Source organism: Pseudomonas sp. G5001 (genome assembly GCF_013385475.1).
GTDB lineage: Bacteria > Pseudomonadota > Gammaproteobacteria > Pseudomonadales > Pseudomonadaceae > Aquipseudomonas.
Map to the genome: position 1 here is coordinate 1 of NZ_JACAPZ010000029.1, position 113,516 is coordinate 113,516.

The window sequence follows — 113,516 nt, forward strand, 5'->3', positions numbered from 1 at the left end:
GCGAGGCACCGAGTGGTGGGGCAAAGACCTTTTGGTTACTTTTGGGGCGTTTGCCAAAAGTGACCCGCTGTAAGAGCGGAACCATAAGCGGCCGTTACCGCAGCAACGGATATGTACACGGTCCATTACAACCAACTCAAACCCCACACAACGAACGCAGCAACCCGGTATCCAGGTGCCGCTCTACCAAGTCCGCCAACCGCTCAATATCCCGCTCCCGCAACCCGTGATAATCCACCTCCTGCACATCCTCCAACCCCGCCCACCGCAACAACGCACTACACGCAGCCGGCGTTTCAAACACCCCATGCAGATAGGTCCCGAGAACCTGCCCATCCTCACTCTGAGCCCCATCCAGGCGCCCATCGTCCAACTGCACCGCAGCCCGCACCAAGCCAGCGCCACTGGTTACACCCGCGTGGATCTCATACCCACTCACCTCGGCCTCCTCCAGCAACAACCGCCCCCGCACGTTACGCAGCTGCTTCTCCTCCTCCAGGGTCGTACTGAACGCCAACAACCCCAGCCCAGCGCTAGAACCACAAGGCCCTTCCAACCCCAGCGGGTCGTGCACCTGCTCGCCGAGCATCTGCAACCCACCACAAATCCCCAGCACCTTCCCGCCATAACGCAGATGCCGAGCCACCGCCGTGTCCCACCCGTTGGCCCGCAAATACGCCAAATCACTGCGCACACTCTTCGAGCCCGGCAAAATAATCAGGTCCGCCGCAGGAATCGCCTGCCCCGGCCCCACAAACTGCAAATCCACCTGCGGGTGCAACCGCAACGGATCAAAATCCGTGTGATTACTGATCCGCGGCAATACCGGCACCACCACCTTGAGCACTTGCGCCGCCTTGTCGATCTGGCGCTGGTCGATGCCGTCCTCGGCCTCCAGGTGCAAATCCATCACATACGGCAACACCCCCACCACCGGCTTGCCCGTGCGCGCTTCCAGCCAATCCAGCCCCGGCTGCAACAACGCAATATCCCCGCGAAACCGGTTGATGATGAAGCCTTTGACCCGCGCCTGTTCGGTCGGCGACAACAATTCCAGCGTACCCACCAGGTGCGCAAACACCCCGCCACGATTGATGTCGGCAATCAGCAGCACCGGGCAGTCCACCGCTTCGGCAAAGCCCATGTTGGCAATGTCGTTCGCCCGCAGATTGATCTCGGCCGGCGAACCCGCACCCTCGACCATCACCACCGGGTAAGCCGCACTCAACCGCGCATGAGAGGCCAGCACCGCTTGCATCGCGATGGCTTTGTAATCGTGATAAGCCACGGCATTCATGGTGGTCACGGCGCGCCCGTGGATGATCACTTGGGAGCCCGTGTCGCTGTTGGGTTTGAGCAGCACCGGGTTCATGTCGGTATGGGGCGCCAGGTTCGCGGCCTGGGCCTGCACCGCCTGGGCCCGGCCGATCTCGCCACCTTCGGCGGTCACGGCGCTGTTGAGCGCCATGTTCTGCGGCTTGAAGGGCACCACCGGGATGCCCTGGCGCACCAGCCAGCGGCAGAGTGCGGTCACCAGCGTGCTTTTGCCGGCGTCAGAGGTGGTGCCCTGCACCATCAAGGTACTCATGAGGCTTCCTTGTAGGCCTTCAGTGCCTGTTCCAGCCGCAACCAGTCGGCCTCGGTATCCGGCAGGCCGAAACGCAGGCTGCTGTTGTCGACAAACAAACGCAGCAGAATGCCACGCTGGGCCATGAATTCATGCAACTGCTCAGCCCGGTCCGTGATCATCCACTGGAACAACGCGCAGCCGCCCTGGGGCCGCAAGTCGTGGCGTTCAAGCACATCAAACAGGCGCTGGCTGGCCGATTCGCAACGCAGCCGCTGTTGCGCATGGCCGGCCGTATCGCGCAGGCATACTTGCCCAAGCACCCGCGTCGGCCCGCTGACGGCCCACGGCCCCACCTGTTCGGCGAGCAGCTTGAGCAGCTTGCGCTCGGCCAGCACGAACCCCAGCCGCACTCCGGCCAGGCCGAAGAATTTGCCGAACGAGCGCAGCACGATCAGGCCGACTTGATGGGCCTGGCCCGCCAGGCTCAGTTGCGGGGTGATGTCCATAAAGGCTTCATCCACCACCAGCCAGCCGCCGCGTTGGGCCAGGCGAGCATGCCAGTCCAGCAGGCGTTGCGGCGTCAGGCTCAGGCCGGTGGGGTTGTTGGGGTTGACCACCACCAGCACGTCGAGGCTGTCGAGGAAGAAGTCGACTTCCTGCTCCAGCACTTCGCGCACGATGTAGCCGGCGCGACGCCAGGCTTCAGCGTGTTCGGCGTAACACGGCGACAGCACACCGACCTTGCCGGCCCGGCGCAGGCGCGGCAATAACTGGATCGCGGCCTGGGAGCCGGCCACCGGCAATACATGGGGCGTGCCGTAATATTCACAGGCAGCCTGCTCCAGGCCGTCGTCGTTTTCAGGCAGGCGCGCCCAGGCCCGCAGCGGGATTTCCGGAATCGGAAACGGCCATGGCGCCAGGCCGCTGGACAGGTCCAGCCAGTCTGCTTCTGGAATGCCGTACTGCATCGCCGCCTTGCGCAAGCGGCCACCGTGCTCAAGCATAAAACTCAGCCCCCACACACAGGATCAGCAACCACAGCCACACGCCGCGTTGCACCAGTTGCCAGCCACGCTCGATGGAATCCGCATCCGCCGGCGGGCCTTCGCCCAGTGGCGGGCGCTGGTGCAGCTCACCGTGATAAATCGCTGCACCGCCCAACTCCACGCCAAGGGCACCGGCACCCGCAGCCATCACCGGGCCGGCGTTGGGGCTGTCCCAGGTCGGGCCCTGGGTGCGCCAGCATTTGAGAGCCAGGCGGGTTTTGCCCAGCAGCGCGTAGGTCAACGCCACCAGGCGCGCCGGAATGTAGTTGAGCACGTCATCGATCTTTGCTGCGGCCCAGCCGAAACGCTCAAAGCGTTCATTGCGATAGCCCCACATGGCATCCAGGGTGTTGCTCAGGCGATAGAGCACCACGCCGGGCACGCCAGCGACCACAAACCAGAACAAGGCGGCAAATACCGCGTCGCTGCCGTTTTCCAGCACCGATTCGGTGGCTGCACGGGCGACTTCGGTGCGATCCAGCTCGCTGGTCTGGCGGCTCACCAGATAGCTGACACGCTTGCGGGCCTCGTCCAGATCATCACTGCGTAACGCTTGCGCCACCGGCAGCACGTGTTCGCCGAGGCTGCGCATGCCGAGGGCGCAATACAGCGCGAGGATTTCCAGGACCCAACCGATGTAAGGCGCCCACGAGAGGGCCGTGGCCAGCAGGGTCAGCGGCACCACCGCAATCACCCAGGCGGTAACGCCATGGCTGCGCCAGCCACGGCCGCCGGAGTTGAAACGCTGCTCGATACGCCCGGCAAAATTACCGAACGCCACCAGCGGATGCCAGCGCCTGGGCTCGCCCAGCAGCGCATCCAGCGCCACGGCAGCGACACTCAGCAAGGCCACACTCATTGACTCACTCCCCAAACATTCTCGTACAACATGTCACTCAGCGGCCGTGGTTCGGTCCAGCCTTCGAGCTGCAACATCGGTGCCGGGTAGAACTCGGCCACCGGGCCCAGGCACAACACGGCCAACGGCTTGGCACCGGGCGGCAGGCCCAGCAGATCGGCCAGGGCCTGGGGCTCGAACAGCGAGACCCAGCCCATGCCCAGCCCTTCGACACGAGCCGCCAGCCATAGATTCTGAATCGCACAGGACAACGATGCCATGTCCATTTCCGGCAAGGTGCGGCGCCCGAAGATATGCCGCTCGCGGTCGTCCATCAAGGCAGCCACCAGCACTTCGGCGCAGTCGTTGATGCCTTCGACCTTGAGCTTCATGAACTGGTCGGAGCGCTCGCCGAGAGCCTCGGCGGTGCGTACGCGTTCTTCTTCCACTAGCTGCTGGATCTGGCCGCGCAGGTTGCGGTCGCTGATGCGGATAAAACGCCAGGGCTGCATCAAGCCGACGCTCGGCGCCTGGTGCGCGGCTTGCAGCAGGCGATGGAGCAATTGCGGCGCCACGCTGCCACCGCTGAAGTGCCGCATGTCGCGGCGTTCGGCGATAGCGCGGTAGACGGCTTCGCGGTCGGCTTCCGGAAAGGCGTTGTCAGTCATGGCCTCATCGCGGGCAAGCCCGCTCCCACAGTAGATTGCGTTTCAACTCGGTCAACTGTGGGAGCGGGCTTGCCTGCGATGGCGGTCTCAAGGCTTGGCGCAAACAAGGCAGCCACCGCCATCGGGTTGGACGGGAAATAAAAGTGCACGTAGGAAGCCGTCATCCGGCCCTGACGATAAACCGCCTCGGCACCGCGCCCGCCATTCGGGCTCAGGCCCCGGGCAATCGGCTGCCACTCGGTGCTGGTCAGCGAGTGATGGTAGGTGTGACCGCGCAAGAGGCCTTCGGGCAGTTCGACGTTTTGCAGGGCCAGTGCCGCCAGACGCTTTTGCATCACGGCGTCGCCCTGGAGCAGGCCGACCAGTTCGGCACGGGTGCCGTCGACATCGGTGAGCGAGTCCAGCAGATAGAGCATGCCGCCGCATTCGGCCAGCAGTGGCTTGCCAGCAGCGTGGTGGGCGCGGATGGCGTCGAGCATCGCGGTATTTTCCGACAGCGCCTGGTGATGCAATTCCGGATAACCGCCGGGCAGGTAGAGGCTGTCAGCTTCGGGCAATGCGCGGTCACGAATCGGCGAGAAGAAGCGCAGCTCGGCGCCCATCGCTCGCAACAGGTCGAGGCTGGCGCCGTAGGTAAACGCGAAGGCTTCGTCGCGGGCCACGGCGATGCGCACGCCGGCCAGCAACGGTTGGGCCTCGATCACCTCGGGCGCAGCGAATTCCACCGGCGGTGGCAGCGCTACCTCACAGCTGCTGCCCAGGGCCTGGGCGGCGGCGTCGAGGCGCAGGTCGAGGTCGTTCAATTCGCTGGCCTGCACCAGGCCAAGGTGGCGGCTGGGCAATTCGATCCCGGTTTCCCGGGACAGTGCGCCGTACCAGCGCAGGCCTTCGGTCAGGCTGCCTTCAAGCAGTTGCGCATGGCGCAGCGTGCCGACGCGGTTGGCCAGCACGCCGGCAAACGGCAGGTCCGGCTGGTAACGCGCCAGGCCCAATGCCAGGGCACCGAAGGTCTGGGCCATGGCCGTGCCATCGATGACCGCCAGTACCGGCACGCCAAAATGCCGCGCCAGGTCGGCGCTGGACGGCGTGCCGTCGAACAGGCCCATTACGCCTTCGATCAGGATCAGGTCGGCTTCCCCCGCCGCTTCCCACAGCAATCGGCGACTTTCCTGCTCGCCGACCATCCACATGTCCAATTGATAGACCGGCGCACCACTGGCGCGCTCGTGGATCATCGGGTCGAGAAAGTCCGGGCCGCATTTGAACACTCGCACCTTGCGCCCCAGGTTGCGGTGCAAACGGGCGAGCGCGGCGGTGACGGTGGTTTTGCCCTGGCCGGACGCCGGTGCGGCGATCAGCACAGCAGGACAGTGACGGGGCTGATTCAAAGTTCGATGCCTTTCTGCGCCTTGATACCCGCCTGGAATGCATGCTTGAGCATGCCCATTTCAGTTACGGTGTCGGCCATTTCGATCAATTCGGGTTTCGCGCCACGGCCGGTGACCAGCACGTGTTGCATCGGCGGGCGGGCCTGCAGGTCGCTGAGTACCTGGTCCAGGTCGAGGTAGCCGTGCTTGAGGGCGATGTTCAGTTCATCCAGCACCACCAGGCCGATGGCCGGGTTCTGCAGCATTTCCCGGGAGACCGCCCAGGCGGCTTCGGCGGCCACGATGTCGCGAGCACGGTCCTGGGTTTCCCAGGTAAAACCTTCGCCCATCACGTGGAAGCGCACCTGCTCGGGGAAACGGCGGAAGAACAGTTCTTCGCCAGTGCTGTTGCGGCCCTTGATGAACTGCACCACGCCACACTGCATGCCGTGGCCCATGGCCCGGGCGAGCATGCCAAAGGCCGAGCTGCTCTTGCCTTTGCCATTGCCGGTAAGCACCAGCAGCAACCCGCACTCGTTCGGTGAATTGGCAATGCGCTCGTCAATCACGGCTTTTTTGCGCAGCATGCGCGCCAGGTGGCGTTCGTCACGATCGGGGGATTCAGTCATGGCAGCTCTCCGTTGGGGCTGGACAAAAACGGCGGGCAGGAAAAAGACACATACAGACAGCCAAGCATCGCCCACCGTGATGCTGTTGGATGGATCAGGCCGGTCTCCGGGCTCATGAGTGGCATTGGATGCCGAAGGTGCGCCTTCCCATATCGCGGGCGATACAGTGGCTTAAGGCACCGTCTTGACTCATTTACCGTTGCGGGGGCAGCGCCGGGATCGTGGCAGCACTGTAGAAAAATGCGCTCACTCACCGGCTTCCCTGTTTCACTCAGTCGGCGCGTACGCCACAGAGCACCTGAAACAAGCCGCGAAGGTTAGTGGGTTGGGGGTGGAGCGTCAATTAAAGCCGGACATGCGCGTGAACCATCGGGCCGCTGCGTGCCTCTACCGCTACAGGTATTAAGGAGAAAACCATGCACAAGACCCGACTTGCCCTACTGATCATGCTCGCCGGCACCCTCGCCGCCTGCGGCGAAAGCTCTACCCTGCAAGTGTCCGACGGCACCGGGCCCTCGCCCAAACTGCCGGAACCGAATAAAACCCTGATCCCCACGGTGAATATCGCCCCGGCCATCGGCTGGCCCGAAGGCACCAAGCCAACGGCGGCGGCAGGCACTCAAGTAGCGGCGTTTGCCGAAGGCCTGGACCATCCGCGCTGGCTGTATGTGCTGCCCAATGGCGATGTGCTGGTGGCAGAAACCAATGCGCCACCCAAGCCGGACGATTCCAAGGGTATTCGTGGCTGGGTGATGGAGAAAGTCATGGGCCGCGCCGGGGCCGCCGTGCCGAGCCCCAACCGCATCACCCTGCTGCGGGACGCCGACCACGACGGCATAGCCGAAACCCGCACGGTGTTCCTGGAGAACCTGAACTCGCCGTTCGGCATGACACTGGTGGGCAGCGACCTGTATGTGGCCGATTCGGACAAGCTGCTGCGCTTCCCCTATCAGCCAGGCCAAACCTCGATCAAGGAAGCCGGAACCACGGTGACCGACTTGCCGGGCGGCAGCATCAACCATCACTGGACCAAGAACGTGGTCGCGAGCCAGGACGGCAGCAAGTTGTACGTCAGCGTGGGCTCCAACAGCAACGTCGCGGAAAACGGCCTGGAAGCCGAACAAGGCCGCGCCGCGATCTGGGAAGTGGACCGCGCCACCGGCCAGCACCGCATCTTCGCCTCCGGCCTGCGCAACCCCAACGGCATGGCCTGGGAACCGCAAAGCGGCAAGCTGTGGACGGCGGTGAATGAGCGCGATGAAATCGGCAGCGACCTGGTGCCGGACTACATCACCTCGGTCAAGGATGGCGCGTTCTATGGCTGGCCCTTCAGTTACTACGGGCAGCACGTGGATGTGCGGGTGAGTCCGCAGAACCCGGAACTGGTAGCCAAGGCGATTGCCCCGGACTACGCGGTAGGCCCGCACACAGCCTCCTTGGGACTGACCTTTGCCGAGGGCAGCAAGCTACCGGCGCAATTCAGCAATGGCGCGTTTATCGGCCAGCATGGTTCGTGGAACCGCAAGCCACACAGTGGCTACAAGGTGATCTTCGTGCCGTTTGAAGGCGGCAAACCCAAAGGCCAGCCGGTGGATGTGCTGACCGGGTTCCTCGACAGCGACGAGAAAGCCATGGGCCGCCCGGTCGGCGTGGTGATCGACAAGCAGGGGGATTTGCTGGTGGCGGATGACGTGGGGAACAAGGTGTGGCGAGTGTCGGCGGCTAAATAGCCAGCTTCGCAAACACCGCAAAACAAATGTGGGAGCGGGCTTGCTCGCGAATGCAGTGTGTCAGTCAGCTTGTTGTCGACTGATCCACCGCATTCGCGAGCAAGCCCGCTCCCACATTTGGTTTCGTGTTTTCCTAGGGGTTTCGTGCCAGGTGCTCGGCTGGCAACACACGCTTGGCGCTCAGGTAGGCGTTTTGCCAATAGGCTTTGGACAGCGTGTCCAGCTTCACCGTACCGCCGGTTTGCGGCGCATGCACAAAGCGCCCTTCTCCCACGTAGATCCCGGCGTGGCTGACCTGCGAGCCGCCACCCGTGGCGAAGAAGATCAGGTCACCGGTCTGCAGGTTGTTTTCGCTCACGTCCTGGGCGCGCATCACGATCAGCTCGCGAGTGGTACGTGGCAAGGAGATGCCCGCCGCGTCACGGTAGACGAAACCGATCAAGCCACTGCAATCAAACCCCGAGTCCGGCGTATTGCCGCCCCAGCGATAAGGCGTGCCGACCAGGCCCAGCGCACGAAAAAGCACGTCTTCGGCCGCAGGCGAGAAACTTTGGGTGGCATAGGTGTTGAACACCGGCTTGGGCTTGACGGCCACGGGAGCAGGCGGAGGACGACTTGCGCAGGCGCTGAGCAGCGCGGCGCAAACGAGAAGAATTAGGCGGGCCGAGGTCGACATGGGCAGAACAATCCTGATCTGGATGCGGCTTTCGCTGCCGAACGTTGAAAAACAGAACGCGCAAGCAAAGCTCGCGCGATCAATTTACAACAATGTCCAGGGATTCTAGCGCTTACACGTCAAACTTCAAGTATCACTTTAACTTTACTTGCTAGCGGTAACGGTAGTCGGGGCCATCGCCAAGGCGCGCTTGGCTTCGATGAAGGTTTTGCTCCAGTAGCTGTCACCCAGGTTGTCGACTCGCACACCACCGCTGCGGCGGCTGCTGGAGTGGATAAACTGGTTGTCGCCCAGGTAGATACCGGCGTGGCTGACACGACCACGGCCAGCCGTACTAAAGAAAAGCAGATCACCGGGCTTGAGGTTGTTCCGCGCGACCAACGGTGCATCCACGTTGATCATTTCGCGGGTGGAACGCGGCAGGTTCATGCCGGCTTCTTCGCGGAACAGGTAGCCGATGAAACCGCTGCAGTCGAAACCGGCTTCAGAGGTACCGCCGAAACGGTAACGGGTACCGATCAGGGACATGCCGCGTTCGAGAATGCTGTCGGCCAGAACGGGAAGCTGGTAAGGCTTGGCGCCGGCGAAGTCGGCGAGTTCTTTTTCAGTTGCGATCTCTTCCTGATAAACAGTGGAAGACTGCGACGCAACGAATTTTGCCTGGGACTGCTGTACTGGTTTTTGCTGCTCAGCCACGTTTTGAGTGTGGGTGGCGCAACCAAACAACAGGGTAACGAGTGCGAGAGGCACGAGGGGTGCGAAGCGATTTAGCATGGGCACGACCGTGGCTGATGTGTAAAGAAGCCGAGACTATGCCTTCTATCACATCGATTTGCAAATTCAATCGTGATCTATGTGACTTCTTGTTTGGACTATGACATCTAAGCCCTTAACACCCTATGCCAGCCATTTGCGTGGCCAAAACGGCCCAAACGCAGGTTTTCTGGCGCCTGTAATTTGCCGAAAGCCCCGGTTTTAAAGGGCTGGCTACCAGCCCAGGGTTTCTTTGAGGAAGGGAATAGTCAGCTTGCGCTGGGCTTGCAAGGAAGCCTGGTCGAGCTGTTCGAGCAAGTCGAACAGTGCGCTCATGCTGCGTGTACCGCGAGTGAGAATAAAATGCCCGACTTCATCGGTCAGGTGCAACCCGCGGCGCGAAGCACGCAGTTGCAGGGCCCGCAGTTTGTCTTCGTCGGACAACGGGCGCATCTGGAAAATCAGCGCCAGGGTCAGCCGCGACTTCAAGTCCGCCAGCTTCACCGGCAGCTCACGTGGCGAGGTGGAGGCGGCAATCAACAAGCGCCGGCCGCTGTCACGCAAGCGGTTGAACAGATGGAACAATGCCTCTTCCCAATCTGCCCGCCCCGCCACTGCCTGCAAATCGTCCAGGCAGACCAGTTCGTATTGTTCAAGGTTGTCGAGGATCTCGATACCGCGGTCCAGCAGCTCCGCCAGCGGCAGGTACACCGCCGGTTCACCCATCTGTTCGAAGCGCAGGCAAGCGGCCTGTAACAAGTGGGTACGCCCCACGCCGTGCTTGCCCCAGAGGTAGATCAAGCTTTCGGTCCACCCGGCGTCGGCTTCGCAGAGCCGCTCGACATAGCCGAGTGCAGCGGCATTGGCGCCTGGGTAGTAATTGATAAAGGTGGCGTCGTCACGCAGACGCACACCTAGGGGCAGCTGAATCGGTTTCATGCTGACTGAACGGTTCCAATCGAACCGTTAGTGACCTCTGTGTAAAGTTTGCAAAGTTTATACCCGTGACGCCGGGCGCACAATGCAGCAGACCACAAGCAAAATCAAAGGTTTGCGTTAACTTGTTGGATTTGGTGAGGAATGTTTGACGCAATGGCGAAACGCCAGAGCCGATAAATGACAAACCCGGCCTTGAGCCGGGTTTGTGATGCTGCGGTTATAACTCCGGTTCGTCGGTTCCGGCGTACATGTCCGAGTCCTTGTACAAGTCGTGCACATGGCGCACCAGCACCATGATCACCGCCGCCACCGGCAGTGCCAGCAGAATGCCGGTAAAGCCGAACAGCTCGCCGCCCGCCAGGATCGCAAAGATCACCGCCACCGGGTGCAGGCCGATCCGGTCGCCCACCAGCAACGGCGTCAGCACCATGCCTTCCAGGGCCTGGCCGACCATGAACACCGCGACAATCCCGAGCATCGGGTACAGGTCGCCGTGGAACTGGAACAACCCGGCCACCAGCGCCGCACCGATACCAATCACGAAGCCCATATAAGGCACGATGGCTGCCAGGCCGGCGATCAGGCCGATCAACAGCCCCAGTTCCAGGCCGATCGCCATCAACCCCGCCGCGTAGATGATCCCCAGCGCCAGCATCACCAGCAACTGGCCACGGACGAAGGCGCCGAGCACCTCATGACACTCCTCGGCCAGGGAGACAATGCGCTCCTCACGGTCGCGCGGCAGCAGGCCGCGGATCTTGGCCATCATGATGTCCCAGTCCCGCAGCAGGTAGAACGCCACGACCGGGATCAGCACCAGGTTGGTCAGCCAGCCAATCAGCGCCAGGCTCGACGCCGTCGCCTGGCTCAGCACCACGCCGACAATGTCGGTGGTCTGGCCCATGTGCTCGCTGATGGCCGCCTTGACCTTGTCGAACTTCCAGAAGCCGTCTGCCAGCCCCAGCTTGGCCTGCGCCCACGGCATGGCCGTGTGTTGCAGCCAGTCGAGCATCTGCGGCGCCAGCTCATAGAGCTTGAACAGCTGCTTGGCCAACATCGGCACCAGCACCAGGACCAGCGCCGTGATGATCAAGGTGAACAACGCAAACACCGCCACCACGCCCCAGGTACGTGACAGGCCGATCTTTTCCAGGCGATCCACCACCGGATCGAACAGGTAGGCCAGCAGTAACGCGACCAGGAACGGCGTCAGGATCGAATGCAGCAGGAACACAAAAACGCACAGCAGGACAATCCCGCCAAGCCACACCCAACGACGCGTATCCGCCATAAACCACTCCCTCTGTTATTTGCTTCCTGCTTCTATATAAGAAGGAAGAACACTTACCAATGAAAACGTAGCTGCGGCGTCGGCTCGACCGGTGCCGGTTGCGCGCCTTCTACCACCGGCTGTGGAGCCGGAGCTTCACCTGCCGGGATTTCCTGCAACTTGGCCAGGCTCAACTGGGTGCGCAGCTGCTCGGCGCTGCCATTCACCCGATAAACGATGCGAGTGCCGTCCACGCGCACTGGCTGGGCACCGAACGGTTCCAGCAGATGGCCGAGGGCGGCGTAATGCTCGAGATTCATGCCCTGCACTTCCAGCAACTGATCACTGGTGGCAGCGCCGGCCTTGACCGCAAAGCGTGGTGCCAGGCGTTCGCTGACGGCCAGCAGCACGGCGTCAGCCAATGCGGCAGTATCAGTGCCGGTGGCGGTGCCCTGCTCGCTTTTATCCCCCAGCCACAGGCGCCATTTGGCCGACCATTGGCCGCCGTCTTCGCGAGCATGCACCGCCAGCAAGGCATCGGCACCATAACGCTCGGACGCGGCGCGCAGCGGTGTGGCGTCAGGGCTTTCAAGATTCGGGGCGGTGGCGACGATCTGTTCGTCCAGGTCACCCAATGGCAGACGCAGCGGCAAACCACGGTGCTGGGCCGCGCGGCGCAGCGGCTGGGCGACGGCCTGGCCATCACCGACCAGGCTGCTGCCTTCCACGGAGTCGTTCAGCCACCAACCGAGGATCGATGGCCGATTGCTGCCCCACAGCGCCAGGCCCGCGCCACGCAACGCGCGGTCGGTGCTGACCGGGTCGAAATCCACCTGCAGGCTTTCCGGCGGGCCGGCGTCGTAGCCATACTGACTGATGATTTGTTGCGGGTCTTTGCGGATCGCCGCCAGGCCCGGGCCATCGGCGGCCTTGGCGTCGCCGGTCAGGCGGATCACCAGGGTTTGCAGGGCACGCTGGGTCGCCTGGTCGCGCTCCTGGGGAGACTGACTGCTGACCGGCTCCAGCACTTGATAGAGACCATTGAGGGTTTCGGCATGACTCGCCAGGCTGACCAACGACAAGCAGCCCACAAAAAAATATTTACTCAGACCCATGAAAGAAGATTCCCGAACGGCAAATAAGCGGTTGGAACAGACCGCGTGAACACTGTTGAGCAAGGCTGTGACCACAGCGACCGGCAAAACATTCACAGGGTCTCGGCAAGTTTTTGTACTGTCATAACGATAGCGAGTTAAAGGCTATACCTTAATAGGGCCTGTGACCGACTCGATTAGCGATTTTTTTAACAGCTATTGCCCCTGCCCGTCGGCCCGAGGATGGCCGCTGCCCCTCAAGCCTGATAAAATCGCGCGCCTTCGCAGACCGTCAATGGCAGGCCGTGCTGAAACTGCAGGTTTCGGTACACCCGCCGCATTCGGTCGTTACCCCTGAATCCCCCCTAAAGGCCTGGATCATGAGCAAGCAACCCTCCCTGAGCTACAAGGACGCCGGTGTAGACATCGACGCCGGTGAAGCATTGGTCGAACGCATCAAGAGCGTCGCCAAGCGCACTGCGCGCCCCGAAGTCATGGGCGGCCTGGGCGGTTTTGGCGCCCTCTGCGAGATCCCGGCCGGCTACAAGCAGCCTGTATTGGTCTCCGGCACCGACGGTGTAGGCACCAAGCTGCGCCTGGCACTGAACCTGAACAAGCACGACAGCATCGGCATCGACCTGGTTGCCATGTGCGTGAACGACCTGGTGGTGTGCGGCGCCGAACCGCTGTTCTTCCTTGACTACTATGCCACCGGCAAGCTCAACGTCGAGACCGCTACCCAGGTGGTCACCGGCATTGGCGCTGGCTGCGAACTGTCCGGCTGCTCCCTGGTCGGCGGCGAAACCGCTGAAATGCCAGGCATGTACGAAGGCGAAGACTACGACCTGGCCGGTTTCTGCGTCGGTGTTGTCGAAAAATCCGAAATCATCGACGGTTCCAAGGTGGCTGCCGGTGACGCCCTGCTGGCCCTGCCATCGTCCGGCCCGCACTCCAACGGCTACTCGCTGATCCGCAAGATCATCGAAGTGTCCGGCGCCGACATCGAAACCATCCAGCTCGACGGCAAGCCCTTGACCGACCTGCTGATGGCCCCGACCCGCATCTACGTGAAGCCGTTGCTCAAGCTGATCAAGGACACCGGCGCGGTCAAGGCCATGGCCCACATCACCGGTGGCGGCCTGCTGGACAACATCCCGCGCGTACTGCCTAAAGGCGCCCAGGCGATTGTCGACGTGGCCAGCTGGCAGCGCCCGGCAGTCTTCGACTGGCTGCAAGAGAAAGGCAACGTCAACGAAACCGAGATGCACCGCGTGCTGAACTGCGGCGTGGGCATGGTCATCTGCGTGGCTCAAGAGCACGTTGAAAGCGCGCTGAACGTATTGCGTGAAGCCGGCGAACAGCCTTGGGTCATCGGCCAGATCGCTACCGCCCCTGAAGGCGCGGCTCAGGTTGAACTGAAGAACCTTAAGGCGCACTGATGCCTGCAACCTGTGATGTCGTGGTGCTGCTCTCCGGCACCGGCAGTAACTTGCAGGCCCTGATCGACAGCACGCGCGCCGGCGACAGCCCGGTGCGCATCGCTGCGGTGATTTCCAACCGCAGCGACGCCTACGGCCTGCAACGCGCCAGGGACGCAGGTATCGACACCCGCTCCCTGGATCACAAGGCTTTTGAAGGCCGCGAGGCCTTCGACAGCGCCTTGATCGAACTGATCGACGCCTTCAACCCCAAACTCGTGGTACTGGCCGGCTTCATGCGCATTCTCAGCGCTGACTTCGTGCGTCACTACAACGGGCGTCTGCTGAATATCCACCCGTCCCTGCTGCCAAAATACAAAGGGTTACACACCCACCAGCGTGCCCTGGAGGCCGGCGACACCGAGCACGGCTGCAGCGTGCACTTTGTCACCGAGGAACTCGATGGCGGGCCTCTGGTCGTACAGGCAGTAGTTCCGGTAGAGTCTGCGGACTCTGCGCAGACGCTTGCGCAACGGGTTCACGCCCAGGAACACAGGATTTACCCGCTGGCTGTTCGCTGGTTCGCTGAGGGACGGTTGATTCTTGGCGACCACGGTGCATTATTGGACGGTCAGTTACTTGCGGCCAGCGGCCACTTGATTCGAACCTAGGAGACTTTATGCGTCGCGCCCTGCTCTTCGCTTTTGCGCTGTTCGCCTTGCCTGCCGTGCAAGCGGCAGACCTTCACCCTTTCTCCGCCAGCTACACCGCCGACTGGAAACAGTTGCCCATGAGTGGTTCGGCAGAACGCAGCCTGACCAAGAATGACAACGGCAGCTGGACCTTGAATTTCAAGGCTTCCATGATGATCGCCAGCCTGACTGAAACCAGCGTGATCCGCTTCGACAAAGACGCCCTGCAACCGGTGAGCTACACCTTCGAACGCGGTGGCCTGGGCAAGACGAAGAAGATCAACCTCGACTTCGATCAGACGGCCAAGAAAGTCACCGGCTTTGAAAACAAGGACCCGGTCAACGTGGCCCTTCAAAGCGGCATGCTCGACAAGTCGACCTACCAGTTGGCATTGCAGCGCGATGTGGCAGCCGGCAAGAAAAGCATGAGCTACAACGTCGTCGAAGGCACTGATGTCGATACCTACGACTTCCGCGTGATCGGCCCGGAAAAGGTCCAGACCAAAGCCGGCTCCATCGATGCGATCAAGGTCGAGCGCGTGCGTGACCCGACTCAAAGCAAGCGCATTACCCAAATGTGGTTTGCCAAGGACTGGGGCGGCATCCTGGTTGCCCTGCGCCAGGTCGAGACTGACGGCAAGGAATACAACATCATGCTGCAAGACGGTACCGTTGACGGCAAGGCTGTCAAAGGCAGCTGATCCTCTGCGCAATGAAAGAGCCTCGCGTACGCGGGGCTTTTTTTCGCCTGCCGCCTGACGCCAACATGAAACTTTTGTCATAAAACTCAGCGCCCTGCGACGCAATGTCGCGGTTTCCGTGGGCTCGCGGGATTACTCCAGTTTCTGTAAAGGTGTGTTGCAATTCCTGGTTATTTACTTAGCAAGCTAACAAATCATATAACAAAGGCCTGCGACGCCTTGCCGCAGATCAACCAGAGATTGGAGCAAGCAGATGACTGTAAAAGTAACTGAACGCGACGATGAACATATGTCCCACGAAGCAGTAGCCCACGGGATTCACATCTGGGATGTACACCAGCAAGACCTGCTGGTCGGCATGTTTCACGACGAGGCCGAAGCTCATAATTATAAAAACGAGCTCGAGACCCTTGAGATGAAACGCCAGGCGCAAAGCTCCTGAAACTCTGAAATCCTGTAGATAACCAGCCCCACGCAGCTGGAGTGTCTATAAACACAAACCCCGCCTTTTGAGCGGGGTTTGTGTTTTTGGGGTTGGGATTGGGATTTTGGGGGCGCTTCGCGCCCCAGCGGGAGCAAGCTCCCTCGCCACAGCAAGCTGCCTCGCCACAACAAGCTCACTCACCACAATAAGCTCCCTTGCCACAATGGAGTTTCTAACGCATTACCACATCAGGTCATCAGGGATCTGGTAGGCGGCGTACGGATCGTCCTCATCCGGCACCTGGCTTTCGGTCAGCACGTTCATCTGGACGATGCGCTCCGGCGCCCGCTCCTGGATCTTCAGCGCGGCTTCGCGCGGGATCACCTCGTAACCGCCACCGTGGTGCACGATCGCCAGGGAGCCGTTGCTCAGCTTGTTACGCATCAGCGTGTTGACCGACAGGCGCTTGACCTTCTTGTCGTCCACGAAGTTGTAGTAGTCCTCGGTGGTCAGCTTGGGCAGGCGCGAGGTTTCGATCAATTGCTTGACCTGCGCAACGCGGGCCTTGGCCTCGGCTTTTTCCTGCTGCTGACGGTTCAGCTCCTGGTCGCGCTTGACCTTTTCGGCATGCGCCTGGATGGCCAGGCGCGCCTGGCTATCGTCCGCTTCGGCCTGGCCTTTATGCACCAGGCGCTGCTGTTTCTGTTTCTCTTTGCCGACCTGCTTGGCCTGCTTTTGGTTGACCAGGCCTGCTTTGAGCAACTGGTCGCGAAGGGAAATGCTCATGGTGCTTACTCACTTGGGCAACGGCTCAGCCGCAGCTGGACAGATTCTTTTCCTGGCGTTTGGCTTCGCCCCACAGGGCGTCCAACTCTTCGAGGGTGCAATCTTCTATGGGACGGTGGGTCTCGCGCAATGCCTGTTCGATAAATCGGAAACGTCGTTCGAATTTAGCGTTGGCTAAACGCAAGGCTGCTTCCGGGTCGACCTGGAGGTGACGGGCCAGGTTGACCGCCGCAAACAGCAGGTCACCTACTTCATCGGCGATGGCGGCCGGGTCGTTATCGGCCATGGCTTCGAGCACTTCATCCAGCTCTTCGCGCACGTTATCCACCACGGGCAACGCGGCCGGCCAGTCGAAACCCACCTGCCCGGCACGCTTTTGCAATTTGGCGGCGCGGGAAAGCGCCGGCAAGGCCGTGGGCACATCATCCAGCAGGGATAACTGCTGTGGGACGTCGGACTTTTCCGCACGCTCCTCGGCCTTTATTTCTTCCCAACGCTGCTTGACCTGCTCTTCGCTCAGCTGCGGAATATCCAGCGGCGCGTACAAGTCTCCCGTGGGAAACACATGCGGGTGACGGCGAATCAACTTGCGGGTAATGCTGTCGATCACCCCGGCGAATTCGAAGCGCCCTTCTTCCCGCGCCAGCTGGCTGTAATACACCACCTGGAACAACAGGTCGCCCAGCTCACCTTGCAGGTGATCAAAATCCCCGCGCTCGATCGCATCGGCGACTTCGTAGGCTTCTTCCAGGGTGTGGGGGACGATGGTGGCGTAGGTTTGCTTGATGTCCCACGGGCAACCGTATTGCGGGTCGCGCAGGCGGTTCATCAGGTGCAGCAGGTCTTCAAGTGAATACATCAGTCTCTTTCCGCAGAAGTGGGAACGCTGAGGATCAAATGTGGGAGCGGGCTTGCTCGCGAAGGCGTCGTGTCAGTTGCCTGATATTTGACAGACACATCGCCTTCGCGAGCAAGCCCGCTCCCACATTTCAGTCCGCGCTCATCCAGCTACTCATGGCGTGCGATTACGCCGGGTCTCAATAATGTTCGGCAACTGGGAAATACGCCCCAGCAACCGACCCAACGCGTCCAGCCCCGGAATCTCGATGGTCAGGGACATCAGCGCCGTGTTGTCCTCTTTGTTCGAGCGGGTGTTGACCGCCAGCACGTTGATCCGCTCATTGAGCAGCACCTGCGACACATCACGCAGCAGCCCGGAACGGTCGTAGGCACGAATGATGATGTCCACCGGATAGGTCAACACCGGCACCGGGCCCCAACTGACCTGGATGATCCGCTCCGGCTCGCGCCCGCCCAGTTGCAACACCGAGGCACAGTCCTGGCGGTGAATGCTCACCCCGCGGCCCTGAGTGATGTAACCGACGATGGCGTCGCCCGGCAATGGCTGGCAGCAGCCGGCCATTTGCGTCATCAGGTTGCCGACGCCCTGGATCTGGATATCGCCCCGCTTGCCCGGCTTGTAGCCGGTGGCCTTGCGTGGAATCAGTTCCAGCTGCTCGCTGCCACGCTCCGGCTCAACCAGTTGCTGGGCCAGGTTGACCAACTGCGCCAGGCGCAGATCGCCGGCACCGAGGGCGGCGAACATGTCTTCGGCGATCTTCATGTTGGCCTTTTCGGCCAGCTTGTCGAAGTCCACCTGCGGCAGGCCCAGGCGTGCCAATTCGCGCTCGAGCAAGGTCTTGCCGGCGGCGACGTTCTGGTCGCGCGCCTGCAATTTGAACCAGTGGACGATCTTCGCCCGCGCCCTGGACGTGGTGATGTAGCCCAGGTTCGGGTTTAGCCAGTCGCGGCTCGGCGTACCGTGCTTGCTGGTAATGATCTCGACCTGTTCACCGGTCTGCAGGCTGTAGTTGAGCGGCACGATGCGCCCGTTGATCTTGGCGCCACGGCAGTTGTGGCCGATCTCGGTGTGCACCCGGTACGCAAAATCCAGCGGTGTGGCGCCCTTGGGCAGGTCGATCGCGTGGCCGTCGGGGGTGAAGATGTAGACCCGGTCAGGTTCGATATCCACCCGCAGCTGGTCGGCCAAACCGCCGATGTCGCCCAGCTCTTCGTGCCACTCCAGCACCTGGCGCAACCAGGAGATTTTCTCTTCGTACTGGTTCGACCCGGCCTTGACGTCGGTGCCCTTGTAGCGCCAGTGAGCGCATACGCCCAGCTCCGCCTCTTCGTGCATCGCGTGGGTGCGGATCTGTACTTCCAGCACCTTGCCCTCGGGGCCGATCACTGCCGTGTGCAATGAGCGGTAACCGTTTTCCTTGGGGTTGGCGATGTAGTCGTCGAATTCCTTGGGGATGTGCCGCCACAGCGTGTGCACGATACCCAGCGCGGTGTAGCAGTCGCGCATTTCCGGCACCAGCACACGCACGGCGCGCACGTCGTAGATCTGGCTGAAGGCCAGGCCCTTGCGCTGCATTTTGCGCCAGATGGAATAGATGTGTTTGGCCCGGCCGCTGATGTCGGCTTCAACCCCGGTGGCCTGCAATTCCGTGCGTAACTGGCTCATCACGTCGGCGATAAAGCGCTCACGGTCCAGCCGCCGCTCATGGAGCAGCGTGGCAATCTGTTTGTATTGATCGGGTTCGAGGTAACGGAAGGACAAGTCCTCCAGTTCCCACTTGATATGGCCGATGCCCAGGCGGTGGGCCAGCGGCGCGTAGATGTCGAACACCTCGCGGGCGACGCGGTTGCGCTTTTCGTCGTCGGCGGTTTTCACCGCCCGAATCGCGCAGGTACGCTCGGCCAGCTTGATCAAGGCGACGCGCACGTCGTCGACCATCGCCACCAGCATCTTGCGCAGGTTTTCCACCTGGCCCTGGGTGCCCAGCACCATCGACTGGCGCGGGCTGAGGCTGGCACTGATCGCCGCCATGCGCAGCACGCCGTCGATCAGCTTGGCCACCACGGTGCCGAAACGCTGGCTGACGGTGGGCAGTTGAATATGCCCCTCACGCACGCCGCGATACAGCACCGCCGCGATCAGCGAATCCTGATCGAGCTTGAGATCGGCGAGGATCTCGGCGATTTCCAACCCGGTGCGAAAGCTTGAAGTGCCTTCGGCCCACAGGTTCTTCGCCGCATTGTCTTGCTGCTCAGACTCACGAGCGAACTCGCAGGCTGCTTTCAAGGCTTCACGGTCCAGTGCCGGGTCGACACTGATGGCATGATCCAGCCATGCCTCGAGATTGATACTGCCGTCGGTGTTGATCGGCTGGTGTGCTCTCACCTGTACCATCTTGCTTACCTTCCCTACGACGCACCTTTTAGTGCGTCAAAATCATCGCTGACCTGCTTTACAAAAAAAGCTTGTGCACGCTCCCTGGCAGGTCACAGGCCCAGGAGATGCAGGCCAGTCGGATTAAACGGGCATCCTAGCCCGCTTCAAATAACGCCATGGCCTCGACATGGGCCGTCTGGGGAAACATGTCGAGGATCCCGGCACGTTTTAGCCGGTAGCCTTGCTTGACCAACTCGACCGTGTCCCGCGCCAGCGTTGCCGGATTGCAGGACACATACACCAGGCGATCAGCCCCCAGGGTAGCGAGCTTGCGCACAACCTCCAGGGCACCATCGCGGGGTGGGTCCAAGAGTACCGCAGAAAAGCCCTGTTTGGCCCATTCCGCGTCGGTCAAAGGCTGGGACAAATCGGCCTGAAAAAACTGAACATTATGCAAATTATTGCTGACGGCATTCTGTGCCGCCCGGTCCACCATGGCCTGCACGCCTTCCACCGCCACCACTTCCCGCACTTGGCGGGCCAGCGGCAAGGCGAAGTTGCCCAAGCCACAAAACAAATCCAGCACCCGCTCGTCGGGCTTTGGCGCCAGCCAATCCAGCGCCTGGGCGACCATCGCCTGGTTGACCCCGGCGTTGACCTGCACAAAGTCTCCCGGGCGGTACGCCAACTGCAAATCCCACGGTTCCAGACGATAGCCCAAGGCCTGGTCTGGTTCGACCGGTTGCGGCTGGCCCTCGCCATGCAGCCACAGTTGGGCTTCATGGAACGTGCAAAATTCCTGCAGGATCGTCAGGTCCGCTTCGGACAAGGGCGCCATGTGTCGCAACAACACGGCAATCGACGAACCACTGAATAATTCCACATGCCCCAACGCCTGAGGCTTGCTCAAGCGCCGCAGCATGTTGGGCAAACGCTGCATGATCGGTTGCAAGGCCTGTACCAGCACCGGGCAATCGTCGATGGCGACGATGTCCTGGCTGGCCACGGCACGAAAGCCGACTTCAAGTTTCTTCGCCTTGGCATCCCAGCGCACGGCCACGCGGGCGCGGCGGCGATAACCGAATTCCGGCCCACTCAAAGGCGCGGCCCACTCCTGGGGTTCGACACCTGCCACACGGGATAATTGCTCGGCGAGCATGCGCTGTTTCAGGGCGAGTTGTTCGTCATGGGGCAAGTGTTGCAGGCTGCAACCGCCGCAACGGCCGGCGTGCACACAGGGTGCCGGACGGCGCAGTTCGCTGGCGGTAAATACGCGCTCGGTGCGCGCCTCGACCACTTTGCCGTGGGCGCCCAACACCCGCGCTTCCACCTCTTCGCCGGCCAGCGCACCCACGACAAACCAGGTGCGGCCTTCAAAGAACACAATGCCGCGGCCGTCGTTGGCCAGGCGCTCGATGGTCAGGCGCTGCTTCTTGCCTACGGGAATCTGTGGGGCCCGGCTGCCGCCCGTCGGTTGGAAGCGCAGGCCTCTCTCGTGCTTGGCCATCAGTTGGGCGCGTCGAAAATGCCGGTCGACAGGTAACGGTCGCCACGGTCACAGATGATCGCGACGATCACCGCGTTTTCCAACTCCTGGGACAAGCGCAACATCCCGGCCACCGCGCCACCGGACGACACGCCGCAGAAGATGCCTTCTTCACGGGCCAGGCGGCGGGTGGTGTCTTCGGCTTCACGCTGGGCCATGTCGATGATGCGATCGACGCGAGCCGCGTTGTAGATCTTCGGCAAGTACTCCTCGGGCCAACGACGGATCCCCGGGATCGCTGCGCCTTCCATCGGTTGCAGGCCGACGATCTGGATCTCGGGATTCTGCTCCTTGAGGTAGCGCGAATTGCCCATGATGGTGCCGGTGGTGCCCATCGAACTCACGAAGTGAGTGATGGTGCCCTGGGTCTGGCGCCAGATTTCCGGGCCAGTGGTGGTGTAGTGCGCCTCGGGGTTGTCGCCGTTGGCGAACTGGTCCAGCACCAGGCCACGGCCTTCGGCAGCCATACGCTCGGCGAGGTCGCGGGCGCCTTCCATGCCTTCTTCCTGGGTGACCAGGATCAACTCGGCGCCGTAGGCGGTCATCGCCGCCTTGCGCTCGGCGCTGCCGTTGTCGGGCATGATCAGGACCATCTTGTAGCCCTTGATCGCCGCGGCCATGGCCAGGGCAATCCCGGTGTTACCGGAGGTGGCTTCGATCAGGGTGTCGCCGGGCTTGATCTGCCCACGCAACTCGGCGCGGGTGATCATCGACAACGCCGGGCGGTCCTTGACCGAGCCGGCCGGGTTGTTCCCTTCGAGCTTGAGCAACAAGGTATTGCTGGTGTTGCCCGGCAGGCGCTGCAAGCGGACCAGCGGGGTGTTGCCGACGCAATCGGCGATGGTGGGGTACTGCAAGGTCATGGCGTATTCGCAATCCAGACTGCGGGGGCGACTATCATACCGGGAAAGGCTGGCGGGCCATATCACGCAAAGTGTGGTGCTTATCGCTTAATGGAATAAGTCAGGCGGGGCCGTGGTTTCTCTGGAACACTTCATCGCCCATCGCGGCAATCTGTCCTTCGATCAATGCCTCGAACGGTTTCAGCAGCGGCTCAAATGAGGTGGGCGCTTCAAGCACCTGCAACGCCTGCACGATGGCCTCCACCGTCGACAACGCTCCGGGCCCCGGTGCCTTGCGCAGCCGATAACGGGACACGGCGCCTTCCGCCAGCGTCACCCGAGGCAGCGCCGCCAATAAAGGATTGAGGTGCAGCAACTTGCGCGCCTTGCGCCAGGTACCGTCCGGCACCACCAACAGCAACGGTTCGTCGGATGGCGTATAGGCCTGCAAGGGTTGGGCATTTTCATCCGGAAACAACAGACGCGCCTGATAACCCGGCGGATTCAACAACGCCTGCAAATCCTCAAACACCTCCCCCACCACCAACTGCGCATTCACCAAGCCCAGCGCCGCCAACCGCGCGGTATTCAAGGCGTGATTGACCTCACTCGGATGCTGCAACAGCAACACCCGGGTTCGGCTATCCAGCCGGGGAATCAGCGCGCACAGGCAGTGAGTGGTGGGCCGCAGGCAGCGGGAGCATTGGGGTCTGGACATGGGTTTTCAGGCCTGGTTGAGCTGGGCTTTGAGTAAATCGCGGAAGGTCTGGATCAGGGGTTCGCGGCTGCGGCCCCGGCGCATGATCATCGAGAACGGCGCCTGGTAACCAAAGGTTGCCGGCAGCAGTACCCGCAAATCCCCTTTGTCGGCCCAGGCCTGGGCGTAGTGCTCCGGGAGGTAGCCGATGTAGGCGCCGGACAGCACCAGGATCAATTGCGCCTCCATACTTTCCACCGTGGCGGCGCTGTGCTTGAAGCCGTGACGCGCCAGTTCGGCCTGGCTCCAGTAACCACGACCGACCATGCGTTGCTGGGTGATGACTTGTTCGGGAATGCGCCGCTCGTTGAACAATGGGTGACGGGTGCTGCAATACAGCCAGTGCTGTTCGCGGTACAGCGGCATATAGATCAGCCCGCTCATCCGGTTGGAAAACGCACCGATGGCCAGGTCCAGGCGATTATCCTGGACGCCGAGTTGCAACTCGTAAGGACTCATCACCGACAGGTGCAAATGCACCGCCGGGTGTTCCTGACTGTAGGCGCCGATCACTTCGGCAAACGGCAAGGCCTTGTCGCTGACGGTGGAGTCGAGTACGCCGAGTTTCAGGGTGCCGCGCAGTTCGCCTTTGAGCGCGGCGGCGTATTGCTCGAAGCCTTCCAGCTCGCCCAGCAGGCGCAGGGTTTCCTGATGGAACAACTCGCCCTTGCTGGTGAGGCTGAACCCGCCCCGCCCGCGATGGCACAGCACCAGGCCCAACGCGGCTTCCAGCTGGCTCATGTAAGTGCTGATGGCCGAGGTCGACAGGTTGAGTTCGTGCTGGGCATTGGCGAAACCCTGGTGCCGCACGACGCTGACGAAGATGCGCAGGAGTTTCAGGTCGGGCAAGGCGTTGGCCATGGGCTCTCCAGAGGCAAACATAAAACCTGTGGGAGCGGGCTTGCTCGCGAATGCGGTGGATCAATCGAACCCTCCGTGACTGACACACCGTATTCGCGAGCAAGCCCGCTCCCACATTTGAACCGAGTTTACCTCAGGCATTAGTTTAGAAAAATCTGAACTAAGTATTTGCCCCTGCCGATTCTTCCCTTCCCATGCATTTCGCAGAATCGGCTTCTAATAAACAAAACGATGAGGCAATCCCGTGGACAAGATTTTCCACCAACCACTGGGCGGCAACGAAATGCCGCGCTTCGCCGGCATCGCCACCATGATGCGTCTTCCCCATCTGCAATCGGCCAAGGGCCTGGATGCCGCCTTCGTCGGCGTGCCCCTGGACATCGGCACCTCCCTGCGTGCCGGCACCCGTTTCGGGCCGCGGGAAATTCGCGCCGAATCGGTGATGATCCGCCCTTACAACATGGCCACCGGAGCCGCGCCGTTTGACTCGCTGTCGGTTGCCGACATCGGCGACGTGGCGATCAACACCTTCAACCTGCTGGACGCCGTACGCATCATCGAAGAAGCCTACGACGAGATCCTCGAACACAATGTGATCCCGATGACCCTGGGTGGCGACCACACCATCACCCTGCCGATCCTGCGGGCGATCCACAAGAAACACGGCAAGGTCGGGCTGGTGCACATCGATGCCCACGCTGACGTCAACGACCACATGTTCGGCGAGAAAATCGCCCACGGCACCACCTTCCGCCGCGCGGTGGAAGAAGGCTTGCTGGATTGCGACCGCGTGGTGCAAATCGGCCTGCGCGCCCAGGGCTACACCGCCGAAGACTTCAACTGGAGCCGCAAACAGGGCTTCCGTGTGGTCCAGGCCGAAGAATGCTGGCATCACTCGCTGGCGCCCCTGATGGCTGAAGTGCGCGAGAAAGTCGGCGGTGGCCCGGTGTACCTGAGCTTCGACATCGACGGCATCGACCCAGCCTGGGCGCCCGGCACCGGCACCCCGGAAATCGGTGGCTTGACCACGATCCAGGCGATTGAAATCATCCGCGGCTGCCAAGGCCTGGATCTGATTGGTTGCGACCTGGTAGAAGTTTCGCCGCCGTACGACACCACCGGCAACACCTCGCTGCTGGGCGCCAACCTGCTGTACGAAATGCTCTGCGTATTGCCGGGCGTGGCGCACCGCTGATGAGCGCCCAGGCCGAGGTATTAAAAGCCGCGGCCGACCTGGTGTCGGCCTTCGCCCGCAATGATCGCGACGCCTACTTCGGTGCGTTCAGTGCCGACGCCAGCTTCGTGTTCTACACCCTCCCCCAGCCGCTGCTGAGTCGCGATGCCTACCAGGTGTTGTGGGACAGCTGGCGCCGGGACGAGGGATTTGAGGTGCTTTCCTGCACCTCAAGCAACGCTTTCGTCAGCCTGCACGGTGACGTCGCGGTATTTGTGCATGACGTGGCCACCGAGCTGCGCATGAACGGGGAGCAATTCTTTAGCCAGGAACGCGAGACCATTGTCTTCAAGCGGCAAGGGGTTCGCACACAACAAAAAGAAGGCCTGTGGCTGGCCTGTCACGAACATTTGTCCGCTATGCCGGAAGGGCTGCCGCCCCATTAGCCAATGTGATCGGAGCAGATCATGAATAATAAAAACAACGAAAACAGTATTCGCAACATAGAAACCAACGGCGTCGAACAGATCCCGGACCACGAACGTACCGCCGGGCCGAAGGATTTGTTTCGCCTGATTTTCGGCGGTGCCAACACCTTCGCCACCGCCGTGCTGGGGAGCTTTCCGGTGCTGTTTGGCTTGTCGTTCCAGGCCGGCGTCTGGGCGATTGTGCTGGGCGTGCTGGTGGGTGCGGTGATCCTCGCCCCCATGGGTCTGTTCGGTCCGATCAATGGCACCAACAACGCCGTGTCTTCCGGTGCGCACTTTGGTGTGCACGGGCGGATTGTCGGCTCGTTCCTGTCGCTGCTGACCGCTATCGCGTTCTTTTCACTGTCGGTGTGGAGTTCAGGCGATGCACTGGTGGGCGGTGCGAAACGTCTGGTGGGCTTGCCGGAAACCGACCTGACCCTGGGCCTGGCCTACGGCGTGTTCGCCATTCTGGTACTGACGGTGTGCATCTACGGCTTTCGCTTCATGCTGTGGGTCAACCGCATCGCAGTGTGGGCGGCGAGCCTGCTGTTCCTGCTGGGGATCTTCGCCTTCGCGCCGGCGTTCGACAGCCACTTCGCCGGCACCGTTGCCCTCGGCCAGACCGGCTTCTGGGCGGCGTTTATCGGTGCAGCACTGGTGGCCATGAGCAACCCGATTTCCTTCGGCGCGTTCCTCGGCGACTGGTCGCGCTACATCCCGCGGGAAACCTCGAAGATGCGGATCATGCTGGCGGTGGTGTTCGCGCAGATCGCCACCTTGATCCCGTTCCTGTTCGGCTTGGCCACCGCGACCATCGTGGCAGTCAAGGCACCGGACTACATCGCGGCCAACAACTATGTCGGCGGCCTGCTGGCGGTGGCACCGAGCTGGTTCTTCCTGCCGGTGTGCCTGATCGCGGTGATCGGCGGCATGTCCACCGGCACCACCTCGCTGTATGGCACCGGCCTGGACATGTCCAGCGTATTCCCGCGCCTGCTGTCCCGGGTCAAGGCGACGCTGCTGATCGGGGTGATGTCGATTGCCTTCATCTTTATCGGACGTTTCGCCGCCAACCTGGTGCAGAGCGTGTCGACCTTCGCCGTGCTGATCATCACCTGCACCACGCCGTGGATGGTGATGATGATCATCGGCCTGATCGTGCGCCGGGGTTACTACTGCCCGGATGACCTGCAAGTGTTCACTCGCGGCGAAACCGGCGGGCGCTACTGGTTCAGCCATGGCTGGAACTGGCGCGGCCTGGGGGCCTGGATCCCGAGTGCGCTGGTGGGCCTGTGCTTCGTCAACCTGCCGGGGCAGTTTGTCGGGCCGCTGGGCAACCTCGCCGACGGCATCGACATCAGCTTGCCGGTGACCCTGGGCCTGGCCTCGCTGGTGTACCTGACACTGCTTCGCGTGTTCCCTGAACCGGCTGCCGTCTACGGACCGACTGTGGCGAGGGAGCCTGCTCCCGTTCGACTGCGCAGCAGTCGCGAGGCCGCCTGATGAATTGCGTGGAATGGATTGGGGCTGCAATGCAGCCCAGCGGGAGCACGCTCCCTCGCCACACAGCCCCCTTTAGCCCCACATAAAAAAGATAATCGGAGACTCGCCGTCATGGCCTTAGATCTATTCGTCGTCCTAATCTACGCCGCCGGCATGCTGGTGCTCGGCTACTACGGCATGCGCCGCGCCAAGACCCATGAAGACTACCTGGTGGCCGGCCGCAACCTCGGCCCGACGCTGTACATGGGCACCATGGCTGCCACGGTGCTGGGCGGTGCGTCCACCGTCGGCACCGTGCGCCTTGGCTATGTACATGGTATTTCCGGTTTCTGGCTGTGCGCCGCGCTGGGCGCGGGGATCATTGCGCTGAACCTGTTCCTGGCCAAGCCGCTGCTGAAGCTGAAAATCTTCACCGTGACCCAGGTCCTGGAGAAACGCTACAACCCCATGGCCCGCCAGGCCAGTGCGGTGATCATGCTGGCCTACGCGCTGATGATCGGCGTGACCTCGATCCTGGCCATCGGCACCGTGCTGCAAGTGTTGTTCGACCTGCCCTTCTGGATGTCGGTATTGGTAGGCGGTGGCGTGGTGGTGGTGTACTCGACCATTGGCGGCATGTGGTCGCTGACCCTGACCGACATCGTGCAGTTCGTGATCAAGACGGTCGGCCTGATGTTTATCCTGCTACCAATCTGCCTGTACCGCGTCGGCGGTTGGGATGAATTGGTGGCCAAGCTGCCCGCGTCGAATTTCAGCTTCACTGAAATCGGCTGGGACACCATCATCACCTACTTCATGATCTACTTCTTCGGCATCCTGATCGGCCAGGACATCTGGCAACGGGTGTTCACCGCCCGTGACGAAAAGGTCGCCCAGTACGCAGGCACCTTCGCCGGTTTCTACTGCATCCTCTACGGCCTGGCCTGTGCGCTGATCGGCATGGCCGCCCACGTACTGATCCCGGACCTGGACAACGTCAACAATGCGTTCGCCGCCATCGTCAAAGTCTCGCTGCCCGACGGTATCCGCGGCCTGGTGATCGCCGCTGCACTGGCTGCGATGATGTCCACCGCCAGCGCCGGCTTGCTCGCCGCTTCCACCGTATTGACCGAAGACCTGCTGCCGCGCCTGCGTGGTGGCAAGCAGTCAAGCTTGAAGATCAACCGTCTGTTTACCTTGCTGACCGGTATCGCTGTGTTGGGTATCGCGCTGGTGGTGAGTGATGTGATCAGCGCACTGACCCTGGCGTACAACCTGTTGGTGGGCGGCATGTTGATCCCGCTGATCGGGGCGATTTTCTGGAAGCGTGCGACGACTTCCGGGGCGATCACCTCCATGACCCTGGGTTTTGTGACCGCGTTGGTGTTCATGATCAAGGATGGTTTGGACGCCAATACGCCGATCTACTACAGCCTGGGTGTGGGCCTGGTGAGTTTTGTGCTGGTGAGCTTGCTGTCCCGTCGTCCGGAGGCTGTTGCGGCTCGGGCGATCTGAAAAAACAGTTGAAAGAAGCTTTCTTCAGCGGGTGCGACGTCGGATGTCGCACCCGTTTTTTTATTCCCACATTGCCGAAACCGCCGGCGCTCTGGCCTGGATGACTTCCTGGACCAAAGAGGCCCATACCAATCCCTGCGTGGTGCCCCCGGCATAAGTTGCCCCCGCGACAATGCGGTTGTAGGCGGACCAATGCACGATTGAAAGTCCATCTGCGGTGCCGGGCCTGGCACATTCGATTTGTTGCAAGTCGCCACGTTCGATCGCACGGCTGCAGGACTTTGGAAAGTGTCGAGAAACGGCAGCCAGGCACGCCGCCCGTATCTGCTCCTTGTACTGCGGCGTCGAATCGGGCGGCACCTGCCCGGCGGAGACAAGGATGCAGTTCCCGTCCAGGCGGCAATTCATGACGCCGATTGGCAGGTCGTACTGCAGCTTGAGTCCGCGCATGTCGACACCTTCATCATCAACGGCGCGCAGCTTGAAAAACCAGCCAATGATCGGGATGACCTCTGGCTCGTCCACCCCCATGGCCGTGACGACAAAGTGCTCTCTACTCAGATCGGCAATTTGGACCGGACTCAGGTGCCGTGGCAGGAACTCAACCCCTGAGCGCTGCAAAAGCGTCACCATCTCATCCATTAAATGGATAAATTCCAGATCGTAGCCCGACACCTCAATCGCCCGCCCGACCTCGGGAACTCCATACATTGCCTGGAATTGCAGCTGACTGATCTCTGCAAGCTCTCGCCCCGGCTTGCCACTCGGCCAAGGCCTGTTTTCAATATCCCGTTGCTCGCGGATCGCGGCCTCCGTGCCACTGGAGTCGTCCACATAGGCTCGTACAATTCGCGATCGTGCAAATCGTGCCAGCGATGGGTTGTCGGCCAGGAATTTTTCAAACAGCTCGATGCCTGCGCGATTGCACTCAATGGCCAGGTACTGATTTGCGGGAGTCAGGTAATCGTTAGGCAGCGGTTTTGCAGTCGTCTCCGTTGCTGACAGATGACGCATGTTCACCTGCTTGTGACTGGCACCATCGCGCTGCTGATTTCCTCCATAAACCGTGACCTGATAATTTGCCAGGCGGAACATCACGGCTTGGAGCAGCCCGTTGATACCTCTGCCGATGATCGACACACGCGGCGCACCGGCATCGGCTTGCCGAGAGGGGATCGCCAATGAGTGTGCGAGTTTGCGCCGGACAAGGCCGCGCAAGGCCATCAAGCTCAGTTGCACCGAGACCGCATAGTCGAGGTCGCAATGGCAGGCTTCGGTGGTGGCCGCCTGTGTCGTCAGCGTCGCCGGCTTGTACCACGTGGAGACACTGCAGCCGAGCGCTTGTGTGCGCACCCGAAACGCATCCAGTGTCCTGGGGCCGTAGTCCAATATGAGCTGGATATCTTCGGAGACTGCCAGGGTCTGCAACGCATCGTCGCTAAAGACATCCGGCTTGGCGACACAGACAAGGCGAGCCTTTCTGTGCAGGCACTGAATGAGGGTCCGATCAATGCGATAAATGGATTCATCATTCAGGGATAAGCATAGGGCGACTGCATTGGCCCCCTCGAGCGCCTCAAGCCAGTCGTCAACCAATGAAACCCTACAATCGGAAGAGGCTTTCCCGAAACTGTCCGGCACTCGATCGCGTCGACCCAACACCTTAATCCGAACATCCGGATCTCGAGCAAGCAACAACTTAACAAGCTCTTTCCCTACATTGCCGTATCCCAGTACACAGATGTCATGGGGCAAGGAGCCATCGGCCAGCGTCAGCCAGTGCGCAATATAGGCAGCAACATGCGGCGAATTGACCCCTGGCGTGTTAATCACTCGAACATTGTTGCGCTCGCACAGATCCAATCGGATCTTATCCAGGCTTGTACCTCTGCGGACCAAATAGAGTTCGCCAAATGGGTGGGATATACGCCATTGGTTGATGACGTCGGCATCAATAACCTGGTCTGCGACAATGATCGTTGATGGGCGCAGCAGTGCAATCTGTATAAGCAGAGCCTGCTTGGTTAACGTCGGCGGGAAAAACACCACGTTGCCGGGTGCATCAGCTTTCCAGCCACGCGATGCAGGGGCGATATGCAAGATGTTTTCGGTGGTGGCAATAAGTGACGCGGCGACTGGCGGAACGGAAGAGAACATCATGGTTTTGTCTCCAACAGTTCTGACTGGCTCATACTCCGGAGAGCGCAACTCAATGAAGTTGGGGGCTTGTAAGAACTGCAAACGATACAAATCTTTTCGTGATGAAACTCAACCTACGCCTATCCTAATAATCAAATAAGCCCGTCGACTCTGACAAACAGGTAGTCCAATTCCGATACTTAATGGCAAAACTCGACTGACGCGCACACGTCCGGACTACCAATCGGTATTACCGTGGCATTGTTAAATTAAATATTTGAAGGATTATTCCGAAAGCAGGTGTCTTGAGAAAATCACCAAACCCCGGAAATGAAAACGTCCGGCCAAAGCCAGACGAAGAATTGAAGTACACATCAACGGGTCATGATCAATCATGACTCCAATACATAGGCAAACCTCCTGGCCGCGCCCAAACAAACATGCTTGAGCGCTTTCCAGGACTTACCTGCGACGCGGGCGACGCTGCTCGTCATCGGTGCGGATTGGCACCGGTTGCAACGGTGGCTCGATCAAGCCGAGTGCGACGCCGAGGTCGTGCAGCCAGTTTTGCAGTTTCTCTTTCATGGTGCCCCCTTGGGGTAATGCCGAGCGGCTGGAATTCTGTGGCCGCTTCCTACAGATAGTAGTCTTAAGTCTTACGTATTGCTTGAACGAAACCACAACGAACTATTACTGAATTGATCAAAATCCTGACGGATCGTTCAAGCAATCGCTCGGGTTTCGGTTTCCGGTAGCACCTTGCCCTCCTGCTGCAGGTCAATCCACGCATTGAGGTTAGCGCCGAGCATGCCCTTGCGCCACATCAACCAGGTGGTGGCGCTGGCAAAAGGCTCGGCCAGCGGATGAATGGACACGCTGTCCTTGCCCGGCAGGCTGTCGAGCATCGATTCCGACATCAACGCCACGCCGGAACCGGCGATTACACAGGCCAGCATGCCCTGGTAGGACTCGATCTCGATGGCCCGGCCCATGGCCACGCGATCGTGGGAAAACCAGGCTTCCAGGCGCGCCCGATAAGAACAACTGCGTCGGAAAGTGAACACCGAACGGCCGGCAACATCCTGCGGCCCACGCACCGACGGATGATCCGCCTCGCAGATCAGCAGCAGGCGCTCTTCGCACAGCGGCACGCCGTCGAGGGTGGCCAGGGTCAACGGCCCATCCACCAATGCGGCGTCCAGGCGCCCGGTGATCAAGCCTTCCAGCAGTTCACCGCTGGGAGCTGACTGCACCTGCAGGTTCACCATCGGATACGCCTTGTGGTAACGCGCCAGCAGCTTGGGCAAATGAATCGCCGCCGTGCTGTACATGCTGCCGAGCACAAAGTCTCCAGCCGGTTGCCCGCCCTGCACCGCGCCATGGGCTTCGTCATGCAGGGCCAGCAGGCGCGCACTGTAGTCCAGCAGCACTTTGCCTGCAGGAGAAAGCTGCAAGCGCTGGCGCTCGCGCACGAACAGTTCGACGCCCAGTTGTTCTTCCATCTGTTTAAGCCGGGTCGACAGGTTGGACGGCACCCGGTGCAAGCGCTCAGCGGCACGGGTGATGGAGCCTTCCTCGGCCACGGCCTGGAAAATCCGCAATTGACTGAACTCCATCACCATTCTCCAAAACTGAACAAGTTACTCACTATTATTCATTTTTAAAGAAAGTCAATCCGCTTTAGCCTGATGGTCACTCGCTGCTCCCAGGAAAAACCACCATGTCACCGCTGATCCGCTTACTCGCCAGCTTTATCGCCCTGATGATGGCCATGGGCATAGGTCGATTCGCGCTCACCCCGCAAATGCCGCATTTGCTCAGTGAAGGGCAGATCGACCTGACCGGCGCCGGCCTGATTGCGGCGGCCAACTACCTGGGCTATTTCGTCGGCGCGGTGGATTCGATCTTTGCCCGCAGCCATCACCATGTACGCGGGCGTTTGTACGGCGGGCTGTGGCTGTGTGTGCTGCTGACCCTGGCGTCGTACTGGGCCCACGGGTTCTGGCCGCATCTGTTGTTGCGCTTTGGCACCGGTGTAGCCAGTGCCTGGGCGCTGGTGATGATTACCAGCCTGAGCCAGCCGCTGGCCATTGCGGCCGGACGCCCACGCCTGGGTGCGCTGGTATTTGCCGGGCCGGGGCTGGGAATTCTGTTGACCGGGTTGCTGGCGCTGGGCTCCAACCTGTTGGGGCAAGACTCTGCAACCTTGTGGCTGGTGTATGGGGTAGTCGCCCTGGTCATGCTGCTGGCAATCCTGCCGTTCCTGCCCAAGCCTTCCGCTGCCGACTCGCCCGTTGCCAGCCACACCGACGTGGCCAGCAACGGCAGCATCACACACCTGTGCTGGATCTACGTGTTGTATGGCCTTGGCTACATCATCCCGGCGACATTCCTGTCACAGATGGCCAGCGCGCAATTCAAGGGCGCATGGCAAGCAGACCTGTTCTGGCCCTGCTTTGGCCTGGCTGCCGCGATTGGCGTGGTGGCGGCAAGTTTGCGCCGCAAGGACCCGGACACCACCCGTCGCTGGCTGATGACAACCCTTTGGCTGCAAGCGGCCGGCGTGTTTGCCTGCCTGCTGGGCAACGGTTGGGGGCTGGCGCTGGGGGTGTTGCTGTGCGGTGGGCCATTCCTGGCGTGCATGCAACTGGTGATGGCGCGCTTGCGTGAGGTCGCCCCCCACGGCTACCAGCGCAGCACCGGGTTGCTGACCGCCAGCTTTGCGATCGGCCAATTGAGCGGTCCGTTGCTGGCGTCGGTGAGCAGCCACCTCAGCGGTGGCCTGCAACCGGCGCTGGTGGTAGCAGGCGCCGGTTTGTTGGTGGCCGGATCGGTGCTGGTCAGCCGGCGACCATCGACACAGGCGCGCGAACCTGTTCACGCCGCGCCAACACCAGGAAAAACAGCCCACCCAGGAAGCAGCCGGTAAACCAGGCGAAATTGGCCATGCCCTGCAGCACCGGGGTGAAGGTAATCGCGACGCCCACCAGCGTCGCGGGCACCAGCGCCTTGACCGCCGTCCAGTTCACGCCGCCGTCAAAGTAGTAACGCCCGCTCGGGCTGTCATCGAACAGCGCATCCACGTCGATCTTCTGTTTTTTGATCAGGTAGAAATCCACCAGCAGAATCCCGAACAACGGCCCGATAAACGCGGCGAGGATATCGAGGGTGTAGTGGATCATCAGCGGGTTGTTGAACAGGTTCCATGGGGTGATGAAGATCGAGGCCACCGCCGCAATCATTCCACCGGCACGCCAGCTGATTTTGCTCGGTGCCACGTTGGCGAAGTCAAAGGCCGGCGAGACGAAGTTGGCGACAATGTTGATGCCGATAGTCGCAGTGACAAAGGCGAACGCCCCCAGCAACACAGCCATGTCATTGTCGATGCGCGAAACGGTGGCAATCGGGTCGTGGAGCATTTCGCCGAACACCGGCAAGGTGCCCGAGACGATCACCACGGTGACCAGGGAGAACGCCAGGAAATTTACCGGCAAGCCCCAGAAATTTCCGCGACGCACGTCTTTCATCGTGCGGCAGTAGCGGCTGAAATCACCGAAGTTCAAGGTCGGCCCGGAAAAGTACGACACCACCAACGCGGTTGCCACGATGATTTGGCCAAACGCCTGCCAGCCTGAGAGGGATTTTTCCGCCAGGGTGAAGCTGATATTGGCCCAGCCAGCCTTCCAGACGATCCAGCCTGCCAGGGCAAACATCACCGCATAGACCACAGGCCCCGCCCAGTCGATGAAACGACGGATGGACTCCATGCCCGCCCAGAACACCAGCGCCTGGAGCGTCCACAGGCTGAGGAAACCGAACCAGCCCAGGTACGACAGGCCGGCAAAGTGCGGCTCTGCGTATACCGCCATCTGTGGGAAAAAGCGCAGCACCACGATGATCAATGCACTGGACGCCAGGTATGTCTGGATCCCGTACCAGGCCACTGCGATCAACCCACGAATCACCGCCGGGATATTCGCCCCGAATACCCCAAAGGCCAACCGGCAGATTACCGGGTACGGCACTGCCGCCTGCTGGCTCGGCTTGGCCACCAGGTTGGCGATCAATTGCACAATACAAATCCCGGCGAGCAAGGCGATCAATACCTGCCAACTGGCCAGCCCCAGGGCGAACAGGCTGGCGGCGAATACGTAGCCGCCGACGCTGTGCACGTCGCTCATCCAGAAGGCGAAGATGTTGTACCAGTTCCATTTTTGCGGCAGCGGTCCCAGGTCCTGGTTGTACAGGCGCGGGCTGTAGCCTTTGGGCAATTGTTCGGTCATCGCAGGGCTCCTCGTAAATACCGGCCTGCCACCCGCGACGGGAGTGCGTACGGGAGGCGGCATGGTTTGTATACGAGTTGTTGAGCAGAATGCGTGCCAATGCAATAAAACTCGGCACAATCCCCCGTGGAGCTTGGCTCTTCAGGAGGCGTAGAGACGATTGAACGGTGGTGATTCGCTCAGGGATGGTGCAGGGCAATCCTGTACACAATCAATTGTGCACCCTGCGCGCACATTGATAGCCCACGGTGCAGCAAACGGCAGTCAGGAAGGTGCCCCAGGCGATGTCCATGAAGGCCAAACCGGCCGACCAGCCCTGCAGGGTTGCCCAATTGCTCAGGTCATAGGTGCCGTAGGCTACCAATCCCAGGAGTGCACCAAGCCGCGCGGCACGCTGCCAGCCGCCGCTCGCCAACGCAGGCAGGACGACAAGCACCACACAACCGAATACATAGAGGAGATAGAACGCCACGGCTGGGAACAGGCGCGGCTGATCAAGCATCAACGGGCCGAGCAGCGCTTTGTAGGTCGGGAACATGAGGACACCGAGCCACAGGCCGTCAAGAATCAGAAAGGCAAGCAACGTACCGAGGTAGGCGAAAAGCGTTTTTCTGGACATTGAGGCGGCCTTCTGCAGGAGCAAGCGTGCTCCTACAGAAGAGCAAACCGCGATCAGCTTAGTTCAATGCGATCCGCGTGGATCACAATCTGACCCTGCTTGTAGAGGGCGCCGATGGCCTTCTTGAAGTTGCCTTTGCTGACACCGAACAAACTGCTGATCAGTGCCGGGTCGCTTTTATCGCTGACCGGCAAGGTGCCGTTGTTGTCGCGCAACTTGGCGAGGATCTTCGAGTTCAGGCTGGAGGCCGCTTCTTCACCCACAGGCTGCAGACTCAGGCTGATATTGCCGTCGGCGCGAATTTCCTTGATGAAGCCTTTCTCTTCCTTGCCCGGGCGCAGGAACTTGAACACTTCGTTCTTGTGGATCAGGCCCCAGTGCTTGTTGTTGATGATGGCCTTGAAGCCCATGTCGGTGGCTTCGGCCACCAGCAAGTCAACTTCCTGGCCGACCTTGTAGGTGGCCGGAGTCTTGTCCAGGTAGCGGTCAAGGCGCGCGGTGGCAGTGATGCGCTTGGTGTGTTTGTCGAGGTAGACGTGTACCACGCAATACTCACCGGCGGTCAGCTGGCGCTTTTCTTCGGAATAAGGCAGCAGCAGGTCCTTGGGCAGGCCCCAATCGAGGAATACACCGATACTGTTGACTTCAACCACTTTCAGACTGGCAAATTCACCCACCTGTACTTTTGGTTTTTCGGTGGTCGCGATAAGTTTGTCATCGCTGTCCAGATAAATGAAAACGTTGAGCCAGTCTTCATCTTCACTGGGAATATCTTTGGGGATATATCGGTTGGGCAAGAGGATTTCGCCCTCTTGATCACCATCCAGGTACAAACCAAAGTTAGTGTGTTTAACCACTTGCAAGCTGTTGTAGCGCCCGACTAAAGCCATCTCAAATACCCTCATTGCGTGGGCGGCATTCTACCCGAGTTGACGACGGCGGTCCCGCGTACCGGCGTACAGGCCTGAAAAATCATGGGTTTGCCGAGAAGCGCCCCGCTCGTCAGGTCATCGGGCTGAATCCGGCCAGTACCCACGGCCGGATTTCCTCGAGGGATTCGAGTTAAAACAGCAAGTTAGGTGAGTATTTCACTTAATAATCCAGGCGATTCATAAACCCTGCGTATATTTCAGGGGGATATTTGCCAAGCAATTGTCAAGCATTTCATGTACGATGCATGGCCAAGTTAATTTTCTACAGGTTAGTGGCCGCCATGCGCGTAAAAGCATCCAACAGCAAAGCAAAGCCAGCTCCCGCCGTTGAAACCAGCGAATCGATCAACAGCCAAATTGCTGCATTCCTCAAGCAGGGCGGCGAAATCCAGCAGATTGCCAAAGGCGTAAGCGGCCAGACTTTCGGCCCGTCCAAGCAGATCACCCTGGGTAAAAAGTAAGACTCGCGCATTACACCTGGTCCCTATGCGCTTTGCCTTTCAAGGCGCTAGGACTAGAGCCCGCACTACCCCCTGATACACCCCTTTATTACGCCAATCGACGAACGGGCCTCATCTGCGAACCATCGCCGGTATGCTTGCACACGTCTAGATCGGGCATTTGCCTGATATTTCCCGTTACTGCTCCTCGCTTTTCATGGAGTGAAGCATGCTCAAATCCTGCATATTCCTGGCCGGTGCCCTGTTGGCCAGCCCCCTCGCCGAAGCGCAGGTTTTCCAGCGTGAATTGGGTGATTTCGACCTGAAATTGGGCACGACACCCAGCCGAAGCATGGCTCAAGGCCTGGTAAAGCCCACGGCGCCCGGGAGCGACTCGTTCCATGGCGGCCTGGACCTGAGCCACGGCAGCGGCCTGTACCTCGGCCAATTCTCACCGAGCATGGGCATTTCCCCGACCAGCAACCTGGAAGTCGACTCCTACCTGGGTTTCAAACGCCCCTTCGACCAGACCCTGGGTTATGAACTGGGGATGATTCACTACAGCTATCCCAAGCTGAGCCCCCTCGACAGCCAGGAGTTCTACGGCGGCCTGACCTTGCTGGGCAATCGCTTCGGCGCCTCCTTCAGCAACGACCCGGACCGGCAGGACAGCACCCTGTTCGCCGACCTCGGCGGCACCAAGCCGTTCGGCATCGGCGTCAGCATGAAATACACCACCCACCAGCTCGGCACCCCGGTCTCGGTGGCCGATGGCAGCTCGATCCGCAGCTTCAGCGACTGGTCGGTACAATTTTCCAGGCCATGGATGGGCGTCGACCTGAACCTGATCTACAGCGACTCCAGCCTCAGCGGCGGCGATTGCTCGGCCTACTCCGGACACAACTCGCAATGCGACGGGCTGTTGACCCTGAAGGCCGAGCGGGCGTTTTATTGATGGGCTGAACTGTCGCTGCCCTGACGGGTTCAGATGCAATACTCTCGTCTGCGCAAGGACTCGCTCATGCTGCGTCGGTTAAAATTTCTGGTGATGTTGCTGACCCTCAGCCTGGTGCTTGCCGGCTGCAATCGGGTGGGCCTGGCCTATCGCAATCTGGATGTGATCATCCCCTGGACCCTCAGCGACTACCTGGAAATGAACGCCGGGCAGAAGAGCTGGTTCAACGACACACTCAAGGAACACCTGGCCTGGCATTGCACCACACAATTGCCGGGCTACCTGGACTGGCTCGATCGCCTGCAACAGATGGTCGACACCAACCAGGTGACCGACGCCGCCCTGCAAACCCGTACCGCCGAAGCCAAACAAGCTATTGCCGAGAGCGCCCGGGCGATCACGCCGTCCGCCGTCGAGCTACTGCAGGGGCTGGACGACCAGCAAGTACAGGATATGGAGCAAGCGTTCGCCAAGGACCTGCGCAAGCGTCAGGACGAATACCTGAAACCGCCCCTCGAGCAGCAGATCAAGGAACGCGCCGAGCGCATGAACAAGCGCCTCGATGCGTGGCTCGGGCCGTTAAGTGCCAGCCAGCAGAATCGCGTCACCGCCTGGTCGATCGCCTTGGGTGAGCAGAACCAACAATGGATTGGCAACCGCGCCCACTGGCAAACACTATTTATCGCAGCCGTCAAAGACCGCCACAGCAGCGATTTCCCACAGAAGATCGAGCAACTGCTGGTGAACCGCGAAAGCCTATGGACGCCGGAATATCGCCAGGCCTACGCCCAGACCGAAGCCGCTGCCCGCAGCCTGATCGTCGACCTGATGGCGGAAAGCACCGTGCAACAACGCCAGAAGCTGACACAAAAGATCGACAAGGTGCGCAGCGACTTCAAGGCACTTAAATGCCTGAAGGCTGGCACCCCATAGTCATCAGGCAATCTGTGGTTTGGAAGCCAGTTCATCAAACGTCGCCGGATCCAGCGCATCCGCCTGCTCGTCCAGCACCTGACGCGGGTGATTATCACCGGGGATACAGCTGTCGATCAGGCTCAGCAACTGTGAGCCGCGCTGGGTCAATTTGAAGTTCTCACCATTGCCGCACTCTTCCTCTGACCGCGACTCAATAAAGCCGTGCTTGAACAACAACGCCTCGTAATCCGCCGCGAGCTTTTTAAACTCATCGAGATTACCGATGGGCTCTCCGGCGGCGGCCCTTTTAGTCGCTTCTTCCTCGGCGTATTTGCGTGGGGCGAAGCTGGCGCCACCGTTCTGTACCTCATGCAACAGTCGTTCGATCAAATCCCAATCGTAAGTCGTCATCCTGATTCCTCCTGAAGGCACACGAAATAGGCCCTTCAAAGGTGTGACATGCCGGACCCGTCGTCCGTTCAGCCTAGCGGACGGACGCGATTTCGCTGAACTTTTCAGTGCTCACGGCCCTCAACCGTTCATCACCGCCATGGAGGTCCGAATCATGAAAACCCTGCTGAATATGGCCGTCGCCGCCACGCTGCTTGCCGCCCTGCCCGCCTGGGCCTGCACGCCGGAAGAAGCCACCGCCAAACGTGAGCAACTGGCCAAGAAGGTGACCGAGCTCACCCAACAGAATCCAGAGAAGGCCAAGGAGATCAACGAAGAACTGCAGAACATGAAGCTGGAAACCGCCAGCGCAGACCTGCCCGACAAGTGCCAACTGATCGACCAGCGCCTCACGGAACTCAATGAGGCGACCGACAAAACTAAAAACTGAGGCGAAAAAAAACCGGACATTGTCCGGTTTTTTTATGGCTCAAGCCTTACTCGGCAGCCGGTGCTTCCGGCTTGCGGCGCTTCAGAGGCGCCATGCCGTCCTTGCTGACCAACGACAGGTTGTCGGTCTTTGGACGGTTGGCAATCTTGCGCTTGGTCGGCGACTTGGCACCGGCCTTCTTCTTGTCGCCCTTGGCGTCGACCTTTTTCTTCTTCACGCCAACGGCCTTGCCCGATGCCTTGACCTTCTTCGGCCCGCCGTAGGTGCCTTTGACTTCCTTGATGGTGCGGCGCTCGAACGACTGCTTCAAGTAGCGCTCGATGCTCGACATCAGGTTCCAGTCGCCATGGCAGATCAGCGAGATCGCCAGGCCATCGTTGCCGGCACGCCCGGTACGACCGATACGGTGCACGTATTCGTCGCCGCTGCGGGGCATATCAAAGTTGATCACCATGTCCAGGCCATCCACGTCCAGGCCGCGGGCGGCAACGTCGGTGGCGACCAGGATCTTCACGCCGCCTTGCTTGAGGCGGTCGATGGCCAGCTTGCGGTCCTTCTGGTCTTTCTCACCGTGCAGGACGAACGCCTTGTACTCCTGAGCCACCAAGCGACCGTAGATGCGGTCGGCCATGGCCCGGGTGTTGGTGAACACGATAGCCTTCTGATAGGTCTCGTTGGCCAGCAACCAGTTGAGGATCTGCTCTTTGTGCACGTTGTGGTCAGCAGTGATGATCTGCTGACGGGTGGTCGAGTTCAGGTCGCTGACGTTGTTGACCTGCAGGTGCTCAGGGTTGTTCAGGACCTTGGCGACCATGTCGCGCAGGGTCGAACCACCGGTGGTGGCCGAGAACAGCATGGTCTGCTGGCGGTTGACGCACTCTTGCACCAGGCGCTGCACGTCGTCGGCAAAGCCCATGTCGAGCATGCGGTCGGCTTCGTCGAGCACCAGCACTTCAACTTCCTTGAGGTCCAGGTTGCCGGCGTTCAGTTGTTCGATCATCCGGCCCGGGGTGCCGATCAGGATGTCCGGCACCTTGCGCAGCATGGCGGCCTGGACCTTGAAGTCTTCGCCGCCGGTGATCAGGCCGGACTTGATGAAAGTGAACTGCGAGAAGCGCTCCACTTCCTTCAGGGTCTGTTGGGCCAGTTCGCGGGTCGGCAGCAGGATCAGGGTCTTGATGCTGACACGAACTTTCGCCGGGCCGATCAGACGGTTAAGAATCGGCAGGACGAAAGCGGCGGTCTTGCCACTCCCGGTTTGAGCCGTCACCCGCAGGTCACGCCCTTCGAGCGCGAGCGGGATGGCCGCTGCTTGCACAGGCGTTGGCTCGACAAATTTAAGCTCGGCCACGGCTTTGAGCAGGCGTTCGTGCAGGGCGAATTGGGAAAACACGGGTGCTACCTCGAAGAAATACAAAAAAACAGCTGCATAGGGTAACGGTTTCGGGCGCTCAGGCCGAGTTTCTTTACGCGAACTGGGTTAATCAGGCGCTTTTTTGTCAGGGGATTTGTCCACAACCACAACTTTGACGTACTTAAATGCTCTAATCGGCCCGTCACGTCTTACAGAAGAATCGCGTTTACCCATGGATATCAAACAGCTCTGGCTCAACGTCAAAGACCTTTGGGGCACCCTCGACGAACACCCGCTGCTGCATTCCAGCCTCGCGCTGATGGTGTTGCTGGTAGTGGCATTGCTGCTCGGACGAGTGGCCCGCTACCTCATCCTGCACGCCGTCAAGCTGCTGGGCCGGCAACCCGCGCTGCACTGGCTCAATGACCTGCGGCACAACAAAGTCTTCCACCGCCTGGCGCAGATGACGCCGTCGCTGGTGATCCAGTTCGGCCTGTACCTGGTGCCGGACCTGAGCAAGACCGCCACCCTGTTCATCGGCAATGTCGCCCTGGCGTTCACCATTCTGTTCATGGTGCTGGCGATCAGTGCACTGCTCAACGCCCTGCTGGACATCTATGCCCGCACCGAACACGCCCGCACCCGCTCGATCAAGGGCTATGTGCAGTTGGCGAAGATGGTGCTGTTCGTGTTTGGCGCAATCATCATCGTCGCCACGTTGATCGACCGCTCGCCACTGCTGCTGCTTTCCGGTCTGGGTGCAATGTCGGCGGTGATTCTGTTGGTCTACAAGGACACCCTGCTGTCGTTCGTCGCCAGCGTGCAATTGACCAGCAACGACATGCTGCGGGTCGGCGACTGGATCGAAATGCCCCAGGTCGGCGCCGACGGTGACGTGGTCGACATCACCCTGCACACCGTCAAAGTGCAGAACCACGCGTGAGCTCCTGCGATTTGACGGATCCCGTGAGCTGACCTTAAATGGACGGACATTCTCTTAGAGTATTGTCCATGCCTGAATTAGCCGGAGCTTCCCAAGGCAACTATCACAAGGTCATCCTCAAGGATGTCCGTCTTTGGGAGCCTTGTAATGACCAGGATTCGACTGAATGGCTTGCGCTTCCAGATAACAACACAGGCGACCGCAAGGGTTATTCCATTAGGCCCATGCACCTCCAGCCGCAGTCCGCTCCACGACTCTACGTAATTGTCCAACCAGATGGGGGTCTTTGGCTTGAAGGCTGCCTCTACTTATTCTGGTGCTGGTCTGTAAAGGGAATCAAAGATTCCACCGCTTCGAATGCCGCAGGCGACCTCTCAGACATGATGAACAAACTGACAGACGGTGAAAGAACTTATGACATCTTTCGGGGCCCACAGTCAGAACGGCCAACGTATTACTACAAATCCGAGTTGAAACTTGAGATTGCTCGGGGCCAAATTAAGCGGAAAACAGCGAATCGCAAAATCGGGAACATGATTGGTTTCTACACATGGAAAGTAATGTGCCGGAACTTTAAGCCCGAAGCTGAAATGTGGATATCGACAGTTAAGCGCCGTCGTTATACAGACGCGCATGGAGTCGTCCAAGTGAAGGAAGTGATGGCGACTGATTTGCCCTTCAAAGACAAAGGATCCATATCGACTGGCCGCTTCATCCGTGATGGGGGCAAGCTCTTCCCAATTAATCGCGAAGATCAACAGTCACTTCTCGATGCCCTAATCCAACTGGGGAATACCGAAATGCTACTCACCCATGTAGTAGCGCTTACAACAGGAATGAGAATTCAGTCAATCCTAACGCTTCGGCACAGTTGCGTAATTAGTGGCATAGGCGCGGACAACGACCCCTTCAAATATTCACTCCATCCTGTAACTATAGGAGATGGAGAAATGACCGAAGCTAAAGGCGGCAAAAATCAGGCTGTCGAAATGCCCGCATGGGTTCACCACATGCTAAATATCTACATACATTCTCAACGCCATACAGAGCGCGCCGAAAAATCACCAATAACGGACAACGCTAACCAATACGTATTCCTCACACGAACGGGAAAACCATACTACGTTGCAGAAATCGACCAATCGTTGTTTGGCTTCAGCGCTGAAAAGGGATCTGCAATTCGTCAATTCGCGAAGGTTATTCAGGAACAACTTATGAAAAACAATACATCATTCAACTACCAGTTTCACGATCTACGAGCCACGTTCGGAATGAACTTACTCGAGGACTATATGCAAAGATTGAACAAGGGCGAAATGAATCAACTGGAACTGTTAGACAAACTCAGAAACAGGCTGAATCACGAAGATGTGAACGTAACCTTAGGATACCTCAAGTATAGAAAGGATCATCCGATCCTTGCCCAAGCTCAAACCGAGGTTGAGGCACACCTGGAAGCCATCGTCCTAAGGGAGATCTCCAAGCATGATAAATCAAGAGCGGCACCCCTACGAAATTAATCTTCAAGAATACACACTTGACCAATTCCGCGCTGTAATTACGGCCAGACCTATAGAAGGTCTCGTACTGCAATGCACCGATGACCGTAGAATCGACCTCGGCGCACTCTGTTACACCGAACGCAATTTTGATAGCCGAAAAATGCCTAAGCCAGTCCAGGCTGACTCTTTCGCCGCTCATCGCACACCTTACATTCAACATTGGTGTCTCGAGTACGCCGCAGCGTACCATCTGGGTGGTAGTCCATATACCCTATATACAAATGCGGTGGAGCTGGTGGCGTTTGGTGACTGGTCTGATGACAATGGACACAATGATTTTCTCGAGTGTGCGAATTCTTACAAGCGGGCTCTTGATGGATACACTCATCATTTGATCACTGAAATGAACCGTGAAGACGGAATTTCTGAATACACGGCCAGCCGACTCCAATCTCAAGTATTGAGAACCGCTTCGCTTTTTTACCCAGTAGCCGCTATCAATTTTCGAAACGACTTACCCATCATCTCTGCTAATAGTTCCTCTTCAAATCCTACGAAGACACCATCAGAGCAAGCCATGGCCGAGCATTTAGTGGTCTGCCAATACTTGTTTGACGGCCTCGCCGACTTCGTTCTTCAGAAAAAGTCTTTTCCCCATCGAATTCCGTACATGGAAACTGAAGCACTTTTGTTACCTGCTGAATATGCAATCACAACGCCGGCGATTATTGACTCTACCTGGAAGGTTGGCCATAGCGTCATTTGGGATTATCGGTTGGGCGAAGTGAACTCTCTCGAACAGTGCATGGTGAAAGCAAACCAGTCCCGTCATCAACTAATACCCCAACGAGAGCAAGCGCTTGAGCTTCTTCGAAACGCAAATGCTGACATTTATCACCAGAAGCGTATGTGGCTCGCAGGGTTGGCCCAAGATGCGTTTATCTCCATGTTTGTTGCAAACGCAGGTATAAACGAATCGCAGCTAAGAAGGCTTCTTTGGTCTGAAACTTATGAGACGTCCACGAGCGACCATGCAGGCTTCGTCGTCATAAAATACCGGGCTGGCGACATGGAGCAGCAGTTTGAGATCAAAAAGACATTTCATAAGCAATTTACCAAATTTCTTAAGCTACGTGGTTTTCTATGTCGCAAGAAGACTTCCACCTACTTATTTATAAATTACAAGAAAAACAACACGGCGAATCGCCCTATCAAAGCTAACACCATTCACAGCTTTAACTCTCAGGTACGCAGCTTCCTTGACCCTTTACATCAGGGGCTAAACTTCCAAGGCTTGAGAAAGTACAAGTCCGTCTACCTGCTATCCCAAAACTATACTATCAGCACCGTTTCTGCAGTAATGCAGAACAGCAGTGACACCATTTTGAAACATTATGCACAAGCGGAAGAGAAGCAAGCAATAGACGAGATATCCACCACATTAAGCTATGTCATCACCATTCTGGAGCGCGAACTTAAACTCCCTACCCCAGGGGGAGGATGTTCCGGGGAGCCTCCTTCTGAGGTAGAGGAAACGCCGGAGAACTATCAGCCTGATTGTCGAAACTTTGTTGGGTGTGTTTTCTGCGATGAGTTTCGATTGCACGCTGATGAAGACTCAGTACGCAAATTGCTCAGCATGCGATACGTAACCAGAGAAAGATTGTCTTCATGCGAGGACATAAAGCAATTTAATGCGGTACATGGCAAAGCCATTGAAAAAATCGACTCTATCCTGGCAGAGCTCTTAGAATTAAGGCCAGACATGAAGCCTTTGATAGAACGCGTGCAGGATGAAGTTGAGCTAGAATACAAACTGTCTCCCTACTGGGAGTCCCTCTACGGGCGTTTACTTCGACTCAAGGTGATCAAATGACAGACAACACTCAAAATTCGGGTCGAGCCCACTCTAATAGTTTTTCTGTTTTTCCCACCGATCTCAGCTTTCTGGGCACAGATGTATTCTATGGAATGTCCTTTGCTAGACTCGATTCGAACACGGTGGTTTCCCGCACGCAAAACGGTGAAATCCTGTCACGACTATCATCCGACGAGTGGATTCTTCCCGCCTTTGCTTTCCATGTGGGCGACAATATCTATTTTAATTTCCTGCCATTCTACAACGTTTGCGATCACAAAAACCATAACGTTGAGACTTGCAAAAAGCTTTTCATTATCAAGATGTTTTCAAAAAATCTGAAAAGTGGTCGACCACTACGATTGAGCACCATGCACTCAACGCATCAACTGCTCGCTAAAATCAATGACCATTGCGTATTACACAATCTTAAGCTGGAAAGCATTTTCGAAGAGTTTGACCTTTTCAAAAATTTTCAAGAGGAACTGACTCCTAGCATGAATAAAGCGCTGGTTGCGCTTGTCCGAACTTTGAACAGCATTGACAGCCTTGAACGCGGATTCCCATTGAATGGAACAATATTTCCATACATGCAAAAAGCAGCAAAAGCCATTAGAACTGAGGGCAAACAATTCCCTATCATCCCCAGCAGGATACTTCTATTCAAATATCGCCAATATCACGCTCACATAGATGACTTCTTAGAACATCACCAAAATTTATTCGCCTTGTTAGATCGCGCAGCGGAAAACCCGTACTATGGGAAATCCAATAAAATCCACACCAATCCAAATACGAGAGCATCAAAACTAGCGACGGCGGAACACTTAGCGCTGCATATAGATAATCCAACCAATTTCAAGAAAGCTGTTCAAGAATACAATCTTGATACCTTGTGCGAAAAATATCAATGGAAGGCGATCATTAATGTTCTTGGCTTTATTACTAAAGTATCGCACTGCGCCAAGAGCCTGATCCACCTATACACCTTGATGCGCGACCACGAAGTTAAAGGATTAACCACCGATTGCTTAGAACGCGTTAAGGGATGGAATAATGATGCACTCTACGTCGCCGGCATCACGACAAAACTCTATAGCACATCGAAGCCGACAAAATGGATTACCACAGATGCAATCCTAAAACCGGTCGACACTCTTACCAAAATCAACCGATTTCTCTCACCGCATTTCAAAACCCCCAATAACCACCTTTTAATTTCGGCAGCAGTACACCCTGTTGCAAATGCCAAACCGTCGAAGGACTACTTGGTAAAAAGAATGGGAGTGGAGGCTGGGTTAGACCCTATACTCATTACAGAGGCTGACATTCAAGAACTTGAAGCAGTCGACCCCCTGAGAAACTGGCGTAGCGATCCGAAATACAAGATAGGAGCTCCTTGGATAATATCTTCTCATCAATTTCGTCGCACCATGGCAGTATTTTGCGCGCAAACAGGACTCATCACTTTACCTTCGTTAAAGAGGTTATTGGGACATCTGACCAAGGTGATGAGCCTCTACTATACTAGGGGATGCTCCGCTCAGAATTACCACTTCAACCTTATCAATCCTGAGCTCGCAGCCGAGCTCAGGAGGGCAAAATCCGAAGCTGACGGTGCCATGTATATTCGTGAAGCACTAAGAACCTCAGAAAAACTGCTAGGCCTCAAAGGTATGGATATCTCAGGCCAGCGCTCAAGTTCCGTTTGGGTAGATCGCGCCGTAGCTGAGACGGTGCAACTAGCAGCTAAAGGCCTAGCGGCCTACACCGAGATCCCACTAGGTGGTTGCGCCTCGCCCGTGCCCTGTGATAAGCGTGCTCATGGTAATTTTTTCACGTGCCCTGGATGCCGCCACCTAATCGGGAAACAATCTGTCCTAGATGCCACATTAGAAATCATGAAGTTTGATATTTCAGAGCTTGACTCCGACAGCATGGAGTACAAAGCTGAAATGCAAAATCTTAAAGATTTTACTGAGCTTCGTGACAGGCTTATAGCCAAATCAAAATAATTTTTTTGTTAAGTATGGAGCGAGCATGTCTACTACTGAAAACTTTACGACCACCCTTAAGCCTTATTATGACGCCCTCAATCGCATTATCGACGGCTCACCCGACATTGTAGACAAGGATACTAAAATCACCTTGAACGCTGTAGCTATTGAGGCTGGCAAAAGCCCAGGAAGCATTAAGAAGAGCCGAGACGTATATAAGCCACTGATCGAAGAGATTTTAACCCGAGCCGAGCAACAAAAAAAGCTGGTAAAACCGGGCGCCTCACAAGTTCAGCATGCCAAAATCAAAGCCAGCAAGGCAAAAGCAGTTGCTGATGATTACAAATCTAAATATGAGGCAGCGTTAGCACGGGAACTCATGTTAATAATTGCTTGGGATGACGCCAACCAAGAACTACGAAAAGGCAAAGTCGTACCGATAAGGCCCCATGTTAGGCCTCTGACTGATTCTAAAGAGAAAGAATAATGGGGCAAGGTACTTGAAGTTACTCCCCCGGAGCACTCAAAGCCAAGATCCGTCCCGGCTTTACCACCGTCAAAATCAAGCAAGCCCTCAAGCGCTACCTTGGGAAATCGAATCGAGCCGCCACAGCGCTATCCTTGCAATTGTTGGAAGATGCCTGCCCTTCAAGCGCTTGAGGACTCAGAGATAGTGTGCAGCAGGCGGCAGCAGACCAGTGACTAGGCGTACAGCAGCCACTTCCAATCCTTCACTCTCATCCTGGCTGCGCGGCTTTTGCTAGCCCGCTTCCCACGGCAGATCCACCGGCAGCTCAATTTGCAATTTGCTGGCCGGAATTAAGCTCAGATCTGCGGAGACTTCCCTAACCATCTGTCGCTGAAACTCGGCACCTGCATATCGCTCCAAAAGTGGCGCACGCGTCAGTAATACTCGAACGCGAGCCTTCAAGCGCTGCCCCTCTGGATGCCCACAAGCGATCAACCTGCCTATGCGTCCCATTACTCGACGCATCTCCTTTTCATCATCAGCGGACAGATGACCTGAATTACCCTCGACGCGATCCTCCAGCTGTTTCACGGCGGCGCGGATAGCCAATCGGTGTTTTTTGGGAAGCCCTGTTATTGGCCCGCTCACCACTAATCCGGTCACGGTGACGGCGTCAGCTTTATCGCCAGTAATCAGTGCTTGCCCGCGCTTACGAACATGCAGCTTGCTTCGCTTCTGCAGGCAGCCTTTCTGACCGAGCATCCATGTGACAGAGGCAACAACTTGGGTGGTAGTAGCTTGATCAATACGAGTTTTGCAAGAAACAGTGATGTCATCTGCGAAGCGCGAATACGCCAGTCCCTGAGCTTTAAAGCGAGTGACGAGCGCCGGCTCGATATCCCAAAACACTAGGTTGGCCAAGTAGCTACTTGTACTCGCCCCTTGTGGAACCTGGCCCTCACGAGTAACTAGATCCGCAAGCAGAGTGGCTACATCTGCGGAGAAACGGAAGAGACCCACGAACAAGCGATGAATGTGCTCGTTTGTAATTGACGGGAAGAAATCAGCGATGTCCTGAAGGATGACTGTCTTGGCGCCGGTATGAACCCGAGCGTTCGAGTAAATGCTGCGGGGTAGCTTGGGATCTCTGATACCGCCGTGCAGGTATCCAGGGAACGAAACCTTGCTGAGGATCCGATCCACGATCTTGCGCTGGATCGTCTTCAGAGGCTCATGAGCGTCATAGGTATGTCTGGGTGTTATGCCGTCTTTTTTTGTTTGCGGGACATATCGATAAAGGCGAGAGCTACGATGAGCAAGTGCGATTAGCCTCTCGACAGGCTCTCCGAGAGCACGTGCTAAGGCGCTGATGCTGTGGATAGGGCTATGAGGATAGAACGGAGCATCCATGTCCAAGCTTCCGTTGATGGGCCGGCCCCGAAGAACCGGCCCCTCTGAATTCGAATGATGTGGTTTGTTGTGTCATGGGAGATTCTCAATAAATGGAATCACCACTGTCTCGACAAAATCCCAGCCCTCAACAGCCTTTTCCCATAACCAGATGCATAGACGAATACGTGCGATCCACTTGAGCAGGGTTACTGCCTTCGCCTTTACCCACGCAATCCGACCCGCTTTAGGTTCTTGAGATGGAGCTATCTCGATGACACGAGCATCTTCATTGTTGTGCATAGACTGACGCGCCTTGCGGCGCGCTAGGTTCTTTAAATTAACCATGACTGATGTTCCCAACGACAGGCGAAATTGCCCCGCCGCCAAGCATTCCGGGCCGAAAGGAACGCTGAAGATGCCACTACAAACCACAGTTCTGCTTATCAAGTCCCTTGATAAGCCGTCCGCCGCATTACCGCCGCATCACATTTCGCCTCAACGCATCAAACGATCAGAGACAAACCCTTGGATCACCTTTGGGATTGCCCTAGGCGCTAAGCACTGAGGAGCGATGGGCAGCATCAACCTGTGCGGCGAAGAAAGCCAAGGCGAACACCAAGGCGACCAGTTTCCCGGTCAAAAACCGCAAGCCCAAATTTCAGTCATATTTAAAGAGCACTTGGGTGGTAGCACCCAACAGATTCAGTTTTTATCAGAATAAACAAACCGGCGACAACTGTTATTTGTTGCAAGAGTTGTTTTTCGTCTAAGTCGTATTTTTGACTATATAAAGCGTCAAAATTTAAGTGTCGCTCGTATTAATGCCACTTAGGAAATTGAGCATCTATCGAGTTGTCGAGTTGGGCTCGTTGACCTATGATCTCACTAGGCGGTGATGGTCGCCTGGCGCCTGTTTCGCGAAGCAATAGCCCATCGTAGATGCACCCCACGTTTTACCTCGGTATGTCCCTACCCAGACGCTGCCCGGTGAACAGGCAATCGGTAACCAAAGCGTTGATGGTTTTGGAGACATTGCTTTGTCTGATTTTTCCCCTCTCAGCATTTTCAAATCGCAAGCCAAGCAGCATGGTCGCCTTCACGACATGAAGCTTTCTGCTGCCCAAGAAGCGCTTGCGCGCCAGGCAGGGTTCGAGGAGTACCACGAGCTCGTCGTTGTGGCCCAGCGAACCCCTGCGGATGCTCGTTTGATGCTCGCCGCCTTTGGCGTGCGTGACTTCAAGGACGCGATCCACGAGGACGATGTGTTCTCCGAGCTGGATCAAGAGCTTGAGCACCTGCTTTCCAGCGCCATGGACGAGACCAACGCCAGTGAGTTCGCCATCGGTGATAGCGAGGTGGACTCAGTCGCCTATGACGATGCGACTGGCGCACTCAGGTTGGGCATGTCCATCGACTGGGAAGGGCAGCAGGATCCTGGCCGTGTCTACTACGGTAGGGTTTTTTTCCTTAAGGCGGATGTTAATCTGATTCGGCGGAATGGCAGGTGGTCGCTCGGTGAGGACGGTGTTTGCATCATCACTAGCGAAACGGATGCAGACCGTGATCGCAGGACTGAATGGGAGGACAGGGCGCACCAACAGGCCGCTGAAAGCGGGGAGCACCGTCCCAGCATTAGCATGGCGCAAGCGCTGGCCAGTGGCCTTGAGATATCCCTAGAGGATGCGGAGCTTCTGGCAGACGCGGAAGTTAGGGGGCACACCTCGGATGACGGGATGATCCACAACTATTGGGTGGACGTTGAGCCGTATGCCGAGGGAGCTCTGCGAGCAGATCTGTTGGCCCGGTTCGGCACCTTGGAGTTCGAGGTGGACGTCAATTCCTTCGACGACTTCCATCCTGAAATGTGAGTGAACTGGGATGGCTGGCTGCGGATGCTGGCCGCCTTCAACTCCGTCCATACCTTCTTCGCCATGGGAGACTTCAGCATGCAAGTCATCAGCGCAACGCAGGCAAGGCTGCGTTTCCGGAGGATCATGAAGCTTCTGCAGGAGGGGCACTCGCTCGTGATCACCAAGAACGGCAAACCGGCCTGCAAGCTAGTGCCGGCTGAAGTCCCACGACATGCACACGGTGAGTAGCTTAAGTAAAATCCACAAAGAAATCCGCAAAACCTTCGAGACTTTCACGCTGTAAGCCAAGCGTGGCGGAGCTTTCAGGGAATTCTTGAACCCGCAAACTTGGTGGCTCGCCCCTACGAGGACGGCTGTCGTGAACCGCACCCTGGCTTCGCCAGGTTACGACCCGATCGGGCTTCCATCCTCTCGCCTTTGGCCCATCATGGGCCGGCGCGCTCCGCTTGCGCTTGTGACCAAAAAAGGATGGTGACCTTTGTTTAGGCGGTTCCGTTCTGAATATATCGGTTCTGCCCGTTGGATGAGGCCAAGCCATCTAGGCGTTTTACCCGGGGTGTGCGATAAACCCGGCCTGGCGCCTGAGCGCTTTCTGTTCGCTGTGTTCACATTGATCAGAGAAAGCCCTAAGAGGTTCAGGCCATCATCTCTGCAAGCTGAGTACACCGGTTTACATGACAACAACAATTGATGACCAAATCACACCGTTGCAAGAGCTCAGAATTCTGCTCTGTCTTATCCGCCATGCGGACGAAAAAGGGGGCGTTGACTTCGACAATCCCGACGTCACGGCTGCTCTGGGTAGCCTTGTAGGTAACTGGAATGCTCTGGAGTATCTGCTTTACAAGCTCGATCAGGCTGGTGTGGTCGACTACTCGGATATTGGTGAGGATGGCTTCAAGCCAATCATCATATGCGTCGTCGACGACGGTACTCATCACTACGTCGCAGCATTGGCTGAGAAGATTGAAACGGAATACGTCGCCCTGGATCAGCGCATCACCGACATTCTGACCTTCAATCCTAGCGCCCTGACCAATCGAATCAGCGACACGAAGCGTCAGATCGATGAGGTCAACAAACACGTAGCATCAAACGAACTCCTTAAGCCGTTATCCGGCCCACTGCGCGAGATTCAGAGCCATTTCGATAGCATCCGCGTGGTGTCAGAGGGTTATGAGCACATCTATAAAAATATCATTCGACCTGTCCAAGAGGAGGGCAAGTCAGGGGTTAAGGCTACGGTGAAGTGGGCCATCCTCAGCATCCTGATTTCCACAGCTATCTCGCTGGTTATCAGCAACTGGTCATTCTTGAAGGATGGAGTTAAGACTTTGTTTGCTACCTGATCCCCCTTTCCCCGGGCAGTCAGGACTTGGTGGCAATACGGTCTCATCGCTCGGCAAGGCCCAACCACTCAGGCGGACTATCAATGCTGGGTTTGACCCAGCCTACCCAGTGCGTGCAACTGGTAGTGATGACGGTTTGATACAGGTGATCCGCTTCGAGACGGAGTCGTTCGATCTCTTCGGCTGCTAGCCCTTCATCTACCGCCTTCTGATGAGCTCGGATGGCCTGGAGGGCCTGCTGCAAGAGCGGCTCGCCGGCCTCGGCCATGCCCAGAAGCGTTCTCTTCATCGCGATCTTCCGGATCGGTTTGCCCGATGGGCCTTTAGGTGCTCAAGCTCTTGGTGCCAGACCACCACGAACTTCTCGAAATCGCGCAGATAGGGCCCCTCTGCCAGGTGGATAGACCCAACACTCGCCGCCTGGAAGTGAGACGTCCAAGTAGAGAGTAGTAGTCGGGTTGCAATCCTAGGCAGAGCTGCCCTTGGTCTTCCTCTATGTCCCCTGAGGACTCGTGACAGACGATCAGTCGTCAAAGGGCCTGGACAACTGCCTCCAGCGATGTAATATTGTGCCTGATTGACAGGCGCCCGCCTCAGACGCAACGACTCAAAAAAGGCATAAAACGCTACACCCCTTCTGCTACCGACCTCTGTGTTGATGCGGGAAATCGTTGCCATTGAAAAGTGTCCCGACCAATCACTCTGAGGTTACGCCCATGTCCAGCTTCCTTGCTTCTGCTGTTTACCACACCGACATCCAAGCCAAAGAAATCGGCCTAGATGCGCTTTCGCGAGCCCAGCTTTCTGAACTTACTGCCCCGCTCCTGGGGTACGAAACACGACGCCACCTCTCCCAACGTCTTGCCAATATCCAGCAGGCGATAGCCCGTCCCGACGCTGCCATTCTCGTAAATGAAAGGGCCGCTGTGCGTAAAGCGGCGGTCTTTCTCGAAGAGAACGAAAAGCCTGTCGCCGCCGCTCGGCGCTACGTGGGCCTTTTGATCGAGAACATCCGGCAGGAGATTTCTGCACCGGTCTACGCGGTCGATGGCGCCTTCCTTGACGACCATCTGGATCCTCACGTCCCAGCGTTCTTCCTAGCCGAGCTACACCGAAACGACGAAGTCCGTGCCGCCCATGAGAAGGTCAACGCGCCATGTGAGTTTGTCGAGATCGATGATGTCGACGACGTCACCGACATCTGGACTTCCCGCGATAAGTGGCGCGTTAGCTGCGGGGTAGTGATGTCACCCAAAGGGCCAGATGGTAAGGCCTATCACGGCGGCGAGTACCTATTAGCCGGCACCCAGATTGAGTATGAAAAGCTTGATCGGGCCGTCATCTCCATCAACCCCTGCTTCCATTCGGCTTGGGCGAGCGCTAATCGTTATCACGCCGGTATGGGTGGGGAGCGGATTCGCTAACCTCGCATAGCCGAAAGTGCTCAAGCTGGTCAGGCTCCTACATGCCCAGCTTGGGCAGGCCCACGGTGACTGCATCTAGAGCCCGCTTCTACGCGGGCTCTACCTCGTATAGAGCTGGTAAAGCTTACTACCCACTGTGGCCGACCAGCACTCACCCTGCCTGACACAACACGGCCTGGTCTCGATTACTCGATATTGCCCACCAAGCAACCGATATCACGACTATGCCCAAGCTGGCCGCCTGCTAATGACCTTTCTCAGCCGGCCCGCCATGTTCGGGCGACTACTAAGCGATTACGCGTGTCCCGGCCAAGGGAGGCGTTAGAAACGCGACCCTTGATGCCTGCTACGCACTGAAGTTATCGGCGTTTATCTCGCTCCTGCTGGCTCAAAGGCGACTCCTTATCGCGCCGTTGGTACTCAGTGGTGGGTGGAGGGGTTGGCGTTTTTTGCTCGCTACTTTGTGGTTTTTTCTCATCCGTCATGCGATCAACTCCCTGACAATGGTAAGTACGGCGAGTACGGCAAATGCTCCCGCCCCGATAGTGATTTCCTGGTAGGCCAAACCTAGAGGTTTTGACTTCTCGTCGATAGCCGCTTTGAGGATCTCAAGCGTGTCGACATAACAGTTATAGATATGTGTTTTCTGAGCGTCATCATCTACCGCCTTCAAATATTCTGCGGTTTCACGACTTGAGGGGAGACTCGGGTAGGCTTTAATGCTAAGTGCACTGAGAGCGTGCCCCCAAGCGCAGGCTATAGCGAACGCTGCCACCACAAAAGCAACCAGCGCCCCCAAGGCCAGCGGCGTTTGGATCTGGAAGATAACCCCATTTTTCATTGCCGCTAAGGCGCTAAGTCCTGCAACCAGGACTGACACAGCTGTGAAAAATTTAGCACTCTTATTCTCCACCTGATCGAAACGAGCTTGCTCCTCTTTGAACCTATCTTTCAGGTACGAAATCGTTTCATTCATCGAAGCGTAAGTCCCATGCTGAGCGGCCCATAGGCACAATCACCCTCGAACCTAATCGCGGTATAGTAGCGATATGGAAGCATCGGCAGAAAGGAATTTGTTATGAGCGCTGATCAGTACCGTACGCAGGTAGCCAATATTCAGAAAAGCATTGCCAAGCTTCAAGGCGAAAAAGCCAAGAAGATCGATGCGGCAGCAAAAGCAGGTAAGAAAAATCATGACGCCTTGGCAGCAGCGCGCACATCTTCGACTTCGACCGCCACATCTAAACTCCGGGAAGCGACTAAATACGCCAGTGAACACGCCAAAGCCGAGACAGAAGTTGGTAAAATTGAAATGAAGATTGCCGATGAGCATAAGAAGCTCGTCACCGCGCAGAAGCGTCTTGAGGATGAACTGAAGCGAGAGCGCAAACGCCAAGATACTGCGCACGCTAGGCGAATCACTGAAGAAAAGAAAATTATGGCTGAGCAGAAGCGCACAGCCGTCCAGCAAGAGCGTGTACTTCGCGACCTAAGCCAAGGCCTTTCGAGGCACGAAAATCTGCACGCTCAAACCGCTCTGGAAATCGAGCGCCTGAAGGCTCTCCCAGAGAAAATCACTGTAGTTTTCTTCGCCGCTGACCCTGGCAGCGACTCCACAACTAAGCTTGGGCTCGATGAAGAAGCCCGTCTCATCGGTGAGCGGATCCGTGCATCGGAACATAGAGATGTTCTGGTTTTTCACACAAGATGGGCGGTACGACCGCGAGATGTGCTTCAAGCCATTAATGAATTGCAGCCAACCGTGGTTCATTTCAGTGGCCATGGAACAAGCGCAGATACGCTTGTACTACAGGACGATCAAGGAAATGAAAAACACGTCACCAAGGAGGCCATCGTCAGTGCTATGGCACTTGGTGCGGAGAGTGTGAAGCTGGTGTTCTTCAATACCTGCTTCTCCTTCAACCAAGCTCAAGGTTGTCTACACCACGTGCCCGCGACCATCGGAATGAACAGAGATGTCGGTGATTTACCTGCACGAATTTTCTCTGCGCAGTTTTACTCTGCAATCGGCTTTGGACTTTCCATCACCAAGGCGTTCGAGCAAGCCAAAGCTTTGATTGCAATGGAGACGCCTGGTGAGGAATCGATACCAGAACTATACGTCCAAGAAGGTTTGACTGAAGAAATGCTGACGCTCGTCAGGCCACCTTCACTTTGAACACTGCCCCAGCTGTTCTTCAATCCTGCATCCAACTCAGCCCCGTAAATCACCTAAGATGCCTCGCAGCCACATCTTGCAATCATCATGGTGGCTAAATAACGGCAAAAAGCCAGTTAGTGCCTACGCTCAGGAATTCCTCCGTGAGATGAGCACACCATGACTAAGATTGAGGCTGGGCTGGCAGTAGCTGATGATTTCGAGACATGGCTGAATGCGCGCCCCAAATGGTTGCAGACCGCAGCTCGAATGATCATCGACTCGAAGCGGCAACTGAACCAGGACGAGATCAAAACGCTAGCTAGGCTTTGCAAGCTCGAAGCCAAGGATGAAGCTGATCCAGGTTTTTTGACCGTAACCCCCGGCACGTTATCGCAGGTTGCCAATAGACCGTTGCTCCGGATTGAAGAGATCCTGAATGTGCATGGGCTGAATGCCATCAAGGCTGGCGCCAACCTCCCGTTCGGCAAGAGCAATCTCTCGGTGATCTACGGTCAGAACGGAACTGGCAAGAGCGGATTTGCGCGGCTGTTGAAAGAGATCTGCGGATCACGCTCCAAGGACGAGATACGCAGCAATGTCTTCGATCCAACGCCCACGCCCTGCCGTGCTCATTTCAAGGTGTCTATAGATGGTACGCCAGCGGATGTTCACTGGGACGTCCCAAGCGGCCCTCACAAAGCTTTACGGCACGCACAGGTGTTCGATAGCAAGGCCGCGCAGCAGTACATGGGCAGGACTGAGGCATGCTATGAGCCCAGTCGGATGAAGTTTGTATCGGCACTGATCGTCACAGCGGACGCTGTTAGCGCAGAGCTTTCAACAGAGAAGGCGCTACTCAGCAAAGCGTTACCTGCCATCCCAGAAACGCTAAGTCACACCGCCGAAGCAAAATGGCTTCAGGGCTTGAAGAGTACGACTACTGCCGCGAGTATTGATAAGGAATGTCTGTACACGGATCTGCTTGATCGGGAGCGCATAGAGAAGGAGGCCCTACTCGCAGAGAAGGACATTGCAGGCCGACTGCTGAGCATTAACAAAGAAAAAACTGCGCTGAAGAGTATTGAAACAGCAATGTCGACCCTTCAACAGGGATTGAACGATGCGACGGCAGGTACGCTAGAGAACATGAAAAATGCCGCTGTTAAGGCCAGGAATTCGAGCCAAGAAGCGGCGGCAGCGATTTTCGGTAAAGCCGAGCTCGACGGTGTTGGCTCTGCGACCTGGCAGGATATGTGGGAGTACGCACGCGCATACTCCAACGGCACGGCCTACATAGAATCTCAGTTTCCCAATGTTGCAGCTGACTCACGCTGCGTGCTTTGCCATCAAAGCCTTGATGAGGATGCCAAAGCCCGCCTGGCCGGGTTTGAGAAGTTCGTCACTGACGGCCTTGAGACAGCCGCCAAGAAGGCCGAAAAAAGTTTTACTGATCAGAAAATCCTGTTACCAACTCTTCCAAGGGAAACAAGCTGGATCGTTCATATGTCCACCTTAGGCTTCGAGGAAACGGATGCGATCTCTTGGCTTGGCATGCTCAAAGCGAGGCGTGATCAAATCGTGTTGGGAAGCCCTGTCGGCACCTTGCAGCCGTTCGACTGGAAGAGCATCAACGAAGCGGTAAAAACCAACTCAGCAGACTTGATTACCGAAGAAGGTAGCCTTTCGTCTCTACTGAAGGATGAGCATCGTCAAGCAATGCATGAGCGAGTTCAAAACCTTCAAGCCAAGCAGTGGCTCTCACAAAACAAAACCTCTATTAGCGCTGAAAGGGCTAGGCTGATAGCAGTCGCAGCGATAGACAAAGCCTCACGCTCAGCGGCCACCAACGCTCTGACCACCAAAAAAAATGACTTGGCCAAAACTGAACTGGACGCTGGTTACCAAGCTCGATTCATCGAAGAGTTGAAGCTACTCGGTGGCCACCGCATTCCAATAGCTCCACTAAGCAAATCGGGTGGCAAAGGTAAGATCACCTTTGGTTTAAATCTCGTGGGTGCGCACGGCTCCCATGGCTTGGAATATATCTTGAGCGAGGGTGAAACAAGGATCGCGGCACTCGCGGCTTTCCTTGCGGACACGACAGGATCAAACCAGTTAGCTCCGTTCATTTTTGATGACCCGATATCCTCACTCGACCAAGACTTTGAAGAGAAGGTTGTCGAACGTCTCGTGTCTTTGTCACAGACCAGGCAGGTCATCATATTCACCCACCGACTGTCTCTTGTAGCCCAAGTAGAAGCTGTTACCAAGAAATGGGAGCAGACTCCAGGGATGCCTTCAATCAAGCCGACACTCACGTCACTACAGAGGATGGCGAAAACTGCAGGCATCGTCGCTACCGCAAGCGCTCGAGACCTGAGACCGGAAAGTGCTGTTAGGGGGTTAATCGACAATACGATTACGCGCTTGAAAAAACACCAGGAGAAGGCCGAAGTCGAGGCTTATGAGTCGCTCGCCAAGAGCGCTTGCAGTGACTTCAGGATCATCGTCGAGAAGACGATTGAGTACATTTTGCTGGCAGACGTCGTAGGCCGCTTCAGACGTGCAATCAACACTCAAGGCAAGCTACACAAGGTCGCCAAGGTAACAAATGACGACTGCGTATTCATTGATGACTTGATGACACGCTACTCGGTGTATGAGCATGCTCAGTCTGAGGAGATGCCCAGCAGCGCTCTTGAGCTGGATGTCTTTGAAGCCGATGTCACAGCCCTGCAGAAATGGATTGCCGAGTTTGGGTCTCGAGCCGCTTGATGCGCTGAATCGGGGTCAGAATCGAGTTTAGCTCTCCGATTCTGGCCCGCGATTAAACAGCATTATTCATCAGGGCCATTCCCGCCGATAATCTCCTGAGAAACTGTTCGGCCCAGTCACTCTTCCTCCTGATGACTCAGGAACTCGAACGTGGTGAGCTCATCGCAATTCAGGCAGTGGTACATACTCGACGCGTCTTGAAAGTGCATACCGCAAAAGCTTCCGCAAAAAGGGCAGCACTCGTGCCATTCCAGGTTGCCCCAGTTCCATACGCCGAGGTACTCGGGGACACCATCCCGATCATGGCTGGTTACCTCAAAGGAATCCTCAGTCTTACCGACAAACCCATCGATGCCAAAGTGCTCAAGGATGGGTAAAATGTCCGCAGGATCCAGGCTGAACCATTCACCAGTGCTACGTAGGTGCGAGAATTGCTGATGAATCTCTTTTTCCAACCGTACGTCATCATCTGTACGAATCCACCCCAGAAGTAAGAGCTTCCTCGGATTCCCGGTTTGAAGCCCTTTTCTGCGGCGCTCGATGTCCTTGGCCCGACCTATCTTCACCTTCTCATTACTGTCTTCAATGAAAAAATAGATCATTTCCGCTCCTTTCTTATGCCTGCGATTCCCTGTCTTTCAGTATCGCCAAACGGTCGTCAGCCCTGGTGATGCATTTGTGCATGCAGCAGGGGCCGTCGTCATTATGGGTTACTTTGCGTCGCTCAGCTTAATGTGCCCAAATTGGGTCATTAAGCCTAGAAATGATGGTTAATGTGCCGAATCGGGCACATTAAAATCGTATCTCAGAGCAACGTACCACTAGCGGTCGACCCTAGGACGGCAGTTGATTCTCTGATTCGCAGGGCTCATGGCGCGCCCAGCGCAAATCTAACTAGCATCGCGGCAAAGGCCATCACCCAGGTGATCAGCTACTTTCGTGCATTCGCAGATAAGGCCTTGCACATGTAGCAAGCCGAGCCAGGGCAAAGCCCCCTGAACTGCTCCGTCTGAGAAATAAGAGGTGGCGCAGAGCCTCGTTGATTTACTGCATAGCCCTGCTGCTTAAAAAAGCCTGACGCAGTTGTTGTCAGCAAATGAAATCGAGCGATTCCCTTCTCGGCGGCTTTCGCTTCAATGACCCGAAGCACCGCGACACCGACCCCCTTCGATCTGAATGTCGACACTACGACCAGAGAACGCAACAACCCGTCCGTACCATGCGTTTCGAATCCTCCCCATGCGACCGTCTCACTGTCCAGTGTGAACTCAAAAAAGGTTCGGCCTGGAAGATCAATATCGTCTGCTGGAAGGTCAGCAGATTTCAGCGCATCGCGAAAGCGCTGCCACTGTCCTCCGGCTATTTCCTTTGCCTGGATCATCATCTTCCCCTCCATCCTCTCATCTCCGTTATGCCGACACGCATGGAACGTTAGGGCACATGCCAAACAGCAGACATCATATTCGCTTTACCGAATATTCGCTAAAGCGTATATTCGATTTTCCATATGCATCGAGTTCCACCATGAGCCCTGCTATCAAAGTGCTTTTCGTGTGCGTTGCCAACTCAGCCCGCTCCCTGCTTGCAGAGGCTTTGCTGCGGCACACCGACCCGCGCTTCGAGGCCTTCAGCGCAGGATCTGAACCGTCTGAGGTTGATCCGCGCACGACTCAGGCATTGGAGGCAGTTGGAGTCGATGCAACGGGCCTGCGCAGCAAGTCCCTCAGCGAGTTTCAAGCTGATCGATTCGATTACGTAATCACTCTTTGTGATAAATCCGCAAGCGAGTGCCTACCAATGCCCAATGCAGGTGAAGTCATTGCCTGGGATTTTCCTGACCCAGTAACCAGCGATGATCCTGGCGTATTTCGCCACACGCTCCACGACATCCACGAGCGCATCAAGCTCTTCGTTTTGGTCAAGACCAAACACCTGGAGGATCTGTGACAGAACCCATGAACCCCACCACCTTATTCAAGTGCCTGGCGGATGACACCCGAGCAAAAATTTCGCTGCTTGTCGTGAGTGAAGGTGAGCTGTGTGTTTGCGAGCTAACGGCAGCACTCGACCTAAGTCAGCCGAAGATTTCTCGTCATTTGGCGCTGCTGCGCTCTGCCGGTTTGTTGTTGGATCGTCGCCAAGGCCAATGGGTGTACTACCGACTGAATCCCGATTTGCCCGCGTGGGTGACTGCAGTTTTGAAGGAAGTGGTAGACGCCAATCAGCAATGGCTGGAAACCGAGGCTAAGCGCCTCTGCAGCATGAACGACCGTCCGATCAACCAAGCCGTGTGTAGCTGATTCACGCCCAACCGGATTAATGAAATGCTGATTGCCGTATTGATCTTTATCGCCACCATCGTCCTTGTCATCTGGCAGCCCAAGGGGCTTGGGGTTGGCTGGAGTGCGATGTTCGGTGCCATCGTGGCGTTGCTGGCAGGTGTCGTTACCCTTGCCGACATACCAGAGGTTTGGCGCATTGTCTGGAATGCCACTGGGGCTTTCATCGCGGTCATCATCATTAGTCTGCTGCTTGATGAGGCAGGTTTTTTCAAGTGGGCTGCGCTGCATGTGGCCCGATGGGGAGGCGGGAGCACCCGCAAGCTGTTCGCATTTATCGTCCTGCTGGGCGCAGCGGTGTCGGCCCTGTTCGCCAATGACGGAGCAGCATTGATCCTCACACCCATTGTGATCGCGATGTTGCTGGCGTTGCGTTTTTCTCCTGCGGCCACTTTGGCATTCGTCATGGCAGCTGGTTTTATCGCCGATACGGCGAGCTTACCGCTGGTGGTTTCCAACCTGGTCAACATCGTCTCTGCCGACTACTTCGATATCGGCTTCAACGAATATGCTTCGATCATGGTGCCGGTAAACATCGTCAGCGTGGCAGCGACATTAGCCATGCTGTTGTGGTTTTTCCGCAAGGATTTACCAAAGACGTATGACCTCAACCAACTGGACAATCCGGACGAGGCAATCCACGACCGGGCCACTTTCGTAGCTGGCTGGTGGGTGTTGGCACTACTCCTGATCGGCTTCTTTGTCATTGAGCCACTGGGGGTGCCAATCAGCGCCATTGCAGCAGTCTGTGCATTCATTCTTTACGTCATCGCGGCTCGTGGTCACGCCATCAATACAAGCAAGGTACTCAAAGAGGCGCCATGGCAGGTAGTGATCTTTTCTTTGGGTATGTACCTGGTTGTTTATGGTCTGAAGAACGCCGGCCTGACCGACCACATTGCACAGATCCTGAACGTGTTCGCCGGTTATGGCGTTTGGGGCGCGTCCCTTGGTACAGGGCTGCTAACAGCGTTGCTGTCTTCGATCATGAACAACATGCCCACCGTTCTGGTAGGCGCCTTATCCATTCATGCCGCTGAAGTCGATGGTGTAGTCCAGCAAGCGATGATTTACGCCAACATCATCGGCTGCGACTTGGGCCCGAAGATCACCCCAATTGGGAGCTTGGCAACTCTGTTGTGGCTGCACGTGCTCGCACGGAAAAACATAACGATCAGTTGGGGTTATTACTTCAAGACCGGGATCGTGCTGACCGTGCCCATCCTCGTCGCCACATTGTCCGCCCTGGCACTGCGCCTCAGTTTCTGAATCAAGGAATCGCCTGATGAAAGTCTTGTTCATGTGCACCCACAACAGCTGCCGCAGCATTCTGTCCGAGGCGCTTTTCAACCACTTGGCGCCCGAGGGTGTAGAAGCGGTCAGCTCAGGAAGCTTTCCCAGTGGCCGGGTGAATCAACGGGCATTGCAAACGCTGGAGGCGGCGGGTATCTCCACTGCGGGCTTGAGCAGCAAGGCTTCGGATGCTTTTGAAGGCTCGCCTCCAGACATCGTGATCACTGTCTGTGACCGGGCAGCGGGTGAGGCATGCCCAATCTTCTTTGGGCCAGCTTTGAAGGCGCACTGGGGTCTGGCCGACCCGTCTGACGCTAGCGGGTCGGAAGCCGAGATCACCGCAGCGTTTGAAACCACACTGGCCAAAATTCACGAGCGCGTGAGCGCATTTCTTGCGCTGCCACTGAAGACCATCAGCGCTGAACAGTTGAGAGCTGAACTGAATCGCATCGGTTCGCTTTAAAGATCAACCGAGGCGGTGCCCAATCTGGCGCCGCCGTAGGAGTTTATATGCAAGACACATTGCCGAACGTACACGCCGACCTGATCGATATTCCGTCGTTGGAACAACTGGAGCCGCGTACACCGTCACTCCATAAGCCTAGAATCTTGCTTCTGTATGGATCGACGCGAGAGCGCTCTTTCAGCCGGTTGGTGACTCAGGAAGCAGCACGCTTGTTGGAAGAGTTTGGCGCCGATACCAAAATCTTCGATCCCTCGGGTTTGCCGCTGCCGGACGATGCTCCGGATACACATCCTAAGGTCGCGGAGTTGCGCGAACTCATGCAATGGTCTGAAGGACAGGTGTGGTGTTCGCCTGAAAGGCACGGCTCCATGAGCGCAGTATTCAAGGCCCAGATCGACTGGGTTCCGCTTGCGATTGGTGCTGTTCGACCTACGCAAGGAAAGACCCTTGCAGTAATGCAGGTCTGTGGCGGCTCGCAATCTTTCAACGTGGTCAACCAACTACGGGTATTGGGGCGGTGGATGCGCATGTTCACCATCCCAAATCAATCTTCGGTGGCCAAGGCGTTCACCGAGTTCGACGAGGTAGGCCGTATGAAGCCTTCCTCGTACTACGACCGACTGGTGGACGTGATGGAAGAGCTGATGAAGTTCACGCTGCTGTTGCGGGGTCGCCAGGACTACTTGGTTGATCGCTACTCCGAGCGTAAAGAGTCAGCTGAAGAGCTGTCCAAGCGCGTCAACCAGCGCTCCATCTAACGTCAGCACGAGGAAGCGATATGAGCCAGATCACGATTTACCACAACCCCGAATGCGGCACTTCTCGAAATACCTTGGAGCTGATCCGTAATAGCGGGGAAGAACCGACGGTTATCGAGTACCTGAAGACCCCGCCTGATCGCACCGCACTTGCCAGGCTCATCGGGGATATGGGTATCGGGGTGCGGGCTCTTTTGCGTATCAAAGGAACTCCGTACGAAGAGCTGGGATTGGGTGATGCTTCGCTGACGGACGAACAGCTCATTGATGCCATGATGGCTCATCCTATCCTGATCAATCGCCCCATCGTCGTGACGCCTTTGGGGACGCGTTTGTGTCGTCCGTCAGAAGCTGTGCTCGATTTGTTACCGCAAGAGCAGCGTGGGAGTTTCGCCAAAGAGGACGGCCAAGTGGTCATTGATGAGCACGGTCGCAGAGTCTGATACGACGACGGTGAGGTGCCGCGATTGAGCCTGGAGGATGCTGGTGAGTCAGAATTCGAAACTTGATGTTGTGGTCATTGGCGGTGGTCAATCCGCGCTGACAGTCGCCTATTTTTTGAAGCGGACGAGCTTGTCTTACGTGCTGCTCGATGCGGAGTCGGCACCAGGAGGAGCCTGGCGGCATGGCTGGGACTCGCTGCGACTCTTCTCTCCATCGGCATGGAGCTCGATTGCGGGCTGGCCGATGCCTGCCGTATCAGAACAAACGCCTCACCGTGATGATGTTATCGACTATCTGACTCTGTACGAGCGTCGATATGCCTTCCCCATCATCCGATCCACCAAGGTGACCCGTGTCGAAAAAATCGAAGAAGGATTACGGGTTGTCTCCGGGGATAGAAACTGGGATGCCAAGACGGTTATCAGTGCAACAGGCACCTGGAGCCGGCCATTTACCCCTAGCTATGCCGGACAGGAGTTGTTCGTAGGGCAGCAGCTTCATTCCGCTCATTACGTTGGGCCGAATGAATTTGAGGGGAAAACCGTCCTTGTAGTGGGTGGTGGCAACTCGGGAGCCCAGATTTACGCAGAGGTTTCTAAAGTGGCTCAGGCAATCTGGGTAACTCAAAAGGCTCCAAAGTTTCTACCTGATGAGGTTGATGGGCGCGTCCTGTTCGAACGAGCTACTGCTCGATTGAAGGCGCAACAGGAAGGTGTGGAGCCTGAACAACCCGCTGGGGGGCTGGGCGACATCGTAATGGTGCCATCGGTGAAGGACGCTCGTGAACGCGGTGTATTGAGCGCAGTACGGCCATTCACGCACTTCACTTCAACAGGCGTTGTTTGGTCATCAGGAGACGAAACAGCGGTGGATGTCGTCATCTGGTGCACTGGGTTTTCTCCAGCGCTCGACCACCTGGGCAACCTGGGTATCGTTGACGATGACGGTAAAGTCGCCGTGAATGAAAACCGGAGTGTTGCTTCACCTAATCTGTGGCTGGTGGGCTACGGCGATTGGACGGGGCTAGCCTCCGCTACATTGATCGGAGTGACCCGCTCCGCTCGAGATGTAGTCAACCAAGTCCAAAGCTATCTCACAAGCGAAGCCTGATGGCTCGCGAAGCAAATCGAGTGCGCCTACTGTTTATACGACTTCAAGATCGGGGAAGAGAATAGGCTCCAGTGGCGGAGTTGCCTGGCACAGTCCGAGCCGCCAGTAGCCGACGTCGTGCCATTTCCCAAGCTTGAAGCCAACCTCCGGATATGTACCGATGTGGACGAATCCCAGCGACTCGTGCAGACCCACACTGCCTTCATTGGGCTGAGCAATTCCGGCGTAAGCTGCACGAAAGCACTGTTTTTCAAGGATCGGAAGCAAAGTCTCATAGAGCTCACGGCCAACGCCCTGACGGCGAGCCGATTCAGCTACGTACACCGTCACGTCCACCGCCCACCGGTAGGCTGGACGTGCGCGGTGCTGGCTGGCATAGGCGTAGCCCTCGATCTCCCCACCTTCTTCGGCCACTAGGTAAGGATACGTCTGAAGTGTCGTCGCTATCCGCTGAGCAATCTCCTCACCGCTTGGCGGGGTCTCTTCGAATGAGATCGCCGTGTTCGAAACTATGGGAGCATAAATGCGCTGGATTGCCTGTGCATCTGTAACCACTGCAGCTCGAATTCTGACAGGCATGTGAGTCGTCCCTGAATAAAAGTTTGAAAATTACCTTTCCCGGATCAGTTTCGCCATTAGCCCATTTGAAAAAAACGAGCTGTGTGAAATCTAAAATTCAGGTCGCAATGCATGTTCTCAGTTCTGCACCTTCGGCTCATCAAATTCATCGGCTGCATCAACAACGCAGAACACTGTAAGCGTGCGCTAAGCGACCCGTCCTGACGGCATCGCTTAGCCGACCTCAAAATAAAATGCTGAGTAACCATCCGATAAGACCTCCCGCCAGGACGACCAACCATGTAGGAACCTTCCAGAACATCAAAGCCACAAGCGCTATCAGCGCCAAGCCAAAATCTGTAGGAATCAATATGGCGCTCGTCCAGACTGGGTTATACAAGGCTGCCAGGAGAAGGCCTACAACTGCTGCGTTTACGCCTGAAAGTGCGGCTTGGGTGCGTAAGCTTTTCCGCAGTTGCTCCCAAAATGGCAACACGCCGATTACGAGCAAGAACGAAGGAGCAAAAATTGCAACGACGCACGCGGTAGCCCCGAGCCAACCAGAAGGTTGGGCATTCATGGACGCGCCAAGAAATGCTGCGAAGGTAAAAAGTGGGCCTGGTACGGCCTGTGCTAAGCCATATCCGGCAAGAAACGTGTCATTGGCTACCCATCCGTTCGGCACGGTCGCCGACTGAAGCAACGGCAGCACAACATGCCCACCTCCGAAAACTAATGACCCGGCGCGGAAAAAGGCGTTTACCACAGCTAACGCTTGTGAGGGCCACAACTGAACCAGCAATGGCAGGCCAGCTAACAGGCCGAAGAACAGCAGCAACGACACCACACCGACTTTCCTGCTCACCGGTATCGGCAAAGACTCAGTAGTCTGGCTTTGATCGGTTTTGAAGAGCATTAGTCCTATGACGGCACCGAAGAAAATCACGCCGATCTGCCCCCAAGCATGTGGCCAAAGCATTGCAGCATAAGCCGCAAACACGGCGACGGTTATTCGAGGGGCATCAGTGCAAAGACTACGGCCCATTCCCCAGACGGCTTGAGCAACGACAGCCACCGCGACAATTTTAAGACCGTGCAAAAGACCGCTCGGAAACGCGCCTCCCCACGCGGACATACCCTGAGCGAATAAAACCAAGATTATTGCCGAAGGCAATGTGAAACCTGCCCACGCAGCGACTGCTCCTGGAAATCCGGCACGAGAAAGTCCTATACCTATGCCAACCTGGCTACTGGCGGGCCCCGGCAAGAATTGGCACAGGGCAATCAAATCCCCATAACTGCGCTCGCTCAGCCATTGGCGTCGGGCAACGAATTCTTCGCGAAAGTAAGCTAGATGTGCAATCGGGCCTCCGAAAGAAGTGAGACCTAGGCGCAGGAATACCAGAAATACCATCCATGGGGACTCAGTCGTAACACCCTTTGAACGTCCCTCGGCTGACAAGATTCGTTACTCCCCACATGACTGCTATAGAACACCAAATACGACGGCCTCCCTCACCGGCATATCTCGGCTTCGATATGCCGTCGCACACTGTATCGTGATCCTAACGACAAAATGATGGCACTTCGTTAGACGGTGCTCCTACAGCAGAAATTCTGATGGAGAGAAATTCTGCTGTCAGCTCATTTTCTAATCACCTCGATAGAGTGGCTGTGGCAACGGCAGGCGCAGCGCTGCGACGCAAAATCAGGACTCCACCGATTGCAGCCAAGGTCGAACCGATCAACACGCCGACTTTTACCTCGTCAATCAGGTGAGCTGATCCAGCAAACGCCAAGTTGCCAATGAACAGGCTCATGGTGAAGCCGATGCCACACAGGAGCGCAACGCCGTAAAGCTGTGCCCAATTGCTGCCTTCTGGTAGTTTGGCCAGGCCCATACGAATGGCAAGAGCAGCCAATAGGAAGATGCCAATCTGCTTGCCCACCAACAAGCCCAGCGCAACACCCAGAGGAACCGGATCGACTAGGTTCTCCATGGAAATACCTGCCAGTGAAACGCCCGCATTGGCGAAGCCGAAAATCGGCACCACAGCGAACGCAACCCACATGTGCAGCTTTTCCTCCAGGAATAGCAGTGGAGACCGGGCTTCCTCTTCAGGCTTGCCCATTGGGACGCACAGAGCTACAGCGACACCCGCAAGGGTGGCATGCACTCCCGACTGCAGCACGAAGAACCACAGCACACCGCCGACCAGCAAATAAGGGAATAATCGTCTGACGCCCAATCGATTCATTGCGATCAGAATGACCAGGGTTACGAGCGATGCCAGCAACATCGGCATGGAAAGACCGGTGGTGTAGAAAAAGGCGATGATGACTACAGCACCCAGATCGTCAATGATCGCCAAGGCGGCGAGGAAGACCTTCAACGACGTAGGGACTCGCTTACCTAGGAGCGACAAGACGCCCAGGGCGAACGCGATGTCGGTAGCGGCAGGGATAGCCCACCCCTTCAAGGTCTCAGAATTCCCCCAGTTGATTGCGATGTAGATCAGCGCAGGCACCACCATGCCGCCTATAGCACCAAATCCCGGCAAGGCACGCTGGCCCCAAGTGGATAGCCCGCCTGCCAGAACCTCCCTTTTGATCTCAAGGCCGACCATCAGGAAGAAGATAGCCATCAGGCCATCATTGACCCAATGCTCCACAGACATGCCCAGCCAGACACTGTGCAAGGCGGCAAAATAACCTTGCGAGAGAGGCGAGTTAGCCACAATTAAGGCCGCGAGTGCTGCGCCCATCAGTACGAGACCGCCAGCGGATTCCGACGATAGGAAGCGAGCCAGGATCGCGGCTGCTCTAGGGGTTTCTGCGGGAGTTCTGCTGTGAGTCATCAGTGTCCTTACGCTTTGATCCAAAGCGATTATTTTAACATCCGAGGTTTACCAACGCGGCAGGGCACATAGCCTGTAACGATTTACACCAAGCCCTAATCAGCCTCCAGCCTGTTCCCCGGCAGAGGCTCGCTCACGAAACTCAGGAGCACGCTCCAAGCGCATATCCTCAATAGGCGAGCGAACATTGATCATTCCTTACAGGCGTGTGGTTCCCCGGATATTTGATGATTGAAGCAACTGAAACCCACCATAAATGCCCGCACCTCAGCGCGATCCTCCGACTGTGGCATTTCAATCTGGAGTAAGCCTATTTGGGGATATACGCTGCTACCGACTTGCGAATTTCTTCCCGCGCTTCATCCGCGCTCCCCCAACGCCCCATCTTCACCCACTTACCCGGCTCCAGTGCCTTGTAGTTTTCGAAAAAATGCTGGATCTGTGCGAGGAGTAACGCAGGGAGGTCTGAGCACTCCTTTACATCGCTGTACATTGAGCTGAGTTTTTCATGAGGCACTGCGATCACCTTGGCATCCGCACCAGCTTCGTCCGTCATGTACATCACACCCACCGGGCGACTGCGGATGACAACGCCAGGTGAGACGGGATAAGGGCAAACCACCAGGACGTCCAGCGGATCACCATCGTCGCTCAGCGTGTTCGGGATAAACCCGTAGTTGGCCGGATAGAACATCGGTGTGCTGAGGAAGCGGTCAACGAAGATCTGCCCACTTGGCTTGTCCACTTCGTACTTGATCGGAGTGTGGTTTGCAGGAATCTCGATAACGGTGAAAAAGTCATCGGGGATGGCTTTGCCAGCTGGGATGTCCGCGTAGCTCATGTTCATAGCTCCGAAGTTGTGGAGGGGGCTGCGCTGGAAGGCGTTTTTCCAAGGGTGCCCATCTCGATTGGCGTCTTAGTGAAAAACACCGATATCTCCTCGGAGTCCAGTCGTGTGAACAACCGTTCTGCCTCATCTTCCGTGATTGCCAAGCGAATCTCCGTGGGTTGATCCGCCAGCTCAAAAAAGTGCGATGAATGCAGTTTTCCGGTGTGCCCAAACCCTTCGATTCCAGTGCAGAGCGTGGCGCCTCGCAAACCCATTTCTTTAGCCACGTCGACGATCCATTCGCCTAGCATCTTTCCCTGATAGCGACGGTTTTGTTGAGTAAAGAAAACGACCATAAAGCCTTTCATTTCGATCTCCTCAGCGAGTACCAATCATTTGGTAGGACAGAAGCCCGGCAGCAGTCATCGCTAACGAACCTACGACGTGCAACGAAATTGAGCCGAGCGCCCAGAGCAGTCTGCCTTCCTGAATCAAGGCAACCGTTTCGGCTGAAAATGTGGAAAAGGTGGTAAGCCCACCACAGAAGCCCGTGATGATCAGGAGACGCCACTCTGGGCTTAGGGTCGGAGATGCGGCCAAGAAGGCGATGGCCAAGCCGATGATGTAACCCCCAACCATGTTCGCGACCACAGTACCTGGAGGAATCGTTGGGAACAGAGCATTCAGCTTCATCCCCAAGAGCCAACGCAACCAAGCTCCAAGTGAAGCGCCAACAGCGATGACGATTAATGACTTCAGCATGGCGAGCCCACCTCATCAGACCTGAATGGAATAACAGGCGGAGGGCAGGTGCAGAGAAGAAATCGAGACTCGAAGGGTAAGATCATATCCTGTCCTAAATTGGAGGACAGGGAGGCACACCTACGCACCCTGTCCAGGGTTCACGTAGGCATCATCAGCACGAAGGCGGTTAAAGGAGGAATGCCATCTCCTGTTCTGATCCTATAGCATCAGCGCCAATGGCATCAAGAGCAGTTACACGCGAGCGATCTGAAGGCCCCTTCGGCCAGGCAAGATGGTTGATCAATGATCCAGGCAGGGGTCGACCCTTCGCCCAACCAGATTAGTTGGCGCGTCTACATCGATTTAACCGATACCACTTCCACATACTTGTACTTTTTCCTAGCAGCCTTCACAGCCTCCTGCTCAGCAAGCAACGAGCTCAACGTGTCGGCCTCGTGGATAAACTCATGCATCTTCCCCTCGAATTCGTTTCCAACCCGAAGCGTGACCTTCAGCCTAGGCGTAAATGCTTTTGCCACTTTCTTCTTCGCTGCTGGAGCGACCAGCGGTTTGGCGAGCACAACTTCTTCCACGGGCTCCGGCACTAGCGACGTAGAAACTTGCTCCTCTGGCTGAGGTGTGCCGAAAAGGGCATGACGCATTTCTTCTTCAGTTAAATCAGAGCTCATAGAACATCTCAAAGGGACGCATTTCGCTGGGCAAGTTCTAATAGGATTGTTGCTGACCGGTGTTCGGGGAGCCTGCGGAGACGTCAAATCCCCAATTCGATTTCAATACAAGAGCCTCGCAAGGCTCGCGAAAGCTGCGCCTTTGGCAGCAGTGTAATGAGCCCATCAACTAAGTTGCTAGCGTGACGAGCGTACAGCGTGACTGTGCCTGCATCAGGCGTTCGACCTGGCACGATGGCACCTACCCGCTGCTGGGCAATTTTCAGTATGCTCAAGACTTCCTGACTCACCTCATTGGTGGACAGGTGTTCAACCAATGGTCTGGGTGGAGGGGCGGCGCGGCTCCACATTTCTATGACCGCTTGGAGGAGTCCGTCTGAGCCGAGATGCTCGAGGGCCCTCTCCCATAACTCACCCTCCTGCGCCATATTCAGGCGAGCCCTAGTCATAACGGAGTTCCTGCAACATGAGGCTCTTTCTTGATTGCGAATTTACTCAGCTCTCATCTGCAGCGAAGCTGATATCGCTGGCACTGGTTGCTGAGAATGGTCGCGAATTCTACGTGGAATTGGTCGACACATGGCGAAAGGAAGATTGCAGCGACTTCGTCGTAGAGATCGTCCTTCCGCAGCTATGGGGCGGTGACAATGCACAACCTACCATCAGGGCAAGAACTGCACTGCTCGATTTCCTAGCCTCGTTCGACGAAGTTCTGGAGATTGTCACAGATGCTCCACAGTACGACTGGGAGCTTTTCTGCGAACTCGCATATGACGATGGTAAATGGCCAAGGAACATCCGGAATTACCCCACTGACGCCACCACTCTGGATGCCACAAGTGAAGGGGTTCCGCTTCCGCATCACGCTCTTCTTGACGCCCGTATCATCGCTAGCATGTTCAACGAAAGCGATCTGAAGAAAGGGTGATGAAGTCCTACGGGCCCAAGGTGATCTAAAGCTGTCTTCCACAGCAATCCTTCTTGGGACATATTCAGCCTGGTGCTGGTCATTCAGAAATCAAGCCTGTTCAGACTTGCTGGTCAAATACCTACGAATAGTAGTTTTAGACAGACCCAACGCTTCAGATATCTCGGTTACTGACACTCCCTCACTGTGAAGGCGATTTGCCTCTGCCGCTTTCTGCGCTGCTCCGGATCGTGCTGGTCGACCAGGAGGAAGCTTCCCTGCACTTACCAACGACTCCATCTCAATATCTACGCTGTCCTTCCTAATCCTATTTAGTTGCTTATTCAGACGCTTCAGCCCCTCCCTAAGCGGCTCGTTGGACTGTAGACACGTCGCCATGAGGATCAGTGAGGCTGGCTCAACCTCCAGCAGCGCTGCAAGACGAATGAGCACATCAATCGTGATGTTCACCTCCCCACGCTCAATGCGGCCCCAATAGGAACGGTCAATAGTGATCAGGTTTTCTTGCGTAAGACCTTTTTTTCTACGCAGTGCTCGCACCACTACAGCTAGGGCTTCTGCGGCCTCCATGACATTTCCCCACGCAAATCGAGGATAAGGCCATATTGCGGCGCACCATAACACGGGCTATGATCCGTATTATGGTGCTATCAGCGTTTTTGAGGCCTGCTTTTCGATGCATATACATCCGTAAGCGGAGCTACGCACCTTGCTTGCGGGAGCCATCTGCTCGAGTGCGAGCGACAACAAGCGGGCTTGAATTGTCAATTTCCCGGTTATTAATGAAAGGAAGCCCTATGGCCAGCGTCGAAGAACCCGACTTCATGAATGGGCCACGGACACCACTTGAGGGCCTGTCGAGCAGCTCTGCAGCTCGAGCCTTAGCAGTCGAACGATTTCCTAAAAAGCCTTACTGCCTAGTTCGCGACTGGACAATATTTCGTATTGAAGTCACCCGCGACGAACTCTTCAAATGCCAGGCAGCGGGCCAACTCCCGATGATTCTGTTTGCTCACAACGTGGCCGAGGACAGCCAAGGCCGTTTCGAACGCGGCGATTGGGTTCGTTCAAGCATGTGCACCGGTTTCCACGACGGTGTTGCGTTCGAAACCAGAAACTCTGTGTACGTGTTGATTGGCCCTGGTCATGAACAGCTCGCAAGCCTGAAAGACGTTTTCTCCCTCTTCTAACTGCGCTCTGTATCGGAGCCCATTCAGGCTAAGGACATACGATGTTTAGAACACACGACGCCGACATGCTCGGTCTACCCGGTATGTTTGGTGAAGGTCAGTACCAATGGCATCAGGTATCCAAAGTGCTTCGTAATCACTGGTATCACGTAACTGTCCAGGCCATGTACGAGGACAGAATTTCAGAGGCGATTCTGATGATCGACAGCGAACCACGGCTTCAGCAACTGCTGATTGCCCAGGACGCGGAGACGATCATCACAGAGGTGCAAGTAGTCACACCTGCCCACATGAATGGCACGGGAGTTTGGCGCATGGAGAAACTGACCAAAGTGACGCTTGGTGAAGACCAAAACGAGTGTGTTGTGTGTCTGCTGGAGGTGGAGACCGGCTCCAAATACCACAGCTCTCACCAACCTGGCTTCAACACTGATGTGCTGAGCAACCTTCGTCCGATCTATCACGCGAACATGATTCGTACAGCCTGAGATTTACCAAGAATCCCGCACGATATCAGCGCAGATGTTTCCGTGCGGATTTCCTGGTAACGCCATACGGGCTGCGAAAGGAGCGCAATTATGCTGAACACTCTGGATGTGAATTTTCATGGAAAACGACATACGGATTTCGATCTCGCACGAATCCTAAAAGCACAAGCGCAAGGCTTCGACAAACCGATAACCGCCTATCTCTGCGGAGTATCCATAAAGGGTCGTGCTGGATTAGGCGTCGTATTTGGTCACAACCGTAAAGACCAATATGGACGGTTCGGCGACGGTCACTTGATCCAGACTTCTGACGTCATTAAGGCGGAGCGAGAGGGCCGATTTTGGGTACTGACCACAGTCAACTCCAGGTACGTCCTCGCTACGTTTCAGCGTGGCAATGGTAGGTCTAGTCTGCGCGAGTTTCAGCGTCTTGCGGCGGGGCTGCACCATTTCACCCCATGGGCGTTGCAGTGATCTTTTACGGAGTGACTGGGCGCTTTGTATGAGGCCATGGTGGAACCCAGACCCTGCAGGTCTTGGCTCTGACGGGCTTACATCCTCACGTCTCTGCCGAGTTGCCTGCGTGCTCCGCTTGCCTAAACCTGGGAGGAGCAATTGAACGGCCACTGATCATTCCTTTCACTGGCCGTTTCTCACACCTGTGTCGGGCTATTCTGCTGCAGTTGAAGTGTTTCTGGTCACCGTTGCCTTGACACCTGTCCGAGGATTGCCCTCAAGGTGGATAGTATTCAAAAGGTATTCGTCGGGCAGACTGGAGAACTTCTGCGCCAGATGTCTTGCCAGGGTGTCACTTGCGGTCGTCAGGATCAGGTTCATGTGATCCATCGAAGTAGCTACGAGCCTGAATATGTCAAGCATGGCGACCCTGTTGAGGTCGTCCAAGTGTGCGATTGGCTCATCAAGCAGGAAGCTGCCTCCAGTAGACTTAGCCCTCGCCAGGTAAAGTGACAGGGCCAAATCCTGTCGCTGGCCTTGACTCAACTTTTCCTGCGCTGCAAGCGGAGTATCGTTACCTTCCGCAAGCACCATCCAGTTCAGATCGTCCCCAGATACGCTTAGCTTGTGATACACCTCGTTAGCATGCATTCGAGAGAATAGTTCTGTCGCCGGGCTCAAGAGCGGAGACAGGCTTGATACAGTCACATCGCGAACATGATCACCATATCGATTGATAGCCTCATCCGCTGTGAGGATGTGATTTTGACCTGTTTGTAGCTTTTTGCTCACAGCCGACTTTTCCTTCTGAAGCTCGATCAATTTTCCAGAGTCATCGTCGACACTCAGCAACACTTGGCATTCGGCGATCTCCGATTCGTATCCTTCCGCCCTGATGAGTTCCGCCTCTACGCGAGTTTGGGTGGCCGCGTGCAGTTCTTTCGAAATAGGATGGCCATCGTTAACCTGGTTCCACTGGTCTTGAAACCGATTTACAACCCGGGAAACCGCCGCAATGCTGGCGTTGAGTTGATTGGACTCTTGGGCCTTGGCTTGGATGGCCCGAAGCTTTTCGTCCGCAGACCGAGCAAGGTTTGTGCGCTCTAATGTAGTCGCCTCCAATTGGCGCTGGTAGTGCTGCGAATACTGAGCCAGTCTTTGACGCGCCTCCAAAACTCTAGTGATCGCATTAGGAGAGGATGGGGACTTAAAGAAATCTTCAACCTCTAGAAGTGATCGAACAACCTTTTTCGTCCCGATCACAACTGTGATTCGAGCTCTTAGGCCTCCGAAATGAATGATGTCGGACTCTAAAAACTCGTCCTTACCCATGATGGAGAGGTAGCCTGTTTTCGACTCAAATGCCTTCAAACTATCGCGTACTGACCCAAGCAGAGCGGTGTAGTTCTCGGCGGATTTTTGTTGCGAGCGCGCGGCCTGTAATGAGTCGCTCCAAAGCTTCTCCGTTTTCTGAGCAGTCTCCAGTTTGGTCTTGGCGACCTGTATCTCCGGAGTTATCGCTGCGTAGGTGAGGTGCTGGCGCAAGGCTTCCGCATCACCCCAATCGTGGCTGCAGAGTGGACAATGACCGGTTATCGAATTCTCCGCTGCTTCATGCCCTAGTGCCCTCAAGCGATCTACCACATTTGATAGCGCGTTGAATTCGGATTGAGCCTTCTCGCATTCTCGCGTGGCGTCGCTGGCAGATTTTGATATTTGGATGAAGTTTGCCGGAGGAAGGACAGGGCTGCGCAGAAGGTCAGACCTTTGCTGCAGGAGGCCAAGCAGTGCGTCCTTGTTGTGGATCAGATACTCCAGAGCGCTCAGCCATTCCTGTTGTCGGCTGTCGTCCCAGCTATACTCGACAAACTCATCCTCCACAGCCTTGAAAAAATTGACGGTGTCATGGTTTCTTTGAGCGATGATTTCGCTCTTGGCAACGTTGTCCCATTGGTCAAGAAGGGCGATTTGTGATTGCGCCCACCCTACGCCTAGCTTGGCTTGGCCGATGCCTATATCGACCTCAGAAATTCGCCCCGAGAGCTGGCGATGTTCCTTGGTTAAAGTTTCGCTGGTTTCTGTGGTTTCTTTAAGCTGCTTTCGGCTAGTTACGAGCTGCTGCGTGCTGGACTCATATCCTGCCCACCCTTCGAGCAGGAGATCTAATATCCCCTTTTGTTGCCTGGTGCTTTGCAGCAGCCTAGCGACCTTCAGCTGGGCATTTTTAAAGTCATCCAAAAGATTCCCCGACAGCTGGCTGTCAGGAAACCCTGATAACACTGCGTTCAGCTTCGGAATGGCTTGATCGCGCCCCTGCTGACCTTGAGTTAGCCTTGCTTCAAGAATTTCGATTTTTGCCAAGAGGCCCTTTAGCTTTGTCTCCAAACCTTGGGTCTTGGGCAACTCATTGCGGTATTCCTTCAGACTACTGAGCGTGCTAGCGAGATGGCCCAGCCCGAGTATGTCGGCAAATATTTGCTGTCGGGTTCCTGATTCACTGTTATCTACAAGAAGAGCTAGGGAGTTTGCATACAACCATCGGCTGTTGCGCAGCCAATCCCGCCGGGCTTTGCTCGTAGCTTGCGCGGTACTACCTGAGACTGAGATAGGGGTTAACATTCCCAGCAGATCAGGATCTTTAATTTGCCTCATCTTCTTGTCGGATGGGGCTTTGATCCAGGCTTTGCCTTTGATTCGTTCTAGCTCGTGCCTGACACCGTTTATCTCGCATTCAACGTGGACAGCAGTATCCCCAGCCCCCCACTCGCACGAAAAATCAGTGGTCGTTGGAAGGTCATTCACCTTGTTTGTTAGCAGCCATTCCAGCGCATAGCAAATGGTGCTTTTTCCGGTTCCATTGGCAGCGTGGATGATGGTGAGACGTGCATCCAGAGGTATTTTCAGGACTTTTGGCACGCCCCGAAAATTTCTGATTTCGACCGAGAGGAATTTTATGGCTGAGTTATTCATTCAAATCCCACTTCTTTCCATGTTGGCGGGCGAGTACCTTTCCGGTCGATCCGGCGAGTGCCTGCAGTAAGCTAGTCACATTCTCGTTGTTAGTGTCGAATGCTGAGAATTCGGCCTGCCCTAATGGCGCCGCCAGCCCAAGTGGGGTAATTCGCTGGCAACGTTGCCAATCACCGGCGCCAGGGTATACAACATGCTTTCTCACGAATCGTGTGTCTTTTTCGACTTCGTTCATGAAAGGCTTCAGCTCATCAGTCATTCCCGCGAGCGCCAGAACTAGATATCCGTCCACGACGGATCCCTTTTTCTCCAGCCGCAGAAGTCCCGCATCCAGAAAAGCTTCGGCCTGCCTAGTTTCTGCCCACACTTCATCATATGAAGAGCCTTCGATCCGCACGAGCAGAACCGCCGCAAATTTCGTTGACCAATATCTTTCTTGGGTTGGCAACGGCGGGCCAGGCCAGTGAGGGTCGTTATCGAATATCAGGAGCCCCTCTTGAGGTGATGCGAACCCTGCATCGATAGCTCGCTCATCCAAGATCTTGATCAGTTCATTGAGCATCTAGATTCTTCCTGCGAGTGGAAATGTCATCCATGAAGTCCTCAACCGCGATTGTCTCCTCTTCGTCGCAGCATGAGTGAACCTCATCAAGTGGAAATACATACACTCGATTCACCATGCCGACTTCCGTGAATGACCCTCGTTGGCCTGGGGCTGCCGTGATGTCCAGGCGTTCTTCGCCTTCACTATTAAGTTCGCCCAGCTTTTGGTCTTTGACTCTGCCCTCTGCATTGGCAAAGACGACGAGATGAGGGTGGTTGGCGGTGTCTCTCGCCCACTTGTAAAGCTCTACGGTCATCTGCCTTACTAGGTAGTCATCATTTGTCCACGCAAGCACGTTGTATTCACCTTCGCTCGCTGCGCTGAGCTGAAGATGACCTTTCGATCCAGGCTCTGTTATCCATGTTGCGCTGCCGTGGGACTTGAGATAACTGAGGGCGGAAAATGCCTTCATTACATATTTCCCAGAGGTGGCCAGGTCTTCCAGGGTGAATGCTTTTTCCGGCGCCACGCCGTGGCGTGTCTGATAGGCAAACGACTGCGAGTCTTTCAGCTCTCCTTGCTCGATCAATTTGTCCAAAAGAGCTAGTTGATTCCTTACCTCTGGAATGTAGTAGCTGGAAGGCGGATGTCGATCAAAGAGCTCATGCATCTCGACCGCTGCTGGCATCAGGTCGCATGTGATACCTCCAGCTTGCAATCGATGGCCTCTAGCACGCTTCAGAGTGATATTCGCATCCCAAGTGAGCGTCAGCGTAAGGCTGCCGCTCGTGCTCCTACGCATCACGCGGCTGGGGGGGTGCATGGATGGAGGGCTTGATCGCGTGTGTAGGTCGGTTTCGATGGCAGGAAAGATACCCGTAGCGCTGTGAAGCTGCATCTTGCAGTTCTGAAGTCGGGCACTGTTCGCCGACGCAATCGCAACTGGGGAAATCAATCGGCGAGCATGGTAGTCGGTGAGTGATGTCACGACGTCCATAAGATCAACGATGTGCAGGGAGGCCAAAACCAGATTCGGGCGTTTAAATTTGTCTTCCGCTTGACTGGCAATCAGTCTGCGCAAATGAGAGTTTCTATTCGACGCCGGATTGATAAAATCATCACCTAACGTTGGCCAGATGATCATGTCCTTGAAGGCGAGTCGAAGTGAGAAGCTGCCGTGATCAAGGGTTGGATTTTTAGGAGCGGTTTCAACCAGCACATGGCAGCTGATCTCATCCTCAGCGCCATTTGTAACCCAGCACCATCCTGCTCTGTAGTCTTGAGCCGACGCGGGCTCCCAGAGCGGATCGATCCAAGAGATGTTGTCCGCAACTCGCCAGGCGTTGAGTTGAACCCCCGTCACTGCCCCGCACCCCACTAGAAGTACGAGCGGGCTTGGATACGCTTCTACCAATTCGTTAATTTCTAGCCACTGCGCTGGCGTGGCAGCTGCCGAACCGGCGGTTACAACTACAGGTCTGCTGCCAAATACCTCTTTAAGAGCTCCAGATTTCGGGTTAAGCATGCCCTGCAAGAATGGCAATAGATCTTGGCCTTGGATCAGGCATACGTTGAGGTCATCTCCGTCTCTTAGCTCCCAACTGATGTACTCCGTACGAATCTTGCTAAGGGACGCCTCTTCTCCGGTAGGCAATGTCCCTCCAAGAGACGCTAAGTAATCCCGCACGACCTTTAGGGTTTCGTCGGCATCCGAGTCCAGTTTGAAGTATGTATTTCTTACCGAAGGGTGCTTACCTACCAAGGCCGACAAGCTATCTTTTCTCAGAGCCCTGGTTTCTAAGGTAGGTATCCGCTGCCAAACAATTGCGCAAAGTTCGGCAGGGGTCAGTTTGTAAGGGAGTCGTTTTTCTGGAAAGTCTTGGATTTGTTGAAGACTTTTTCACAAGCTTCTTGGAAGGCGCCCAGCCTGTCGTTGAATCGCTTGATACCTTCCCCTTGAAGGAACTCAAAAGCATCCGTAGCTACGTCATCAGCCGCCGCAAAGTAGTATCGGAACGTTTCACCGACAGGGGGCGCAATTTGCGGTCGGATGTGTGCATAAAGGAAGAACTTGCAGGTTTCGTAAATCACCGTACTGAGATCGAGTTTTTTCTTCAGCCGCTTACATTGGATAACCCCAGCCGGAACGCCTGCCTTGAAGAGAATGACGTCTCGACCTTGGTCGGCTCCATCGTTGAGACGACCCACCACGTCGTACCACGTGTCATTGTCGCGCTCGTATTCGGCCCGATATATGTCTGCGACTAAAAGCTCAAAATGAGCATCACCCATGCGTTCGAATGGGAGTTGCCCGCAATCCATAGCGAATAGATCGGGAGCGACTGTTGTGTCCGCTCTAACCTTCGCTTCCTCCTCAGGGCTGATGAGTGAGATCTCTTCTTCGGCCAATTTCCGCTCCTAGCGTTTAGTGACTGGCATCGTGCTGAGTCCGGCGTTTTCCATCAGGACAGTGGCGGGCAACTGGCTGAGCAGAGTCCTTGCTGTGTTTGGAAGCCGTGTGCCTCAACGCCCTTATTTGAGAGGGGGGCGATGCCAAGCGGCAATCATCATAAGTCGTGCAGGAGCCTGAAGATAGCAGCTAAACTCATACGCTCTCCCTCTTCCGATAAGCGTCAGTGAGCACAAACGGCTCAAACATCCTTCCCTCGGCTTAAAGCACGTCTAGCCCCCGCTCTTCAAGCTCGCTCGGCTAGCTCGAAGGCGGTGTCCGCACCCTTAGGCTCGGGATGAGGCATCCTGGAGGATGCAGCTAAGGACTATAGGGCGATGGCTATGAATAGCCTCGCTAGTTGAGCTTATCCGATATTTACCAGCCGCTCCTCATAGAGCCTATAGGCTCGCAGAGTAGCGGTGAGCGGTAAATCACTCAACGGACACCCGTTTATTCCAGTTGGTCAAAACACTCTGCTGCAGAGCGCGCGCGGTAGGGATAGGAGACTGTAAGCTCCTGTTCGTTCAAGGCGAATCTTTTGAGTTTAAAGGTTCCATAAATCTCACGCATTTCATACATCTTAATAGGTTTATCCCGCCCCTCTAATGCCTTGATAACCGTGTGCTTAACCGAGTCTATGCAACGTGTGCCAAAAGTCACGTCAGTTACTTCAAGTGGCGAGTCTGATAGGCCTCGGCGCCCTATAAATCTCCATTCTTTCTCATACCGCCAATCATGAGCTTTACGCAGTAACACCAAAGCATCCACTTCCTCGCGGGCCGCATCATCGCCGTTAAGCATTGCGGCCACTCTGCTCGCGTCAATGAGCCGGCTTCCCCCATATGCCACTTTATGAAGATTCTTCTGAACGTCCACAGGAACCTCGTAACCGATACAAAGGCCATGGTGCTGGTCTCCATAGTGGCTCCACATAAGAGGGCAGGAGTTTTTTGTTGCGAGCGAGAGCACTCCCTTGTTGTATGCTTGAATGAGCTCAATCTGTAATTGGTAGGTTAAGAGCTGAACTTGCAGACTTGGAGAAATATCACGATATTCAGGATTGGTCGCATTATAAGCAATGTCTGCGATAATCCGCTCTGCTTGACGTTTACTATGCCGCTGGATGTGACCGACGGTCTTAGGGCCTCGATACATTATCGCCTTAGCAGCGGCTGCCATCTCCGCAGAGATCCTGTTCTCTATTAGCTTTCGAAGTGTGTGTTCGAGCTGATCAACAGGAAGATCCGGGTTAATACAGGGCTTTGTGTCAAGCGGGTCATTGAACGAAGCAGGATCGGCAAAGTAGATCTTGTCCGATACCAGTAAATCGACGGTTAGCGCACTGAATGCTCTGTATTTGTACAACCGTTTTGGAGCTTCCATTTTGGCATCCTTGGCAAATCGTAAGAAATATCAAACAGCATAATTTAGTCGTAACACGCTTACCCCAGCCTGATTTTTTGCCCAGCTCCGGACACCTTGATGCGTCCGTTCAACTCCTAGAAATTCATGCTGCGTCCTTACCCACAATGCAGCGACATCACTGGGAGTCGAGCCAAGTCTCCACTTTGTGGATCCTGCCAACCTCAAAGAGCTTCGGCTTGGCCAAGTCGAGCATCTTGAGTAGTCGCTGCTTTTCCGTCAGGGATGGAAACCACTCGTCAATCTCGATATTGCAGTGCTCGGATTCGCTCAGGGCCCATCTCACAATCATATCCGCCGCCGCTCGGTAGTGATCCGCCATGAAGAGCAGTTGCCCGTCTAAAAACCAACCGCGCTTGGCCAGTTGTTCAGTTACGTCAATGACGCCCGCGTCGCCAAAAAATCCCGTGGTGTCAGGATAGTGAATACCTGCCAAAGACACTTTCGCTACGCCCGAATCCCGGTCGAAGTAGGACAGGAAATGCCACCCACCAGTGGGGCTTTCATGGTGCGGGAAGTTGATAGCAGCTTTCCCAGTGATGTAATGCTCAAGCGAAACGCGTTTGAGATCAAAATCGAAGAGCGGCAGGGTCATGGAAGCTTTTTGAGCCGGGCCAGCCCCTGTTTGATATGACCAGCGTTCTCACCAATCGTGTAAAGCGCACCACGAACGTTGTCGCCAACTTCCGCATGTCCCTGGGCTTCCACATGGAGGGTTAGCTCCATGAGAGCCGCCTCGAGGGCTAGCTGGTTTTGGCACATTCTTTCCAGAACGTCTGACAGCGAGTATTCACCGGGCATCTGCATGGACTCCTTGATTACGACCCAGCATAGCTCAGAGATGAGTCAGCAAGTGTCTTACGGTTAGCTCCCAGTGCTCAGCAACTTTGAACTAATCATGACGACCATGCCCCTAGGCACTTGGTCGGTTTTTATTGATCCGCCGTAACGAATCTATCAGAGGCCGGGCCTCCGTTGAAGCTAAAATCGGTGGTGCCGTGGGTGATCCATTCGACCAGCTTTTCCTTCGGTGTGTAAGCCACCACTCCATGTTTTTGAGTCGGATCGAATCTTAAGACGCGCCATATACCAAAATCGGGGCCAAAGTCGATGAACACGGGTTTGGAAACCAACCAGCGAGCAAAGAGCTTGCTGCGGGAATACCAGCTAAATGAAGCCAGTCCATTCTCCGACACTTTCGACAAACCCATTCTGAAGTTGTACCTGTCGAACTCAGTTCGCGTGCCATCGATCACCCAGATCATATTTTGATAGTAGTTTTGCCTCGCGATGACCTCTTCGGGATGTATCGTCGATCTCTGAAACTCAATAACCATCCCTGAAGGAGTTCGGACATCTGCTATATGTCGCTCCCCTGAGGATGCTTGCAACACAACTTCCTGCCACTCGGTTGGGAACATATTCTTCCAATCGCGATGCCATGCCGTTTCCGTTTCCCACCACGGATCGCAATTGTCCAAACGTTTATGAGCCCAATGCCAGACGACATGGTTCCCGCATTTAGCGACGGTCTGGGAACCACAAAAACTGCAAACACCACGTGCTTTTGGAGTGGCCTCTACACGAGCGCCTTCAAGCAATGAGTATTTCATTTTCTTCCTTGATGATAAAAATGGGGGCGGTAGCTCTTAACTTCCTAGTTGTCAGTACCTTGTGACCCACAGGACGAAAGACAATATCTGAACACGGAAGTCGTCCTAGCAGCCTGGCAGGCCTGCGTAAATGTCTATAGAAGCAGGAGGCGTAGGGTGTTCCCACTTAAATCGCCTTCAGGAGACGCTCAAGCGTTTGATGCTCCCATGTGCTAAGCATAGCAATGGGATCTGTGCCAAAGCGATCTCCCGAGTCAAAAGACCAGCGCCGCCCGTCAGGGCTTATGCACTCTTCGCAGTAGTCAAGCTCATCGAGGTCGTTATGAATAGAAATTCGCCAACCTTCGACATTAACTTGGAAGCGCTCCGCATAAATTTCGTCCCATCCCCGCTCGCAGGCTCTGACCATAATTAGCCGGCCAAGAGCTACCTCCCTCAGCACTTGGCTGACCTCTCGCGCTGAGAGTGGAGTCTCTTCGGCAACGCCATCGAGCTGCGACGAACGAGCTGCAGCTCTGGCCTCTTTCAACAATTGCTCAGCGTACATAGCCGGATCATCATCTGGCAGCGGGTAGCCTGCAGCAGATAGAGCTTCGGCGCGCTCTTCAATCAGCAGACGCTCGGGATCGCGAACCGTTTGGTAGGCTCTGCCTGGTACGCGTCGAGTTGTGTCCATTCCCGGCTCCCCAGAAGGCTGATGACTAAGAGCGACTAAATTACTTTTAGAACGATAACAGAACGCTTCGAATAGCGATGCCGAGCTCCGAATCATGAGGGTAGGATGCGTTGCGATCTATGCTTCACAGAGGCTCAGACATCAAGCAAGCGGAGCGCGCAGGCGTGAGGGATGCGAGCCCGCAGGGGCGAGACACGCCTTGGCGGGGCTCGATTCACGGCAGCCTGACGCAGCAGGCGGCATGCCATCAACGCCAACAAGAGATAACTCAAATGCCCGACGATGAACTCCGCGAACTGGAGGCCAAGAGACGAAAAGCTTTGTGGATGCTTGCGAACATATCTCCAGGCGATTCGAAGGCGTTCGATCCCTTATCCATTCTTGATGACCTTGAACTTCAAGAGCGAAAAGACTCCCCTCATGCTGACAAGGCACTTGAGCTCAACCAGCTTCGGGATTGTGTCACGGTGCAGCATCACCACTCCGGAATCGACATCATTTTGGAGCAGACTATCCCCCAGCCCTGGAGGGAGCGCTTCAGTCAGGCGAGTATCGGGTCGACCAGATTGTTAGATGGGCCGTACGCTGCGGACTGGTATAAATTCCTGGCTTGTTGGGAATCAGAGATGCAGCACCTCGAGGCACACAGAGCTGCCAGCAGTAAGCCCAAGCTGGATTGATGCAGACGGAGAAAAAACGTGGAACGAGACAGCGATGACACCGTGTATTGCGATATCCAAATGCCGGTGGCTAAAGGGCGGGAGCTATTGACGTTAGTGAATGTCCTGCGAGAGTCGAAAGCTCATCCAAGTCTCGACAGAGTTTTTGAACACATGCAGTACGAGCTCAGCACGTCGATTGATATAGTCGAAAATCCGCCGACTTGGGGCCTTTGGCGCGAATGATTCCCTCATCACGGTGTTACTAGCCAATAGCAAAGCCGCAATATAACGTCGAGGATTGGATTTCGAAAAATTTATTTCTGGCGTCTATGGTCGGCATGGATGTGCGCAGGAATAGCGTCACTTTTTGGCCATCTACCAGGAGGTTAAAATAGGGTTCGCTCGACCTTACCCTAACCCGGATTTGTGCTCTGTTAGCACCATTGGCAAATTTGCTGAACGTTTTGATATAGAACGAGCCGTTAAATAAGTTAACCGATGCAGTTCCAAAAACAATGGTATTGCTCCAGTTTACTGAGTTGACATCCTCCCCAGCGTGACTCAACGGAACGAATGCATCAAAGTAATTGAGCGGCTCATTTTCTATATAAAGCTGATGCTCGACTCGTTCGTTCATGCTCAAAATCCTCCAAGCATCGACAACTTCCTGTAGCGTGCCAGGGTGGATTGCTGGAGAGCTCTGAACTTGTTGAGCAAGCGCAAGCATTTGTGCTCGCGTAGGCATGGCCTTTTTTTTCGTAGTAGGAACTGCGCCTAAGTGGCTTGGGATGATCGTGGGTGCTACTGCCATTGCAACTTTTTTTTGCTCTCCCTGTACATTGGAGTTCTCGATGGATTCCTTTTCATTCTTACATCCCGTGATATGCTTGTTCGGCGCCCTAAAAAATTTGTTGTTCCTTTGCGCTGGGACGACCTTTTCCAAGCAGTTCTGCTCAGGACAAAAATAATAGAAAGTGGAGTTGTCTTTTGCGTACTCTGCCGACACGTTGGCGCCCACCTCCCAGCACACTGCGGTGGTCATCAATTCAGAGCTCATATTTCATATTCCCTCATTCGTCCGAAAACTCATCCTATCCACAGTGATGGCCCATGACTATTTGTGGTTTGTATCTTGTTCTGAGACCAGTGGCGGCTGCGGTGTGGCCTGATCGCGAATGAGGACAGGCTACTCATGTGCAAATGCCTTGGGATGAAACCAGGATCGATTCTGCACGTCGTTCCCAACGTCCAGCCGCAACAGGAATCGTCGATCAATGTCCTTGGAAAACCATCTTATACGTCACCACCAGAATTAGCTGATCTAATCACATCGCCTTCTTATAGGCTTTCGAGGTAGGGCTTTTTATCAATCACTGCAGCACGCACCTTGCTTCGCAGGAGACTGACTAAGTCGCTTTTGTTCATGAGCAGCACCACGATTTCCCTTAGCGTGCAAAGCACCATCGTTTTCTGGGTTGAGTGAGTGACGCACTCGGCGATAGTGGTAGAGGCAAAATCTGAGTTCGAGATAAAAATCCCTCGAGCGTCAGCTCTCGCAAACAGTCTAACCATGTGCGCCGCGAGATCATTCACTCCTACTGGATCCTTGAGCCATTTCATCTCTACAAGGTAAATGTGTCCTTCAAACTCGATGATTCCATCTATTTGCTCAACGACGGCGCCTCCAGATTGATCTAGTCGTTTGAAGTCTTCTCGTAAAAGGATTCCGTGTGCCCGGAACAGGTCGTTCAATACTCCCTCCAAGAGCTTGCCGCGCTTTTGAGGTTCTCCATCCATACCAAAGAGAGCACTCAGCCGATCACGAACGTCTTCAACTTTACGATCCTTCTCTGCAGTCGCTTGACGCTCGGCTCGTGCCTTGGTGGCGACCTCGGCTTGAGCGGCCTCTCGTTGCTGGTTCATTCGGGTAAACGAGTCTTTGACATTGACGATGCGCGCCAGGTCTCCCACGTTAGCTTTGGCCTTGTGAACATTGTTGGGCCAGCATCCTGAAAACTCCTCGAACTCCACCACCCGTTTGATGATTTCGCGCCTAGCCGCCAAGCCGCCATCCCCTCGCTTATTCAGCTTTTCAAGAACGTCGCGAACTATGGCAAATGTACTGACTGAATCACGGTTTGTTTTAACCGTGACGTCCATCAGCGCGAGATCATCATGAGGCACTCCTGCTCCCCGTAAAAAAAGCAGCACATCAGCCTTACTTTTGCAAAGTAGCGGGATGGTGTCGACCAGCAGGTTAAAAACATCAGGGGGATAGTGGTAGCGCGCGTCCATGTTCCAGCCCAGCACGTGGTGGTGAAATGCAAGAGTAGCTACCGAGACCACAATGGCACCAGCGGTGGATGTAAAAAAAGCTCACGACGGACATGTCTTGCTAGCAGGCAAAGCGCCTGCGCCAAGCTACGGCCTCAGCTGATTAGACTTTGGGGCATGTGGCACAAGCGTTGAGTGGTGCCCACTGGTACTTAACCTCGTCACGGGGCGTCAGAGTTTCGTATCAGACTCCCTAGTAGATTGAATCATCCTGGCGATGTGCTATCCATTGGGTATATACGCAATCGTTGAAAACAGGGTATCCCACCGGTGCGCATCTATCGGCGCGACCATTGCCTATCTGCAAGGAAGAACCATGCGCCTCGATCAAATGCCGTACCACTCGATGCCTACTCTAGCCGTACTCCCATTCCGTCAATTTGGAATCGGCTGGTCATGGCAACTGCGAGCCCTGAAGCTCTTCCCCGACTCCCTGCTTGCCTGGAAACGCTATTTCTACGATAACGGCCAGGGACATGCACGTGGTTCCTCATTTAGCACCTTTGCAGAAGCCATGATTGCGGCAGATGCGTTCAACCAGACCACCGCCGAGCGCATAGGCATAGCGGTGCTTGATCCCGTGCTCCAAGCCTCAGTCACCCTAAAGGTCGACAAGGCTTTGACTGCGGCTCGCCGCATTCAGGACGAAGAGGAGCTAATGGAGCGCGAGGCGATCAAACGTAATGCTCATCTGCCCCGCCCAGCCATCCGAGATTTAAATCTGCCCAGTAAGATGGACAGTTTGCGGGAGCCGCTACACGAACAGCTTATACGCGCCCCATATTTGCAAGTGATTGCAATCCCAAGGTTTAACGCTTGTCTTCGTCGTACCGGAGACATGGAATGGGAAGAGATCGGCGCTCTAACCCCGAAGCGCTCACAGATATGCCTTAGAGAATTTACGGCCAGGGGTTTTGGTCTTTCGGCAGCTGATCACTGGGGAAGAACCAAGGCACAGATTCGTGCTCTGCTGCTTCCAAGAGCTAACCAACTGCTTCAACTGGCCAGCGTCAAACAAATGCTTGCCGAAGCCAGGATGCGCGGCCAGAGGGTGTTGGTCTGTGGAGGTTTCGTGTTCTGGCTTGAGGATGATGGGCAGCCTAGGTGGGTCATCAAGAACACTGGGGGCGAGTCCAATAGCGAAGAAGGTACGACCCTATGGCATGAAGGCACCATTTTGTCCAAGAATCATGGTCGGATCGTAGTGCTTCCATATATCAAGGAAAATGGCGAGCGGGTGCAAGGGCACACTAAGAACGCGCCACATGACGGAAAAGCTCTACTTCGTCATCGAGATCAATATGTCACCCTTCCGTTCGAAATCTTGGAAGGAGATCTCATGATCGGTTTGTTCGGAGAGCTGCACTATGAGTGACAACCGAACAGCACTTGATGCGCCCCCCCGCATCGATGACCATGAAATCAATGGTCAAGCGAGGACAATCAGAGCTCCGCATCCCATGCATCCATCGCCTCACTCACGGTAGCCAACCAGCGAAGATGATCGTTCTGTATAGCATGGGCGACGTGCCTGGCTGTGTTGGCTTCGATCCAAGATGGAAGACTATGCGAGCCCTCTGAGAACAGGTTTGCAGTCGCGACAGCGAATCGCCCCGTACTTGTAGATTGGAGGCACACGTACCGCACTACAGCGCCACTCAGCAACCGACGCCAAGCCACTACCTCGATATAGTCCATGGTGCTCACCGGAGCCTCTACGGTGGAACTCACTAACGGTTCCACCTGGGCATCTTCCGATGCTCTGAATGATCGGTTAGGCGCTTCTGACCTGTGGACAAGATGCTTCAAATGCTCACGCGAGGCGACTATCTGTTCGCGGAGCTCTTCGGGGTCAATGGACATTCCGCCCTCCGGCGTCACCCTGAGAGTTTTGAGACCGTTCGCTGCCTTGATGAACTCCCGCTCACGCTTCTTCTCTCGTTGAGGACGGCGGTCGGGAAACAGCTTGGTGATTAAGCGATGGAGGTTGATCATGGTGTATTCCACAAGCGCCGATTGTAGCCGAGAAGCTCGGATAGGCTATCACTAGCATGCCTGCATATCCCACAACCTAACGCGTATATGGCGGAACCTGTTGCCGCTGCTCGAGTGCTGTCAATAACAGCGACGAAAAATGGACATTTATCATTTTTATGTAAATCATTGATTTTAAAGAATTTGATATGTCCATTTTAGTAATAAGCTCACGCGTGCAGAACTTCGACAAGACCATCGTCTCGATTCCCACCTGGCGCCTGATGTCCGAGTCGTTCAAGAACTGGCGCGGCATGCAGGCCTCCGGTGGCCGGCGGATCAAGCGCAGCCTGTATATCGACGCCAGCGGCGTGCGTTTCATCCGCGACGACGAAGAGCTGAAGCTCACCCAGGTACACCTGCTGACCGACTACATGAGCCGCAAGAAGGCCGAGCTCAAGGCCTGGAACGAAGCCCAGGGCAATGTCGCGGCGATGTCCGCCAACCGCCGACGCATGACCAATATCGGCACCTTCCGCGCGTATGCCTTGGCCTATCTGAAAAGCCATCCGGAGATCCAGCCGAACATGACCTGCATGGTGCGGCAGATGCAGACCACCGCCCAAGGCATCCCGCTGGAGATCTACTGCTTCACCCGCACCACCGCATGGGCCGACTACGAGCGGATCCAGGGCGATATCTTCGACTACCTGCTGGCGGTGCTGCCGGAATTTGGTTTGAGCCTGTACCAGCAGCCCAGCGGCGGTGACTTGCGGGCGGGGATGTTGCCGGCGGTGCTGGGGGCCAGTCACCTGCCCCCGGCGGAAAAGGCAGTGATGTAACAACAAAAAACGGCACAACCCGAGTTGTGCCGTTTTTTTTGCGCTGGACCTTACTTGACCTGACGCTGCGGCGAGCCGTGAACCATGGTGTAGGCGTAATCCACGCCCATGCCGTAAGCGCCGCTGTGCTCCTGCACCAGGCCCATCACCGCGTCGTAGGTTTCCTTGTGAGCCCAGTCACGCTGGTATTCCAACAGCACTTGCTGCCAGGTGACCGGTACCGCGCCCGCCTGAATCATCCGTTGCACCGACATGTCATGCGCTTCTTTGCTGGTGCCGCCGGAGGCGTCGGTGACGATGTACACCTCGTAGCCTTCGGCCAGGGCTTCCAGGGCCGGGAAGTTCAGGCACACCTCGGTCCACAGGGCCGCCATGATCAGCTTCTTGCGCCCGGTGGCCTTCACCGCGGCCACCAGCGCCTTGTCTTCCCAGGAGTTCATCGAGGTGCGCTCGATCGGCTGCTGGTCCGGGAACACATTCAGCAGCTCCGGCCAGATATAGCCGCTGAAGCTCTTGGTCTCAACCGAGGTCAGGATGGTCGGTACGTTGAAGATCCTGGCCGCCTTGGCCAGCGCCACCGTGTTGTTCTTCAGGGTCTGGCGATCGATCGACTGCACGCCAAAGGCCATCTGCGGCTGGTGGTCGATCAGGATCAGGGTGGAGTTGGCTGGGTTGAGCAATTCGCGAATAGACATGGTGACTTCCTTTTAATGGTTTCGATTCGGTAAGGGGTGCGTTCAGCGCCGCTGTGAAGCTTGGCTGGCGGCTTGGAAGTAACTTTATGGGATGGATAAAATCGAGACAATTACCTAAAATCGAGAATCATTGATTCTAAAAAAGGGACAATCATGGACCGTATCGAATGCATGCGGGCGTTTGTCGTCACGGTCGGCGAGAACGGCTTCGCGGCCGCCGCGCGAGCCATGGACGTACCGCGCTCAAAAGTCAGCAAACAGATTCAGGCGCTGGAAGAAGCCATAGGCGTGCAACTGCTTCAGCGCACCACCCGCAGCCTGCATTTGACGGAGGCCGGGGCCGAGTATTTTGAAGCTGCGCGTGAAGTACTGGCCGCCCTGGACGAAGCCGAACAGCGGGCCCGGGATGGTATCGGCGAGCTACGGGGCGTGTTGCGGGTCAATGCGCCGATGTCGTTCGGGCTGCATCGCCTGGGGCGGTTGATTCCGCTGTTCCATGAACAGCATCCGCATATCGAACTGCAACTGGTGCTCAGCGACCAACAGGTCGACCCGGTACGCGGTGGTTTCGACGTGACCATCCGCATCGCCAGCATGCCCGACTCAACGATGATCGCCCGCCAGTTGGCACCTGCGCCACGGATCATGGTGGCTGCGCCAGCCTACCTGGCACGCGCGGGCACACCGCAGACCCCGCAAGACCTGCGCCACCACCAATGCCTCAATTATGGGTATCTGCAAAGCGGCGTCAGCCTGCAATTGAGCAAGGGCCAGGAAACCCAGCGAGTCAACGTTACCGGCCCTCTGCACGCCAACAACGGCGACCTGCTGGCCCAGGCGGCAGAGGCCGGGATGGGCATCGCGCTGTTGCCGGACTTTATCGTCGAAGACGCCCTGAGCGCCGGGCGCCTGGTGCCGGTGCTCTGCGAATGGCAGGCGCCGGCAATCACCATCAATGCGGTTTATTCGTCAGCGCGACGCGTGCCGCAAAAGACCCGCGCATTCATTGATTTTTTGCTGACGCAATTGGCGCCGACGACCGCAGGCCCAGCCGGCTGATCCACACCGCCCCGAGAATCACCAACCCGCCCAGCAGCAACCTGCCCAACGGTTCATGCTGATTCCAGATCAGCAAGTTCAGCAACAACCCCACCGGCACATGCAGGTTGTTCATCACCGCCAACGTGCCACCGTTGACCATGCACGCGCCCTTGTTCCACCAGTACATACCCAGTGCCGTGCTGACCAGACCGAGGAACACCAAAACGCCCCACTGCAACGGCGCTTCCGGCAGGTAGTTGGCCTTGCCGAACATCAGGAACGCCGGCAACGCCACCGCCAACGCGCCGAGGTAGAAGTAGCCAAAGCGCCGGTAATGCGGCAGATCACTTGGATGACGGGCCACCAGATGCTTATAAAGCACCTGCCCGGCGGCGTAGGTGAAGTTGGCCAGTTGCAGTAGCAGGAAACCCATGAAGAAGTTCGGGGTGATCTGGTCGAAGCGAATCACAGCTGCCCCCGCCACCGCCACCAGTGCGGCCACCAGCGCCCACGGGTTGAAGCGGCGGTTCAGGGCGTCTTCGATCAGGGTCACGTGCAACGGTGTCAGGATGGTGAACAGCAACACCTCCGGCACCGTCAGTACGCGAAAGCTCAGGTACAGGCACACGTAGGTCACGCCGAACTGCAGTGCGCCGATCAACAGCATGCCGCGCATGAACGCCGGCTCCACCGAGCGCCAGCGGGTCAGCGGGATAAACACCAGCCCGGCCAACAGTACACGCACCAGCACCGCGAAATAACTGTCGACGTGACCGGCCAGGTATTCGCCGATCAAGCTGAAGGAAAACGCCTGGATCAGCGTCACAACAAGTAGATAGCCCATGCTCGCCTCATTTTGAATGGGCGCGACATTAGCGGTTTTCCGCGCGTTACGAAACTCAAGGCAAAAAAAACCCGACCTCGCTAAAAGCGTCAGTCGGGCGGGAGCACTCAGGAGCAAAAAGTGCAAAGGGAGGTTCGATACGCGTACTTGAAGGGTTGCGTGGAGCTATCTAAACAGCGGGCGATTATCTGACGATTAACATCTCACGCCACTTGGGCCAACAACGCCTTGGCCTGGTTCAAACCCTTCTCCTGGAAATCACCGCCCAGGTTCACCCCTTCGGCATGAATGAACGTGACGTCATGGATGCCGATAAAGCCCATGACCTGACGCAGGTACGGTTCCTGGTGGTCGGTGCTGCCACCGGCGTGGATGCCGCCGCGGGCGGTCAGCACAAAGGCACGCTTGTCGGTCAACAGGCCTTGGGGCCCGGTGGCGGTGTATTTGAAGGTCACACCGGCACGCAGCACATGGTCGAGCCAGGCTTTGAGGGTGCTGGGAATCGCGAAGTTGTACATCGGCGCGGCCATCACCAACACATCGGCGGCCAGCAACTCATCGGTCAGTTCGTTGGAGCGGTCCAGGGAGGCCTGCTCAACCGTGCTGCGCTGCTCGGCAGGTTTCATCCAGCCGCCCAACAGATTGGCATCCAGGTGCGGAACCGGGTTGATGGCGAGGTCTCGTACGGTGATCTGATCAGCCGGATGGGCGACTTTCCATTGGCTGATGAATTGTTGGGTCAGCTGCCGGGAGATTGAGTCCTGCTGACGGGCGCTGCTTTCGATGATCAGAACACGGGCCATGATTATGTAAGCTCCATCGGTGAATGCTGTAAGGCGATGGAGTGAAGGTTAGACAGGGTCCGTTCGATTAAAAAGCGTAAAAAACTGCTATAACCCATCTAGAAATTTGTTTATAAGCGGAGTATTGCTGTACGCAAGCTCCGCTTTTGCCTTATTTCGGTGCGCAGGTGAGCTGGATACGCATCTTGATAACGGCACGGTTGAATTTGACCGTGGTATTGGTGGTTTTCCCTGCTGCAACCGTGACCTTGCGCGTACGCGGGGCTTCCGGGCCGTTGGTAAAGCGTACCTTGCACTCCGCGTCATTGGGGCCGTAGTTGGTGAGTTGGATCGAACTGATATTGCTGTCGACGTCTGACGCGCTGTAATCGATCTTCACGCCCTGAATGTCTTTCGTCACATCGGTACTGAATGCAAACGCACTCAACGGCAGCAACGCCAGCAGCACACAACAGAATTTTCTCATTCGGCAGTCTCCAATAAGGACCGCCAGCTTAGGACAAGAGGAGCTCATCTTGAAAGCGCCCCGCGTTACCCTTGATCAATGGCGCACCTTGCAAGCCGTGGTCGACCATGGCGGCTTCGCCCAGGCGGCCGAAGCGCTGCACCGCTCGCAATCCTCGGTGAGCTACACCGTGGCCCGCATGCAGGATCAGCTCGGCGTGCCGCTGCTGCGCATTGACGGGCGCAAGGCCGTGCTCACCGAAGCCGGTGAAGTGCTGCTGCGCCGCTCCCGGCAACTGGTGAAAAACGCCAGCCAACTGGAAGACCTGGCCCACCATATGGAACAAGGCTGGGAAGCCGAGGTGCGGCTGGTGGTCGATGCCGCTTACCCCAACGCCCGCCTGGTGCGCGCCCTCACTGCCTTTATGCCGCAAAGCCGTGGCTGCCGGGTGCGTTTGCGCGAAGAGGTGTTGTCCGGCGTCGAAGAGCTGTTGATGGACGGCATGGCCGACCTCGCCATCAGCGGGTTCATCATTCCCGGTTACCTCGGTACGGAAATGAGCGACGTCGAATTTGTCGCCGTGGCCCACCCCGAACATCCGCTGCATCAATTGCACCGCGAACTGAGCTTCCAGGATCTGGAAAGCCACATGCAGGTGGTGATCCGCGACTCCGGCCGCCAGCAGCCACGGGACGTCGGCTGGCTCGGCGCCGAGCAGCGCTGGACCGTCGGCAGCCTGCCCACCGCCGCCACCTTCGTCAGCAGCGGCCTGGGCTTCGCCTGGCTGCCGCGACACCTGATCGAACGCGAACTCAAGGAAGGCCTGCTCAAGCTACTGCCCCTGGAACGGGGTGGCAGCCGCAACCCGACCTTCTATCTTTACTCGAACAAGGACAAACCCCTGGGCCCCGCCACGCAGATTCTCGTCGAGTTGCTGCGCACCTTCGACACTGCACCACTGGACGCGCCATTCGCCGCACCGCAGCAAGCCTGAACAAGGAGTTCACGTGGCCTATTTCGAACATGAAGGTTGCACCCTGCATTACGAGGAATATGGCCACGGCGCGCCGCTGATCCTGATCCACGGCCTGGGCTCCAGTTGCCTGGACTGGGAACTGCAAGTGCCCGTGCTGTCCCAACACTATCGCCTGGTGGTGGTGGATGTGCGCGGTCACGGCCGCTCCGACAAACCCCGTGAGCGCTACAGCATCGCCGGCTTCACCGCCGACCTGGTGGCCTTGATCGAACACCTGCATTTGCCGCCGGCCCACGTGGTCGGCCTGTCCATGGGTGGCATGATCGCCTTTCAACTGGCAGTGGATGAGCCGCAAATGCTCAAGAGCCTGTGCATCGTCAACAGTGCGCCCCAGGTCAAGGTTCGCAGCGCCAGCGACTATTGGCAGTGGGCCAAGCGCTGGAGCCTGGCGCGCATCCTCAGCCTGAACACTATCGGCAAAGCCCTGGGCAGCCTGCTGTTTCCCAAGCCCGAACAGGCCGAACTGCGGCGCAAGATGGCCGAACGCTGGGCAAAAAACGACAAACGTGCTTACCTCGCCAGCTTCGATGCGATTGTTGGCTGGGGCGTACAGGAACAACTTTCGAAAATATCCTGTCCAACCCTGGTCATCAGCGCCGACCACGACTACACCCCCGTGGCGCAGAAAGAAATCTATGTAAAACTGCTGCCCGATGCGCGGCTGGTGGTGATCGAGGATTCCCGCCATGCCACGCCGCTGGACCAACCCGAACGCTTCAACAACACCCTGCTCGATTTTCTCAAGACAGTCGAAACCACAACCCAGGATCACTGACCCATGCTGAAAAAAATCGCCTTCTTTGCCGGTTCCGTACTGTTCGCTGCCAACCTGATGGCGGCCGAACCCGCCAAGGCACCCCACGTCTTGATCACCACCACCAATGGCGACATCGAGATCGAACTGGACCCGGTCAAGGCCCCGATCAGTACCAAGAACTTCCTGGCCTATGTCGACAAGGGCTTCTACACCAACACCATTTTTCACCGGGTAATCCCGGGCTTCATGGTGCAGGGCGGTGGTTTTACCCAGCAAATGTCGCAAAAGCCGACCGAAGCACCGATCAAGAACGAAGCCAGCAACGGCCTGCATAACGTGCGCGGCACCCTGTCGATGGCGCGTACCAACGACCCGAACTCCGCCACCAGCCAATTCTTCATCAACGTTGCGGACAATGCCTTCCTCGACCCGGGCCGTGATGCCGGTTACGCGGTGTTCGCCAAAGTGGTCAAGGGCATGGACGTAGTCGACATCATCGTCAACTCGCAGACCACCACCAAACAGGGCATGCAGAACGTGCCAATCGATCCTGTCCTGATCAAGTCGGCCAAGCGCATCGACTGAAGGCTACAGGGAGTTTCGCGCGGGGCCCGCAAGGCGTCGCGCGCATTTGAACAGGAGAGCCCGCCGCGCGGGCGTCAGACCCAATGCTCTATCGTCGTTTTGAACAACTGATCGACATCTTCCGCGAACCTCCCAGCGCGGCCCCTCCAGACAAAGTCCTACCCTTCTACGTCTATTACCTGCGCCAGGTATGGCCAAGCTTTGCCGCCTTGCTGGTGGTGGGCCTGATCGGCGCGCTGATCGAAGTGGCGCTGTTCAGCTACCTGAGCCGCATCATCGACCTGGCCCAGGGCACGCCGCCCGCCAACTTCTTCCAGATCCACGCCACCGAGCTGATCTGGATGGCCGTGGTCGCCCTGCTGTTGCGCCCGATCTTCGGCGCCCTGCATGACCTGCTGGTGCACCAGACCATCAGCCCCGGCATGACCAGCCTGATCCGCTGGCAAAACCACAGCTATGTGCTCAAACAGAGCCTGAACTTCTTCCAGAACGATTTCGCCGGGCGCATTGCCCAGCGCATCATGCAAACCGGCAACTCCCTGCGCGACTCCGCAGTGGCCGCCGTGGACGCGATCTGGCACGTGGCGATCTACGCCATCAGCGCCCTGGTGCTGTTCGCCGAAGCCGACTGGCGCCTGATGATCCCGCTGATCACCTGGATCGTCGCCTACAGCCTGGCCCTGCGGTACTTCGTGCCACGCGTCAAGGAGCGCTCGGTCATCTCCTCCGAGGCACGCTCAAAACTGATGGGGCGGATCGTCGACGGCTACACCAACATCACCACCTTGAAGCTGTTCGCTCATACCAATTTCGAGCAGAACTACGCCAGGGAAGCGATCGTCGAGCAGACCGAGAAAACCCAGATGGCCAGCCGCGTCGTGACCAGCATGGACATCGTGATTACCACCATGAACGGCCTGCTGATTGTCACCACCACCGGCCTTGCCCTGTGGCTGTGGACCCAATCCCTGATTTCGGTGGGCGCCATCGCCCTGGCCACCGGCCTGGTGATTCGTATCGTCAACATGTCCGGCTGGATCATGTGGGTGGTCAACGGCATTTTCGAAAACATCGGCATGGTCCAGGACGGCCTGAAAACCATCGCCCAGCCGCTGGCAGTGACCGACCGGGAAAATGCCCCGCGCCTGGAAGTGCCCCATGGCGAGGTGCGGTTCGATCAGGTGGATTTCCACTACGGCAAGAAGAGCGGGATCATCAGCGGCTTGAACCTGGCGATTGAACCGGGTGAAAAGATCGGCCTGATCGGTCCGTCCGGCGCGGGCAAATCCACCCTGGTCAACCTGCTGTTGCGCCTGTACGACCTGCAAGGCGGCCGTATCCTGATCGACGGCCAGAACATCGCCGACGTCGCCCAGGAAACCCTGCGCGAACAGATCGGCATGATCACCCAGGACACCTCGCTGCTGCACCGCTCGATCCGCGACAACTTGCTGTATGGCAAGCCGGACGCCACCGACGAAGAGCTTTGGGCCGCCGTGCACAAGGCCCGCGCCGACGAGTTCATCCCATTGCTGTCGGACGCCGAGGGCCGCACCGGCCTCGACGCCCACGTAGGCGAACGCGGGGTGAAACTCTCCGGCGGGCAACGCCAGCGCATCGCCATCGCCCGGGTACTGCTCAAGGACGCGCCGATCCTGATCATGGACGAAGCCACCTCCGCGCTGGATTCGGAAGTCGAAGCGGCGATCCAGGAAAGCCTGGAAACCCTGATGCAGGGCAAGACAGTGATCGCCATCGCCCACCGGCTGTCCACCATTGCCAGAATGGACAGGCTGGTGGTGCTGGAAAAAGGCCAGATCGCCGAGACCGGCAGCCATGCCGAATTGCTCGCACACGGCGGTTTGTATGCGCGATTGTGGCAACACCAGACCGGTGGCTTCGTCGGAATAGACTGATTCCGTTGGTTAACTGCAACCTCAATTCCGAACAATTCTGACAGTTTTCTCTATCCCGCTGGTCTTGCTACACAATCCTGCTGTACTCCAATCAGGCCCCAGGAGGGCCCTGATTTAAGGCAGCAGGGATGCATCACAGACCCGTTAATCAGATAGAGCAATCTATTAAGGATGTGTTCATGTCACTGTTCAAACGTTCCGTTACGGAAGGACTGGGTACGTTTTGGCTGGTGTTGGGTGGCTGCGGCAGTGCGGTACTGGCCGCATCGTCCCCGGTCGGGATCGGTGTGCTCGGTGTGGCCCTGGCGTTCGGGCTCACGGTGCTGACCATGGCATTTGCCATCGGGCACATCAGCGGTTGTCACCTGAACCCTGCAGTGTCGGTGGGGCTGGTAGTGGGCGGAAGATTTCCGGCCAGGGAGTTACCGGCGTACATCGTGTCCCAGGTAATCGGCGGCGTCGTTGCCGCTGCACTGTTGTACTTCATAGCCAGCGGCAAGCCGGGGTTCGAACTGGCTTCGGGCCTGGCCAGCAACGGCTACGGCGAGCATTCGCCTGGTGGTTATTCGATGGCAGCGGGGTTTGTGTGCGAGCTGGTGATGACGGCGATGTTCGTGTTGATCATCCTCGGCGCCACCGACCGCCGTGTGCCGACGGGCTTCGCGCCCATTGCCATTGGCCTGGCGCTGACGCTGATCCACCTGATCTCGATCCCGGTCACCAACACCTCGGTCAACCCGGCCCGCAGTACCGGCCCGGCGCTGATTGTCGGCGGTTGGGCGCTGCAGCAGTTGTGGATGTTCTGGCTGGCGCCGATCCTCGGTGCAGTGGTCGGCGGCATTACCTATCGATGGCTCGGCGCGGAAAAAACCGCCTGAGCCAGACAGGTTCAGCCCTGCCGATAAGGCAGGGCTGCCCTCGCCTCCTCGGCATACGCCAGGATCCCCACGCTTTCGCGCTCCAGGAAATCCGCCACGGCGGTCTTCAATCCCGGGTGTCGCAGGTAATGCCAGGAGTGCGTGATCACCGGCTCAAACCCGCGAATCAACTTGTGCTCGCCCTGGGCGCCGGCGTCGAAACGCTGCAGGCCATGGGCAATCGCGTAATCCATGCCTTGGTAGAAGCAAGTCTCGAAATGCAGCCGGTCGAACTCGGCCAGGCAGCCCCAGTAACGCCCATAAAAGCTGTCGCCGCCGATCAGGCTGAAGGCCATGGCCACCGGCCGTGAACCTTGCTTGGCCAGCACCACGCGAATCGCCTCGGGCATGCGCTCGGCCAGCAGGCTGAAAAAATTCCGGGACAGGTAGGGCGATTGTCGGCGTATGGCGTAGGTATTGGCGTAACAGGCGTAGACAAAATCCCACTGTGCCTCGCTCAACTCATGGCCTTGCAGCCACTCGAAATCGATGCCCTGCCCCGCCACTTGCTCGCGCTCCTTGCGCATCTGTTTGCGCTTGCGCGAACTCAGCGCGTCGAGAAAGTCCTGGAAGTCGCGGTAGCCGCGGTTTTGCCAATGAAACTGGCAGCCCAGGCGTTGCAGCCAACCCGGCTGCCGGGCCAGTGCGGTGTCTGCGAGGGCGTCGGTAAAGTTGATATGGGCGCTGGAAAGGCCTTCGATTTCCAGGTAACCGGGCAGGCTTTTAAGCAATTCGAAACCGTCCTCGGCGCTGGCGGCCAACAGGCGCGGGCCGCTGACCGGGCTGAAGGGCACGGCCGTCAGCAATTTCGGGTAGTAGTCGATGCCCGCCCGCTCGCAGGCATCGGCCCAACCGTGGTCGAACACGTACTCGCCATAGGAATGCCATTTGCGATAGCTGGGCAACGCGGCAATCAGCCGTCCACCTTCATAATGCAGCAAATGCTCGGGCTGCCAGCCGGAGTGCGGGCCGATGCTGGCGCTGTCTTCCAGGGCACTGAGGAACGCATGGCGCAGAAACGGCTGATCGACGGGGACCAACGCGTTCCATTCATCGGGCGCAATCTCGGACAGGTTATTCAAACGTTGTAACGGCATCCCATTCCCCGACGGTCACGGCTTTGTGTAGGAGCGAGCGTGCTCGCGATGATCGTTAACGACAACGCGACCATTCTGACAGAACGCGGTGATCTCGGGTTCTTCGCGAGCAAGCTCGCGCCTACAGGACACGGCGCAAAAAAAAGCCCCGCCAAACGGCGGGGCAAACCAAATGAGGAGCGCTTTGACGGATGAAGAAAGAGCGCTTTGGAGCGGTATTACAGGTTGCCTAGAACACGTATTGCACGCGGGCCACGATGGCGTCGCCGCTGTCGTCGCCATTGGCGTTCTGGATCTTGTCAGTGCTGACCTTGAGGTAGTTGGCAGACACCTTCACCGCTTCGTTGGCGTACCAGTTGACACCGATGGTGTTCAGGCTTGCCTTGGCGTCACCCACTTCACGGGTCGCGCTGTTACGCACCACGTTTTTGTCGTCAACGCTGATGTTGTCGTAGCGGTAGAACACTTCCCACGCACCGAACTGCTTGTTCTGCGGCTTGATGGTGTCGAACTTGGCGCCGTCGAGTTTGTAGACCCGGGACTCGCCGGTCAGCGTGTAGGCCACCTGGCCGTAGAAACCCGTGGCCTTCACATCCTGATAAGCGCTGCTGTCGGCCTTCATCTTGCGGTTCAGGTATTCGGCCTGCAGGGACAGCGGACCGCGGGCGAAGGCAAATTCGCCGCCGAACACCGTGTCGGTGTCGTAGGCGTCGTTCGCGGTCAGGTTGCCGGAGTCCAGCCCTACACCGCCGCCGAAGGTCGCACGGTTGCCGTTGGCCCCGGCATCGTTACCGCCGTTGGTGGCAACGCCACGAGCGTCCAGGCGAGGACGGATCCGCGAGTCGAACGAGGTGTCCTTCAGGTCACGCACCGCCACGTCCACACCCAGGTGCAAGACGTTGCCGCTGTCGTGCATCGGCGCAAACACGGCACGGCCGTTGAACTGCTTCACGCCTTTGCCGTCCTTGTCGTTGATGTCCTTGGACGACACGCTGGAGGACAGGTAGGCCATGTCAGCCACCACGGCGCTGACCTGCAGGCCCATGCCGTTCTCGTGGGAGTTGATCCAGTCGGCGACTTCATAACCGAGGTTACGCTCGATGGCGGTCACCCACTTGGAACTGGTGGCTTTTTCCAGGCCGAAGTCCTGGTCGAAACGACCCGCGCGGATCACCACTGGCTTGAAGCCTACGTACGAGAAGGACGCTTCGTCGAAGTAGCCATCATCGGCATTGCCGGAGTTGTGGGAAAAGTCGTAGTTGATCTGGTATTTCCAGTCCTTGTACACCGTGCCGCCCAATTCGAGGTAGGCACGTCGGAAGTATGTGGCGTCAGCCGAGTTGCCATTCTTGGTGTAAAAGCCATCAAACGTGCCGTAATCGGCCTGCAAACGACCACCCAGCTTGAAGCTGAAATTCTGGTCGGTGGTTGCAACCTCAAGGCCGCCCTTGGTTTTGACAACGATATCGGCACCGTCAGTAGTGACAGTACCGGCGAAAGCCTGGGCGGTGACGGCCAGGGCCAAGGCGCTGGCCGCGAAACCGGCGAAGTGCTTGCGGATCATCGAAGAATTCCCCTAATTGATGGTCTTGTGCATTGGTAAAACACGCGGTTTAGAGCCGCTGGTGTTGGGGGGCGATCTTGGCGAGGGGATATTTCAGCTGGGTTGCCGGAACATAAATATTTTGTTACTCGGGAACTTTTTAATAGCCATTCGAAATAAGCTAGAGCCTATGGAAATCAAGGCTCCAGCCCTGAAAACTGGTGAAAATGGCAGATGATACAAAATGTAAAAACACCTGATAAAAATGAAATATTTTTCATCTTGGTTGTTTTTTGAGCAAAAAAAAGCCCGCATCTTTTGTCGATGCGGGCTTCGTTTCAGTGTGAAAAGTGATGGATATTATTGGTCGCGGGAGCGCTCGGCGGCCAGGCGTTCGGCCAACGCATCAACATCGGCGATAGGCGGCTCGGGCAGGATCTTCAGCGTCGCCTGCATCAAGCGCATCTGCCGGATAAAGCGCCGGCAGTTGGGGCAGAACATCAGGTGATGGCGCACCAGCAGGCGCTCGCGAAAGGTCAGTTGCCCATCGAGATAGTCACTGGAACGTGCCACTTGTTCCTTACAGGTCAACATTCGCCGGTTTCCTCAAAATGCTCCACCGTGGCGAAGACTTTAAGCCGTGCTCGATGCAACAGCACACGAACATTGGAGAGCGATAGCGTCAGAAGATTACAAATCTCCTCCAACTCCAGCCCCTGGCGCTCACGCAGCAGCAGTACGCTGCTTTGCAGCTCGGAAAGACTGGCCAGTGTGTGCTCCAGGCATTTACGCAATTCGTCTTCAGTGAGCAGGGCTTCGGGCGTGTCCTGGTGCCAGGCAAACGGCGCGACGGCCCAGTGGCCATCTTCGGGCACAAAGCGATCATCACCGATGGTGCCATGGGGCGCCGGCAAGTCATCGAGCAGTACTTCCCGGCGGTTTTGCTTGTAGCGGCCCTTTGCCGAGTTGGCAGTGATGGTCAGCAGCCAGGTCTTGAGGCTGGAACGCCCCTCGAACTTCGCCAGGTTACGCACCACCGACAGCCAGGCGTCCTGCACCACCTCATCGGCATGGCGCTGGCCAACGATGGCATAGGCCACGGCACGCATCGCGCTCTGGTAGGTGGTGACCAACTCCTTGTAGGCCCGCTGCTCACCCTTGAGCAATCGTTCAAGCAGGTGCGCGTCGTCCGCTGCTGCCATTCAAGACCTCGATTTCAAAACATGATCAGCGTTTGCGCAGGATCACGCTACCAATCGAATACCCTGCGCCAAACGAGCTAAGCACAGCCACAGCGCCCTTGGGCAAGTCGTCCTGGTAGGTGTGGAACGCAATCACCGAACCCGCCGAACTGGTGTTGGCGTAAGTATCGAGGATCACCGGCGCCTCTTCCACAGAAGCCTCGCGGCCCAGCAGTTTCTTCACGATCAGATGATTCATGCTGAGGTTGGCCTGATGCAGCCAGAAACGCTTCACATCGCCGACATTCAGCTGGTTTTCCGACAGGTGCTTGCCGATCAACTCGGCGACCATCGGGCAGACATCACGGAAGACCTTGCGGCCTTCCTGCACGAACAGCTTGTCCGGGGCACCAATCCCCTCTTCCGCCGCGCGGTTGAGGAAGCCGAAGTTATTGCGAATGTTGTTGGAGAACTTGGTCAGCAGCTTGGTGCTCACCACGTCGAACTGATGCTCGGAAGTGGCCAGGTCGGCCCGCTCCAGGATCACGGCGGTGGCCGCATCGCCAAAGATGAAATGGCTGTCGCGGTCGCGGAAATTCAGGTGGCCGGTGCAGATCTCCGGGTTGACCATCAGGATCGCCCGCGCCTGGCCCAGCTGGATGCTGTTGGCGGCGTTCTGGATACCGAAGGTCGCCGAGGAACATGCCACGTTCATGTCAAAGCCAAAACCCTGGATACCCAGCGCTTCCTGGACTTCGATGGCAATCGCCGGGTACGCCCGCTGCAGGTTGGAACAGGCGACGATCACACCGTCGATATCGGCGGCGGTCTTGCCGGCACGCTGCAACGCTTGCTCGGCAGCACTGACGGCCATCTGGCAGAGGATCGACCATTCGTCGTTGGAGCGCTCGGGCAGGCGTGGCGCCATGCGTTGCGGGTCGAGAATGCCAGCCTTGTCCATGACAAAGCGGCTCTTGATGCCCGAGGCCTTCTCGATAAAGGCGGCGCTGGATTCGGTCAGGGCCTCCACGTCACCGCGTTCAATGGCGGCGGCGTTATCCAGGTTGAACTGTTGCACGTAAGCATTGAAAGACTGCACCAGCTCTTCGTTGGAGATGCTGTTGGCCGGGGTGTACAGGCCTGTGCCGCTGATGACGACGTTATGCACGGTCGTTCCTCTAAATCTGTTCAGGCAGAAGGGTATTGGTACCGTCGTACCAAACCGTAAGTAGTTTTATGCCGCCCAGCGGCCTTCAAACTGGAAACGCTTTATTCCATCGCGCCACGGCTGCACCAGCCCAACTCGACGATCCCGGCATTTATAACCGCGAAGTTTGCCACAACATCGGACACTTGGCGCCTATCCCGCGCAAACACCTTCCCTGTGGCGAGCGAGCTTGCTCGCGCTGGGTCGCGAAGCGGCCCCAATAAAGTGACCCGGGTGTTTCAGAGAGACCTTATGGGGCTGCTTCGCAGCCCAGCGCGAGCAAGCTCGCTCGCCACAGTTGCTTGCCGCACGTCGGTCACGCTTCGACCAGGCTCCATTGCTTGCTCAGGCGCTTGTCGGAAATCGGTACCTTGGTGCCCAACTGCTGGGCAAACAGCGAAACCCGGTATTCCTCCAGCCACCAGCGATACAGCTCCAGCTGAGGGTCGCGCTTGCCTTCCTGGGCGTGTTTGTTCAGGCGGTTCTGATACTGGCTCCACAAGCCGCCCAACTCGGTACTCCAGACCCGGTCCTTCTGCACCTGGCTTGGCAATTTCTCCAGGCGCAGCTCGATGGCCTTGAGGAAGCGCGGCAGTTCCTTGAACCATTGCGCCGGGGTTTCCCGTACGAAACCGGGGTACACCAGATTGCTCAGTTGCTGCTTGATATCATTCAGCGCCACCGCCTGGGCCAGGTCAATCTTGCCCTTGAAGCGTTTTTGCAGGCCATGCCACAGTTTCAAAATTTCGAGGGTCAGGCGCGCCTGGCGCTCGGCGTGCTCGGTCCAACTGCCACGCTTGCGCTCGGCCAGGGCGGCCAGGCCGGCGCCGTCCCGCGGCAGGCTGGCTTCGCCTTCCAGCACGCAACTGTCGAGGCTGGCCAACAGAATGTCTTCCACCAGGGCTTCGATACGCCCCAGCTCGCGGTACATCAACCCCAACTCGGTCAGGCCCGGCAATTTGCCCCGCAGGAACTTTGCCGGCTCGGCCAGTTGTTGCAGCAGCAGGCGCTGCAAGGCTCGACGGTGCTGGAACTCAGCCTCGGCAGCGGTAGAGAAACGCCCTTCCTTGACCGTGCCGTTTTCTTCGACCAAGGCCGGATACACCGTCATCGACAGCCCGGCGATGTTTTGCTGGGTTTTCTCGGCCACCGCCGCGAACACCTTGGCCTCCACCGGCTGCTGGCTCTTCGCAGTCTGCGGCACCGCCAACGCAGCTTGGCTGGCCTCGGCGAAACGCGCGGTCAACTCGGCCAGGTCGCGGCCTTCACCGAGGAACTTGCCCTGGCCGTCGACCACTTCCAGGTTCATCTTCAGGTGGCTCTCCACCTGCTGCGCAGCCTCGGCCCAGGCTTCATCGCTGACCCGTGCCCCGGTCATGCGCAGCAACTCGCGCCCCAAGGCCTGAGGCAACGAGCCTTGGCCAAACTCGATACGTTGCAACGCCGCCTTGACGAAATCCGGCACCGGCACGAAGTTCTTGCGCAGGGCCTTGGGCAAGTTGCGCACCAGGGCAATGCACTTGGCCTCGATCACACCCGGCACCAGCCATTCCAGGCGCTCGGGTGGCAAGGCCGGCAACAGCGGCGCCGGCACGCGCAGGGTCACACCGTCCCGTGGATGGTTGGGTTCGAAGTGATAACTCAAGGCCAGGGCCAGGTCGCCCAGGTGCAAGGTGTCGGGGTAATGGGCGGCGGTGACTTCACTGGCCTCGCGGGCCAGCACGTCTTCTTCGCGCATGATCAACAGTTGCGGGTCTTTCTGGCTGTTGACCTTGTACCAACTGTCGAAGGTCGCGGTCTGGTGAATCTCCGCCGGCAGGCGCGCGTCGTAGAAGGCGTACAGGGTTTCTTCGTCCGCCAGGATGTCGCGCCGGCGGGCCTTGGCTTCCAGTTCGTCGAGCTGCTCCAGCAATTGCTGGTTGGCCGTCAGGCAGCGGGCCCGGGACTGGATCTCGCCGCGCACCAGGCCTTCGCGGATAAACAGCTCGCGGGACGTCACCGGATCAATCGGCCCGTAATGCACCGGCCGGCGCCCGACGATGATCAACCCGAACAGGGTGATCTGCTCAAACGCCACCACCTGGCCGCGCTTCTTTTCCCAATGGGGTTCGAAGTGGTTTTTCTTGATCAGGTGCCCGGCCAACGGCTCGATCCAGTCGGCGTCGATCTTGGCCACCATCCGCGCGTACAGCTTGGTGGTTTCCACCAGCTCGGCGGTCATCAGCCATTGCGGACGCTTCTTGCCAATACCCGACGACGGGTGAATCCAGAAACGCCGCTGACGCGCGCCGAGGTAATCGCCCTCTTCGGTCTTCTGGCCAATCTGGCTGAGCAGGCCGGACAGCACCGCCTTGTGCAGTTTGGGGAAGTCCGCCGGTTCTTTATTGACGGTCAACTGCATGTCGCGACAGATCAGGCTCAACTGGCGGTGGGAGTCACGCCATTCCCGCAAGCGCAGGTAGTTCAGGAAATTCTTGCGGCACCAATTGCGCAGCGGGCTGGCGGTCAATTCCTGGCGCTGCTCTTCAAAACCACGCCACAGGTTCACCAACCCGGCGAAGTCCGAATCCGCGTCCTTCCATTGTGCGTGAGCCTGGTCGGCGGCTTGCTGGCGCTCCGGCGGACGCTCGCGCGGGTCCTGGATCGACATGGCGCTGGCGACGATCAGCACTTCCTGCAGGCTGCCAAGCTTGGCTGCCTCCAGCAACATGCGGCCCATGCGTGGGTCCACCGGCAGACGCGCCAACTGGCGGCCCATCGGTGTCAGCTGGCTGTTGCGGTCAACGGCGGACAACTCTTGCAGCAGGTTGAAACCGTCGCTGATGGCCTTGCCGTCCGGCGGCTCGATAAACGGGAAATCGGTGATCTCGCCCAGGCGCAGGTGCAGCATCTGCAGGATTACGGCCGCGAGGTTTGTGCGAAGAATCTCGGGGTCGGTAAATTCCGGGCGCCCGATAAAATCCTCTTCGCTGTACAAGCGCACGCAGATACCGGGTTCGACCCGCCCGCACCGGCCTTTACGCTGGTTGGCACTGGCCTGGGAAATCGCCTCGATCGGCAGTCGCTGCACCTTGGCCCGGTAGCTGTAGCGGCTGATGCGCGCGGTGCCGCTGTCGATCACATAACGAATGCCTGGCACGGTCAGCGAGGTTTCCGCGACGTTGGTCGCCAGCACCACACGCCGGCCCGGGTGCGACTGGAAGATCCGCTGCTGCTCCGCCGGCGACAGGCGCGCATACAGCGGCAGGATTTCAGTGTGCTTGAGCTGGGCCTTGCGCAGCATGTCGGCGGCGTCGCGAATCTCGCGCTCGCCGGGCAGGAACACCAGCACATCGCCGGGGCTCTTGCGCTCGCTGCGCTCGAAGGCGGCGATCTCATCGAGGGTGGCGAGAATCGCCTGGTCGACGGTCAGGTCGTCCTCGACGCGGTTGCCCTCCTCGTCCTGCTCCAGGGTCAGCGGGCGGTACCAGGTCTCCACCGGGAAGGTGCGGCCCGACACCTCGACAATCGGCGCATCGTCGAAGTGCTTGGAAAAGCGCTCCAGGTCGATGGTGGCCGAGGTGATGATGACCTTGAGATCCGGGCGACGCGGCAGCAGGGTTTTCAGATAACCCAGCAGGAAGTCGATGTTCAGGCTGCGTTCGTGGGCTTCGTCGACGATGATCGTGTCGTAGCGTTCGAGGTAGCGGTCGTTCTGGGTTTCGGCCAGCAGGATACCGTCGGTCATCAGCTTGATCAGGGTGTTGGAATCACTCTGGTCTTCAAACCGCACCTGATAACCCACCAGGGAACCCAGCGGCGTCGCCAACTCTTCCGCGACCCGGCTCGCTACGCTGCGCGCCGCAATCCGCCGCGGCTGGGTGTGGCCGATCAGGCCGTATTGGCCGCGGCCGATTTCCAGGCAGATTTTCGGCAACTGGGTGGTTTTACCCGAACCGGTTTCACCGGCAATGATCAGCACCTGATGCTTGAGCAACGCTTCCTTGATCTCGTCACGCTTGGCGGCGATCGGCAGGCTGTCGTCATAGCGAATCACCGGCAGGCTGGCGCGCCGCGCCGTCACCTGGGCGCAGGAGGCCTGCATCCGCGTCACCCACTGCGCAAGTTTTTCCTCATCGGGTTTCTTGCGCAGCTCAAGCAGCTGCCGCCGCAGGCGGTGGCGGTCGGCGAGCATGGCGTGATCGAGGTTTTTCAGCAGTTGGTCGATAGCGGGCGCTTGGTCAGTCATCAGGTACGCAAAGGTCGTCTATGTAGGCAGGGGGCGGATTGTCGCAGAAAAGCGCCGCCGCGCGCTCCCCTCATTCATTGTCCAGGCCCTTGCGCCGGTAAGGAAACACATCGATTACCTTGCCGGCGCGAATCGCCTCTTGCAGGCCTTTCCAGTAGTCGGCGTTGTACAACTCGCCGTGCAGTTCGTCGAACAGGCGGCGCTGGCCGGAATCAGCAAACAGGAATGGCGGAAACTCCTCGGGGAACACGTCCAGCGGACCGATGGAATACCAGGGCTCGGAGGCCATTTCATCTTCCGGGGTACGCGGCGCCGGGATGTGGCGGAAGTTGGCCTCGGTCAGGAAACAGATTTCGTCATAGTCGTAGAACACCACGCGACCGTGGCGGGTGACGCCAAAATTCTTCAGCAGCATGTCGCCCGGGAAAATATTCGCCGCCGCCAGTTGCTTGATCGCCAGGCCGTAGTCTTCCAGGGCTTCGCGCACCTGGGCTTCGTTGGCGTTTTCCAGGTAGAGGTTGAGCGGGGTCATGCGCCGCTCGGTCCAGCAGTGGCGGATCAGTACCGTATCGCCTTCGACTTCGACGGTACCGGCGGCGACTTCCAGCAGTTCGGCCAGGCATTCAGGCTCGAATTTGCTCAACGGAAAACGGAAGTCGGCGAACTCCTGGGTGTCGGCCATGCGCCCTACCCGGTCGACACTTTTCACCAACCGGTACTTCTCGATCACGGTGGCGCGGTTGACGTTTTTCGACGGTGAAAACCGGTCCTTGATGATCTTGAACACGGTGTTGAAGCCCGGCAGGGTAAACACGCTCATGACCATGCCGCGCACGCCCGGCGCCATGATGAACTGGTCGTCGGTGGTGGCAAGGTGGTTGATCAGCGCCCGGTAGAATTCGGATTTGCCGTGTTTGTAGAAGCCGATGGAGGTGTACAACTCGGCGATGTGCTTGCCCGGCAGGATGCGCTTGAGGAAGCCGATAAACTCCGCCGGCACCGGCACGTCCACCATGAAATAGGAGCGGGTGAACGAGAAGATGATCGACACATCGGCCTCGTCGGTGATCAGCGCGTCGATCTGGATGCCGCGCCCTTCCCGATGCAGCAGCGGGATCACCAGCGGCCACTGTTCGTCGCGGGTGTAGATGCGCCCTACGAGGTACGCGCCTTTGTTGCGGTACAGCACCGAGGAAAACAGTTCGACGTTGAGGTCCGGGTCCTTGCACACCCAGTCCGGCAGGTTTTCGCGCAATTGCGCCTCCAGGCGGCGCAGGTCGGCGGGCAAGTCGGCGTAGGGTTCGCTGAAACTGTAGTCGGCGAAAATCTGCTCCAGCATGCCCGCCAGCTTGCCGCCCGGCTTGTAGGTGCGGGTTTGCGCCGCCCGGGCGCGGCGCAGGCTGGGCCGGGTGGTATGGATGAACATGCAGCCGTCGCTGATCAGGTCATGGCTGAACAGCCCGCAAAACGTCGAGTTGTACCAGGTCTCGGACAGCTCATCGTCAAACCGCAGGTCGATCAGGCTGATGTAGGCACTTTTCACCAGCGGCCAGGCGGCAATGTCGAGCAACACGGCTTCATCGAAAGCCGCCCGCAGCCGCGCCGTGACTTCGCTGACCTTCTCTTCGTAAAGATTGATGCGCGCAGCCGATGCCGCCTGCCCTTGCTGCCACTGCGCCTTTTCAAAACGCTCCCGGGCGCCGTCGGTGATCTGGCGGAAGTGCTCGCGGTAGTCGTCGAAGCCGTCGAGGATCATCTGCGCAATGTCGAGGGCGGGCGTTGGCTGCGGCATTCGGGAAACCTCTGCGGGCATTTGGAGTGAGCTGAGCTTAGCCAGTGTGCGGGAACAGGAGAAGGATCATTTTTCATTCAGACTTGTACAAGATTGTTCATTTCGTACATTTATTTACTCTTTATTTAATTCGACTAACCGGTCAACAAAAAACCCGCGCGTCACCCTCCCCGCATCAAACGTTTCATCTACAGGCCTTGTGTGACGTGGCCTGCCTGTGCGAGCCGGGGTAAATAAGAGTCTTTGCTCTACTGCTCCGGTACTGGTGGCTTCTCGACCATTGGATCCAACGTAAGGGAAACCCTGACTACCCTAGCTAGTGGCACTTTGCTATATAGCGCGCCCTCTCCCACCTAACAAGGTCAGAAGACCGATCCGGGAACAGGTTCTAACCGCCAAAGGAGCATTGAGATGTCATTGAGGAATATGGGGATCGGCCTGCGCGCCAGTCTGAGTTTTGGGGTTTTGGCCAGCCTGTTGATCGTGGTCGGCCTGTTTGGTTTAGGCCAGATGGCCAAGCTGCGGGAAAGCGCACTGATCATCGAAGAGTCGTGGATGCCGAGTATTGAAAACATTCACGACAGCGCCGCCTACGTCGCCAGCATCCGTCTGGAAGCGTTGCGCTTGCTCACCACCGATGAGTCCCGGGTGCGTGACAACAGCAAAAACCTGATCACCCGCCAGCGTGGCGACCTTGAAGAACTGCTGAACCGTCACGAAACCCTGCTGAGCAACGAGCAGGAACGCGACCTGCTCAAACAGTTGAAAGCCAACGTTGCGAGCTATATGACGATCGTCGGCCAGATGATTCAACTGGTCGACCAGGACCAGCAGCAAAACGCCATGGACCTGCTCAACAGCCGCCTCGCCCCCCAAGGCATGGTCCTCAATAAAAGCCTGGAAGACATGATCACCTTCAACCAAAAAGGTGTGGAAGACGCCGCAACATCGGCGGCGCAGATGTACACCAGCGCCCAATGGGTGGTCGGCACCATCATCGTCACCGCCCTGATGGCAACTTTACTGCTGGCCTGGCTGCTGACCCGCAGCATCACCGCGCCCATTGGCCAGGCACTGACAGTGGCCCGCACCATCGCCTCCGGCGATCTGAGCCGGCCGATCGTCGTGGAGGGCAAGGATGAGCCGGCGCAACTGCTCACCGCGCTGGCCACCATGCAGGCCAACCTGCAGGAAACCATCCGTGGCATCAGCGAATCGTCGCAGCAGTTGGCCTCGGCGGCGGAGGAGATGAGTTCGGTAATGGAGCAGAGCACCCGCGGCCTGCAAGCGCAGAACGACGAGATCGAACAGGCTGCCACCGCCGTGACGCAGATGAGCGCGGCAGTCGATGAAGTGGCGGGCAATGCGGTTTCCAGCGCCGAAGCCTCCAAGGCCTCCGACGAAGACAGCAAGCACGGTCACTACCAGATCAGCGAAACCATCAGCTCGATCCAGAACCTGGTGGACGAAGTCCTCGGTGCCTCGACCAAGGCCGAGGGCCTGGCGGCGCAGGCCCAGGACATCAGCAAGGTGCTTGAAGTGATTCGCGGGATTGCCGGGCAGACCAACCTGCTGGCACTCAACGCGGCGATTGAGGCGGCCCGCGCGGGCGAGGCCGGTCGTGGTTTTGCCGTGGTGGCTGACGAAGTGCGCTCCCTGGCACAACGCACCCAGGACTCCACCGAAGAAATCGAGCAGATGATCAACGGTATCCAGCAAGGCACCCAGGACACCGTCGGCGCCCTGAACAGCAGCGCCGAACACGCCGGCCAGACCTTGCAGCGGGCCAACAGCGCCGGCAGTGCACTGGAGAAAATCACGGCGGCAATCTCACAGATCAGCCAGCGCAACCTGGTGATCGCCAGCGCCGCCGAGCAGCAAGCGTTGGTGGCTCGTGAGGTGGACCGCAGCCTGGTGAACATCCGGGACCTGTCGACGCAAACCGCCGCCGGTGCCACCCAGACCTCGGCGGCCAGCCAGGAACTGTCGCGGCTGGCGGTGGACCTCAATGGCTTGGTGACGCGTTTCGTGCTGTAAAACATGTATTAGCGATTGTGTCAGACAGGTCGGTGGGCAACACTTCCGCCCTTATCAAACTGGAGTTCCTCCGTGAGACCTGTCGACACCCTGCACCTGTTGGTGCTGGCCGCTATCTGGGGCGCGAGTTTTTTGTTCATGCGAATTATCGCGCCGGAAATCGGCACCCTTCCTACCGCGTTTTTCCGGGTGTCGATTGCCGCCACCGGCCTGCTGGTGATCCTCGCCATGATGCGGGTGAGTTGGGATTTCCAGGGCAAGTTCAAGACAGTCCTGTTGCTCGGGGTGATCAACTCGGGCATTCCCGCGACCATGTATTCAGTGGCGGCCCAAGTGCTGCCGGCCGGTTACTCGGCGATCTTCAATGCCACGACGCCACTGATGGGCGTGCTGATTGGCGGGTTGTTCTTCAGTGAGCGCCTCACGCCGTCGAAAATCGCCGGGGTATGCCTGGGCCTGTTCGGCGTTGGCATCCTGACCCGCGCCGGGCCGGTGGCCTTCGACATGGAACTGCTGATGGGTGCGCTGGCGTGCCTGTTGGCGACCACCTGCTATGGCTTTGCCGGCTTTTTGGCACGGCGTTGGCTCGATCAACGGGGCGGGCTGGACAGTCGTCTCGCAGCCTTGGGCAGCATGCTCGGGGCCACGCTGTTCCTGCTGCCGCTGTTTGCCTGGAGTGCCATCAGCCATCCACCCGTCAGCTGGGGTGGCTGGCCTGTATGGTTGTCGCTGCTGGGGTTGGGGCTGGTATGCACGGCGTTTGCCTACATCCTGTACTTCCGCTTGCTGACGTCCATCGGCCCGGTGAAGTCGATGACCGTGACCTTCATGATTCCGCCATTCGGGGTGTTGTGGGGCGCGTTGCTGCTGGATGAGCCGTTGTCCATGGCGCATCTGTATGGCGGGTTATTGATTGCGGGGGCGTTGTGGCTGGTGCTTCGGCCGGGGAAATTGGCCAGCAAGCTGTAGGAGCTTTTTGGCTCCTACAGCATTGGGTTTATCAGCCCTTACGGAACACAAAAGCCAATCCGACGATGATCAAGCCCATCCCCAGCAAGCTCAACATTGCCAGCTTGTTGCCGAAGATCAGGTAGTCCATCACCGCCGTCACCGCGGGCACCAGGTAGAACAAGCTGGTGACATTCACCAGGTTGCCCCGGGCAATCAGCCGGTACAGCAACAGCGTCGCCAGCAATGACACCACCAGCCCCATCCACAGCACCGGCACGAAAAAGCCGGTGTTGTGTTCAAAGTGGAACGGCTGGAACGGCACAAACACCGAGCACAACAGCAAGCCGGCCAGGTATTGCACAGGCAGCGTGCCCAACGGGTTATCGGTGATGCGCTTCTGCATGATCGAACCAAAGGTCATGCTGGCCAGGGCCAACAGGCCAAAAAGCATGCCTGCCAGGGACATGCCGGACATCCCGATGCCCTGGTACACCACCATGATCAACCCCGCCAATCCCAGCGCGAGGCCGAACATCCGGCTCCAGGAGCGCCGGCGCTCCATCAACACCACGGTCAGGATCGGCTGCACGCCCATGATGGTTGCCATCATGCCGGGCGTGACTTTGAGGTCCAGGGCCAGCAGATAGAAAATCTGGTAGGCCCCCAACAGCACCAGCCCGGTAGCCGCCGCGTAAAGCATCGGCTTGCCGGGACGCGGCAACTTCAGCTTGAGGATCGGTACCAGTATCACCAACCCCGCCAGGGCGATGGCGAAACGGATCAGCAGAAACGCAAAGGGTGAAGCGTGGGCCAGGCCCCATTTGGAGAAAATCGCCCCGCTGCTCCACAGCAAGACAAACAGGCTCGTCGAGGCCGCCGCGGCCACGGATTGTTTCGAAAGAACAGACATGGATACCACCTGTGATCAGGCAAAAAGCCAACTCAGCAACAGCTGAAATTCAGTAGGTTTTTTCAGGCGGGCACAGGGGAACAGCCATCAGCTGATCAGCCCGAAATGCCAACACCCGGCGGTGATACGACTGCGTACACCGGCGTGCTACTGACAGGTGGGGGGTAGTGACTGATCTGCGCAGGCT

At 57.2% G+C, this 113,516-nt stretch carries 112 protein-coding genes, 2 pseudogenes and 2 riboswitches; of the genes and pseudogenes, 50 read left to right on the plus strand and 64 right to left on the minus strand.

Features of this window, described 5'->3' with window-relative positions:
• Positions 1-136 precede the first annotated feature (136 nt).
• The 6 genes from HX805_RS22355 to cobO are packed head-to-tail and all read right to left on the minus strand — an operon-like array spanning position 137 to position 6,118.
• Positions 137-1,588, minus strand: coding sequence for a cobyric acid synthase (locus tag HX805_RS22355; protein ID WP_177022925.1), 1,452 nt, complete (start codon positions 1,586-1,588; stop codon positions 137-139).
• Complete coding sequence (gene cobD, locus HX805_RS22360; RefSeq protein ID WP_003210755.1) at positions 1,585-2,574, minus strand: threonine-phosphate decarboxylase CobD; 990 nt, start codon at positions 2,572-2,574, stop codon at positions 1,585-1,587. The genes HX805_RS22355 and cobD overlap by 4 nt, the downstream gene beginning before the upstream one ends.
• A complete protein-coding gene (gene cbiB / locus HX805_RS22365; protein WP_087694822.1) occupies positions 2,567-3,475 on the minus strand; it encodes an adenosylcobinamide-phosphate synthase CbiB in 909 nt (302 codons plus the stop codon). The genes cobD and cbiB overlap by 8 nt, the downstream gene beginning before the upstream one ends.
• Complete coding sequence (bluB, locus tag HX805_RS22370; RefSeq protein WP_003210753.1) at positions 3,472-4,122, minus strand: 5,6-dimethylbenzimidazole synthase; 651 nt, start codon at positions 4,120-4,122, stop codon at positions 3,472-3,474. The genes cbiB and bluB overlap by 4 nt, the downstream gene beginning before the upstream one ends.
• Positions 4,119-5,510: a cobyrinate a,c-diamide synthase gene (locus HX805_RS22375; RefSeq protein WP_177050374.1), complete on the minus strand. Its 1,392-nt coding sequence runs from the start codon at positions 5,508-5,510 to the stop codon at positions 4,119-4,121. Before HX805_RS22375 ends, bluB begins: the two co-directional genes overlap by 4 nt.
• The gene (cobO, locus tag HX805_RS22380; protein ID WP_003210751.1) at positions 5,507-6,118 is read right to left on the minus strand and encodes a cob(I)yrinic acid a,c-diamide adenosyltransferase; all 612 of its coding nucleotides are present in this window, start codon (positions 6,116-6,118) and stop codon (positions 5,507-5,509) included. Before cobO ends, HX805_RS22375 begins: the two co-directional genes overlap by 4 nt.
• Before the next feature lie 79 nt (positions 6,119-6,197).
• Positions 6,198-6,435: riboswitch (cobalamin riboswitch) on the minus strand.
• A gap of 99 nt (positions 6,436-6,534) precedes the next feature.
• Here cobO and HX805_RS22385 point away from each other — a divergent pair.
• On the plus strand, positions 6,535-7,848 hold the full coding sequence (locus tag HX805_RS22385) for a sorbosone dehydrogenase family protein (protein WP_177080150.1): 1,314 nt from the start codon (positions 6,535-6,537) through the stop codon (positions 7,846-7,848).
• A 133-nt stretch (positions 7,849-7,981) separates the two neighbouring features.
• Here the strand turns inward: HX805_RS22385 and HX805_RS22390 are convergent, their stop codons facing one another.
• From HX805_RS22390 to HX805_RS22410, 5 genes are all read right to left on the minus strand, one after another.
• Positions 7,982-8,524 (minus strand): C40 family peptidase, encoded by a 543-nt coding sequence (locus tag HX805_RS22390; RefSeq protein ID WP_003210749.1) that lies wholly within the window; start codon positions 8,522-8,524, stop codon positions 7,982-7,984.
• 144 nt (positions 8,525-8,668) lie between these two features.
• A complete protein-coding gene (locus tag HX805_RS22395) occupies positions 8,669-9,298 on the minus strand; it encodes a C40 family peptidase (RefSeq protein ID WP_003210748.1) in 630 nt (209 codons plus the stop codon).
• A 213-nt stretch (positions 9,299-9,511) separates the two neighbouring features.
• The gene (gene hda / locus HX805_RS22400; protein WP_003210747.1) at positions 9,512-10,216 is read right to left on the minus strand and encodes a DnaA regulatory inactivator Hda; all 705 of its coding nucleotides are present in this window, start codon (positions 10,214-10,216) and stop codon (positions 9,512-9,514) included.
• A 217-nt stretch (positions 10,217-10,433) separates the two neighbouring features.
• The gene (locus HX805_RS22405; protein WP_003210746.1) at positions 10,434-11,507 is read right to left on the minus strand and encodes an AI-2E family transporter; all 1,074 of its coding nucleotides are present in this window, start codon (positions 11,505-11,507) and stop codon (positions 10,434-10,436) included.
• Between the two features lie 53 nt (positions 11,508-11,560).
• On the minus strand, positions 11,561-12,601 hold the full coding sequence (locus HX805_RS22410) for a DUF2066 domain-containing protein (RefSeq protein ID WP_003210745.1): 1,041 nt from the start codon (positions 12,599-12,601) through the stop codon (positions 11,561-11,563).
• 359 nt (positions 12,602-12,960) lie between these two features.
• On the opposite strand from HX805_RS22410, the gene purM reads away from it, so the two are divergent.
• From purM to HX805_RS22430, 4 genes are all read left to right on the plus strand, one after another.
• Entirely contained in the window at positions 12,961-14,019 is a 1,059-nt protein-coding gene (gene purM, locus HX805_RS22415; RefSeq protein ID WP_008438191.1) for a phosphoribosylformylglycinamidine cyclo-ligase, read from the plus strand.
• The gene (gene purN / locus HX805_RS22420; protein WP_087694819.1) at positions 14,019-14,669 is read left to right on the plus strand and encodes a phosphoribosylglycinamide formyltransferase; all 651 of its coding nucleotides are present in this window, start codon (positions 14,019-14,021) and stop codon (positions 14,667-14,669) included. Before purM ends, purN begins: the two co-directional genes overlap by 1 nt.
• An 8-nt stretch (positions 14,670-14,677) precedes the next feature.
• Positions 14,678-15,391, plus strand: a complete 714-nt coding sequence (locus HX805_RS22425) for a DUF3108 domain-containing protein (protein ID WP_003210742.1) — start codon at positions 14,678-14,680, stop codon at positions 15,389-15,391.
• 253 nt (positions 15,392-15,644) lie between these two features.
• The gene (locus HX805_RS22430) at positions 15,645-15,833 is read left to right on the plus strand and encodes a hypothetical protein (RefSeq protein ID WP_003210741.1); all 189 of its coding nucleotides are present in this window, start codon (positions 15,645-15,647) and stop codon (positions 15,831-15,833) included.
• Between the two features lie 222 nt (positions 15,834-16,055).
• On the opposite strand, the gene HX805_RS22435 is transcribed toward HX805_RS22430, so the two are convergent.
• The 7 genes from HX805_RS22435 to HX805_RS22465 form a co-directional block, all read right to left on the minus strand.
• Positions 16,056-16,601 (minus strand): DUF2058 domain-containing protein, encoded by a 546-nt coding sequence (locus HX805_RS22435; RefSeq protein WP_003210740.1) that lies wholly within the window; start codon positions 16,599-16,601, stop codon positions 16,056-16,058.
• Positions 16,602-16,626: 25 nt separating this feature from the next.
• Entirely contained in the window at positions 16,627-17,460 is an 834-nt protein-coding gene (gene mazG, locus HX805_RS22440; RefSeq protein WP_008438185.1) for a nucleoside triphosphate pyrophosphohydrolase, read from the minus strand.
• Positions 17,461-17,613: 153 nt separating this feature from the next.
• Positions 17,614-19,857: a GTP diphosphokinase gene (relA, locus tag HX805_RS22445; RefSeq protein WP_003210738.1), complete on the minus strand. Its 2,244-nt coding sequence runs from the start codon at positions 19,855-19,857 to the stop codon at positions 17,614-17,616.
• A gap of 136 nt (positions 19,858-19,993) precedes the next feature.
• Complete coding sequence (gene rlmD / locus HX805_RS22450; RefSeq protein WP_008438175.1) at positions 19,994-21,346, minus strand: 23S rRNA (uracil(1939)-C(5))-methyltransferase RlmD; 1,353 nt, start codon at positions 21,344-21,346, stop codon at positions 19,994-19,996.
• Positions 21,346-22,248, minus strand: coding sequence for a cysteine synthase CysM (cysM, locus tag HX805_RS22455; protein ID WP_003210736.1), 903 nt, complete (start codon positions 22,246-22,248; stop codon positions 21,346-21,348). Before cysM ends, rlmD begins: the two co-directional genes overlap by 1 nt.
• A gap of 100 nt (positions 22,249-22,348) precedes the next feature.
• Positions 22,349-22,945, minus strand: coding sequence for a tRNA-uridine aminocarboxypropyltransferase (locus HX805_RS22460; protein WP_003210735.1), 597 nt, complete (start codon positions 22,943-22,945; stop codon positions 22,349-22,351).
• Positions 22,946-22,951: 6 nt separating this feature from the next.
• Positions 22,952-23,845 (minus strand): LysR family transcriptional regulator, encoded by an 894-nt coding sequence (locus HX805_RS22465; RefSeq protein ID WP_003210734.1) that lies wholly within the window; start codon positions 23,843-23,845, stop codon positions 22,952-22,954.
• Between the two features lie 244 nt (positions 23,846-24,089).
• Between HX805_RS22465 and speB the strand changes: the two genes are divergently transcribed.
• From speB to HX805_RS22485, 4 genes are all read left to right on the plus strand, one after another.
• A complete protein-coding gene (speB, locus tag HX805_RS22470) occupies positions 24,090-25,040 on the plus strand; it encodes an agmatinase (protein ID WP_003210733.1) in 951 nt (316 codons plus the stop codon).
• The gene (locus HX805_RS22475) at positions 25,040-25,465 is read left to right on the plus strand and encodes a nuclear transport factor 2 family protein (RefSeq protein ID WP_008438173.1); all 426 of its coding nucleotides are present in this window, start codon (positions 25,040-25,042) and stop codon (positions 25,463-25,465) included. Before speB ends, HX805_RS22475 begins: the two co-directional genes overlap by 1 nt.
• Positions 25,466-25,486: 21 nt before the next feature.
• Positions 25,487-26,992, plus strand: a complete 1,506-nt coding sequence (locus HX805_RS22480) for a cytosine permease (protein ID WP_003210731.1) — start codon at positions 25,487-25,489, stop codon at positions 26,990-26,992.
• A 111-nt stretch (positions 26,993-27,103) separates the two neighbouring features.
• Positions 27,104-28,486, plus strand: coding sequence for a sodium:solute symporter (locus tag HX805_RS22485; protein ID WP_003210730.1), 1,383 nt, complete (start codon positions 27,104-27,106; stop codon positions 28,484-28,486).
• Between the two features lie 60 nt (positions 28,487-28,546).
• Here HX805_RS22485 and HX805_RS22490 read toward each other — a convergent pair whose 3' ends face one another.
• The 3 genes from HX805_RS22490 to HX805_RS22495 form a co-directional block, all read right to left on the minus strand.
• Positions 28,547-30,646, minus strand: a complete 2,100-nt coding sequence (locus HX805_RS22490) for an FAD-dependent oxidoreductase (RefSeq protein ID WP_177080151.1) — start codon at positions 30,644-30,646, stop codon at positions 28,547-28,549.
• 441 nt (positions 30,647-31,087) lie between these two features.
• Complete coding sequence (locus HX805_RS32440; protein ID WP_003210728.1) at positions 31,088-31,210, minus strand: PA1414 family protein; 123 nt, start codon at positions 31,208-31,210, stop codon at positions 31,088-31,090.
• 137 nt (positions 31,211-31,347) lie between these two features.
• The gene (locus HX805_RS22495) at positions 31,348-32,241 is read right to left on the minus strand and encodes a LysR family transcriptional regulator (protein WP_177080152.1); all 894 of its coding nucleotides are present in this window, start codon (positions 32,239-32,241) and stop codon (positions 31,348-31,350) included.
• 104 nt (positions 32,242-32,345) lie between these two features.
• On the opposite strand from HX805_RS22495, the gene HX805_RS22500 reads away from it, so the two are divergent.
• On the plus strand, positions 32,346-33,554 hold the full coding sequence (locus HX805_RS22500) for an MFS transporter (RefSeq protein ID WP_177080153.1): 1,209 nt from the start codon (positions 32,346-32,348) through the stop codon (positions 33,552-33,554).
• Here the strand turns inward: HX805_RS22500 and HX805_RS22505 are convergent.
• From HX805_RS22505 to HX805_RS22515, 3 genes are all read right to left on the minus strand, one after another.
• Entirely contained in the window at positions 33,466-34,908 is a 1,443-nt protein-coding gene (locus HX805_RS22505) for an NCS1 family nucleobase:cation symporter-1 (protein ID WP_087694816.1), read from the minus strand. The two genes, HX805_RS22500 and HX805_RS22505, sit on opposite strands and share 89 nt — an antisense overlap.
• 211 nt (positions 34,909-35,119) lie before the next feature.
• Positions 35,120-35,527, minus strand: coding sequence for a DUF2177 family protein (locus HX805_RS22510; RefSeq protein WP_177117336.1), 408 nt, complete (start codon positions 35,525-35,527; stop codon positions 35,120-35,122).
• Positions 35,528-35,580: 53 nt separating this feature from the next.
• The gene (locus HX805_RS22515; RefSeq protein ID WP_008438162.1) at positions 35,581-36,417 is read right to left on the minus strand and encodes a S1 RNA-binding domain-containing protein; all 837 of its coding nucleotides are present in this window, start codon (positions 36,415-36,417) and stop codon (positions 35,581-35,583) included.
• A 323-nt stretch (positions 36,418-36,740) separates the two neighbouring features.
• On the opposite strand from HX805_RS22515, the gene HX805_RS22520 reads away from it, so the two are divergent.
• The 3 genes from HX805_RS22520 (at position 36,741) to HX805_RS22530 (ending at position 38,787) form a co-directional block, all read left to right on the plus strand.
• A complete protein-coding gene (locus HX805_RS22520) occupies positions 36,741-36,920 on the plus strand; it encodes a hypothetical protein (protein WP_003210722.1) in 180 nt (59 codons plus the stop codon).
• A gap of 208 nt (positions 36,921-37,128) precedes the next feature.
• Positions 37,129-37,854, plus strand: a complete 726-nt coding sequence (locus HX805_RS22525; protein ID WP_003210721.1) for a TorF family putative porin — start codon at positions 37,129-37,131, stop codon at positions 37,852-37,854.
• A gap of 66 nt (positions 37,855-37,920) precedes the next feature.
• Positions 37,921-38,787, plus strand: coding sequence for a DUF6279 family lipoprotein (locus tag HX805_RS22530; protein ID WP_003210720.1), 867 nt, complete (start codon positions 37,921-37,923; stop codon positions 38,785-38,787).
• A 3-nt stretch (positions 38,788-38,790) separates the two neighbouring features.
• On the opposite strand, the gene HX805_RS22535 is transcribed toward HX805_RS22530, so the two are convergent.
• A complete protein-coding gene (locus tag HX805_RS22535) occupies positions 38,791-39,180 on the minus strand; it encodes a hypothetical protein (protein ID WP_003210719.1) in 390 nt (129 codons plus the stop codon).
• 154 nt (positions 39,181-39,334) lie between these two features.
• On the opposite strand from HX805_RS22535, the gene HX805_RS22540 reads away from it, so the two are divergent.
• Positions 39,335-39,610 (plus strand): hypothetical protein, encoded by a 276-nt coding sequence (locus HX805_RS22540; protein WP_102368338.1) that lies wholly within the window; start codon positions 39,335-39,337, stop codon positions 39,608-39,610.
• 46 nt (positions 39,611-39,656) lie between these two features.
• Here the strand turns inward: HX805_RS22540 and HX805_RS22545 are convergent, their stop codons facing one another.
• Positions 39,657-41,003, minus strand: coding sequence for a DEAD/DEAH box helicase (locus HX805_RS22545; RefSeq protein ID WP_063034035.1), 1,347 nt, complete (start codon positions 41,001-41,003; stop codon positions 39,657-39,659).
• Positions 41,004-41,196: 193 nt separating this feature from the next.
• On the opposite strand from HX805_RS22545, the pseudogene HX805_RS22550 reads away from it, so the two are divergent.
• From HX805_RS22550 to HX805_RS22570, 5 genes and pseudogenes are all read left to right on the plus strand, one after another.
• Positions 41,197-41,898: pseudogene (locus HX805_RS22550) on the plus strand (mechanosensitive ion channel domain-containing protein); the annotation flags it as partial.
• Positions 41,899-41,975: 77 nt separating this feature from the next.
• The gene (locus HX805_RS22555; protein ID WP_159936656.1) at positions 41,976-43,427 is read left to right on the plus strand and encodes a site-specific integrase; all 1,452 of its coding nucleotides are present in this window, start codon (positions 41,976-41,978) and stop codon (positions 43,425-43,427) included.
• Positions 43,393-45,285: an integrase gene (locus tag HX805_RS22560; protein ID WP_159936657.1), complete on the plus strand. Its 1,893-nt coding sequence runs from the start codon at positions 43,393-43,395 to the stop codon at positions 45,283-45,285. The genes HX805_RS22555 and HX805_RS22560 overlap by 35 nt, the downstream gene beginning before the upstream one ends.
• Entirely contained in the window at positions 45,282-47,282 is a 2,001-nt protein-coding gene (locus HX805_RS22565) for an integrase (protein WP_159936658.1), read from the plus strand. Before HX805_RS22560 ends, HX805_RS22565 begins: the two co-directional genes overlap by 4 nt.
• Positions 47,283-47,307: 25 nt before the next feature.
• Positions 47,308-47,751, plus strand: a complete 444-nt coding sequence (locus HX805_RS22570; protein WP_017337083.1) for a hypothetical protein — start codon at positions 47,308-47,310, stop codon at positions 47,749-47,751.
• Between the two features lie 273 nt (positions 47,752-48,024).
• Here HX805_RS22570 and HX805_RS22575 read toward each other — a convergent pair whose 3' ends face one another.
• Together HX805_RS22575 and HX805_RS22580 are read right to left on the minus strand one after the other, a co-directional pair.
• Entirely contained in the window at positions 48,025-49,143 is a 1,119-nt protein-coding gene (locus HX805_RS22575) for a reverse transcriptase family protein (protein ID WP_159936659.1), read from the minus strand.
• A gap of 72 nt (positions 49,144-49,215) precedes the next feature.
• Positions 49,216-49,470: a hypothetical protein gene (locus HX805_RS22580; protein WP_159936660.1), complete on the minus strand. Its 255-nt coding sequence runs from the start codon at positions 49,468-49,470 to the stop codon at positions 49,216-49,218.
• Positions 49,471-49,696: 226 nt separating this feature from the next.
• Between HX805_RS22580 and HX805_RS22585 the strand changes: the two genes are divergently transcribed.
• From HX805_RS22585 to HX805_RS22600, 4 genes are all read left to right on the plus strand, one after another.
• Positions 49,697-49,846 carry a hypothetical protein gene (locus HX805_RS22585; protein ID WP_177117313.1) on the plus strand — a complete coding sequence of 50 codons (150 nt, stop codon included), beginning with the start codon at positions 49,697-49,699 and terminating at the stop codon, positions 49,844-49,846.
• A 316-nt stretch (positions 49,847-50,162) separates the two neighbouring features.
• On the plus strand, positions 50,163-50,993 hold the full coding sequence (locus tag HX805_RS22590; protein WP_159936661.1) for a hypothetical protein: 831 nt from the start codon (positions 50,163-50,165) through the stop codon (positions 50,991-50,993).
• Positions 50,994-51,071: 78 nt separating this feature from the next.
• A complete protein-coding gene (locus HX805_RS32640) occupies positions 51,072-51,224 on the plus strand; it encodes a type II toxin-antitoxin system Phd/YefM family antitoxin (RefSeq protein WP_371317084.1) in 153 nt (50 codons plus the stop codon).
• 446 nt (positions 51,225-51,670) lie between these two features.
• Positions 51,671-52,345, plus strand: a complete 675-nt coding sequence (locus HX805_RS22600) for a hypothetical protein (RefSeq protein ID WP_159936663.1) — start codon at positions 51,671-51,673, stop codon at positions 52,343-52,345.
• Between the two features lie 43 nt (positions 52,346-52,388).
• Here HX805_RS22600 and HX805_RS22605 read toward each other — a convergent pair whose 3' ends face one another.
• Entirely contained in the window at positions 52,389-52,634 is a 246-nt protein-coding gene (locus HX805_RS22605) for a hypothetical protein (RefSeq protein ID WP_371317083.1), read from the minus strand.
• Between the two features lie 427 nt (positions 52,635-53,061).
• Between HX805_RS22605 and HX805_RS22610 the strand changes: the two genes are divergently transcribed.
• Complete coding sequence (locus tag HX805_RS22610; RefSeq protein WP_177117314.1) at positions 53,062-53,769, plus strand: hypothetical protein; 708 nt, start codon at positions 53,062-53,064, stop codon at positions 53,767-53,769.
• A 481-nt stretch (positions 53,770-54,250) separates the two neighbouring features.
• Here the strand turns inward: HX805_RS22610 and HX805_RS22615 are convergent, their stop codons facing one another.
• On the minus strand, positions 54,251-54,745 hold the full coding sequence (locus HX805_RS22615; RefSeq protein ID WP_070994327.1) for a hypothetical protein: 495 nt from the start codon (positions 54,743-54,745) through the stop codon (positions 54,251-54,253).
• A 102-nt stretch (positions 54,746-54,847) separates the two neighbouring features.
• On the opposite strand from HX805_RS22615, the gene HX805_RS22620 reads away from it, so the two are divergent.
• A complete protein-coding gene (locus tag HX805_RS22620) occupies positions 54,848-55,948 on the plus strand; it encodes a CHAT domain-containing protein (protein WP_177117315.1) in 1,101 nt (366 codons plus the stop codon).
• Positions 55,949-56,107: 159 nt separating this feature from the next.
• Entirely contained in the window at positions 56,108-58,705 is a 2,598-nt protein-coding gene (locus HX805_RS22625; protein ID WP_177117316.1) for a hypothetical protein, read from the plus strand.
• Positions 58,706-58,821: 116 nt separating this feature from the next.
• On the opposite strand, the gene HX805_RS22630 is transcribed toward HX805_RS22625, so the two are convergent.
• Complete coding sequence (locus HX805_RS22630) at positions 58,822-59,307, minus strand: GIY-YIG nuclease family protein (protein WP_177117317.1); 486 nt, start codon at positions 59,305-59,307, stop codon at positions 58,822-58,824.
• 329 nt (positions 59,308-59,636) lie between these two features.
• The gene (gene arsN2, locus HX805_RS22635) at positions 59,637-60,089 is read right to left on the minus strand and encodes an arsenic resistance N-acetyltransferase ArsN2 (RefSeq protein WP_238785911.1); all 453 of its coding nucleotides are present in this window, start codon (positions 60,087-60,089) and stop codon (positions 59,637-59,639) included.
• Positions 60,090-60,229: 140 nt separating this feature from the next.
• Between arsN2 and HX805_RS22640 the strand changes: the two genes are divergently transcribed.
• From HX805_RS22640 to HX805_RS22670, 7 genes are read left to right on the plus strand one after another with little or no spacing between them, the layout of a single operon-like run.
• Positions 60,230-60,652: an arsenate reductase ArsC gene (locus HX805_RS22640; RefSeq protein WP_159936666.1), complete on the plus strand. Its 423-nt coding sequence runs from the start codon at positions 60,230-60,232 to the stop codon at positions 60,650-60,652.
• Between the two features lie 8 nt (positions 60,653-60,660).
• Positions 60,661-61,005 carry a metalloregulator ArsR/SmtB family transcription factor gene (locus HX805_RS22645; protein ID WP_174244831.1) on the plus strand — a complete coding sequence of 115 codons (345 nt, stop codon included), beginning with the start codon at positions 60,661-60,663 and terminating at the stop codon, positions 61,003-61,005.
• Positions 61,006-61,029: 24 nt separating this feature from the next.
• Positions 61,030-62,313 carry an arsenic transporter gene (locus HX805_RS22650; RefSeq protein ID WP_093466108.1) on the plus strand — a complete coding sequence of 428 codons (1,284 nt, stop codon included), beginning with the start codon at positions 61,030-61,032 and terminating at the stop codon, positions 62,311-62,313.
• Between the two features lie 16 nt (positions 62,314-62,329).
• Complete coding sequence (locus HX805_RS22655) at positions 62,330-62,800, plus strand: arsenate reductase ArsC (protein WP_159936668.1); 471 nt, start codon at positions 62,330-62,332, stop codon at positions 62,798-62,800.
• A 47-nt stretch (positions 62,801-62,847) separates the two neighbouring features.
• Positions 62,848-63,561, plus strand: a complete 714-nt coding sequence (arsH, locus tag HX805_RS22660) for an arsenical resistance protein ArsH (RefSeq protein WP_177117318.1) — start codon at positions 62,848-62,850, stop codon at positions 63,559-63,561.
• A 20-nt stretch (positions 63,562-63,581) separates the two neighbouring features.
• Entirely contained in the window at positions 63,582-64,004 is a 423-nt protein-coding gene (arsC, locus tag HX805_RS22665) for an arsenate reductase (glutaredoxin) (RefSeq protein WP_158832412.1), read from the plus strand.
• A gap of 37 nt (positions 64,005-64,041) precedes the next feature.
• A complete protein-coding gene (locus HX805_RS22670; RefSeq protein ID WP_177117319.1) occupies positions 64,042-65,115 on the plus strand; it encodes an ArsO family NAD(P)H-dependent flavin-containing monooxygenase in 1,074 nt (357 codons plus the stop codon).
• A 33-nt stretch (positions 65,116-65,148) separates the two neighbouring features.
• Here the strand turns inward: HX805_RS22670 and HX805_RS22675 are convergent, their stop codons facing one another.
• The 7 genes from HX805_RS22675 to HX805_RS22705 form a co-directional block, all read right to left on the minus strand.
• The gene (locus HX805_RS22675; protein WP_055135313.1) at positions 65,149-65,694 is read right to left on the minus strand and encodes an arsinothricin resistance N-acetyltransferase ArsN1 family B; all 546 of its coding nucleotides are present in this window, start codon (positions 65,692-65,694) and stop codon (positions 65,149-65,151) included.
• A gap of 223 nt (positions 65,695-65,917) precedes the next feature.
• Positions 65,918-67,087 carry a chromate efflux transporter gene (gene chrA, locus HX805_RS22680; RefSeq protein WP_159936671.1) on the minus strand — a complete coding sequence of 390 codons (1,170 nt, stop codon included), beginning with the start codon at positions 67,085-67,087 and terminating at the stop codon, positions 65,918-65,920.
• A gap of 241 nt (positions 67,088-67,328) precedes the next feature.
• Complete coding sequence (nhaA, locus tag HX805_RS22685) at positions 67,329-68,531, minus strand: Na+/H+ antiporter NhaA (protein WP_055135311.1); 1,203 nt, start codon at positions 68,529-68,531, stop codon at positions 67,329-67,331.
• A gap of 310 nt (positions 68,532-68,841) precedes the next feature.
• A complete protein-coding gene (gene ppa / locus HX805_RS22690; protein WP_055135310.1) occupies positions 68,842-69,372 on the minus strand; it encodes an inorganic diphosphatase in 531 nt (176 codons plus the stop codon).
• Between the two features lie 2 nt (positions 69,373-69,374).
• A complete protein-coding gene (locus HX805_RS22695; protein WP_008438039.1) occupies positions 69,375-69,728 on the minus strand; it encodes a DUF190 domain-containing protein in 354 nt (117 codons plus the stop codon).
• A 10-nt stretch (positions 69,729-69,738) separates the two neighbouring features.
• Positions 69,739-70,122, minus strand: a complete 384-nt coding sequence (crcB, locus tag HX805_RS22700) for a fluoride efflux transporter CrcB (protein WP_055135309.1) — start codon at positions 70,120-70,122, stop codon at positions 69,739-69,741.
• A gap of 138 nt (positions 70,123-70,260) precedes the next feature.
• Positions 70,261-70,322, minus strand: a riboswitch (Fluoride riboswitch).
• A 135-nt stretch (positions 70,323-70,457) separates the two neighbouring features.
• On the minus strand, positions 70,458-70,793 hold the full coding sequence (locus HX805_RS22705; protein ID WP_055135308.1) for a hypothetical protein: 336 nt from the start codon (positions 70,791-70,793) through the stop codon (positions 70,458-70,460).
• Between the two features lie 466 nt (positions 70,794-71,259).
• Here HX805_RS22705 and HX805_RS22710 point away from each other — a divergent pair, with 466 nt between their 5' ends.
• Positions 71,260-71,721, plus strand: coding sequence for a 3'-5' exoribonuclease (locus tag HX805_RS22710; RefSeq protein ID WP_159936672.1), 462 nt, complete (start codon positions 71,260-71,262; stop codon positions 71,719-71,721).
• Between the two features lie 90 nt (positions 71,722-71,811).
• Here HX805_RS22710 and HX805_RS22715 read toward each other — a convergent pair whose 3' ends face one another.
• A complete protein-coding gene (locus tag HX805_RS22715; RefSeq protein ID WP_058419434.1) occupies positions 71,812-72,291 on the minus strand; it encodes a transcriptional regulator in 480 nt (159 codons plus the stop codon).
• Between the two features lie 227 nt (positions 72,292-72,518).
• Between HX805_RS22715 and HX805_RS22720 the strand changes: the two genes are divergently transcribed.
• The 3 genes from HX805_RS22720 (at position 72,519) to HX805_RS22730 (ending at position 73,873) form a co-directional block, all read left to right on the plus strand.
• Positions 72,519-72,911 carry a hypothetical protein gene (locus HX805_RS22720; protein ID WP_238785912.1) on the plus strand — a complete coding sequence of 131 codons (393 nt, stop codon included), beginning with the start codon at positions 72,519-72,521 and terminating at the stop codon, positions 72,909-72,911.
• Positions 72,912-72,976: 65 nt separating this feature from the next.
• Positions 72,977-73,399: a hypothetical protein gene (locus tag HX805_RS22725; RefSeq protein ID WP_238786326.1), complete on the plus strand. Its 423-nt coding sequence runs from the start codon at positions 72,977-72,979 to the stop codon at positions 73,397-73,399.
• A 90-nt stretch (positions 73,400-73,489) separates the two neighbouring features.
• Positions 73,490-73,873 carry a hypothetical protein gene (locus HX805_RS22730; RefSeq protein WP_177117320.1) on the plus strand — a complete coding sequence of 128 codons (384 nt, stop codon included), beginning with the start codon at positions 73,490-73,492 and terminating at the stop codon, positions 73,871-73,873.
• 195 nt (positions 73,874-74,068) lie between these two features.
• On the opposite strand, the gene HX805_RS22735 is transcribed toward HX805_RS22730, so the two are convergent.
• The 9 genes from HX805_RS22735 to HX805_RS32445 form a co-directional block, all read right to left on the minus strand.
• Entirely contained in the window at positions 74,069-76,825 is a 2,757-nt protein-coding gene (locus HX805_RS22735) for an AAA family ATPase (protein ID WP_055135302.1), read from the minus strand.
• Entirely contained in the window at positions 76,818-77,387 is a 570-nt protein-coding gene (locus HX805_RS22740) for a hypothetical protein (RefSeq protein ID WP_055135301.1), read from the minus strand. Before HX805_RS22740 ends, HX805_RS22735 begins: the two co-directional genes overlap by 8 nt.
• A complete protein-coding gene (locus HX805_RS22745; RefSeq protein WP_218167411.1) occupies positions 77,377-79,140 on the minus strand; it encodes an ABC-three component system protein in 1,764 nt (587 codons plus the stop codon). Before HX805_RS22745 ends, HX805_RS22740 begins: the two co-directional genes overlap by 11 nt.
• A gap of 74 nt (positions 79,141-79,214) precedes the next feature.
• On the minus strand, positions 79,215-79,778 hold the full coding sequence (locus HX805_RS32255) for a restriction endonuclease (protein ID WP_218167412.1): 564 nt from the start codon (positions 79,776-79,778) through the stop codon (positions 79,215-79,217).
• A 493-nt stretch (positions 79,779-80,271) separates the two neighbouring features.
• Positions 80,272-81,204: a DUF2971 domain-containing protein gene (locus HX805_RS22750; protein ID WP_177117321.1), complete on the minus strand. Its 933-nt coding sequence runs from the start codon at positions 81,202-81,204 to the stop codon at positions 80,272-80,274.
• Positions 81,205-81,361: 157 nt separating this feature from the next.
• Entirely contained in the window at positions 81,362-81,838 is a 477-nt protein-coding gene (locus tag HX805_RS22755) for a hypothetical protein (RefSeq protein WP_177117322.1), read from the minus strand.
• The gene (locus tag HX805_RS22760) at positions 81,835-82,044 is read right to left on the minus strand and encodes a hypothetical protein (protein WP_177117323.1); all 210 of its coding nucleotides are present in this window, start codon (positions 82,042-82,044) and stop codon (positions 81,835-81,837) included. Before HX805_RS22760 ends, HX805_RS22755 begins: the two co-directional genes overlap by 4 nt.
• A 131-nt stretch (positions 82,045-82,175) precedes the next feature.
• Positions 82,176-82,856, minus strand: a complete 681-nt coding sequence (locus HX805_RS22765) for a competence protein CoiA (protein ID WP_177117324.1) — start codon at positions 82,854-82,856, stop codon at positions 82,176-82,178.
• 166 nt (positions 82,857-83,022) lie between these two features.
• Positions 83,023-83,532 carry a hypothetical protein gene (locus HX805_RS32445; protein WP_256348263.1) on the minus strand — a complete coding sequence of 170 codons (510 nt, stop codon included), beginning with the start codon at positions 83,530-83,532 and terminating at the stop codon, positions 83,023-83,025.
• Between the two features lie 272 nt (positions 83,533-83,804).
• Between HX805_RS32445 and HX805_RS22775 the strand changes: the two genes are divergently transcribed.
• The gene (locus HX805_RS22775) at positions 83,805-84,212 is read left to right on the plus strand and encodes a hypothetical protein (RefSeq protein ID WP_177117325.1); all 408 of its coding nucleotides are present in this window, start codon (positions 83,805-83,807) and stop codon (positions 84,210-84,212) included.
• Positions 84,213-84,230: 18 nt separating this feature from the next.
• The gene (locus HX805_RS32645) at positions 84,231-84,437 is read left to right on the plus strand and encodes a hypothetical protein (RefSeq protein ID WP_347709495.1); all 207 of its coding nucleotides are present in this window, start codon (positions 84,231-84,233) and stop codon (positions 84,435-84,437) included.
• 19 nt (positions 84,438-84,456) lie between these two features.
• On the opposite strand, the gene HX805_RS22780 is transcribed toward HX805_RS32645, so the two are convergent.
• Together HX805_RS22780 and HX805_RS22785 are read right to left on the minus strand one after the other, a co-directional pair.
• The gene (locus HX805_RS22780) at positions 84,457-85,251 is read right to left on the minus strand and encodes a hypothetical protein (protein WP_177117326.1); all 795 of its coding nucleotides are present in this window, start codon (positions 85,249-85,251) and stop codon (positions 84,457-84,459) included.
• Positions 85,252-85,532: 281 nt separating this feature from the next.
• Positions 85,533-86,489, minus strand: coding sequence for a restriction endonuclease (locus HX805_RS22785; RefSeq protein WP_177117327.1), 957 nt, complete (start codon positions 86,487-86,489; stop codon positions 85,533-85,535).
• 355 nt (positions 86,490-86,844) lie between these two features.
• Here HX805_RS22785 and HX805_RS22790 point away from each other — a divergent pair, with 355 nt between their 5' ends.
• Positions 86,845-87,903, plus strand: a complete 1,059-nt coding sequence (locus HX805_RS22790) for a hypothetical protein (protein ID WP_177117328.1) — start codon at positions 86,845-86,847, stop codon at positions 87,901-87,903.
• A gap of 68 nt (positions 87,904-87,971) precedes the next feature.
• Here HX805_RS22790 and HX805_RS22795 read toward each other — a convergent pair whose 3' ends face one another.
• Positions 87,972-88,523: a hypothetical protein gene (locus HX805_RS22795; protein WP_177117329.1), complete on the minus strand. Its 552-nt coding sequence runs from the start codon at positions 88,521-88,523 to the stop codon at positions 87,972-87,974.
• Positions 88,524-88,735: 212 nt separating this feature from the next.
• Between HX805_RS22795 and HX805_RS22800 the strand changes: the two are divergent.
• Positions 88,736-89,344, plus strand: a pseudogene (locus HX805_RS22800) (mechanosensitive ion channel family protein); the annotation flags it as partial.
• A gap of 50 nt (positions 89,345-89,394) precedes the next feature.
• Here HX805_RS22800 and HX805_RS22805 read toward each other — a convergent pair.
• The gene (locus HX805_RS22805) at positions 89,395-90,039 is read right to left on the minus strand and encodes a hydrolase (RefSeq protein ID WP_177080154.1); all 645 of its coding nucleotides are present in this window, start codon (positions 90,037-90,039) and stop codon (positions 89,395-89,397) included.
• A 153-nt stretch (positions 90,040-90,192) separates the two neighbouring features.
• Here HX805_RS22805 and HX805_RS22810 point away from each other — a divergent pair, with 153 nt between their 5' ends.
• Positions 90,193-91,098, plus strand: a complete 906-nt coding sequence (locus HX805_RS22810) for a LysR family transcriptional regulator (RefSeq protein WP_177040345.1) — start codon at positions 90,193-90,195, stop codon at positions 91,096-91,098.
• On the opposite strand, the gene HX805_RS22815 is transcribed toward HX805_RS22810, so the two are convergent.
• The 3 genes from HX805_RS22815 to HX805_RS22825 form a co-directional block, all read right to left on the minus strand.
• On the minus strand, positions 91,043-91,924 hold the full coding sequence (locus HX805_RS22815; protein WP_102368336.1) for a carboxylate/amino acid/amine transporter: 882 nt from the start codon (positions 91,922-91,924) through the stop codon (positions 91,043-91,045). The genes HX805_RS22810 and HX805_RS22815 overlap by 56 nt on opposite strands.
• A 203-nt stretch (positions 91,925-92,127) precedes the next feature.
• Positions 92,128-92,727, minus strand: a complete 600-nt coding sequence (locus tag HX805_RS22820; protein WP_003210712.1) for an FMN-dependent NADH-azoreductase — start codon at positions 92,725-92,727, stop codon at positions 92,128-92,130.
• A gap of 151 nt (positions 92,728-92,878) precedes the next feature.
• Positions 92,879-93,193: a 3-phosphoglycerate kinase gene (locus HX805_RS22825; RefSeq protein ID WP_177054945.1), complete on the minus strand. Its 315-nt coding sequence runs from the start codon at positions 93,191-93,193 to the stop codon at positions 92,879-92,881.
• Positions 93,194-93,242: 49 nt separating this feature from the next.
• Here HX805_RS22825 and HX805_RS22830 point away from each other — a divergent pair, with 49 nt between their 5' ends.
• The 5 genes from HX805_RS22830 to aqpZ all read left to right on the plus strand — a co-directional run bounded on the left by HX805_RS22830 (position 93,243) and on the right by aqpZ (position 98,344).
• Complete coding sequence (locus tag HX805_RS22830) at positions 93,243-94,166, plus strand: LysR family transcriptional regulator (RefSeq protein WP_003210710.1); 924 nt, start codon at positions 93,243-93,245, stop codon at positions 94,164-94,166.
• Positions 94,167-94,179: 13 nt separating this feature from the next.
• On the plus strand, positions 94,180-94,983 hold the full coding sequence (locus HX805_RS22835; protein ID WP_087692557.1) for an alpha/beta fold hydrolase: 804 nt from the start codon (positions 94,180-94,182) through the stop codon (positions 94,981-94,983).
• Between the two features lie 3 nt (positions 94,984-94,986).
• Positions 94,987-95,550, plus strand: a complete 564-nt coding sequence (locus HX805_RS22840) for a peptidylprolyl isomerase A (RefSeq protein WP_003210708.1) — start codon at positions 94,987-94,989, stop codon at positions 95,548-95,550.
• Positions 95,551-95,633: 83 nt separating this feature from the next.
• Positions 95,634-97,466 (plus strand): ABC transporter ATP-binding protein, encoded by a 1,833-nt coding sequence (locus tag HX805_RS22845; RefSeq protein ID WP_177080155.1) that lies wholly within the window; start codon positions 95,634-95,636, stop codon positions 97,464-97,466.
• 179 nt (positions 97,467-97,645) lie between these two features.
• Positions 97,646-98,344: an aquaporin Z gene (aqpZ, locus tag HX805_RS22850; protein WP_008437990.1), complete on the plus strand. Its 699-nt coding sequence runs from the start codon at positions 97,646-97,648 to the stop codon at positions 98,342-98,344.
• 11 nt (positions 98,345-98,355) lie between these two features.
• Here aqpZ and HX805_RS22855 read toward each other — a convergent pair whose 3' ends face one another.
• A complete protein-coding gene (locus HX805_RS22855) occupies positions 98,356-99,480 on the minus strand; it encodes a GNAT family N-acetyltransferase (protein WP_177022936.1) in 1,125 nt (374 codons plus the stop codon).
• 39 nt (positions 99,481-99,519) lie between these two features.
• Between HX805_RS22855 and HX805_RS32450 the strand changes: the two genes are divergently transcribed.
• Positions 99,520-99,675 (plus strand): hypothetical protein, encoded by a 156-nt coding sequence (locus HX805_RS32450; RefSeq protein ID WP_157222855.1) that lies wholly within the window; start codon positions 99,520-99,522, stop codon positions 99,673-99,675.
• 34 nt (positions 99,676-99,709) lie between these two features.
• On the opposite strand, the gene HX805_RS22865 is transcribed toward HX805_RS32450, so the two are convergent.
• From HX805_RS22865 to aceK, 6 genes are all read right to left on the minus strand, one after another.
• Entirely contained in the window at positions 99,710-101,044 is a 1,335-nt protein-coding gene (locus tag HX805_RS22865) for an OprO/OprP family phosphate-selective porin (protein ID WP_003210703.1), read from the minus strand.
• Positions 101,045-101,383: 339 nt separating this feature from the next.
• Positions 101,384-101,617, minus strand: coding sequence for an anti-sigma factor (locus HX805_RS22870; protein ID WP_003210701.1), 234 nt, complete (start codon positions 101,615-101,617; stop codon positions 101,384-101,386).
• The gene (locus HX805_RS22875) at positions 101,611-102,225 is read right to left on the minus strand and encodes an RNA polymerase sigma factor (RefSeq protein WP_003210700.1); all 615 of its coding nucleotides are present in this window, start codon (positions 102,223-102,225) and stop codon (positions 101,611-101,613) included. Before HX805_RS22875 ends, HX805_RS22870 begins: the two co-directional genes overlap by 7 nt.
• A gap of 25 nt (positions 102,226-102,250) precedes the next feature.
• On the minus strand, positions 102,251-103,372 hold the full coding sequence (locus HX805_RS22880; protein WP_003210699.1) for a beta-ketoacyl-ACP synthase III: 1,122 nt from the start codon (positions 103,370-103,372) through the stop codon (positions 102,251-102,253).
• Between the two features lie 355 nt (positions 103,373-103,727).
• Complete coding sequence (hrpA, locus tag HX805_RS22885; protein ID WP_008437986.1) at positions 103,728-107,639, minus strand: ATP-dependent RNA helicase HrpA; 3,912 nt, start codon at positions 107,637-107,639, stop codon at positions 103,728-103,730.
• 70 nt (positions 107,640-107,709) lie between these two features.
• Positions 107,710-109,431 (minus strand): bifunctional isocitrate dehydrogenase kinase/phosphatase, encoded by a 1,722-nt coding sequence (gene aceK / locus HX805_RS22890; RefSeq protein ID WP_177035901.1) that lies wholly within the window; start codon positions 109,429-109,431, stop codon positions 107,710-107,712.
• Positions 109,432-109,857: 426 nt separating this feature from the next.
• Here aceK and HX805_RS22895 point away from each other — a divergent pair, with 426 nt between their 5' ends.
• Both HX805_RS22895 and HX805_RS22900 read left to right on the plus strand, forming a co-directional pair.
• The gene (locus HX805_RS22895; protein ID WP_371316594.1) at positions 109,858-111,468 is read left to right on the plus strand and encodes a methyl-accepting chemotaxis protein; all 1,611 of its coding nucleotides are present in this window, start codon (positions 109,858-109,860) and stop codon (positions 111,466-111,468) included.
• Between the two features lie 72 nt (positions 111,469-111,540).
• The gene (locus tag HX805_RS22900; RefSeq protein ID WP_177117330.1) at positions 111,541-112,437 is read left to right on the plus strand and encodes a DMT family transporter; all 897 of its coding nucleotides are present in this window, start codon (positions 111,541-111,543) and stop codon (positions 112,435-112,437) included.
• A gap of 31 nt (positions 112,438-112,468) precedes the next feature.
• Here HX805_RS22900 and HX805_RS22905 read toward each other — a convergent pair whose 3' ends face one another.
• Positions 112,469-113,329 (minus strand): DMT family transporter, encoded by an 861-nt coding sequence (locus HX805_RS22905; RefSeq protein WP_023659095.1) that lies wholly within the window; start codon positions 113,327-113,329, stop codon positions 112,469-112,471.
• Between the last annotated feature and the right edge of the window lie 187 nt (positions 113,330-113,516).

Excerpts from the sequence above, each read along its gene's own strand:
- HX805_RS22520 (WP_003210722.1), top strand. The coding sequence starts at position 36,741 with ATGCGCGTAAAAGCATCCAACAGCAAAGCAAAGCCAGCTCCCGCCGTT.
- relA (WP_003210738.1), bottom strand. The coding sequence starts at position 19,857 with ATGGTACAGGTGAGAGCACACCAGCCGATCAACACCGACGGCAGTATC.
- HX805_RS22405 (WP_003210746.1), bottom strand. The coding sequence starts at position 11,507 with ATGGCGGATACGCGTCGTTGGGTGTGGCTTGGCGGGATTGTCCTGCTG.
- HX805_RS22600 (WP_159936663.1), top strand. The coding sequence starts at position 51,671 with ATGACAACAACAATTGATGACCAAATCACACCGTTGCAAGAGCTCAGA.
- HX805_RS22500 (WP_177080153.1), top strand. The coding sequence starts at position 32,346 with ATGTCACCGCTGATCCGCTTACTCGCCAGCTTTATCGCCCTGATGATG.
- HX805_RS22510 (WP_177117336.1), bottom strand. The coding sequence starts at position 35,527 with ATGTCCAGAAAAACGCTTTTCGCCTACCTCGGTACGTTGCTTGCCTTT.
- purM (WP_008438191.1), top strand. The coding sequence starts at position 12,961 with ATGAGCAAGCAACCCTCCCTGAGCTACAAGGACGCCGGTGTAGACATC.
- HX805_RS22840 (WP_003210708.1), top strand. The coding sequence starts at position 94,987 with ATGCTGAAAAAAATCGCCTTCTTTGCCGGTTCCGTACTGTTCGCTGCC.
- HX805_RS22515 (WP_008438162.1), bottom strand. The coding sequence starts at position 36,417 with ATGGCTTTAGTCGGGCGCTACAACAGCTTGCAAGTGGTTAAACACACT.
- HX805_RS22555 (WP_159936656.1), top strand. The coding sequence starts at position 41,976 with ATGCCTGAATTAGCCGGAGCTTCCCAAGGCAACTATCACAAGGTCATC.
- cobO (WP_003210751.1), bottom strand. The coding sequence starts at position 6,118 with ATGACTGAATCCCCCGATCGTGACGAACGCCACCTGGCGCGCATGCTG.
- HX805_RS22905 (WP_023659095.1), bottom strand. The coding sequence starts at position 113,329 with ATGTCTGTTCTTTCGAAACAATCCGTGGCCGCGGCGGCCTCGACGAGC.
- HX805_RS22435 (WP_003210740.1), bottom strand. The coding sequence starts at position 16,601 with ATGAGCATTTCCCTTCGCGACCAGTTGCTCAAAGCAGGCCTGGTCAAC.
- HX805_RS22795 (WP_177117329.1), bottom strand. The coding sequence starts at position 88,523 with ATGATCAACCTCCATCGCTTAATCACCAAGCTGTTTCCCGACCGCCGT.
- HX805_RS22815 (WP_102368336.1), bottom strand. The coding sequence starts at position 91,924 with ATGGGCTATCTACTTGTTGTGACGCTGATCCAGGCGTTTTCCTTCAGC.
- HX805_RS22895 (WP_371316594.1), top strand. The coding sequence starts at position 109,858 with ATGGGGATCGGCCTGCGCGCCAGTCTGAGTTTTGGGGTTTTGGCCAGC.
- HX805_RS22875 (WP_003210700.1), bottom strand. The coding sequence starts at position 102,225 with ATGGCAGCAGCGGACGACGCGCACCTGCTTGAACGATTGCTCAAGGGT.
- HX805_RS22870 (WP_003210701.1), bottom strand. The coding sequence starts at position 101,617 with ATGTTGACCTGTAAGGAACAAGTGGCACGTTCCAGTGACTATCTCGAT.
- HX805_RS22505 (WP_087694816.1), bottom strand. The coding sequence starts at position 34,908 with ATGACCGAACAATTGCCCAAAGGCTACAGCCCGCGCCTGTACAACCAG.
- HX805_RS22780 (WP_177117326.1), bottom strand. The coding sequence starts at position 85,251 with ATGAGCTCTGAATTGATGACCACCGCAGTGTGCTGGGAGGTGGGCGCC.
- HX805_RS22785 (WP_177117327.1), bottom strand. The coding sequence starts at position 86,489 with ATGGACGCGCGCTACCACTATCCCCCTGATGTTTTTAACCTGCTGGTC.
- HX805_RS22740 (WP_055135301.1), bottom strand. The coding sequence starts at position 77,387 with ATGCTCAATGAACTGATCAAGATCTTGGATGAGCGAGCTATCGATGCA.
- HX805_RS22610 (WP_177117314.1), top strand. The coding sequence starts at position 53,062 with ATGTCCAGCTTCCTTGCTTCTGCTGTTTACCACACCGACATCCAAGCC.
- HX805_RS22490 (WP_177080151.1), bottom strand. The coding sequence starts at position 30,646 with ATGATGTTCTCTTCCGTTCCGCCAGTCGCCGCGTCACTTATTGCCACC.
- HX805_RS22820 (WP_003210712.1), bottom strand. The coding sequence starts at position 92,727 with ATGGCCCGTGTTCTGATCATCGAAAGCAGCGCCCGTCAGCAGGACTCA.
- HX805_RS22410 (WP_003210745.1), bottom strand. The coding sequence starts at position 12,601 with ATGGGTCTGAGTAAATATTTTTTTGTGGGCTGCTTGTCGTTGGTCAGC.
- HX805_RS22465 (WP_003210734.1), bottom strand. The coding sequence starts at position 23,845 with ATGGCCAACGCCTTGCCCGACCTGAAACTCCTGCGCATCTTCGTCAGC.
- HX805_RS22730 (WP_177117320.1), top strand. The coding sequence starts at position 73,490 with ATGCTGAACACTCTGGATGTGAATTTTCATGGAAAACGACATACGGAT.
- HX805_RS22735 (WP_055135302.1), bottom strand. The coding sequence starts at position 76,825 with ATGAATAACTCAGCCATAAAATTCCTCTCGGTCGAAATCAGAAATTTT.
- bluB (WP_003210753.1), bottom strand. The coding sequence starts at position 4,122 with ATGACTGACAACGCCTTTCCGGAAGCCGACCGCGAAGCCGTCTACCGC.
- HX805_RS22625 (WP_177117316.1), top strand. The coding sequence starts at position 56,108 with ATGACTAAGATTGAGGCTGGGCTGGCAGTAGCTGATGATTTCGAGACA.
- nhaA (WP_055135311.1), bottom strand. The coding sequence starts at position 68,531 with ATGACTCACAGCAGAACTCCCGCAGAAACCCCTAGAGCAGCCGCGATC.
- HX805_RS22355 (WP_177022925.1), bottom strand. The coding sequence starts at position 1,588 with ATGAGTACCTTGATGGTGCAGGGCACCACCTCTGACGCCGGCAAAAGC.
- HX805_RS22475 (WP_008438173.1), top strand. The coding sequence starts at position 25,040 with ATGAGCGCCCAGGCCGAGGTATTAAAAGCCGCGGCCGACCTGGTGTCG.
- HX805_RS22715 (WP_058419434.1), bottom strand. The coding sequence starts at position 72,291 with ATGGAGGCCGCAGAAGCCCTAGCTGTAGTGGTGCGAGCACTGCGTAGA.
- HX805_RS22705 (WP_055135308.1), bottom strand. The coding sequence starts at position 70,793 with ATGAGCTCTGATTTAACTGAAGAAGAAATGCGTCATGCCCTTTTCGGC.
- HX805_RS22565 (WP_159936658.1), top strand. The coding sequence starts at position 45,282 with ATGACAGACAACACTCAAAATTCGGGTCGAGCCCACTCTAATAGTTTT.
- HX805_RS22525 (WP_003210721.1), top strand. The coding sequence starts at position 37,129 with ATGCTCAAATCCTGCATATTCCTGGCCGGTGCCCTGTTGGCCAGCCCC.
- arsN2 (WP_238785911.1), bottom strand. The coding sequence starts at position 60,089 with ATGATGATCCAGGCAAAGGAAATAGCCGGAGGACAGTGGCAGCGCTTT.
- crcB (WP_055135309.1), bottom strand. The coding sequence starts at position 70,122 with ATGCTGAAGTCATTAATCGTCATCGCTGTTGGCGCTTCACTTGGAGCT.
- HX805_RS22825 (WP_177054945.1), bottom strand. The coding sequence starts at position 93,193 with ATGAGAAAATTCTGTTGTGTGCTGCTGGCGTTGCTGCCGTTGAGTGCG.
- HX805_RS22670 (WP_177117319.1), top strand. The coding sequence starts at position 64,042 with ATGCTGGTGAGTCAGAATTCGAAACTTGATGTTGTGGTCATTGGCGGT.
- HX805_RS22480 (WP_003210731.1), top strand. The coding sequence starts at position 25,487 with ATGAATAATAAAAACAACGAAAACAGTATTCGCAACATAGAAACCAAC.
- HX805_RS22750 (WP_177117321.1), bottom strand. The coding sequence starts at position 81,204 with ATGGAAGCTCCAAAACGGTTGTACAAATACAGAGCATTCAGTGCGCTA.
- HX805_RS22640 (WP_159936666.1), top strand. The coding sequence starts at position 60,230 with ATGAGCCCTGCTATCAAAGTGCTTTTCGTGTGCGTTGCCAACTCAGCC.
- HX805_RS22790 (WP_177117328.1), top strand. The coding sequence starts at position 86,845 with ATGCGCCTCGATCAAATGCCGTACCACTCGATGCCTACTCTAGCCGTA.
- HX805_RS22605 (WP_371317083.1), bottom strand. The coding sequence starts at position 52,634 with ATGAAGAGAACGCTTCTGGGCATGGCCGAGGCCGGCGAGCCGCTCTTG.
- HX805_RS22810 (WP_177040345.1), top strand. The coding sequence starts at position 90,193 with ATGGACCGTATCGAATGCATGCGGGCGTTTGTCGTCACGGTCGGCGAG.
- aqpZ (WP_008437990.1), top strand. The coding sequence starts at position 97,646 with ATGTCACTGTTCAAACGTTCCGTTACGGAAGGACTGGGTACGTTTTGG.
- HX805_RS22645 (WP_174244831.1), top strand. The coding sequence starts at position 60,661 with ATGAACCCCACCACCTTATTCAAGTGCCTGGCGGATGACACCCGAGCA.
- HX805_RS22540 (WP_102368338.1), top strand. The coding sequence starts at position 39,335 with ATGAAAACCCTGCTGAATATGGCCGTCGCCGCCACGCTGCTTGCCGCC.
- HX805_RS22755 (WP_177117322.1), bottom strand. The coding sequence starts at position 81,838 with ATGACCCTGCCGCTCTTCGATTTTGATCTCAAACGCGTTTCGCTTGAG.
- HX805_RS22725 (WP_238786326.1), top strand. The coding sequence starts at position 72,977 with ATGCTCGGTCTACCCGGTATGTTTGGTGAAGGTCAGTACCAATGGCAT.
- hrpA (WP_008437986.1), bottom strand. The coding sequence starts at position 107,639 with ATGACTGACCAAGCGCCCGCTATCGACCAACTGCTGAAAAACCTCGAT.
- HX805_RS22395 (WP_003210748.1), bottom strand. The coding sequence starts at position 9,298 with ATGCTAAATCGCTTCGCACCCCTCGTGCCTCTCGCACTCGTTACCCTG.
- HX805_RS22585 (WP_177117313.1), top strand. The coding sequence starts at position 49,697 with ATGGGCAGCATCAACCTGTGCGGCGAAGAAAGCCAAGGCGAACACCAA.
- HX805_RS22805 (WP_177080154.1), bottom strand. The coding sequence starts at position 90,039 with ATGTCTATTCGCGAATTGCTCAACCCAGCCAACTCCACCCTGATCCTG.
- HX805_RS22775 (WP_177117325.1), top strand. The coding sequence starts at position 83,805 with ATGCCCGACGATGAACTCCGCGAACTGGAGGCCAAGAGACGAAAAGCT.
- HX805_RS22460 (WP_003210735.1), bottom strand. The coding sequence starts at position 22,945 with ATGTCCAGACCCCAATGCTCCCGCTGCCTGCGGCCCACCACTCACTGC.
- HX805_RS22865 (WP_003210703.1), bottom strand. The coding sequence starts at position 101,044 with ATGATCCGCAAGCACTTCGCCGGTTTCGCGGCCAGCGCCTTGGCCCTG.
- cysM (WP_003210736.1), bottom strand. The coding sequence starts at position 22,248 with ATGACCTTGCAGTACCCCACCATCGCCGATTGCGTCGGCAACACCCCG.
- HX805_RS22530 (WP_003210720.1), top strand. The coding sequence starts at position 37,921 with ATGCTGCGTCGGTTAAAATTTCTGGTGATGTTGCTGACCCTCAGCCTG.
- HX805_RS22575 (WP_159936659.1), bottom strand. The coding sequence starts at position 49,143 with ATGGATGCTCCGTTCTATCCTCATAGCCCTATCCACAGCATCAGCGCC.
- HX805_RS22385 (WP_177080150.1), top strand. The coding sequence starts at position 6,535 with ATGCACAAGACCCGACTTGCCCTACTGATCATGCTCGCCGGCACCCTC.
- HX805_RS22855 (WP_177022936.1), bottom strand. The coding sequence starts at position 99,480 with ATGCCGTTACAACGTTTGAATAACCTGTCCGAGATTGCGCCCGATGAA.
- aceK (WP_177035901.1), bottom strand. The coding sequence starts at position 109,431 with ATGCCGCAGCCAACGCCCGCCCTCGACATTGCGCAGATGATCCTCGAC.
- HX805_RS22615 (WP_070994327.1), bottom strand. The coding sequence starts at position 54,745 with ATGAATGAAACGATTTCGTACCTGAAAGATAGGTTCAAAGAGGAGCAA.
- HX805_RS32445 (WP_256348263.1), bottom strand. The coding sequence starts at position 83,532 with ATGGACACAACTCGACGCGTACCAGGCAGAGCCTACCAAACGGTTCGC.
- arsC (WP_158832412.1), top strand. The coding sequence starts at position 63,582 with ATGAGCCAGATCACGATTTACCACAACCCCGAATGCGGCACTTCTCGA.
- HX805_RS22650 (WP_093466108.1), top strand. The coding sequence starts at position 61,030 with ATGCTGATTGCCGTATTGATCTTTATCGCCACCATCGTCCTTGTCATC.
- HX805_RS22845 (WP_177080155.1), top strand. The coding sequence starts at position 95,634 with ATGCTCTATCGTCGTTTTGAACAACTGATCGACATCTTCCGCGAACCT.
- HX805_RS22535 (WP_003210719.1), bottom strand. The coding sequence starts at position 39,180 with ATGACGACTTACGATTGGGATTTGATCGAACGACTGTTGCATGAGGTA.
- chrA (WP_159936671.1), bottom strand. The coding sequence starts at position 67,087 with ATGGTATTTCTGGTATTCCTGCGCCTAGGTCTCACTTCTTTCGGAGGC.
- HX805_RS22630 (WP_177117317.1), bottom strand. The coding sequence starts at position 59,307 with ATGATCTATTTTTTCATTGAAGACAGTAATGAGAAGGTGAAGATAGGT.
- HX805_RS22570 (WP_017337083.1), top strand. The coding sequence starts at position 47,308 with ATGTCTACTACTGAAAACTTTACGACCACCCTTAAGCCTTATTATGAC.
- cbiB (WP_087694822.1), bottom strand. The coding sequence starts at position 3,475 with ATGAGTGTGGCCTTGCTGAGTGTCGCTGCCGTGGCGCTGGATGCGCTG.
- HX805_RS22390 (WP_003210749.1), bottom strand. The coding sequence starts at position 8,524 with ATGTCGACCTCGGCCCGCCTAATTCTTCTCGTTTGCGCCGCGCTGCTC.
- HX805_RS32440 (WP_003210728.1), bottom strand. The coding sequence starts at position 31,210 with ATGAAAGAGAAACTGCAAAACTGGCTGCACGACCTCGGCGTCGCACTC.
- HX805_RS22655 (WP_159936668.1), top strand. The coding sequence starts at position 62,330 with ATGAAAGTCTTGTTCATGTGCACCCACAACAGCTGCCGCAGCATTCTG.
- HX805_RS22580 (WP_159936660.1), bottom strand. The coding sequence starts at position 49,470 with ATGGTTAATTTAAAGAACCTAGCGCGCCGCAAGGCGCGTCAGTCTATG.
- arsH (WP_177117318.1), top strand. The coding sequence starts at position 62,848 with ATGCAAGACACATTGCCGAACGTACACGCCGACCTGATCGATATTCCG.
- HX805_RS22425 (WP_003210742.1), top strand. The coding sequence starts at position 14,678 with ATGCGTCGCGCCCTGCTCTTCGCTTTTGCGCTGTTCGCCTTGCCTGCC.
- HX805_RS22430 (WP_003210741.1), top strand. The coding sequence starts at position 15,645 with ATGACTGTAAAAGTAACTGAACGCGACGATGAACATATGTCCCACGAA.
- hda (WP_003210747.1), bottom strand. The coding sequence starts at position 10,216 with ATGAAACCGATTCAGCTGCCCCTAGGTGTGCGTCTGCGTGACGACGCC.
- HX805_RS22485 (WP_003210730.1), top strand. The coding sequence starts at position 27,104 with ATGGCCTTAGATCTATTCGTCGTCCTAATCTACGCCGCCGGCATGCTG.
- HX805_RS22720 (WP_238785912.1), top strand. The coding sequence starts at position 72,519 with ATGGCCAGCGTCGAAGAACCCGACTTCATGAATGGGCCACGGACACCA.
- HX805_RS22695 (WP_008438039.1), bottom strand. The coding sequence starts at position 69,728 with ATGAAAGGCTTTATGGTCGTTTTCTTTACTCAACAAAACCGTCGCTAT.
- HX805_RS22760 (WP_177117323.1), bottom strand. The coding sequence starts at position 82,044 with ATGCCCGGTGAATACTCGCTGTCAGACGTTCTGGAAAGAATGTGCCAA.
- HX805_RS32640 (WP_371317084.1), top strand. The coding sequence starts at position 51,072 with ATGCAAGTCATCAGCGCAACGCAGGCAAGGCTGCGTTTCCGGAGGATC.
- HX805_RS22560 (WP_159936657.1), top strand. The coding sequence starts at position 43,393 with ATGATAAATCAAGAGCGGCACCCCTACGAAATTAATCTTCAAGAATAC.
- ppa (WP_055135310.1), bottom strand. The coding sequence starts at position 69,372 with ATGAGCTACGCGGACATCCCAGCTGGCAAAGCCATCCCCGATGACTTT.
- HX805_RS22495 (WP_177080152.1), bottom strand. The coding sequence starts at position 32,241 with ATGGAGTTCAGTCAATTGCGGATTTTCCAGGCCGTGGCCGAGGAAGGC.
- HX805_RS22675 (WP_055135313.1), bottom strand. The coding sequence starts at position 65,694 with ATGCCTGTCAGAATTCGAGCTGCAGTGGTTACAGATGCACAGGCAATC.
- HX805_RS22710 (WP_159936672.1), top strand. The coding sequence starts at position 71,260 with ATGAGGCTCTTTCTTGATTGCGAATTTACTCAGCTCTCATCTGCAGCG.
- rlmD (WP_008438175.1), bottom strand. The coding sequence starts at position 21,346 with ATGGCCAAGCACGAGAGAGGCCTGCGCTTCCAACCGACGGGCGGCAGC.
- purN (WP_087694819.1), top strand. The coding sequence starts at position 14,019 with ATGCCTGCAACCTGTGATGTCGTGGTGCTGCTCTCCGGCACCGGCAGT.
- HX805_RS22620 (WP_177117315.1), top strand. The coding sequence starts at position 54,848 with ATGAGCGCTGATCAGTACCGTACGCAGGTAGCCAATATTCAGAAAAGC.
- HX805_RS22765 (WP_177117324.1), bottom strand. The coding sequence starts at position 82,856 with ATGAAATACTCATTGCTTGAAGGCGCTCGTGTAGAGGCCACTCCAAAA.
- mazG (WP_008438185.1), bottom strand. The coding sequence starts at position 17,460 with ATGTATTCACTTGAAGACCTGCTGCACCTGATGAACCGCCTGCGCGAC.
- cobD (WP_003210755.1), bottom strand. The coding sequence starts at position 2,574 with ATGCTTGAGCACGGTGGCCGCTTGCGCAAGGCGGCGATGCAGTACGGC.